The following is a 99905-nucleotide window of genomic DNA, read 5'->3' on the forward strand; positions in this document are numbered from 1 at the left end:
AATGACACCTTGCGGGGCGGCGTTTACGGCGACACCTACCGGTTCAACCTGGGCGATGGTCATGATGTGATCACTGATATCACCAACAGTAACAGCACCAGCTACCGGGACATTTTGCAGTTTGGCGGCACAGCGGATTTTGATGAAGAAGATCTTTGGTTTAGCCGTGAAGGGGATGATCTACAGATTACTATCGCTGGAACAAATGATCAGATTACGGTGAATGACTGGTATACAAGCTCAAATAATCAGATAGAAGAAATATCTATTGGTTCATCAGTACTGTTTAATACCAAAGTTGAGCAACTGGTATCAGCCATGGCTTCCTATGATGTACCTAATGGGGAAGGTAATGTGATCCCACAAGACGTAAAAGAGGAGTTACAACCTGTTATTGCAAATACCTGGCAGGCTGCCTGACAGGACTTACCTAAGTCGTTACCCCCTGTTTGAAGCACTCATACATGATTTTTCTGGTTATGGGTGCTTCAAGCTTCAGGGGAGCGGTACTGATACAAAACTGGACTCCCGATAACTGATGCATGGGGAATAACAAGCATTTCTTGACCATTTATAACTTTTAACTCAAATTCAGATTAGTTAAATCGCCCCGTTACTGTTCTCTATAGTAGTATCGTAGTTGAACAGTTGCTTACCAGCTAACGCTGGTTGAGGAGGGGGCTATGCCAGTTTTATCCAATCCTGTTGTTCGTATCCTGCTATTTATATTGCTGTGCCTGGGTTATGGTCTGGGTTCGACGCAGGCTACCGAGTCTTTCCAGCAACAGCGTCAGCAACTTATTGAACAAATCAGCAAAGATGTGCGGATGAGTCAGGAGATGCTGCCTACGTCAAAGCTGAATGAGCGGGTGTTGGAGGTCATAGCCAAGGTACCCCGGCATGAGTTCGTGCCTGCCAAACACCGGCATCAGGCTTATAAAAATCGACCATTGCCGATTGGTTACGGACAAACCATTTCCCAGCCTGCGATTGTGGCTATCATGACCGATCTGTTGCAGCTTGAGCCTGGTGACAAGGCGCTGGAAATCGGTACGGGGTCCGGTTATCAGGCGGCGGTGATGGCGGAACTGGTTGATGAGGTTTACACCATTGAAATCGTGCCGGAACTGGCTGCGCGGGCAGCTGCCGATTTACAGCGAACCGGTTATCAGAATGTTACAACCCGTGAAGGTGACGGATACTATGGCTGGCCGGAGCAGGCACCGTTTGATGCGATTATGGTGACGGCGGCAGCCGGTCATATCCCGTCACCATTGATCGAGCAATTGAAACCCGGCGGTCGTATGGTGATCCCGGTTGGCAGCCGTTTTATGGTACAGCATCTGGTGTTGGTCACTAAGGATGACAGAGGCGAGATCTTTACCGAGCAGTTGTTGCCGGTGCGATTTGTCCCGCTGACTGGGCAGCACTGAGATGGCACTGTTGATGTCCCGGAGTTATCTGCTGACACTGTCTGCGGTATCCGCATCGGCACTGGCCTACGAAGTTTTATTGATGCGGCTGTTTTCTGTTATTCAGTGGCATCATTTTGCCTTTATGGTCATTAGTTTGGCTTTGCTGGGTTACGCTGTCAGCGGTATTTTTCTGGCGCTTGGCCGTGAATTTTTCAGCCGTTGCTTCCCGCAGGTCATTATGAGCAACTTGCTGTTGTTTGCCATTGCGATGCCTGTTTGTTTCCTGCTGGCGCAGCAGTTGCCTTTTAATCCGGCGCAGCTGTTGTGGGATCCGATGCAACTGCTTTATCAACTTGGCCTTTATCTGCTGCTATCACTGCCATTTTTTTTTGCAGCCAATATTATCGGTTTGTCTTTTTATCGGTTCCGCAGCCTGGCGACACAGGTTTATGCTGCCGACTTGCTGGGTGCCGCCTGTGGCAGCGTAATGATCATTGTGCTGCTGTTTGTGATATTTCCGCAGCATATTCTGGTGGTGTTGCCACTTGTGGTACTGAGCGCTGCATTGATGTGTTTAATATTGTGTCTGAAGCAGTCACAGATTAATCACCGGCGCTGGTCAGCGAGCCTGCTAGTGGCTGTGGCCTTGACGGTAAGCCTGTTACCTTTGCAGCTGAACCTTAATATTTCTCCTTACAAGCCACAAAGCCAGCTGCTTAATGTTCCCGGCACGGCTATTATCGAGCAAAAATCCAGTCCGCTGGGTGTGCTCAGCGTGGTCGAGACGCAAACCGTGCCTTTACGGCATGCCCCCGGATTGAGCATTAACGCGGATAGCGTTCCGCCTGAGCAGTTAGCCCTATTCAGCGACGGCGACAGTATGTCAGCCATCACCCGTTTTGACGGGAATGTGGCACCGCTGCGTTACCTGGATCAAACCACTTCAGCTTTGCCGTATCAATTAAGGCCGTTGGCTGATGTTCTGATCTTGGGTGCCGGTGCCGGCAGTGATATTCTGCAGGCGCTTATTCACCCGGCTGGGCATATTGATGCGGTTGAGCAGAATCCGCAGCTGATTGAGCTGGTCAGGGACCAATATGCTGAATATGCCGGGGGGCTCTTCTCACTGCCACAAGTCAGTGTGCATCAGGCAGAAGCCCGTTCTTTTGTGACAGCAAGTGATAAACACTTTGATTTAATCACATTGTCGTTAATGGACGGTTCAGGCGCTGCCACCGGCGGCCTGTATTCGATGGCGGAAAATTATTTGTATACCAGGCAGGCGATGCTGCTTTATCTGCGTCATCTTGAACACAATGGTTATCTGAGTCTGACCCGCTGGACCAGACTGCCACCCCGGGATATGCCGAAACTGCTGGCCACCGTGATCGAAGCGCTCAATCAGCACGGCACTGCCGATCCTTCACAAAGCCTTGTCATGATCCGCAGCTGGCAAACCGCGACCTTGCTGGTAAAAAACGGTGTTTTCAGCGCAGATGAAATTAATCGCCTCAAGCGGTTCTGCCAGCAACACCGCTTTGATCTGGCTTATTATCCGGGCATTGCTGAAACAGAGGTCAACCAATTTCACCAACTCAGAGAACCTTATTTCTATCAGGCGGCGTTGGCTTTATTAGGTCAAAACGCAGCGGCATTTATCGACGCCTACAAGTTCAATATCGAAGCCGCGGAAGACGACAGGCCTTATTTTTCACAGTTTTTCAAATGGCGGACTTTGCCGGAAATTATTTCTCTGCTGGATCAGGGCGGGTTGTTTTTACTTGAAAGTGGTTATTTATTACTGATTATTGCGCTGATCCAGGCCTTGCTGGTCGGTATTGTGCTGCTGGTGCTGCCGTTATGGTGGGGAAGGCGGCGGCTGGGAATCGAACCCGGAGAGCGGCTGCATAAAAAGGTACTGGGTTATTTTTTCGCTCTGGGTTTGGCTTTTTTGTTTATGGAAATTGCGTTTATTCAGAAATTTATCCTGATTTTGCAGCACCCGGTCTATGCAATTACCGTGGTGCTGGCCACTTTTCTGGTGGCAGCGGGCCTTGGCAGTTATGTTTCCGGACGCCGGCTGCAATGGCCAGCTCGCAACAGGGTCATGCTGGCAGTGTCAGCCATCAGCGGCTTATCGCTGAGTTATATATTTGCCTTCGAATCCCTGTCAGCTTTCATGTTGCAGCAGCACGATCTGCTGCGTTATCTGCTGGCTTTTTTATTAATCGTGCCGCTGGGGTTTTTCATGGGCATGCCGTTTCCTGCCGCCATCAATGTACTGTCGCAAAGCCGGGCGGAGCTGATTCCGTGGGCGTGGGGCATTAATGGTCTGGCATCGGTGATCAGCCCGATTCTGGCAACGTTGATTGCGATGCAGTTCGGTTTCCGGGTACTGATTGCCGTTGCTGTTGTGCTGTACCTGTTGGCTGCCAGGCTGTTTCCGCAGTCAGCATAATCATTCCATTAGCGCGGGCAGCCACAGCGTCAGATCCGGAAATGTAATCAACACGGCTAATACGACGATTTGAATTAGAACAAATGGCACAATGCCGCGATAAATGGATTGCAGTTTAAGTGAAGCCGGAGCGCTGGCTTTCAGATAGAACAGCGAAAAACCAAACGGTGGCGTCAGGAAAGAAGTCTGCAGGTTCAACGCGATCAACAATGCAAACCATAACGGATCCAGCCCCATATAAATGGCCACCGGTGCAATGACCGGCACCACAATAAAGCAGATTTCGATAAAGTCGAGAAAAAAGCCCAGAACAAATATCAGCAACATGCTTAGTACCAGAAAGGTCCATTTACCGCCGGGCAGATTGCTGAAAATATCCAGAATCAGTTTATCGCCGCCCATGCCGACAAACACCAGGCCAAAGGCGGTGGCACCGATGAAGATCACAAACACCATGCTGGTCAGGCGTGTGGTTTTTTGCATGGCTTCACGGAGATTGCCGAGATTGAGACGGCTATGTAATGCCGCCAGAATCATGGCACCCAGCGCGCCGACGGCAGCAGATTCGGTCGGTGAGGCGACACCGAAAAAGATGGAACCTAACACGGCAACAATTAAAAACAATGGCGGCAGCAGACTTTTGATGACACTCAGCGCCAGATGCGTGTCATGTTTTTCATTAACAGGAATCGGGGGCGCCAATTCAGGTTTTCGCCAGGCAATCCAGGCAATATAAATAATGTAGCCGATGATCAGCATGGCACCGGGCACTGTTGCCGCAATAAACAGCTGACCCACTGGCACACCGATTACATCACCCAGCAAAATCAGGATGATGCTGGGCGGAATAATTTGTCCCAAAGTACCGGACGCCGCAATCGTACCGCTGGCCAGGGACGGTGCATAACCACGTTTGAGCATGCTGGGCAGCGCAATAACGGCCATGGTGACGACTGACGCCCCGACCACGCCCGTGGTGGCTGCCAGCAGAGCGCCCACTACCACCACCGAAATCGCCAGGCCACCGCGGAGCTGGCCGAACAATCTGCCCATGGTGTCCAGCAACTCTTCGGCTACGCCTGACTTTTCCAAAATCACGCCCATAAATACGAACAAAGGCACCGCCAGCAGCGTGAAGTTGGTCATAATGCCCCAGATCCGCAGCGGCAGCAGATTAAAAAAATCAAAACCGAGGAAAATACCGCCAAACAGCAAGGCAATAGCCCCGAGCGTGAAAGCTACCGGATAACCCACCAATAGCAGCAAAAACAAAACGGCGAACATCGCCAGAGCCCAATATTCCATTAACGGGCCTCTTGGTGACGTAAAATTTGAATATTTCTGAGAATCTCTGCCACGCCTTGTAATATGATCATGCCAAAGCTAATCAAAATGGCGCTTTTCAGAATAAAGCGATAAGGCAGTCCGCCCGGATCCGGCGAACCTTCATTGTAGAAGAAAGCGTTTTCGACAAAAGGCCAGCTGGTGACCATAATCAGCAGGGAGAAGGGCAGCAGGAATAACACGGTACCTATGATGGAGATCCAGGCTCGCATCGAGTCCGAGACAAAACGGCTCCGATAAACGATATCCACACGCACATGTTCATCGTGTTTGAGTGTGTAGGCGGCGCCAAACAGGAAAACAAGAGCAAATAAATGCCATTCCAGCTCTTGTAGTGCAACAGATCCTTGTTGGAACAGGTAACGCATCATCACGTCGTAACAAACCAGCAGCACCATGGCTAATACCAGCCACGCCGTGCAACGGCCGGTCCACTCGGTGAAGCAGTCTATCCACTTGACCAGGGTTTGAGCATTCAATTTCATTATAGGTTCATTTTTTTATGCTACAAGCGGTAGAGTTTCCCATAATCCGTGCTTAAGCTCTAGGGGCTGTTGCTGCTACGCATGACTGATGGGAAGTGGTAAAGTAATTTGCGAGTCTAATAAAACGGAGAACGGCCATGGAAAACGAAGCTGTAAAACAAAATATCTGTAACAAGGCGCAATGGTACCGGATTCTCTATATGGTGCTGTTTGCCGTTGTGTTGTATCTGGTACTGATACTGGTCGGGATCATTGTGATCGTGCAGCTGGTTTTTGCTCTGTTTAGCGGTAAGCCCAATGAAAACATTGCTGACTTTGCCAGTGATTTGTCGACCTATGTTTACCAGCTTGTGGCTTTTTTGACTTATACCGAAAACCGGCGTCCTTTTCCTTTTAACAGCTGGAACGAACAGGCCGAACCGGATTTCGACGATGATGACTATACGTCTTCAGTTGAAGAGATGGGGGATGCAGGCCAGCCCAGCGGTGACGACCGCAAAAAAACTGACCACTGATTATCTGAGAATTTTTAACTGCAGGATTGATGCATGCTGATTGTTATTTCGCCGGCAAAGACGCTGGATTTTGAAACCGCTCCCGTTACCCGACAGCACAGCCAACCCCGGTTTCTGGAATATTCCCGGCAATTGATTGACAACTTGCGTCAACTCAGTGCTGCGGATATCGCCAGTTTGATGAAACTTAGCGATAAGCTGGCCGGATTGAATGCGGCGCGTTTTGAATCCTGGCAGCCGCCATTTGATCTTGATAACGCCAAACAAGCAGTGCTGGCGTTTAAAGGTGATGTGTATACCGGGCTTGATGCTGACACCTTGGATGAACAGGGAATGGATTATGCGCAGGTACATCTGCGTATTCTGTCTGGTCTGTATGGTGTGTTGAAACCACTGGATCTGATTCAACCTTACCGGCTGGAAATGGGTACTAAACTTGCCAACAAACAGGGCAAGGATCTCTATCAGTTCTGGGGCAGCACGCTGAGAGCCTCGCTGGAGCAGGATGATGCTTTAAACGATGGTGTATTGATCAATCTGGCATCAAACGAGTATTTCAAAGCGATTGAAGCCAAAAAGCTCAAGGCACGTATTATTACGCCGATATTTAAGGACTGGAAGAACGGCCAATATAAGATGATCAGTTTTTATGCTAAAAAGGCGCGTGGCCTGATGAGTCGTTTTATTATCGACCACAAGCTGAAGGAACCGGAAGCTATCAAGCAATTCGACAGTGAAGGCTATTGTTTCAATCAAGAGTTGTCGAAAGGCGATGAATGGGTGTTTAGCCGTAACTAAATTAAGGATGTAAGCTTCAGTCACATGTTATCAAGGATGATAAACAAGCTTGTTCTTACCCTGGGTGTGTGGCTGTTGTTGAATTGTCCGCTGATTTCGGCGAGTCAACTTGATCTCAGCGAGCTGGAACGGCGCTACCTGGATAGTATTGAATTCATTACCTTGTGCACCGACCCTGACTGGATGCCATACGAGAGTATCAATAGTAACGGGCGCTTCACCGGCATTATGTCCGACTTCCATCAGCTCTGGTCAGACATGATCGGCAAACCGATTCAGTTATTGGCCACGGAAAGCTGGCAGCAGTCTTTGCAATATATGCAGCAAAAACGCTGCGACATCTTGTCCAGTGCGCAGGATATCCCTGCCAGGCGGCATTATTTATCGGTCACGGCCCCGTTTATTTTTTATCCTTTCGCGGTGGTCACGCAACCGGATAATCAGTTTATTATCAATCTGCGGCAGGTGCTGGCTCAGCATTTTGTGATGGTTAATGGCTATGCCGGTGTGGAAATGATCCGGCATCAATATCCCGGAATCAAGATCACCACCGTTGCTACGGCGGCGCAAGGCCTGAAAAAAGTTGAAAAAGGGCATGCTTTTGCCTTTATCGATACAGTGCCTAGCATCAATTACCAGACGCTGAAGCATGGTATTTCCCATATTAAGATTAATGGCGTGCTGGATGAGCAATATGCCATGTCTGTCGGCGTGAGACGGGATTTGCCGGAACTGTTGTCCATCTATAACAAAGCCATCAATATCACCACTGACAGCGACCGGCAGAGCATTCTCAATAACTGGCTGTCAATTAATTTCCAATACGAGTTTGATTACACCTTGCTGTGGCAGATCCTGGCGGGTATCAGCGTGATTCTGTTTTTGTTTGTTTATCGATACTGGGTTATCAATCGGCATAATCAACAACTGCAGCAGGTCAACAAAAAGCTGGAACTTCTGTCGCACAGTGATCAGCTAACCGGCATGCCCAACCGCTATTATCTGCATGCTGCTTTTCAAGCTGAACTCTCCCGCTTCAAACGTTATCAGCATCCATTTTCCATTATTATTCTCGATATTGATTTCTTTAAACGGGTTAATGACAGTTATGGTCATATAGTCGGCGACGAAGTGATCAAACGCATGTCGAGACTGTTGCTGCAAAATATCAGGGAAAATGACGAGGTGGGCCGCTGGGGCGGAGAAGAGTTTCTGATCCTCTGTCCGGAGACAAAACAGGAAGGCGCGCAGGCTTTGGCCGAGCATTTGCGACTATTGATACAGGCTTGTGACTTTGCCATTGATGACATTAACATTACTGCCAGCTTTGGTGTTGCAGGCTACCGCAGCAATGAAATGATAGAAGACTGTATCAAGCGTGCAGATGAGGCGCTTTATCAGGCCAAACATAGCGGCCGCAACAAAACCGTTTTTTTCTCAGAGCCTGAATTTGAAGCAGTTGATGTGGAGCAGCCATGAAACGTTTGTTTTTTGCCTTATGGCCGGATGATACGACACGACAAAAAATCGATTGTATCAACCGGAAAATCGATCAAAAAGGTCTTAAAAAGCTGCAACCGACAAATTTGCATGCCACATTGGTGTTTCTGGGAAATGTCGATGACAAAACGGCCGACGCGGTGCAAAAGGCGGCTGCTTTTATCAAAGCCGCGCCATTCACACTGAAATTTAACGAGTTAAATTTTTGGCCAAAGCCGAGAATTCTGTGTCTGACCTGCCGCAAACAACCTAAACCGATTTATGTCCTGGTCAATGCGCTCACGCGCATGGTGCTGGAACATTCGGTCAGGCTGGGTAATAAGCGTCCCTATCGCGCTCATATCACCTTGGCACGTAAAGCCACGGCTAATCCGCCGCTGGAATTTGGAGCAATAGAATGGTCGGCCGACTCTTTTGCGTTGGTGCAGTCGCGTTCAACAGATAAGGGTGTTTGTTATGAGGTGATAGACAGTTGGCCGCTGTCAAAAGTCTGATCAGGCACGATTTTTTATGATGGGGGGCTCAGCCTGCCAGGTTGGGGAAGTGCTGAACCAGAATTCTTGTTTAACGCCAAGCAAACGATACAAACCTTCAGGCAGGTCTTTTTTAATCGTGCTGACATCGGGATGCACATGGGCGTAGCTCATGACGCCGTGGATGAAGTGGTACATCAGTCTGGCTTGTTGTTCCATATCGGTAACCGGATACAGATAACCTTCCGCGTTCAGTGCCTTAACCAGCGCCAGATTGTATTTAATTGCAGTTTGAGACAGCGCTTGCAGTGCTTCGATGACTTTCTGATCATCAGTGCCAATCTGGGCGCCTACATTAAAAAACGGACAGCCACGAACACTGTTGTTATCTTCGCTGAGTTTGGAGGTAAACAGAAACTGGATCAGGTTTTCCAGTTGTTCTAACGGGGTATTGACGGCAGAAAAAATATTGTCGAGATCTTTCTTGATAACTTGCCAGTAATAGCTGGTGGCTTCACAGAACAGGCTCGATTTAGACTCGAAGTGATGATAGAAAGCACCTTTGGTGACGCCTGCCTGTTTGCATATTTCATTGACGCCGACACTGCTGTAGTTGCTTTGCCAGATCAGTTCCAGTGCTGTTTCCAGTAGTCGTTCGCGGGTTTCGATGACTGACATGACTCTTCAATATAAAAATGATAGTGGTACATTATAAATACCGTACGGTTTGTAAGGCAAGTTATAAGTCATTATTTCATCATTAAAAAATGACTTAATATCAAACTGTTAAATAACAAGATTCATCTTATATGCGCCTGTTAACTGTAATTTAATCAGTATATTAACTGATATAAAGCTTGCCGGATGAAATTGTTGTTTCAGTCTTGCTTGACTAGCATACCGACCGGTATGTATGCTTGCGATTCTATAATCCTTAACAAGGATGTTTTGCTCAAGGATACGTCCGTGCACATTGCCACGGTAGCAGTAGGAGATCGTCACATGTCCGATATTTCATTTAAATCCAAGCGCCGTAGCCGGCTGAAACTGTCATTGATTCTGGTGCTGCTCATTGCCGCGGGGGTGGTCTATGTCAGTAATGCCGACAGTGAATCATCCAGGCAATCACCGGCAGCCGCGCCGCCGCCTCCGGTCGCTGAAGTGATTACCATGCAGCTGCAGCCTGTACGTACGTGGACACGTTTTTCCGGCCGTCTCAGTGCCGTCGATACGGCTGATATCAAACCGCTGGTCGGTGGTGAGCTTCAGCAGGTCTTGTTTGAAGATGGTCAGTTGGTTGATAAAAACGCGCTGTTGTTTGTAATCGACCCCCGTCCTTACCAAGCCGCTGTTAAACGGAGTGAAGCACAACTGGCCTCTGCCAGGTCACGTGCCAAGCTGGCCGGGGACGAATTGGCGCGGGCCGAAAGACTGGTTAAAAACAAGCTGGTTTCAGAAAGCGTGTTTGATGCTGCCAGAAATGAATATCAAGTCGCTTCTGCCGCTATCAGTGAAGCAGAAAGTGCGCTGGAACAGGCAAAACTGAATCTGAATTACTGCTATATCCGTGCGCCTTTCGCCGGCAGAGTAAGCCGCGCTGAACTGACTGTGGGCAATATTATCGAAACCACACCGAGCGCGCCGGTTCTTACCACGATAGTGGCTAATAACAGGCTTTATGCCGAATTTGATGTTGACGAACAGACCTATATCAAAACAGTGCGTGGCAGCGCCGACGATGATGCCATGCCGGTGCAGATGACGCTGGCTGCGGATGAGAGCGTCGTATATCAAGGTCAGATCCATTCATTCGACAACCAGCTGAACGTATCCAGCGGTACCATCCGCGCCCGTGCGATTTTTGAAAACACCGATGGTGTATTGACACCGGGCATGTACGCCAATGTCAGACTGGGTGCGGCGGCAGAAGAACAAGCCTTACTGCTGCCGAATCGTGCGATTGGCACCAATCAGGACAAGAAGTTTGTCTATGTTATCAACGGCGATAACCAGGCCACTTACCGGGAAGTAACACTCGGTGAACATCACAACAAACAACGGCTGGTGCTGTCAGGTCTGACCGCCGGTGATCGTGTTGTGGTTAATGGCTTGTCTCATATCCGCCCGAACACAGTGGTCAGTCCTAAACCGGTGGATGATGCAGCACTGGCTCTTAATTGAATAAAAACTGAGTAGGTAGCCCATACCTGCTGATCTGAACGAAGGAACGCGATGAACATTTCCAAGTTTTTTGTGGACAGGCCGATCTTTGCCGGCGTGCTGTCTTTGCTGATTTTTATTGCCGGTTTATTGTCAATGTTCAAACTGCCGATTTCGGAATACCCCGAAGTCGCGCCGCCATCGGTAGTGGTGAATGCTTCATTTCCCGGTGCCAATCCGAAAGTTATTGCTGCCACCGTCGCCACACCGCTGGAAGAGCAGCTCAGTGGCGTGGAAAACATGCTTTATATGTTTTCACAGGCCACCTCAGATGGCCGGATGACGCTGACAGTCACGTTTAAAATCGGCACCGATCCCGATCTGGCACAGCAGATGGTGCAAAACCGTGTGTCCCAGGCTTTGCCGAGATTGCCCGAAGTCACGCGTCAACTGGGGGTGACAGTGGTCAAAAGCTCGCCTGATCTGACCATGGTGGTGCATCTGATTTCGCCGGATAAGAGTTACGACGAGTTGTATTTGCGTAACTATGCCTTGATGCATGTGAAGGATGAGCTTGCCAAAGTGGAAGGCGTGGGTACTGTACGTCTGTTTGGTTCCGGTGACTATGCGATGCGGATCTGGCTCAACCCGGAAAAGGTTGCCGAACGGGGGCTGACGGCCACGGATGTGGTGAATGCGGTGCGTGAGCAGAATGTGCAAGTGGCGGCAGGGGTGATTGGCGGTGCGCCAATGACCAGTCCGATCGATGTGCAACTGCCCATCAATGCCAAAGGCCGGCTGGAGTCGCCGGAAGAGTTTGAAGAGATCATTATCCGTGCCGGTGAGCAGGGACAGATCACGCGGCTGAAGGATGTGGCTCGTGTGGAGATGGCAGCGGCTGAGCACAGTCTGAATTCGATGCTGGATAACCAGCCTGCTGTGGCGATTCCTATCTTCCAGGCACCAGGCGCCAATGCGATTGCAATTTCGGATAATGTGCGAACCATTATGGCCGAGCTGAAGGGCCGTTTTCCTCAGGGCGTGGATTACCAAGTAGTTTATGACCCGACCGTCTTTGTTAGAGATTCAATCAAGGCTGTTATCAAAACTTTGCTGGAAGCCTTAGCCTTGGTGGTGCTGGTTGTTGTCGTGTTTCTGCAGACTTGGCGTGCCTCGTTAATTCCGCTGCTGGCGGTACCGGTCTCTATTATCGGTACGTTTGCCTTGATGTGGCTATTTGGCTTTTCCATCAACACCTTGTCTTTGTTTGGTTTGGTCTTAGCTATCGGTATCGTGGTGGATGATGCTATCGTCGTGGTCGAAAACGTGGAGCGTAATATCGAAACGGGCTTATCGCCACTGGAAGCCAGTTACCAGGCCATGCGTGAGGTCAGCGGGCCGATCATTGCGATTTCGCTGACGCTGGTAGCAGTGTTTGTGCCAATTGCTTTTGTCAGTGGTCTGACCGGCCAGTTCTATCAGCAGTTTGCATTAACGATTGCAATTTCCACTGTGATTTCTGCCATCAACTCTTTGACGTTGAGTCCTGCACTGGCGGCATTATTGCTGCGCAGTCATGATGCACCTAAAGATCGGTTAACGAGGGGAATTGATTTCCTGTTCGGTGGTTTTTTCCGGCTGTTTAACCGGACTTTCAAAAAAGGCTCACGCAACTATTCCAGTTCGGTTGCCGGTTTGCTCCGGCACAAAACGGTGTCGGTATTGATTTACGGTTTGCTGTTGGGTTTTACCGTTTATGGTTTGAACAGTCTGCCCAAGGGGTTTGTGCCGGCGCAGGATAAGCAGTACTTGATTGGTTTTGCGCAATTACCCGACGGTTCGTCGTTATCCCGGACTGAAAATGTAATCCGTGAAATGGGACGGATTGCGCTGGATGAGCCCGGTGTGCAGAGTGCGGTTCAGTTCCCCGGTTTATCGATCAACGGTTTCACCAATAGCCCCAGCGCCGGCATTGTGTTTGTACCTCTGAAGTCGTTTGATGAACGTAAAACGCCCGAGCTTTCAGCTAATGCGATTGCCGGCAGGTTGCAGGCCAAGTTTGCCCAGGTGGAAGAGGCGTTTATTGCCATTTTCCCACCACCTCCGGTCAGGGGACTCGGCACCACTGGCGGTTTCAAACTGCAGATTGAGGATCGCGCTGATTTGGGGTATGAAAAACTGGCAGAAGTGGTAGAGCAGGTGCAACAGCAAGCTTGGCAGAACCCGGCTTTGTCCAGTGTGTATTCGAACTACAAGATCAACGTACCGCAATTGTATGCCGATTTGGATCGCACCAAAGTTAAGCAACTGGGGCTCGATGTCAAAGAGGTTTTTGATACCATGCAGATCTATCTGGGCTCGCTTTATATCAACGACTTTAATCAGTTTGGCAGAACCTATCAGGTGATTGCACAGGCGGATTCGGAATATCGATCCAACCCGGATGATGCGCTTAACCTCAAGGTGCGTAATACCCAGGGTGAAATGGTACCTCTGGGCAGTGTGCTGGAAATGCAGGAAAGTTACGGGCCGGAAAGTGCTGCGCACTATAACGGTTATCTTGCAGCAGACTTGAACGGTAATGCGGCACCGGGGATTTCCAGTGGTCAGGCTCAGGATGCGATCAGTGAAATTCTGGAGAAAATCCTGCCGTCAGGAATGGCATTTGAATGGACGGATCTGACTTATCAGCAGGTATTGAGCGGTAATACAGCGATGTATATCTTCCCATTGTGTCTGCTGTTGGTATTTCTGGTGCTGGCCGCACAATATGAGAGTCTGATTCTGCCGCTGGTGGTGATTACCATTGTGCCGTTGTCGATTCTGGCTGCTGTGTTCGGTGTCTGGGTGACTGACGGCGACAGTAATATCTTCACGCAGATCAGTTTCTTTGTTTTGGCGGGGCTGGCCAGTAAGAATGCGATTCTGATCGTTGAATTTGCCCGCGAGCTGGAAATCAACGGCATGGATACAGTGAAAGCTGCCATCAAAGCCAGCCGCATGCGTTTGCGTCCGATCCTGATGACCTCGTTTGCGTTCATTATGGGCGTGGTGCCGATGGTATTGTCGACCGGTGCCGGTTCCGAGATGCGTAACGATATCGGTGTGACAGTATTCTCCGGGATGTTAGGCGTAACCTTTTTCGGTTTGTTCTTTACGCCGGTTTTCTATGTGCTGTTGCGTAAACTGGAAGGCAAGCGCCGCTATCATTCGCATGCCGCTTAAACAAAGGACTGGAGCAACTCGGGAAAGTGTGTAACCTTCCCTGACTCATCCGGTTCCCATGGGCTTCCGTGGGAACCTGGGATGAGAGTCTAACAGGCTCCCACGCGGACCGATAACTGCTCCTGCGTTATCGGCATATGATGGGCAGGATGCCCAAATGCCGCGATAGCAGGGATAGCGATAGCGGCCATCACCTCCATGTGAATAAGCCTGGGAGCCAGACTGATGGTTTACGGTCATAACCTGAGCTGCGCATAAGAAGCTTTGAAAGTTCAGCAATAAAGCACTCGCTCTGCGACGAGCTTGTATGGTTATCGGTGCTGATAGGGCTCCGTTCTGCTGAGATCCTATGGTTCGAGTCAAACATTTTGAACGCTTCAAGCCCTTCGGCAATAAAATCGTCTTTGCTGTCATTATCGGCCTTTAAATAAAACACACTGTCTGCAATGAAGCCGAACATCAGCCGTCCAGGAAAACACCGTCGCCGCCGAACATGCGTTGGCATAAACGGGCCCGAGTGGTTGCATCAACTCGATGACATAAGAGACAAATGCTTTTTCTTCGTTGGATAGTGACATTTTTAACGCGAATGTTTGATAATTTGCACCGATCTGGCTGGCCTCTTGTCTCTACAAGGAATATTTCCTCAGTTGGCCATTGGGTCAATCTTTCAGACTATATGGATTCCGGCATCCAGCATGGCGTGGCGGGCCTTTTCGCCGCCTTTTTGGCTGACCGGATGCGCAGCGTGTTCGATAAATACCACTTCAAAACCGGCCTTGCGGCCATCGAGTGCTGTTGCCAATACACAGACATCTTCGGCAAGGCCGCCGACCCACAGACGTTTGATATTATGGCGGCGTAACTCGTCCGCCAACCCGGTCTGATCGAAAGCCGAGTTTTGGTCCTGGTCGAAACGCACGCCTTTGGTGACAATAATCGCTGACTCGGGCAGGTGGAGATCAGGGTGAAAACGGGCACCACTGGTATCCTGGATACAGTGCGGTGGCCAAGGACCACCTCTGTCAGTAAAACTGATATGGCCGACAGGGTGCCAGTCACGTGAGGCATAGATCGGTATGTTTTTGGATACGGCATCATCAATCCAGTGGTTCAACACAGGGATAATCTCGTCACCGTGTTCTATCGGCAATGCACCGCCGGGACAGAAATCATTCTGTACATCAACCACAATCAGCGCATCATCTGTTTGAAATTGGATAGTCATAACAGCCTCCTGTTATCTTGGCCGGTCTCAGGATGAGACCTGCTGTGCCACTTTTTTCTGGAAGTTGGCTAATTCCTTACTGACTTCAACCGGATAAGGCGGATCGGCAACAGTTATTTGCCTGATCGATACAGGCAAGCGGCCAATTTGCGCCTGTGCATAATTCCGGATGGTGTCGAGATTGACTTTGCCAGCAGGCAGTCGTTTGCCATTGCGCATCACCGTCTCCAGCAGCGGTCGACCGGGCAAATCCTCGCTGGCTCGTGCAATCACATCGCGAACATCCTGATTATCTTGTTCGAGGCGAAAGATCTGTTTGCTGCCCGGCAATATCGGTTTGCCGCTCGATAATTTGAGCCTGCCTTTATCGGCATACTCACAGAGTTTGTAGGCGATATCCATAGCCGGTGCATCGCTGGACACACCCATATCGGTACCGACCCCGAAACCGTCTATGGGAGCATCTGCGGCCACTAGCTTGGCGATTTTGTCTTCATCCAGACCACCGCTGACAAATATCTCGACTTGGTTCAAACCGGCGGCATCCAGCACCTGGCGGGTTTCGCGAGAGAGCGTAAGCAGATCGCCGGAATCCAGCCGCACAGCCCTGGCCTGAAATTTATCACCCAGTGTTTTTGCCAGTTCGATAACTTTATAAACCGCGGCTATCGTATCGTAGGTGTCGACCAGGATAACCGTTTGAGGATAGATTTCTGCAAAGGCACTAAATGCGGCCGCTTCGTCCTCATGGGCCTGGATATAGCTGTGTGCCATGGTGCCGGTAATCGGTATGTCGTAGCGCTGGCCGGCCAGCACATTGGAAGTGGCGGCAATACCGCTGATATGGTAGCTGCGGGCTGCCTTCATGGCTGCATCGATTCCATGGATGCGCCGCGCACCAAAATCGACTACCGGACGACCCTTGGCCGCCGCTACCATCCGCAGCGCTTTCGAGGCCAGTACGGTTTGCAGATGGATTTGATTCATGACAAAGGTCTCGATCAGTTGCGCCTGCGGCAGGGGAGCGGTGACCTCCAGAATCGGTTCGTTGGCAAATATCGGCGTACCTTCCGCAACAGCCCTGACTTCGCCGGTAAAGCGGAAATCCAAAAGCCAGGACAGAAAGCGCTCGGAGAACTGTCCCAGCGAGCGCAAGTATGCAATATTCTCACTATTGAATTGCAGGTTTTCCAGATAGCTGAGGACAGTGTCGAGACCGCAGGTCAATAAAAAGTTACGCCGGGCAGGCAGATTGCGGACAGCGAGGCTGAAGACCGCATCCTCCATCATTTCTTCATCGAAATAAGCCTGGAGCATGGTCAGTTCGTAGAGATCGGTAAACAGCGCCAGTTCATCCTGTGCCGCGCCTTCGACAGGGGAGGCGACTTGCGGATATGGCTCATTGATATTCATCGCTTTGACCCTCCTGCATGCGTTTCAGTCGAAATCGCATGCCGCCCTCGAGATCCGGCTTACAAATACTATTCTACAAGTTCCTTAAGTATCTTTGTGTATAGATGCTGATCGGCGGTAGAGAACAGCACGAAACGAATAAATTTGAGCGACGACAGTCCCGGCGCGGCATCGAGGATCGTTTTCAAAGCAATCCGTGCAGCCGATTCCGCCGGATAGCCAAAGGTGCCTGTTGAGATAGCCGGAAAGGCGATGGAATGGAGATTGTTCTGCTCAGCCAGGTAGAGAGCATTCCGGTAGCATGAAGCCAGTAAATCATCGGAAGGTGTATCTAACCCGTAAACCGGACCGAGACAGTGAACCACCTTACGGTTAGGTAAATCGTGCGCACCGGTGATAACCGCCTCGCCCGGCCGGATAGGGGCGAGCGGCCGGCATTCAGCTTCCAGCCCAGGCCCTGCAGCGCGATGTATGGCCCCAGCCACACCGCCGCCGATACGCAACTCGGCATTAGCAGCATTAACAATCACATCCATGTCGGGCTGGTTAACAATATCATCTTGTACGCACTCGATCGTTACATCATGGATAACTTGTCTTACCGTCATGGTGTTTTACCTCCTGCAGCTTCACTGCATTGTCTGCAACATTTCTCCACAAGTACCAGCAAGAGAGATTTGTTTTCCTGAAATCTAACAGTCATGTTTTCTCGTCGCTACCGGAAAATTGACAAGTATTTTTTGCCATAACAGCAACACATGGAAATAATATTCGACCCTTCTGTTTTACTGCGAACCAGTATGTTAGTGAGATCTATGACTTTCATTATTCTTAGATAGCTTCTTCTGCGGCATAAGTTTTTTCATCTTTTGTCGATTGCTTAATTTTTATATAAATAATTTTGGATCCGCTTTAAATCAGCAGATTCTCTTAGTTGTTAAAATTTAAAGCAAAAAGAATGTGTTATGACAAAAAAACAAGGTGGGCAATGGGACTGAACAATTCTGGACTTCATCAAAAAGGGCGACTATATTTTTTCCTATATAGACACCGTACAGCGTGGAGGCCGACGGTTGCCATGAAAAGAGTCGTTCCCATCCCGGCACGGGCATAAACAAGACGAGGAGTTAGTGATGAAATACTATCCGGTAAAACTCTTGTTGATCACGCTCGGACTTACCCTATTGACGGCATGCTCGCCCGACGACAGCCCGGACGAGTTCGAAAAATCAGGCATCGCTAGCAAAGTTGTTGTGACCAAGAAAGTCGGCGGGCAAGTATCTGATGTTATTACAGTGCAAGCTAACACTAACCTCAACCACCTATTCGACCTTGGTACGCAACGCGGTGGCGTGCAGGTGGATATTTCCTGCCACCCGGCTGAACATGACTGGTGCACGAATGACTTCCAGACCACCTGTGATGCTCATGGCGGTGGCTTGAGCTCTCAGGAGGATGGCAGCGTCAATTGCAACATACCAGACGCTTGAGCATACATTTGATGGATGAAGCAAGCGATTCAACGCCGGACATAACACAACAAATTTATGTGACCATTCCGGCACGAGCATAACAAAATAAGGAGCAGTTTGTAGTGGTCAGCGTGGGAACCAGATAAATTTGTTATACGAGCTACTTAAGCTGGATATGCCTTGCGACCTTTGCCTCCAATAAACGAACAAGGATAGGATCCATGCGGGCATATATATCCGGGATATCCAGACAAATGAGTTTTTTGTCTTTTAGCAGTGCTTTAAATTGTGCTGATACCCTGCGCTGATGTGATTTTTCCATCACAAAAATAACATCAGCCCATTTAATCAAGTCACCACTTATGGGCCTTTCAGCACCAATGCTGGTGCCGCAGCCTAGAGCATTGATACCGTTGTATCTTGAGAAGACTGCTTCCCCGGTAGGGCTTCTCAGTCTGTTTTCACTACACACAAATAGCAGATTCACTATTTTTCTCGCTCACTGATAATGCCTGTTGTTTAGTGGCTACTCGCTGTTGCGGCGCAGCTTCCTTGCGATGAAAAGGAAGCGATAAATACCAACGATCATCGTTACAGCGCCTGCTGCAATAAGCACCCACGCAATAGCGAATAGAGACAGGTAGCCGGGAAAGAAATGGAGCAATATGGCACCTGCCGCCGCGAGTGCCAGGGCCGTACGCACATAAGCCAGCAACGTGCGTTCATTGGCCAGGCGAGTTCGTTCCAGCGCCAATTGATCTCGAAGCGCTGTTTCATTCATTGAATTTGCGGGTTCCATGGATATGTTTGTTATGTTCCAGCATTTTGTCGCTATTTTTCAGGCAGGCTAATCACAAAGTCCAGGCATTTGGAAACCCAGGCTTCTAACTCCGGCTCTTCTTGAATACCCTCTGCTTTGACATAAATCATGCCGTTCATTGGCTTGCCTGTAAAATCCATTTCCTTCACATATTCGTAGCCCAAACATTCAGCATAAGCGGCCGCCCCGACTCTTGCCATCAAGGTATCACCCAATATACCGCAACACATATGGCCACGTACCATAAAGCAAAGGCCGCCGAACATTTTCTTCTCTATGACGTCGGCTCTACCCGAAAATAGCTCACGTAACCTTTCCGCTAATCCTTCATCATAAGCCATCGGTATTTATGCCTTTGTTGGGGGAAGGGGGCCGTCATATTTCAGACACTGACTTCATCGTATAGTTAAAGCGTACAAACCTGTTCTGCGTTTTTGTCATGATTGCTTTGCAGCCGTGATGATCAGAGCGGGCATCACGAAAGCGATACTGCCATTGTTCATCAGGAACGGGTGCAGTGACTCCTCTGCCAGCTTGAGAAGACGATCAAACTGCGCATCGTCGAGTAGGCTGCCGAGGGTCCATGCACAGGCCCTCTCGGTGGAAACCATTGCATTGATTGATTTGAAACGTACCATCCCATCATGTCTTGTGACTTTTGCATTCGAGATACCTGTAGCTGCGCACTGAGAAAGCAGCTGTTCCGGGTCTCCACACACGAAGGGGGCGCGAAACGACTGTGCAACTTGCTCCCCGAAGAGCCTGTGCAGCAACTCGGTGAATACGGCATAGCCAGGGGAATGGTCGAGTGCATCACACACTGCTACTGCCAATCGCCCGCCCGGCTTCAGGACGCGTATCATCTCACGAAGCGCCGCGCACTGGTCCTCGAAGAACATAAACCCGAACTGGCTAACCACCGCATCGAAACTTTCGTCTGCAAACGGTAATGACTCGGCATGTCCCTTCCGCCACTCAATGCTTGAGTTCTTTTGTCGAGCCACAGCGAGCATGGTTTCATTGGGATCGAGACCCACAACTGCGCCACCATTCCCAACGCGTTCGGCCGCCGAGCAAGCCAGCACACCGGTACCACAGGCCACATCAATCACCCTCTGACCCAAGCTGATGTCCGCTGCATCCGCTACGATATTTCCCCATTGCCCGAATAATGCCGGGACGAAGAAGTCATCATAGACTTCAGCAGGGGAGCGCGATCCTCGTTCGTTCATTTGGCACCCCCATTTACTCTTTTAGCGCCTGACGACAGGCGTAAGCTGCACGCTCCAGTCAGGCCGATGACCGAATGTGACGTACTACTTCACTTGGCGCATCAAGAGGTAAAAAATGTCCGCCGTTCTCAACGGTAACGGACTGGACCCCGGAAATTAGCGACTCATCGTATTGCCTTTCTTCGGGCAACGCCCAATCCTCCGCTCCCCAGATCATAAAAGTCGGCACGTTGATATTTCCGTACTCAACGCGTGCTCGCTCCCAGCTTGACGAATTCCTTAAAAGGTTGATGAAACCGCGATAATGACCATGCCGGTTACCGACCCTGTACATCTCTTTCATTAAGGCGGGAGAGATAGACTTGGGATCACTGACGCCGCCAGTCAAAACGGCTTTCATAATGAAGTAATTCCGCAGCCGCATAACTGTATCACCCACAACGGGAATAGCGCTCAGCCATACCACAACGCGTCCCGGCAGCGAAGCCCGTGCCATTCCTTTTCCCTGGTAGTAATCATAGGGATTGATAGGAATAATGCGGACAACCCGCGGATTGCGGCGAGCAGCGATAATGAGTGAGATACTCGCACCTATGGATACGCCGCAAAGGGTTACACCGGTCAGGTCAAGTTCATCGAGAAATCCGTTGACGTATTTGACGAAAAAGTCAGCGTCATATGATCCCTCGGGGATATCGGAATAACCATGCCCGGGATAGTCGAATGCGTACACCGTAAAGTGCTTTGACAGTTCCGGGATCACCTTGTGAAACAGATCCATCTGGGTCCTTAGTGTATGGAGCAATACCAGTACCGGGCCTTGCCCGACTTTCAAATAGCGCAGCTTTACGTCATCAACCGTGACATACGCGGGTTTCAGTCCTGGATCCCATAGCATCGCTTCAGGTGCTTTAGGTGCCGGCCTGAGCGCTTCAACCAGAAACGATACGAGCCAGAGGACGGCAAACGACGCGAAAAAAATGATCAGGAAGGTGATAAATTTCATGTCGATCCCCTGCTCGTGTGCAGTCCACAACATTTACCTGTTAGGTTTTTTCTTTGGCAGAATGAGCCTGTAGATAATTCTGTGTAACCGCAGTTTTCAAACGAAGTCCGCCCTTGTTTATTATGCGACTGTTCAAGGGACAGCCAACATGATTTTTTAACTTATCATTAAAAAAGGTGACTGATTTATTTTCCTATTTTCTGTCTAAAAATAAATTTGTCCCCATTTTTCGAAAGAGCTACTTCAGCAGGATATGTCTGGCGACTTTTTCTTCCAATATGTGAACAAGGGTGGGGTCCATGCGAGGGTACATATCCGGGATATCGAGACAGATAAGCTTTTTGTCTTGTAGCAGCGCGTTAAACTTTTGGGATACCTCATGTTGATGTGATTTTTCCATAACAAAAATCACATCAGCCCACTCAATCAAATCACCGCTTATGGGTCTTTCAGCATCAAATCTGGTACCGCAGCCTATCGCCTTGATACCTTCATATTTTGAGAAGACTGTTTCTCCGGTAGGGCTTCTCGATATGTTCTGACTGCATACAAATAATAGATTCATGATTTCCCTTGCCGCTGGAATAAGGGATATACAAGTACGAGTAAGAATGGATTCTCTCAGTTCATAAACCTGACATTAAAGTATTTTTACCCTGGCTTCAAAAGCCCTAAAACACACTGAGTATGAACCCCACGGCAAGCAGGGCTGCAATAAAATAGAAAAGGTTCGCAAGGTTGGCATTACCGAGCCGCTCTTTTTGCCGCAGCTCTTTCAGGGCTATCACTTCTCGATCACTCAGATTAGCGCAATGAGTGCACTTCGCCTCGGATTTCGGAAAACGAAGCCCGCAACGGCTGCATTTCTGTGAACGCCGTATTTTTACCGGAAGAAATATAGGGCCTGTCATTGATTAGCTCCTTTCATTTCACCTCATTGGCCAGCCGAGCCCAGTAGGGGACAGAGTGGTTCTGGCTTTAATTCAGACAGCAGTGCATCAATCAAATCAGCGGTCGTCTGAAGCAGGGATATACTCAACTGAAAACCCTCGAAAAAGTGAGTATATTCGTAGACCCACATAGGTAAATATTGCCGAGAACAGTCCAAACAAGACGCCTACAATGGCACCGATGAAGGGCGAAACTATCAACCCCTTTATACCGGTGACGTATTGATCATTCCATTGCACCACCTCAACGCCAAACAGGGCCGCAATACCAAAGATAGAGGTCAACAGCGCCCACCCAATCGTCGAACCTAATAAAATGAGCTTTACAATTGATGCACCTCTTATTCTGGCTATGTGTAAAGTTTCCGTATTACGCATATCTTCTCCTGCTAACGCCTGCGTTGATGGGCCATTTTGGCACTGTGAAGCCGCTGGTTATTAAACCCATGTAACCAACTTAGTACAATCACGCGGGCAGTTCAATGAGGTAACTATCCCATAGCGGACCGCAATTCAGACAAACCGGTCTTCGCTTACAATAATACCCGGGCAACATCACACACCCGACCATCAACCGTCCGCTGCATCTTATTTTCTATATCAGTGCAAAGGGACGAGACCTTTTGTGGTGATGTCGAAGCCACAACGAAGGACCATTCGCTGGATTCGAGTCTGTCACGATCGGCACTTTCACAGACAGCGACTGCCGGATTGCGCCCAAAGCGTTCATGCATGCCGCGTATGCGCTGACGTTTTTCTTTCAGTGAGCTGCATCCGGGCAGGGAAATTTTCAGTGTCAGTACGCCGATGTACATGGGCAGCCTCCTTCTTCTCAGAATTTGTTCCGCTCCACAAGTATCTCCGTCAGCTGTGTATATATGAACAGGCTGAAGTTTGAATTCTTTACCTAGCCCCCGCTCAGGGCCTGGAAAATGTAAACAGTCCCATCAGCCGGAACAAAATCAGACAGCTTTTTTCTATCAATCACGATGCTGTCATTGATAGCAAGATGCACATGTCGACGCAGCGCACCATGTTCATCGAGCACGTAATCGGTGAAGCCCGGAGCAATGTCGTTGATCGCGTTCAAAACCTCGGCGACCGGGCCGGCCGGCACCGTAATCGTCCGGTTCTCTAACTGCGGGAAGAAGCGGTAAAGATGGTCTGTCATTTCAACGCTAGCCATGATAATCAGCCAAATCGCACCGAATAAATCGGCGGCAAATTGTTACCGAGACATTGCCAGCTTTCACCGCGGTCTTCTGACAGGTAAACATTACCGGTGGTACTGCCAAAACACAGACAGTCACCCGAGATATCCAGGCTATGCCTCAGCACAAGGTCGTAGGCGTTATCCTGCGGCAGGCCGTTACGGAAAGTTTGCCAGGACTGACCGCCGTCAGTTGTGCGGGCAATGCACAGGCCACCGTCAATCGCCATACGTTCTGCATCTGCTTTCGCCGGTATGACCCAGGCGGTAAGTCCGTCATTCGCATCCACCGCGACAGGAAATCCAAAATGCACGCCAGCATCCGGCATGCTGACTTTTTTCCAGTTTTGCGCAGCATCATCGCTGTAAAAGATACCGCAGTGATTTTGTTGCCAGAGATGATCCGGTTGCCCGGGGCAGTTGGTCACGAAATGCGGATCGTGCCCCCATTCCGCTGCAGGGTTCGGCATATAGTCCATCAGCATGCCGCGATTACGCCCCGCCCAAGTCTGGCCGCCATCGGTGGTTTCGAGCACACCGGCGGTCGATACCGCGACATACATATGATCCGCATTGCGCGGATCAACAATGATGGAATGGATGCCGGGTTCGAATACACCGTAATCAATACTCGCCGGCGTGCCGCTCCAACGGTTCTCACTGGTGGCATCGCCGGTAAACAAATCGCCACCGCGACTTTCATGGTTCCACAGCGGGCGGTTGAGTTCCCAGCTATCGCCGCCGTCATCGCTGACAAACAAACCGCCGGGGATCGTGCCGGTGTACAGCCTGCCGGGCTGATCAGCATGGCCAAACGTAATATTCCAGATCTTATAGACAATGGCGTCGCTGTACTCAGCTTGCGCGGACGGTGCTTCCGGATCGAAATCCGGGGTAGGCATGTAATTGACGATATGGCGTGCGCCCTCGGGGTACTTGACGGACATCAGATCCTCCCAGGTCGCCCCCTGGTCTCGCGAACGTGACAGCTTCGTTCCCCAGTGACCATGATCCAGGGAAGCCCATAAGGTGCCATCCCGCGGATCACGCGCCGCGTAACAGACAGGAATGCCCGCATGCGTGATGGGCCGAGGACGCCAGCCAGTATTTATACGATCAAAGATTACGGTGCCTTTGCGAGTACCCAGTAAAATAATATTAGACATAGTTTTGCCCTCATATATTTACGTTGATTCATGTACTAACTGCGATCTATAACCCCAATATTCAGTGGCGGCCTTTGCGAGACTCAAGGAGCAACCAACATGATTTTTCTAAATTACCACTCAACTCTAATTGTTCACAAATCATGGCTGACCACTTGAATACGGAGCGCAGCGGAGTTAGCTGTCCGGCAACCTGCACTTGTTATGCGCCCGTTTAACTAAGCCGAATCTCTATCCCACTCAATATTGCTCTTAGACCTGTCAAAATAAGGGGCAAACACGGAAAGAGCTGCAAAGCTTTGCCCTTCTTCGAGTATCGGGCCGTGGAGTGTATTTTGTGGAATGAATACCAGATCACCTTTACCCACTTTCTTTACTTCGTTACCAACTTGGAAGTCAACATTACCTTCAATGATAACGAGTATCTCGTCGTGGTATTTCTGAGTATGAAGTGCATTTCCACTGTCACGAACTATTCCGACATTCGCAGTCAAATGCTTTCCATCAAAAACGAAAGCTCTTTTGATCGGATCATTTTTTGTCGACTCATCTGTTTCAAGCGACTCAACTATCTGATTGAGGTTTCGAAAGTACATCACTTTAGTTTCCTCCTTTGCCGTTACTTGCAAAAAGGGACCCTAAAAAGGGCAAAAAGGGGACGATTGAACTGGAATAATTTGTCAGGCAATGACGAGTGATGCTCAGGTGATAAGGCGTTCCCTGTTTTTCATACATCATACCGGAAAGGATTATTGCTATGGTAAGCAGGGATCGCCAGCACTCCTTTTATCACATTCAGTGCATTATTTTATCGTGAAATCAATTTGTTATCGATAGGTCGTCAAGAGGCTTACTGGCTGACGAGGTATATTTGAATTAAAAGGGAAGTGTCCTTTTAATTCCTGAAGATGGCTGCCAAGCGAACTAGCGGGGCTTTCGCGAATGCCAAAAACGGGCTATAGCAGGCTTCACGCTTATGCCATGAACCAGGATCGACAGGGCAACGACCACCATGGTCAGATGTATCAACTCCAGTGCGATATCCTCTGGTAGCCCGTGCTGGATGGCGTACATCAGATAGTACAGCGAACCAATACCACGGACCCCGAACCAGCCCGCCATATTGCGCAGGCGGATGGATGCCCTGCTTCCCAGCAGGCCCAGGTGAACACTGATCGGGCGGGCTACCAGGAAAAGAAATGCCGCAAAACCGATGGCGCGCCAGCTCCAAGAGTCCCAGAACAGAGAACCGCCGATCAGCAGAACCAGCACGATCTCAGCCAGCCGTTCCAGGTGTTCGTTGAATACCAGGGAGCTTTGGTGGATGTGGGCTACAGCGGGTGGTGAGTCACTCAGCTGCGTCTGACCAGAGATTGCGCCTGGGTAACTTTGTTGGAGACCGACCAGCTTTAATTCGGTGTGACGCAACGCCACTGCTGCACTGAACACAGCCAGAAAACCCCAGGCATCCACCAACAAGCTCACCCCGTAGGCGACGGCAATCAGCCCGAGACCTAGAAAGCTCTCCAGAAACGCCGAGTCCTTTAAGGCAGTGCGTATTTTTCCGACCAGCCAACCAACGCCACAGCCCGCCAGAATACCAATGCCAATACCTGCACCGGTGGCCCAGACCACGTCCACGGCCAGCCAGCGCCAACCGGCGTCGCCCAGATCATGCAGACCCAGCAAACCCAGACCCAGCATCACGAACGGAAAGGCGCTGCCGTCGTTCATGCCCGCCTCACAGGTCAACGCAAACCGCAGTTGGTCAGGGTCATCGGCATGACGAACCTGGACCTCGGTGGCCAGTACGGGATCAGTAGGCGCCACCACGGCGCCGAGCAACACGGCAGCCCCCAAGGGCAGGGCGAGCCAATAATAGCCGAAGAGTGCCACCAGGCCGACTGTCAGTGCCATTGAAACAACCGCCAGTTGCAGAGGGTTGCGCCAGAGCTTGAATGTGACCGGCGCCGGCATTTTTACACCGGCACAGTAGAGCGAAATCAGCACCCCGACTTCAGTCAGCAACTCCAGCAACGCTGACTCTTCCAGCGGATTGAAATGAAACAGGCCAAAGCCCATGGGCCCGACCACAACGCCGAAAAGCAGGTACACCATAGCCGAGGTGACGGGCACCGCTTTGATTAAGGAGGCGGTAAAGCCCACCACCAGCAACAGCAAGCCAAACAAGATAAACCAAGTGGCAGCGGTCATAGTGACTCTGTAATGAGTATGGTTACGTCAGGATAATAAAAGCCGGGACACCTACAGCTCTTGTTTAGCCTGAAAGCTATTAAAGGTCCGGGTGTCCTGAATTTCATTCTAAACTACCTCGTGATCAGGAATGTCCGCCTTTTTTGTCGAGCGCCGCGAAATCGGTCAGTGGGCAGCCACCGGTATTTGGGGTCAGGGTAAAAACCCTCATTTGCACAAGCATTCATAGTTTTTACCCTGACCCCAAATACCCTGCCACCTGGATGGCAATCTGGCCAATCAGAAGCGGAACCAGGCTGCCGGCCAGCACCAGTAGCCAGTGCGAAGTGGATGTAAGTGGTACCAGCCCCAGCAGCCCGCTCAACGGAGGAAAGTAAAGTGCGGTCAATAGCAGAATGATGCAAATCACGATCGCTCCCCAGATGAGCCGGCTAGTGACCACATTGTTATGCAGCCAATGGCTTTCGGGTGAACGCATGTTGAACACATGCCAGAGCCTCGCCATACCGTACGTCAAAAAGGCCACGGTCACGGCACCCTCATAGTCCATGTCAAAAACCGACCGGGCGATAGCGAACGTTGCCAGAACGGACGCCCCCATGGTGGCGCCAAAGCCCAGGATCGCCAGCCAACCACTGCGGGTCAGGACTGGTTCTGATGGGGCGCGGGGTTGCCTCTGCATCACCACCGCCTCGTCATCGCTCACACCTAGCGCCAGCGCAGGAAACACGTCCAACAGCATGTTCAGGAACAGGATCTGCAACGGCAGCAGTGGCAGAGGCCATCCGGCCAGCACGGCACCGGAAACGAGCAGGATCTGGCCTAGATTCCCGGACAACAGAAAGATAATAAACTTGCGGATATTGTCGAAGATTGTCCGTCCCTGGCGGACGGCCATCACGATGGTCTCGAATGCATCGTCATGGAGGACTATGTCGCTTGCCTCGCGAGCAACCTCCGTGCCTCGTTTGCCCATGGCGATACCGATATCCGCCTTTTTCAGTGCAGGTGCGTCATTGACCCCGTCACCTGTCATGCCGACTATTTCCCCGGATTTCTGAAAAGCCTCTACCAAAGTCAGCTTTTGCTCCGGATTGACCCGGGCGAAGATCTCGGTTTCCCTGATTCGTTCAATATCTTCAGGATCAAGGTCCACACCTTCGAGAACGTCCTTTTCCTGGTCCACCATACCGACTTCGCGCGCTACGTTCAGTCCGGTGGCAGCATGGTCGCCAGTGGCCATCACGATGCGGATACCCGCTTCTCTGCATGCCCTGATGGCATCCGCCACGGCAACCCGGGGAGGGTCATATAGCCCTGCCAGCCCAAGCATTACCAACTCTTCGTATGCTTTGGAGTCAACGTCTGTCATGGATTTCTCAGCCAAAGCCAGCACCCGCAGACCGTCCGCGGCCAGTGCTTCATTCCGTTGCTGCCACTGGTCGCGCGCATCGTCATCAAGGCCCTCGTCCGAATCGCAGTTGCGATACCGGGTTGCCGATGCGAGAACAGCCTCCGGCGCACCTTTGACCGCTGCCAGATAATCGCTGCCGTCACGGTGAATAGTGGCCATCATCTTGGTATCAGGATCGAAGCTCACCTCGCGCTCCTCCGGCCAGGTCTCAAGAAGCTCCTTCCGATCCAGTCCTGCCAGCGCACCGGCATTCAGTAACGCAATTTCCATCGGATCACCCGAGCCTTCCTCTTCGTTCTCTCCACGCTCCGAGTTGTTGCACAGGACCATGGTGCGGAGGGCCGCCTTCAGATCAGGTCGCTCTTCCGGATCAACCGGGGAATCATCTGCAAGGAAAGAATCGTCCTGGTCCGAGACATGAATATCACCGCCAGCTAGTGCTATGCGGCTCAGCACCATGCGGTTTTCGGTGAGTGTGCCGGTCTTGTCGGTGATGATCACCGTTGTCGCGCCCAGGGTTTCCACGGCGGAGAGCCGCTTGACCAATGCGCCGCGTCTGGCCATACGCCACATGCCACGTCCCAGTGACAGCGTGGCGACGACTGGCAGACCCTCCGGTACGGCAGCGATCGCAAGGACGATGGCAGTTTCGATCATCAGACCGACCTCCTGGCCGGCAATAATTCCAGATGCGGCCACCACCAAGCCGACGATGATAACCAGGTAGATCAACCGCTTGCCAAGATTCTCGAGCCTGCGCTCGAGAGGGGCAGCATCTTTGTCCGCACCTTCAACCATGGCAGCGATCCGTCCGATCTCGGTGTCCTGCCCTGTGCAGACTACCACGCCTTCGGCCGTACCGCGGGTCACGGCGGTACCCTTGAAAGCCATATTCACGCGGTCAGAAAGAGGCGCGTCTCGATCTTCCAGGGCTTCAGTAGTTTTGGAGACCGGCTCGGATTCGCCAGTCAGGGCAGCTTCATTGCACTGCAGATTTTCGACCGATGCGAGGCGCAGGTCCGCTGGCACCACCATACCTTCGCCGAGAAGCACAACATCACCCGGCACCAACTGACCAGCAGGCAGCTCCTGTTCCTTGCCGTCCCGGCGAACCCTGGCGGTAGTCCGCCCCAGGCGCCGCAAGGCGTCCATCGACCGTGTCGCCGTGTACTCTGTTCCGAAACCGATGGCCCCATTGATCAGAAGGGCCACTGCAATGGCAATGGCTTCGATGAACTCCCCGAAAGCCGCTGCCATGGCCGAGGCCACCACCAGCAGGATGATGACCAGACTTCTGAACTGGTCAAGCAGAATGCGCCAGGCGGATTTGCGCCAGCTGGCTTCCAGGCGGTTGGGACCGAACTGTGCCCGTCTTTTATCCGATTCCTTTTGGCTCAGTCCCTGTTCCGGGTCTACCGCCCAGTGATCAAGCACCTCTTCGATGCCCTGGAGAAAAGACTGGTCGGTTGGCTCTTCCATGCATGCTCCCATCACGTAGTCCAGACCGGGCTCTTCAGTCGATCTGTGTCTTTGTAAACGACTATCTAAAATACCCTCATGAAGAATGACCGGGGAGACCTGTGTCAGGTCGTTTTTCCGCCTCTGCAATCTGCTGTTTCACCGCCAGGAAACTGTCGGGAGTCACCGAAATCGAGTTGATTCCGTGGCTCACCAGAAAACCGGCGAATGCCGGATGGTCGCTGGGGGCCTGACCACAGAATCCGACGGGCGTTCCTGACCGTTGCGCCTTTTCCAGAAGATCGGCGATTGCAATTTTCACCGCCTCGTCCTGTTCGTCGAACAGGGTCTTGAGCCGGTCGCTGTCGCGGTCAATGCCCAGTACCAGCTGGGTGAGGTCGTTGGAGCCGATGGAAAAACCATCGAAGCGCTCGGCAAACTCCCGGGCACGAAGCACATTTGCCGGAAGTTCAGCCATCACATATATGGCGAGGCCATACTGTCCCCTCACAAGGCCTTCCTCGGCCAAGACCGCGAGTACCTTGTCCGCTTCAGCGGGGGAACGACAAAACGGTAATATTTAGGGTCGGTAATATTTAGGGTCAGTGTAAAAATTATCCATTTTTTAACTCTGGACGCCTCTTCGGGGGGAGGCGGCCAAAAGGGGACACAAAAAGGGAACAGATTTATTATTCTATTTTCCGTTTAAAAACAAATCGGTCCATTTATTTCCATTGGATTCAATATTTCATACTGTTTTATGGAAAGCAATCCTGAAAATTCTGAGGCAAGAGACATAGAGCTGTTCGGATTCTTAACGAAGTTGAATCATTTTCTGTTTAGGCACTTGCCCGAGTTGCCAGTTCTGTATGGCCCAATGCCATATTTCACTGAGCGGACTAAATGCAAGGTCTGCGGGGGGCGTCATACCGAGAAACCGAAACACCTGGTTTAATGTTTCAGCGGCACGGTCGATTTGAACCGGCTTTGCCCGGGTTTGTTTGCTGAGTTTTTTGCCGTCGGCATGGGCGGCAATCGGCACATGGGCATAGCGGGGCGTTGATAAAGATAATTGCTGTTGCAGCAGAATCTGGCGGGTGGTGGAGTTGAGCAGATCGGCGCCGCGCACAATATGGGTGATGCCTTGTTCGGCATCGTCGACAACAACGGCAATCTGGTAGGCGAACAGGCCATCGGCGCGTCTTAAGACAAAGTCACCGATATCAAACCGCATTTGGTGCTGAATGTTGCCTTGAATGAGATCAGAAAAATGCACATGGCTGTTATCAACCTTGATGCGCCAGGCTTGCGCTGTTGTGTTATCAGGCAGGCCGTTGCGGCAGGTGCCGGGGTAAACCGGGCCTTCAATACCGGCATGTGCCAGTGCTGCGATCTCGCGGCGGCTACAGGCACAGGGATAAACGCGCTGTTGTTGTTTCAGATAATCCAGTGCGTTGTTATAGGCTTCAGCCCGCTGGCTTTGATAGATGATTTTGCCATCCCATTCGAAACCGTAGCCATGCAACGTTCTGAGAATGCCGTCAGCGGCACCGGGCATTTCTCTGGGTTGGTCCAGATCTTCCATCCGTACAAACCATGTACCCTGCTGGCTGCGAGCATCGAGGTAACTGGCAACGGCAGCGACTAATGAGCCGAAATGCAGTGGGCCGGTGGGTGAGGGCGCATAGCGCCCGATGTATAAAGTCGAGTTTGAAGCCATTTCCTGTGCTGTAAATCAGGGACTGCTGAATTCAGCATACCAGCCATGTTAATGAGTCTGGATGTCCAGTTTTACCATCTTATTTGCGATATCCGGGTGACCGCCCATCATCACCAGCATCAGAATATCAGTGAAAGTCAGACCCTCGGGTTTAAGCGCGGTGAGTGTCAGCGCCATGCCCGGGTTATCCGAGGCCAGAAACTCGCGGGCATGGGTCAACAATTCAAGTTCAAGCTGGTGGCTGCTGCCTTGTTTGCGAGAAATTTCCTTGTCCAGTTCTTGCAAGATTATGTTTCTGACTGTGTCGGCCGATGCTTCATCGCCTTGTTCGCGCAAGGTTTCCGAGACTTTGGGATCCTGAGCAATCGCCGTATAAATTTTGTGTGCGAGACCTTTGTCCTGCAGACTCAGTGTGAGTTGTTTCAGCGAGGTATCACTGAAAGCTGCAAACAGTTGCTGTTGTTGCAGTGCTTGCGCCGTGTCGCCGCTGCTGATGGCCGCGTTCATTATTTCTGCATCAAGCGTCGGCATGTTGGCAAACTGGATGCTGAAATCTGATGCGGCCATGCCTTCGGCATCGTAGTTGGAATAGATATCGAGCAAGGACAGGACCGGATTCAGTTCATAGCCGAGTTGGGCGTTGTAGTTGATAACGGCGGTGTTGTTTTCGACATTCAACACTTCTGCGGTAATGGCGCGTTGCAGGCTATCCATGTCGCCCAGCAGCGCGTCGACATTGTTCACGGTGATGACCGCATCAGTCATATCGATTTTCATTTTGGTCGGCAGCTGTTGACCTTCGGCCAGCACCATATCGCTGAATGTCAGTTTGGCAATCTGCATAACGGCTTCGGAAGGATCATTGGGTGTGAAGCGCGCATTACGAATCACAACATCTTCTGTCAAAAGGCTGACTTTGACGGCTTCATAGCTCAGGTCGCCCTGGCCGGATTTATTAATATCGGCGGCGACCTGATCCAGATCTTTTTTGACCTTGGCGGTGGCTTGGTAATCGGCATAGCCATATGACGCAAAGCCAAGTGCTGCCACGATGGCGGTAATACCGATTATTTTTTTAGCCATAGATGCTTCCTTGTTTTGAATTTGATAATAAAGACATGTGTGGAATGGAGTTTGTTCGGGTAATTTACTACATTTCAAAAGAGGCCATTAAGGGCGCATGATCGGAAAGGCTGTTCCACATCGAATGCGGCGGCCGTTCACAGATGACCGGTTCCATGCCGCGATAGTAAATGCGGTCCATTTTCAGTACCGGCAGCCACGATGGCCAGGTGCGGGCATAGCGGTTATGCAGCGTGCGATAGGCTTCTTTCAGCCCTAGGTGCTGCGACAGACGTTTTTCCGCCTGGCCGGCCCAGTCGTTGAAATCACCGGCTACGATCAAAGGCGCGTCATATGGCACATGTTCATCTATGCGCTGACACAGGGTGACGAATTGTCTGCGCCGCTCAATACCGATCAAACCCAGATGGATGCAGATGATATGCAAAGTATCATCAAACCAGGGCAGTTTGATTTCACCATGCAACAGGCTGCGGCTGGCCCAGCTAAAAGGCGAGACATTGATATTTTCCCAGTTCTGCAACGGGTATTTGCTGAGAATGGCATTACCGTGGTGGCCGACGCTGTAAACGGCGTTTTTGGCATACGCGTAATGAGGCCACACGTCCTGAGCCAGAAACTCGGAGTGCGTCACATCCGGCCACTGCTGGTGGCTCAAGCCATGCTCGCTGTGCGCACCCTGTATTTCCTGCAACAGCATGATATCGGCATTGGTTTCTACCAGAGCATCACGGATAGGATGCAGGGTGAATTGCCGGTTACTGGTACTGAATCCTTTATGCAGATTATAAGTAAGAATGCGGAGTTGATTTTTTTGCATTAAATCATGGTTTCCGGTGTTGGACGTTACAGAAATAATGTAACAGATATATTAAATATGCTTTGGCGATATGTCTGCTTGATGACATCAGAACGGATCATGTTGGGCCGTCAAAGTATGGATGAACAAGCCCGACTCTTGGCGGGCGAGAGTGTCATAGCTGCCACGAAAATTTCAGCGTAACTCTTGAACTCTGACAATATTGTCCCCATTTGCTGGGTATGTTCAAAAAACCAGCCATACGGAGGCATTATTTCAATGGGCGTTGATGCACACAAGGAAACATTGGGTTTCCAGACTGAGGTCAAACAATTATTGAATCTGATGATTCATTCACTGTACAGCAATAAGGAAATCTTTCTGCGTGAATTGGTTTCCAATGCGGCGGATGCAGCGGATAAATTACGTTTCGAAGCGTTATCAGATGATGCTTTATATGAAGATGACGGCGAACTGAAGATTCGTGTGGCGTTCGACAAGGATGCGCGCACCATCACTATCTCCGATAACGGTATCGGTATGAACCGTGAAGAAGTCATCGAAAACATCGGCACGATTGCCCGTAGCGGCACCCGCAAGTTTTTCGACAGCCTGACCGGTGATCAAACCAAAGATTCGCAATTGATCGGCCAGTTCGGTGTCGGTTTCTACTCCTCATTTATCGTCGCCGACAAAGTCACGTTGCGTACCCGCCGTGCCGGCTTGGGCGCTGAACATGGCGTGCAGTGGGAATCCGGTGGTGAAGGCGAGTTCACTATTGAAACTATCGAAAAGCCGGAGCGCGGTACCGAAGTCACCTTGCATTTGCGTGAAGATGAGGATGAATTCCTGAGCGGCTGGCGTCTGCGCAACATCATCAGCAAATATTCCGATCACATCAATCTGCCGATTGTGATGGCGAAAGAGCCGGTTCCGAATGAAAAAGGCGAAATCGACGAAGCCGATCAGGGCGAAGAAACTGTTAATAAGGCGACTGCCCTGTGGACGCTGTCGAAAAATGATATTTCCGATGACGAATACAAAGAGTTCTACAAGCAGATCGCACATGACTTCCAGGACCCACTGAGCTGGAGCCATAACAAGGTCGAAGGTAATATCGAATACACCTCGCTGTTGTATATCCCGTCGAAAGCGCCGTTCGACCTGTGGGATCGTGACCGCATGCACGGCATCAAGCTGTATGTGAAACGCGTATTCATTATGGAAGACAGTGAGCAGTTGATGCCGCGTTATCTGCGCTTTATCCGCGGTGTGGTCGATACCAATGATCTGCCGCTGAACGTATCACGCGAAATCCTGCAAGGCAGTAAAACCATCGACACCATCCGTGCCGCTTCAGTGAAAAAAGTACTGAGCGAACTGAGCAAGATGGCTAAAAACGAACCTGAACAATACGCCGAATTCTGGAAAGAGTTTGGTCAGGTCATTAAAGAAGGTCCGGGCGAAGATTTTGCCAACAAGGAAACTCTGGCCAAGCTGCTGCGTTTTGCTTCCACCGAATCCGGAACAACTGATCAGATCGTGTCGCTGGAAGACTATGTCAGCCGCATGAAAGACAAGCAGGACAAAATCTACTACATTACCGCCGAAAGCTATGCCGCTGCGAAAAACAGTCCGCATCTGGAAGTGTTCCGCAAGAAAGGCATCGAAGTGCTGCTGCTGACCGACCGGGTTGATGAATGGCTGGTCAACTCTTTGACCGACTTTGACGGTAAACACCTGCAATCGGTTGCCAAAGGCGACTTGGATCTGGGTGAGCTGGAAGATGAAGAAGAGAAAAAAGCCCACGAAGAAACCGATAAAAACTTTGAGGATCTGGTCGAGCGCGTTAAGAAAGAGTTGGAAGACAAAGTCAAAGACGTGCGTCTGACGCATCGCTTGACCGACTCGCCAGCCTGTCTGGTTGCCGATGTCTATGATATGAGCGCCAACCTGGAACGGATGCTGAAAGCAGCGGGGCAAGATGTGGCCGGCAGCAAACCGATTCTTGAGCTGAACCCGGAACATCCGATGGTTGCAAAACTGAAAGACGAAAAAAATGATGGTCGTTTTGTCGACTGGACATCTATTTTGTTTGACCAGGCGCTACTGGCGGAAGGCGGACAACTCGACGATCCGGCCAGCTATGTTAAACGTATTAACGAACTGCTGTTGAATATCAGTTGAGCAATAATAAATGGTGTCATGCTGGCCGGAGTGGAGGCATCTCAAAGATTCCTCGGCTTCGCTCGGAATGACATAGTCAGCTGATTGGCTATATGAGTTAAAATGCCGGACAGGGAACTGTCCGGCTTTTTTTTAATAAAATTATGAGTGGTGCGACCTTGCAGTCAGATTTATTACAACGATTTCTTTTTGATAATGCGCCGATTCGTGGTGAGTGGGTGAACCTGCAGGAATGCTGGCAAGAGGTGTTGTTACGCCATGACTATCCGCCTGCCATTCGCCGCGTATTGGGTGAAATGATGGCGGCGGCGGCTTTGTTAACAGAAACCGTGAAAATCAGCGGCAGGCTGGTGCTGCAAATTCGTTCCAAAGGGCCGGTGTCGTTGATGATGGTGGAATGTACCAGCGAACATACCCTGCGTGCTTTTGCACAATGGCAGGGCCATGTGACTGATGATGCCGGGTTAAAAGACGTGACCGGGGACGGTACTTTGGCGATAACCATTGAAATGGAAGACGCCAAGCAGCCTTATCAGGGCGTGGTCAGTCTGCAGGATGACTCTATCGCTAACACGCTGGAAACTTATTTCGAACAGTCGGAACAACTGGCGACCCGTATCTGGCTCAGTGCCAGTGATCATGCGGCTTCTGGACTGCTTTTGCAGCAACTGCCCAGCGAAGAAAAACAAAAACACGAAACCGAGGAACACTGGTCGCGGATCAGTCAGCTGGCAGCGACGGTGACTGATGATGAATTACTGAATCTTGATATTGAGACCTTGCTGCATCGCCTGTTTCATGAAGAGCAGGTCAGGTTGTTTGAACCGGCCAGTCTGGCTTTTGCCTGCACCTGTTCACGCTCACGGGTGGCGGAAACCATCAGCCTGCTGGGCAAACAGGAAGCGGAACAGATTCTTGATGAGCAGGGCGAGATTGAAGTGGCCTGCGAGTTTTGTAACGAGCATTATCATTTCGACAAAGTTGATGTGACGGAACTATTCATTGACACCGTATCGGCTGAGAGTGATCCGAATACTTTGCATTAGGGTTAACTGGCCCTGAGCTGCTATAAACAGTTGCTCCCACGCAGAAAAAGTAATAGCGTGGGTTTTCTTTTATTTTAAGGAATAAGTAGAAGCGGTCTCAAAAATAGGGATCGTGCGTTGAGACAAGGCATGAACCCTGCGAGGAGCGGAGTTTACAAATAGTAAATGAGCACCGGAGCAGGGTTGGTAACACCGTATCAGCGTGCGATAGCATTTTTGAGATCGCTTCTAGTCAGGCTCATAATCCATGAGCCTGAATACCAGGAACAGCATTTATGGCTCATGTGGTTATTGTAGGTGCCAGCACCGGTGGTTTGCCCGCTGCTTATGAATTAAAAGCGGCGCTTGGCGAGCAGCATCAAATCAGTGTCGTATCCAATACACCGATGTTTCATTTTGTGCCCAGTAACCCTTGGGTTGCGGTCGGCTGGCGTAACCGTCAGCAAATCAGTTTTGATTTGGAACCACCGCTCTCCGCTAAAGGCATCGCCTTTTATGACTGTGGCGTCAAAACGATTCAGGCCGAAACCAACACATTGATTCTGGGTGATGACAACACACTGGATTATGACTATCTGATTATTGCCACCGGGCCCAAACTCGCCTTTGACGAAATTCAAGGACTGGGGCCGGAAGGTTTTACCGAGTCTGTTTGCACCGTTGATCATGCCGAAAATGCCTATATCAGTTGGCAGGATTTTCTCAAAGCTCCGGGGCCGATTGTAGTCGGGGCGGTGCAGGGCGCATCTTGTTTCGGTCCGGCTTACGAGTTTGCCTTGATTATGAACCGCGCCTTGCGCAAGGCTAAAATCCGCGACCGGGTGCCGATGACCTTCGTCACCGCTGAACCCTATATCGGCCATATGGGCCTGGGCGGGGTGGGCGATTCCAAGGGCCTGTTCGAGTCCGAATTCCGTAAAAACGATATCAAATGGATCACCAATGCCCGGGTGAAATCAGTCGAGTCCGGCAAAATGCTGGTGGAGCAGGTCGATGACAAGGCCGAAACCGCCAAAACCCATCAACTGCCGTTTAAATACGCGATGATGATTCCGGCGTTCAAGGGGGTCGATTGTGTGGCCGCTTTGGGCGGTGATGCGGTAAATCCGCGTGGTTTTCTGAAAGTGGACGACTATCAGCGCAACCCGGTTTATCCCAATATCTTCGGAACCGGTGTCTGTATTGCGATAGCACCGGTAGAAGCCACCCCGTTGCCAGTCGGTGCGCCGAAAACCGGCTATATGATTGAAAGTATGACCAAAACAGCGGTGGAAAATATCAAGGCCGATATTGAAGGCCGTGAATTGCAGACCCGGGCGACCTGGAATGCTATTTGTCTGGCTGATCTAGGCCATACGGGGGCCGCTTTTGTTGCCGTCCCGCAAATTCCGCCGCGTAACATTGCCTGGATGAAAAAAGGCCGCTGGGTGCAGTGGACCAAAATTGCTTTTGAAAAGTATTTTTTGTACAAGATGAAAAAAGGCATGCCGGAACCGGCGTTGGAACGTTATTTTCTTAAATTGTTCGGTATCAGTAAGCTTAAATAAAATGAAGGTTTGGCCTGGCTCCCAGGCTCTGCGTGGGAACCACCCAGTCTGGATCTGGATTGCCACGGCCTGCGGCCTCGCAATGACGGACTGCTTTACTACCACGAACAGGATTTGCTTCGCCGCCGACATCCCGTAACATTAAGCCTTTGCTATTAGGGAATCGGGAATGCTGAAGATTGTTTACAGTAATAGCGCCAGGCAGTTGACTGACTGGCTTGCTGAACAGCATCAATCCGAGCCCTTGCCGCCGTTCGAGGCGGAAACGGTGATTGTCCAGAGTAACGAGCTGTCACGCTGGCTGTCGCTTTATCTCGCCAATCGGCAGGGTATTGCCGCCAATCTGGAGTTTCCGTTTCCCTCGGCTTATATCTGGAGTTTGTTTCGTCAGCTCTGGCCCGATATTCCGCTGCAGTCGCCCTATGCCAAATCGTCTTTGGCCTGGCGTATTCAAGCCTTGTTACCGGAATGTCAGAATGAAACCGGTTTTGAAGTCGTTTCGGCCTATCTGGCAGATGAAAAAGACGAGCTCAAGCGCTACCAGCTGGCCGAGCGTATCGCCGATACCTTTGATCAGTACCTGATGTATCGCCCGGACTGGATTGCCAAGTGGGAGCAGGGTGATAGTCCAATCTGGCAGGGCAAGCTCTGGTTTAAGCTGACTGCGGATGACGCAGAACCTATGCACCGTGCCCACCTGCTGCAGAAAATGCATCAACTGCTGCAAGAGACCGACACGCCGCCAGCGGGCCTGCCAACCCGGCTCAGTATCTTCGGTATTTCTGCGTTGCCACCGGTTTATTTGCAGACTTTTGAGCTGCTGGCGCGGTTTGTTGATATCACGTTGTTTTACCTGTCGCCAAGCGAACATTACTGGGGCGATCTGCGTGACCAGAAACAATTGCAGCGTGAGCAACTGCAATTGAATTTCGAGGAGCCGGACGCAGAACCGGAACCGGGGCATCCCTTACTGGCCAGTTTGGGCAAGCAGGGGCAGGAGTTTTTCCGCCAGTTGCAGGACACCCATCACGATGCCGATAGCTGTTTTGTCGAGCCTGAACCCAGCAGCATGCTTACTGAGCTCAAGCACGATATATTCACATTGGAAGAGCAGGGCAAAACAGCGATAGCTGATAACGATCAGTCGATAGCCATCCATGTCTGCCACAGTCCGATGCGTGAAATTGAAATCCTGCATGATCAATTGTTGGCAATGTTCGAGCGCGATAAAGATCTGACACCCACCGATATTGTGGTGATGACGCCGGATATCGATGTCTATGCCCCTTGGATTGAAGCCGTGTTCGGGACGGCCGACAAGTCGTCGAGTCAGATTCCTTTCAGCATCGCCGACAGCAGCGGCCAGCAGGAAAGCCTGCTGATCAATACTTTCTACAGCTTGTTGCAGCTGCCGCAGTCGCGGTTTGATGTGGAAACCATATTGGCCTTGCTGGAATGTCCGGCGGTGCAGGCACGTTTCGGCCTGGATGATGCGGCCTTGAGTTGGATCCGTGATTGGTGCCGGGACACCCGTACGCGCTGGGGATTGGACAACAGCGACAAAACGGCCTTGGATTTGCCTGCCAATGATGCCAATACCTGGCGCGCCGGTCTTGACCGGCTGTTGCTGGGATATGCGATGCCACTCAACGAACCGGGTCAGTCCTGGCGGTTATTTGATGGTCAGCTTGCCATGGATGGTATCAGCGGTGAACGCGCCCGTATCGTCGCGGCGTTGTGCGAGTTTATTGATGCGCTGGATCATTGGCGCCAGCGCCTGGCCAGACGGTTTTCAATTCATGAGTGGCATAAACAGCTTAATCTGTGTCTGGATGCTTTTTTCCGCACCGAGGGGCTGGAGGATAACCAGTTCGACTATGAATTGACCGGTATTCGCACCCAATTGGAAAGGTTGGTGGACAGTGCAGTGCATGCTACTTTCGAGCAGGAGATTGGGGGTGAGCTGATTTTAAGTTGGCTGCAATCCCACCTGGAGCCGGTCGATAATACCCATCGATTCCTGGGGCATGGCGTGACCTTTTGCGGCATGGTGCCGATGCGCAGTATTCCGTTCGGCATGGTTTGCCTGATTGGTATGAATGATGAAGTCTTCCCGCGCCGTCAGCCTGCACTCAGTTTTGATCTGCTCGCGCGTGATCACCGCGAAGGCGATCGCAGTCGGCGTGATGATGACCGCTACCTGTTCCTGGAAGCGCTATTGTCGGCGGATCATTACCTCTACATCAGTTACGTGGGTGCCAGCATTGTCGATAACAGTGAGATCCCGCCTTCGGTGCTGGTCAGTGATTTACAGGATTTATTAAGCGAGCGTTTTGAGACTGGGTCGGGCGGGGACATTCTGCAGCATATCGTTACTCATCACCCGCTACAGGCCTTCAGCCGCCGTTATTTTGATGGCAAAGATCCCAAGCTGTTCAGCTTTAATGCTTCGCAGTGTCCGATGCTGGAAGCTGCCGAACCACAAGACTGGTTTGATGCTCCGCTGCCGGAGGCGGATGACAGCTGGCGGGAACTGACGGCTTCACAACTGGCCCGCTTTTTTGTCCATCCGGCAAGGTTTCTATTACGTGAACGGCTGGGCGTCAGGTTGGAGCTGGAAGAAGATGAACTGGAAAGCCGTGAGCCGTTTGAACTCGATGGCCTGGAAAGCTGGCAACTGCGGCAGTGGCTACTGGATGCCAATCTGTCACAGCGCTGTGACGAGGGATTGAAACCGTTGATTCAGGCGACCGGTATGCTGCCGCAGGGGTATATCGGTGAAGCCTGGTTTGAGCAGGAGTCCCAAACCGTTGATGACTTTGTCGACAAGCTGATGCCCAGCTTGCCACAGGAAGCGGCTTTCAGCCTGCCGCTGGATCTTGAAATCGACGGTTTCATTATGGGCGGCCAACTGGAACAGGTCAGTCAGCAAGGCTTGCTCCGCTATCGGCTGGCGAAGAAGAAAGGCAAGGATTTGATTGCCGCCTGGATTGACCATTTGCTGCTGAATATTCTCAGGCCGGAAGGTGTTACTTTGGAAACCCGCCTGATTCTGCAGGATGATGATTTGCTGTTTACCCCGGTGACCGGGCCGAGCCAACTGCTGGCGGATTTGCTCAAGCTCTACTGGCAGGGCTGTCATCAGCCGCTCGCCTTTTTTGATAAAAGCAGCTATGAGTTTGCCCGTGTCAGTCTCAGTGACAAGCCGGAAAAAGCGTTTCCTACTGCTGGCCGTGCCTGGTCGCCTAGCAGCGACAACCAGCGGGGCGAACAGGATGATCCTTACTATCGCCAGCTTTATCGCGAGCCGCCGCTGGATGAACAGTTTGCCGACATCGCTATGCAAATTTACAGCCCGATTCAACAGCATCTGCAGGGAAGAAAGTTATGAGCTTGTTTGATGCGGCGACAGTTAATCTGCAGGGGCTGAACCTGATAGAAGCCAGTGCCGGCACCGGCAAGACTTTCACATTGGCCGAGCTTTATTGCCGTCTGATCACCGAAAAGCAGTTGGAGGTGAACCAGATCCTGGTCGTGACTTATACCCGCGCGGCAACCGAAGAACTGCGCAGCAGATTACGCAAACGGCTGGTGGATGAAAGGCAGAAACTGAGCAAGCAGGGCAGCAGTAATCTGACAGCCCTCAAGCGCTTGAAACTGGCGATACAGAGTTTTGATGAAGCGGCGATTTTTACCATCCACGGCTTTTGCCAACGGGCCTTGCAGGACTTTGCCTTTGAAAGCGGCCATTTCTTTGATATGGAAATGGTTACCGACGAGCAGGAAATCAAACAAGCCGTGGTGGATGATTTCTGGCGTCGCCATGTCAGTACGGCCGATGCCGATTTTGCCCGCTACCTGCTGAACCAGAAACAAACCCCGGATACGCTGCTCAAAGCCGTCGGCAACTTGCCCGGCAAGCCTTATCTGACTTATCTGCCGCTACCGGAAGTTGATCCGCAGAAAATGCAGCTTCAGGCCGAGACGGACTTTAATTCACTCAAGCAATGCTGGCGTGACTATAACGCGGAAGTTATTGATATCGTTACTGATAACGACTTGCTCAAGCCCCGCAACTACCGCTCTGATTGGGTCAAAAACTGGCTGATCATGCTGGAAGCGCTTATGCAGGAGCCCGACTTACCCGATCAGGTGTTTGAGCAAATCGATCGCTTTACCCGCGAGCGGCTGGAGCCTGCGCTGCAGAAAGGTAAAGCTTTGCCTGACCATCCATTCTGGGCACATGCCGAGCGTTTCATCAACTCGCATCAGCAGCTCAAAGCCGGCCGGGAAATTCAGCTGCAGCAACTGCGTATGCAACTGGCGGGTTACCTGCGTGAAGAACTGGCCAGACGCAAGCTGCAACTTAAATTACAAGCCTTTGATGATCTGCTGCTCAACCTGCAACAGGCGTTGCATAGCAAGCAGGGCGGCAAGCTGGCAGCGCAGATCAGGCAGCAATTCCAGGCGGCGCTGATCGACGAGTTTCAGGATACCGACCCGATTCAGTACGACTGCTTCAACACGATATTTGCCGGCAGCGGCCAGCCGGTATTTTTTGTCGGCGATCCCAAGCAGGCGATCTACAGCTTCCGTGGCGCCGATATCTTTACCTACCTGAATGCCAAGCAAGCTTCAGAGCGTGAATTCAACCTCGACACCAACTGGCGCTCGCATCCGCTGCTGGTTGATGCGGTCAACACGTTGTTTGAGCGGGTGGAAAAGCCGTTTATCTATGATGATATTCCATTTTACCCAGTCAAATCGGCACGTGATAACACGCCGGCTCTGACCGTTTCCGGCAAGGCCGGTGCACCACTGGAATTTATCTGGCTTGATGGCGAGCAAGACGTTATCAACAAAGGTGAGATGGAGGGCCTGTCAGCCAGCATGACTGCCGGACAGATCGCCGGGCTGATTCAGCAATCCAATCAGGGCGAGGTGTTGCTGACCGACAAGGAAGGCAATAGCCGGGCTTTGAATGGGGGTGATATTGCCGTGCTGGTTCGCAGTCATAGCCAGGCGGCGTCGATTCAACAGGCGCTGCGTCATCGCGGTATCAATAGCGTGCAGCAGTCGCGCGACAATGTGTTTCAGTCGGAACAGGCAGTGATGCTGGAGCGGGTGTTGATGGCAGTCGCCAATCCGGGCAATGACAGATTGATCGCCACCGCACTGGCAACGCCCATATTTGCCAAAACCGCACTGCAGATTTACGAATTGCAGCAGGATGACAACCTGTGGCTGGCGCAGTCCGACTTTTTCATGTCGCTGCATGAAAGCTGGCGCACCTCCGGTTTTATCGTGATGTTGCGATCTCTGCTGGTGAAACTGGATGTGCAACGCCGCCTGCTGCAACAGCCGGACGGCGAACGCCAACTGACCAATCTGATGCATCTGGCGGAGCTGGTTCAGGCTTATGCCAGCCGCCGCAACAGCACCATGGAAGCGGTGCTGACCTGGTTTGCGTCACAGCGCCAATCCAGTGCCGCGGCGCAAGATGCCGCGCAGATCCGGCTGGAAAGTGATGAACAACTGGTCAAAGTCATAACCATCCACACCAGCAAGGGGCTGGAATATCCGGTGGTGTTCTGTCCTTTCCTTTGGCATCAGGGCAAACCGAAACAAAAACCGGCGGTGATGGTTTTTCATCGCGGCGAGCACAATGAGGCCTGTGCCGCTTTTGGCGAACCCGGCTTTGCCGAGGCCGGGCCGATTGCCGCCGAGGAGGAAAAAGCCGAAGACCTGCGCCTGCTTTATGTTGCTTTAACCCGGGCTCGTGAGCGTTGCATCATCCTGTGGGGCGCAGCGAAAGAGTCGCAAAAAACAGCTATGTTCAATTTGCTGCATGGTGATCTGGATAAGCCGGATGTTGCCCGGATGCATGCTGATCTAGCGGCATTGGCAGCCGACTATCCCGCTAATATTGCCTTGCTGAAAGGTGAGAGTGACTTCGGTACGGTTGTTGATTCAGTCTCGACCGCAACGGCTTTGATGCCGCGCCAGTTTAAAGGGACGATTGCTTATCCCTGGCAAGTGGGCAGTTTCAGCAGCCTGACGCGCGGTCACACTATCGAACAACCTGACTATGATGCCGACACGGTCGTTGCTGACTGGCAGCCATCGGCCGAAACGCGGCAGGACCGGTTTGGTTTCCCGCGCGGCTCTAATGCCGGTACCTGTTTGCACAGCCTGTTCGAAAATTGGGATTTTCAAACCACCGGACATGAATGGCAGCAGCTTGTTACTAAAACCCTGAATCAATACGGCATTGACAGTAGCTGGTCGCCTGTTGTCAGCGATTGGCTGCAATCGGTAGTGAAAACACCGCTGGCTGAAGGTAGTACGCTTACCTTGGATGGCATTGCCCGTGAAAAACGTTTGGATGAAATGGCGTTTTATTTCCCGGTCAGCCAACTCACGGTGAAACGGTTGAAGCAAACATTACTGCCGTTTACCGAAACCTTGCCGATCCTCGATAAAGTCATGCAGCAGCTTAACTTCTCCGATATTACCGGCTTTATGAAAGGCTTCATCGATCTGGTGTTTGAGTTTGAGGGCCGTTTTTATATTGCCGACTACAAGTCCAACTGGCTGGGCGACAAAAAACAGGACTACGCCCAGCGTGCCCTGGATGAGGCGATGGTGATGCATGGCTACCCGCTGCAATACCTGATTTACAGCCTGGCCCTGCATCGTTATTTGAAAACCCGTTTGCCGGAATACGAGCCTGAGCTGCACTTTGGCGGCGTGTATTACCTGTTTATCCGCGGTATGCAGCCAGAGTGGGGACAGGCTGGTGTGTATTACGACCGGCCGTCAACCGAATTGCTGAATGCGCTGGATAACTGCATGCAGGAGGCTGATCATGACTGAAGCGCTTAATCTGCTGCGACAGCATGGTTTCAGTGAGCTGGCCTGCCAGTTCGCCGCTTATATTCACCGCAAGGAAGACGGTGAACATCCTGTTATCAGTCTGTCAGCAGGTTTGTTGACCGAAGCTATGGCGCAAGGCCATGTGTGTCTCAATCTCACCAACCTACCGGAGTCGATGCAGCATATGGCTGAACTTTTGCCTGACACCATCCAAGCCTGGCAAAACCAGTTACTGGCGGGTAAAAGCGTGGGCCGACCCGGAGACTACAAGCCACTGATTCTGACTGAGCAGGGTCTGCTTTATCTTTACCGCTTTTGGCTGGATGAACAGGATGTGGCCAAAGCTATCCAGCAACGCTTGCAGCCTGTCGAAGCATTAAATATCGAACAACTCAATCAAGATCTGGCCGACTGGAGCAATCCACTTGACGGTATTGACTGGCAGAAAATCGCCGTCGCGATGGCCTTAAGCCGCCATTTGGCCGTGATTTCCGGCGGGCCGGGCACCGGTAAAACCACCATCGTGCTGAAAATCCTGCAATGCCTGCAAAACCAGTCCATCCAAAAAACTCCCTCCCCCTCGACGGGGGAGGGTTGGGGTGGGGGGGATACGCCTATCCGAATCGGCCTTGCCGCCCCGACCGGCAAGGCTGCCGCCCGCCTGCAACAGTCCATCAGCAAACAACAAAACCTGGAAGTCAAAACCCTGCACCGCTTGCTGGGCATTACCGAGCACAATGAACAGGGCCGTTATAACGCCGAGCGCACGCTGCCGCTGGATGTATTGATTATCGATGAAGCCTCGATGATTGATATCAGCCTGATGGCGAAACTGATGCGGGCGATGCCGTCCAAAGCGAGGCTTATTCTGCTGGGCGACAGCCAGCAACTGGCCTCGGTTGAGTCCGGTGCGGTTTTGGCTAACCTGAGTGAGGGCCAACAGGGACAGTTTTCCAACGACTTTATTGCACAGTTTCCACAGCTCGGGCTCGCAAGACCTCTCGACTCCGCTCGAGGTGACAAAGAGATTGTCATGCCGACCCCTTCGACAATGCTCAGGACAGGCTTAGCGGAGGTATCTCTAAGCCGTTACTCTGAATCAGTATTAACAGACAGCTTTGTCCGGCTACAACATAGCTACCGCTTTGATAAAGACAGCCTGATTGGCCAGCTGGCCGGACTGGTCAATCTCGGTGAGGCAGACCAGGCGCTGGCCTTGCTCGGTGCACAACCCGAAGCAAGCTGGTTGCCGCCAGAGGAACGTAATCTGCTGAACAGTCTTGCACAAGGTTATCAACGTTATATCGATGCGGTGGAAAACGCGCTGCTGCCTCGGGAAGTGATTCAGGCTTTCGACAGCTTCCGAGTACTTGCGGCACTGAAACAGGGGCCGCAATCGGTCACGTCGGTTAACCGGATGATGACCCGGTTTCTTGCCCTGCGTGGCTGGAGAACGGCACAGACTTATTATCCCGGCAGGCCCATCATGATCACCCGGAACGATTACCGTCAGCATCTGTTCAACGGCGATACCGGCATGCTGCTCAGGGATGAAGACGGCAAACTCAAAGCCTGCTTCTGTTTTGATGACGAACTGCGTTGGGTGGGTTTGAATCGTTTGCCTGCCCATGAAACCGTGTTTGCGATGACAGTGCATAAAAGCCAAGGCTCGGAGTTTGATGCGGTGGGCATCCTACTGCCCGAAGAACACAGCCCGATTCTCAATCGTGAACTGCTTTATACGGCGATTACCCGCGCCAGAAAAACGCTGAATATTCTTGCCACGGAAATTGCATTAAGACACACCATCAACAGTCGTCATCAGCGGGAGAGTGGGTTGAAGTACCAGCTTGAACGGGATGTCGATTAGACGAGTCACTTCCGAGTTTTATTTGATTATGTAATAAGGCTCGTGGCCTATATAGTTATAAAACTATGGGGGAAGCTATTGGAATCAATTGCAACAATTGGACAAGCAATAGCAATCATTGCTGCTTGTTGGGCAATAGTTTCTGGTGTGGGAGCATGGAAACGCGAATTTATTGGAAAAAGGAGAATTGAGCTTGCGGAAGAAGTTTTGGCCACTTTTTTTGAAATCAAGGATGTAATTGCTGCGATAAGAAATCCTTTTTCATCGTCGGATGAAGGCTCATCGAGAAAAAAGGGGGAAAACGAGACAGAACAAGAGGCTGATTTACTTGATCGTGGTTATATTGTCTTCGAAAGGTTTGAGGGTAGAAAAGAAGCCTTCGTACGTTTTAACACCCTTAAATACAAATTCATGGCGGCTTTTGGTGCTGAAACAGAAGACATATTTATTGAAAGCAATCGAATTCTTAATAGTATCTTTTCTTCAGCGAGGCAGTTGGCAACATACTACTGGAAACGTCAAGGCCGTGTACCGATGGAAGGTGACGAGTTCCAGAGACACTTAAATGAAATGTTCAGGCATGAAGGTATATTTTGGGATCGTATGGATGAACAAGACGAGATTCGTCAAAAGTTGCAGGCTGTTCAAGATAGGCTGGATTTAGTGACTAAGCCATGTTTTGAAGAGCCGATGAAAACATACTCAATATTCACCAAACCATGGTTCAAAAAAAAGTAAAAAGGTGACAAATTTATTTTTTCCTAATAATGTCCTCATATAGAAGATGATGGACTTAAGCTAAAAACAAAAAAGCCAGCCTGATAGGCTGGCTTTTTTCATCTCGATAATCTTTGCGTTATCGATTTAATGCGTCTTCATCCTGACTTTTCGGATTCATAAAATCATGGGCTTTGGGCTGGGTGTCCGGGCCATCCAGCAAAGCCCCCGCGCGTTCTGGCAATACACGTCGATCGGAGAAGTTGCCGAGTTGTTCGTAACCGGTTGAAAGGTGGTCGAACAGTTCCTTGTATGAGCCGGCCATATCCTTGAATAGGGTGGCGGTTTTGTCGTAGTGCTCATGGACTTTTTCCTGGTAGGCTTCCAGTTCCATTTGTTTCTGCGCCAGTTGCTGCTCATGCTGTTCCTGCAAGTCCTTCAGTTGCTGCGTACCACCAGGGACTTTGCGGCGACCCAGCGCAAAACCAATCAGGGCAGCAAAAATTACGGCAATCACCAGGATGCTCCAAAACTCGGTTGATGACATATCGATCCTTTTTCTCGTGTGGTTGAGTCTTTACGTGTATTAAAACATAGCTTGCAGGCAAAATGATGTGCGACATGCCCATTTTCATGACATCAATCAATTGAGTCAGCCGCAAATTACCGTAGAATAATGAGTAAAGCCCTTCAATCAAAAGGAATACCTATGATCGACACGAAAAAAATTGAAGAAGTCGTGCAAAGCATCAGCAAAGCCTTGCCGCCCGGTCTGGTGCAGATGCAGGAAGATGCGGAGAAAAATATCCGTGCCGCATTGACCGCCACATTTAATAAACTGGATCTGGTGACGCGTGAAGAGTTTGATGTGCAAACTCAGGTGTTGCACCGTACCCGTGAAAAGCTGGAAGCGCTGGAAAAACGCGTTGCCGAGCTGGAACAAAAACAACAATAACCAAGAGAACTTATATGTCCGAATTTAATAATGTCGCGGTCACCCGTGAAGCTAATATCTACTTCGATGGCAAGGTGACCAGCCGTAAAGTGACATTCGCTGATGGCAGTTTTAAAACGCTCGGTATCATGATGCCGGGTGATTACACCTTTGGTACAGAAAAAGCCGAGCTGATGGAAATCCTGGCCGGTGATTTAAGTTATTGCCTGAAAGGTGAGAGCCAATGGCACAGCATTAAAAGCGGCGAGTCATTTCATGTGCCGGCCAATTCATCATTCGATATTAAAATCACCGAATTAGTGGATTATTGTTGTTCATATCTGAATTAAGGGAGATTTACATTCGTGGCTTTGGCCGCGAGTAATTACTAATTCAAACTATTGCCTTTTTGCGCAAATCGCCGGGTTTTTAGCTGTCTTTGCCATAACTGAGTTGTATTTCTAATCTGCCTGCCGCTGGTATCAGGGATGATACCAGGCTTGTTTTCGGGCGCAGTGACACACTGTCATTATTTTTAATTGTGATAGATTGGTATTAAGCTTTTGTTTTACATATAAAAATGTAGAGGAGGCATGATTATGGCCGAGTCAGCGAAAGAAAAATTTAATCCGGAAAAGGGCTATGTGGCATTCCTGGGCTGGAGTCTGAACGCTGTTGAAGCTGCTGAATCCTTTGACAGACGATATGTTGTTGTTGCGCCCGACTGGGCGGAAGAATACTGCACTGCTCACAACATCCCTTATATCAAATGGAATTTTGAGCGACTCAATGATCGTTCAATGGAAATCGCTCAAACATTAAAAGAGAAAGGCGTAGATGTGGCCATTCCCTTGTTTGAGGAAACCGTAGAGTGGGCCGGTGCAATTAATGCCGTATTGCTGGATAACCCACGTTTATTCGGTCAGGCTTTGCTCTTGCGCGATAAGGCACTGATGAAACGTCGTGCTCAACTAGGCGGTATCCGGGTCGGCATATTCGAAGAGGCTCATGACAAAGATGATGTGATCCGTTTTCTGCGGCGGGTCAATCAAACGCTGTTGAAACTCGATGGCGACCCTAATGACCCCATCCATCTTAAAGCTTTTGATAAAGCCGGCTGCCTGGGACACCGGGTGATTCGTACGCCTGATGAAGTGGATATGATTCCTGAGGAGGAATTCCCGGTTTTGATGGAATCACACCTTGATGGCTGGGAGTTTGCCGTAGAAGCCTGGATCCATAGCGGCAAAATCCGCTTTTTGAATATCTCTGAATATGTAACGCTGGGCTATTCGGTGTTTGTACCCGCAACACCGGCGTTGGAACAATACCGCCCGCAAATCACCGCGCAGATTGAAAAACTGATTAAAACCTTCGAGATCGAGTTCGGTTTCATACATCCCGAATATTTTGTGACCAGCGATGGTGAAATGTACTTTGGTGAAGTCGCTTACCGGCCACCCGGTTTCAAAGTGTTCGAGTTATTGCAACGTGCCTACGGTTTTAATGCCTACCAGGCCCTGATCTTGTCGTTTGACCCTAAAACGACCGAAGCAGAAATCAGTCAATTCTTTCCGAAAGAAGTTGTTGATGCCAAAGGTCATGCCGGTTGTTTCGGCGTTTATCCACGCCGTCGCGTCGTCAGTCATCTCGAGATTCCGCAGGAAACCGAAGATCATCCTTACTTCGATTTTCATGAACTGACAGCCCCGCTTGAAGAAACCGTGACCAAACGCACCGCCTTCGGCACCCACTGGGGTTTGGTATACTTCTTCGGTGATGATCCGCTGGTAATGCGTGATTTGCTTAAACATCAGGAATCTTTGGATTTCTATGTCTAAAGTCATCGCCAAACCGAAATAACTGCAGGACTTGAGTTTGAGTGAATCAACCGTCAATGAGTATCAGGACCCGAATCACCCCCTTCTGATCGAGCGGCTGGAAGAAGCGATAAAAATACTGGAGGAGGCGCCGGCATTTGCCAAGCCGGCCAAAGTAGGTCGCTTGTTTGACACGGTGAAAAGGATCCTGCACACGCAAGGTGGTTGTGCGCTGATGGAGAATTACGCACAGCGGCTGGAACAGGCCGGTGTGTTTGGGGATTCTGATTATGACCATCCGCAGATTCTGGTGCCGGCCCTCAGTGCACCGGCTCTGCGCAGTACGGATATCCACACTGTCATCATAGAAACGCTGAGCAATCTGCGTTTGCTGGCTATTGCCCGTGAGCGCTACATTCATCCCGATATTTCAGCTGAACAGGCACATCACTACCTGACGCGGGTGCTGGCGGTTAATCTCAAACGCCTGTTTTCAGTGGCTGATGAAGCTGAACGTGAACAACAGGGACGACTCGCAGAAGTCAGCCGGGCTTTATTGCAGCACCTCGCAGAAAGCATTGGCTATGAACATATTATCGATCAGTTAATTGACGAAATCTGGCGCATCCTGCAACAGCGGCCGATTCAGGTTGAGCATGTCAAACAAATGGTCACTCAGATCGCCATCTGCAGACAAAATCCGGCTATCGATATGGGGCACAGTGGTCAAGGCGCTGATCGTCTGATCAGCAGCTTGTATGGCCCGACACAGGCTTGTCGTGAAGATCCGGGCGTAGCAGTCTATCTACAGCGGCTGACCAGCATGGATGCTGCTGCGCTGCAATATGAAGCCAGTGGTTGTGCCCGGGCCATGCACGATACCGGTCTTGTTTCACCGTATCACGCTGTGTTACTGCGTTATCTGACGGAAGAAAGTGATTATCTGCTCAGTGAGGCACTGGGATTATCTTCCACCGGCCGCGACTGTCTGCTTAGCTACAGTGAATTGGTACGCGCCTTGATTGAAAAAGCGGTCCATCCCGAGACAGCCCAGGCCGTTTACGGACTGGCGATGATGCTGGAGCGCGGTATTTTATATCAATCGCCGGTTGCGCCGGCTTTATGGCGGCAATTATCACTGCCACTGTCGCCTGGCGCCGAACAACGCCTGACTGCCTTGTTTGGCGATACGCCCGATGCTTGCAGCCGGTTGCTTGAAGGTGTGCTCTGCATGCTGGGGCAGCCGCTTGGTGTGGGACAAGGCAATAATCCTACCTGCCAGTCTGCACGCGCGATGTCGATGTGGGCTTATAACGATCCTGATTATCTGCTGCAAATGCTGGTGTGGGCTGCACGTGATGATGAGATCATCATGCACTTTGAAGGCCTGGCCATTTCATCACAACAAAGCCTGACGGGTGTCGCCAAGCAATTACCCATGGATCTGGATCCCGTTTCATTGATCCTGGTGCCGCACCTGGATCGCATTTATGCAGAAATGGGGCGTTGCTGTGCCGATCGTGAAGGTGATCCTCACCGCTGGGTCAATCCCGAATTTCATGGCTGGTGGTGTGGGCGGGGCTTCAGTATCAATGTCGATGTCGGCAGCGGCAGACTGATACAAGTGGAAGATTTTCTGCGACATTTTTATGCCAGTTATCATCCCTATTACAACGGCAACCAACCCCTGATTCACCCGCAACCGGCAGGCATTGCCATCACCGACAGTGCCATGCGTTTTATCGGCTGGCATGCCATTACCATTTTGCGGGTGGCGCTGGATCCCGAACATGTTATGCGGGTGTATTTTTACAACCCGAATAACGACAGCGGTCAAAATTGGGGCGATGATATTCAGGTCAGTACCTCCGGGCATTCCGAACGCTTTGGTGAAGCCTCCCTGCCTTTTGAGCAATTTGCCTCACGACTTTATATCTTCCACTACGACCCGCTTGAACCGGGCCAGTTGGCACTGGTCGACTCAGAAGAATTGCAATGTGTTATCGATCGGATACACCGAAGCTGGGGCGCAAACCGGCTGCCGGAGATAACTGAGTAAACCGACAAAAGCAGTATAGCAACTGTGTCTGGCTCGGCCTGGTTGATACCGATATCGGGCCGATTTCACGTGACGATTTGCGGCAGAACCTGTATTGTCAGGTGGAAGACACGGTAGCCGCTTCTAAACCATTAATGCGAGTATAACCATGCTGATATTAGTTCTGGGTCTGATTGTTTTTCTGGGTGTGCATTCAGTACGCATTTATGCCGATAACTGGCGCACGACACGGATCACGCGCATTGGTATTTTGCCTTGGAAAGCAATATTTTCGCTGCTGTCACTGATTGGCTTGCTGCTGATCATTTGGGGTTATGGCGAGGCACGACAGAGTACAGCTGTGTTGTGGACACCGCCACTGTGGACCCGGCACTTAGCAGCCCTGCTGATGTTGCCAGCTTTTATTTTGCTGCTTGCTACCTATCTGCCGCCATCGCGCATCAAGGCAATGGCAGGTCATCCGATGCTGCTCAGTGTGAAACTCTGGGCATTGGCACATTTGCTTGCTAACGGCAGTTTCGCGGATCTATGGCTGTTTGGTGCGTTTCTGCTCTGGGCCGTGGTGGATTTTGCCGTCAGCCGCCGGCGCGATCGGCGACTGGGTATGCGCCGCCCGGCTGGTAATTTACAGGGCGATATACAGGTCATTATCGCGGGGACGTTAGCCTGGGCCTTGTTTGCATTTTACCTGCATGGCCCGCTGTTCGGCGTGAAACCGTTTATTTGAGGTGGCCTGAGCCCTGCTGTTTCCTCACAGTAAATAGTCATTTGTGATGGTATTCAGAATCAGACTTTGAAGCGTTGAACAATGCTTTCCATTTCTGATGCCAGTTTTGCCAATTCATTACTGGCGAGAGCGATTTGTTCCGTACCCATGAGATTTTCAGAAGATAAATCATACACATGCGTGACATTGCGGTTGATTTCTTCAGACACCAAGCCTTGTTCCTCTGCGGCACTGGCGACATGGGTACTCATATCAGAAATCTGGGTCATGGATTCAACGATATTGTGCATGGATTGGGTCGCTGATTCGGTGCCCTGAGAAACATTCTGTGCATTTTCTTTTTCAGCTAACATGACATCAGCTGCTTGTTTAGTGTGTTGCTGCAGGTTTTCTATCATGGCTTCAATTTGTATGGCAGAGTCCTGTGTTCGTGTGGCTAATACGCGTACTTCGTCAGCAACAACGGCAAAGCCACGGCCATGTTCACCCGCCCGCGCTGCTTCAATAGCAGCATTTAATGCCAACAGATTAGTCTGTTCAGCCACGCCTTTAATGACCGTTAGTACCGAACCGATTTCCTGACTGCTTTGTGTCAGTTCCTGCATCGCAATGACAGCATTACCGACGCCATCGGCAAGTTTATTAATCGAACGAATGGTGTCATCAATGACTGTCTGACTGGAGAGGCTGTCATTTGTAGCATTCTTGACCTCGGCAGCCAGCATTTCGGCATTTTTTGCGATCTCTTTGACTGTACTTGACATTTCGTTCATCGCCGTGGTGATTTGTTCTGATTGGTTTTGTTGTTCAAGTGAATTTGTTTTGGCTTGACTGGTGGTTGAAGATAACTCTTCAGAAGCAGTGGCTAATAATGACGCATTATCACGTAACTGATTGACCATGCCATTCAAGTGTTTGGTCATTTTGTTGAGGGCATCAACGATTTGGCTAGATTCATCCTGTGTGCTTGATTGGACCTCAATAGTCAGATCACCATTTGCAATCTGATCGGTAGCCTGAACCAAGTTTTGAATGACATCAATGGTTGAGCGATAAAAGCCGATAAACAGATAAATTGAAATGGATAACGCAGCGATAATGATAAGAATGAGCATGATGCGTTCTGATTTCAGACGATCGATACGCTCCTGTAAAAGTGTATCCAGAACAGGAACCAGAGCATCATATAACTTGTAATTGGCGGCGATGGCTTGCGTACCGGATTCGAAGACATCTTTGGAGTTGACAGAAATAAAGTCACTCATCAAAAATTGTTCATTGATTATATTAATAAACTTATTGAATGCCGCGATTCTATTTTCAAGAAAAGTATCTAAAACAGATTCAAGTTCTGGATTTTCATGTGATGCACGATTAAGAGCCTTATCAGCTGATTCAGAGTCACTTAGAATATTGCTGAAAAAGGTAATCAACTGTGTTTTTTCATCTTGGCTGATCTGTCGCTGAGATGCGAGACCAGAAGCTAAGCCACGCATCTGCCCCAGGTTCTCGGTTACTTTAGGAAGCCGGTAGACCAAGGCTTCGATAATAAAAGAAGTATCAAGTGCTGGATCAAGAATCAGTCCTGAACGATTACTGATAAGCTCGAATAGATTATATATTTTTGCAATGAGAATGGTGTGTTCTTGAAATACTTTCTCCGCTGGAGAACTAAAAGAGCTTGGTTCTATTTGTACCCAACTGTTTTTAATTCCATTCCAGAGTGCATCAATGTTCAATTCAGTGCCCATTTCAGCGTTAATTGTATCGATAGCACGTATTTGAGCTGATATTTCCTTTCGGGTATTGATGATGTCAGCTTGTAAACTGGTTTTACCACTATGATAGGTGTTTACAAGCCCGCGATGCTGGGCCAGTTTTTGGTATAAAGGACGAACAGTATCTATGTACTTTAATCCTTTTTGTTCCAGGATGCTTGCGTTAATTCCTGAGTTAAGATTGCTTGCCAAAATAACAAATGTAATGGTAAGCGGGAATAAAAAGATTGCTGCGATGACTGCCATCTTTTTTGGATAGGATAATTTACTCATAAGTGCAATGGAGAAACGCATAATAAAATCCTTTATTATTGAGTAAGTGTAATTATTTTGTCGTTTAATATATAACGGTCAGTGAATTCATTTGTTGGCATTGGTTTGGCATAATAATACCCTTGTGCATAGTCACAGCCGAGTTCATCAAGTATCTGCTTCTGATCTTCATTTTCTATCCCTTCAGCTAGCGTTTTCATGCCAAGATTATGAGCGAGTTCGATTGTGGCCATAACGATAGATTGGTCAGTTTTAGATGTGGTTATATGATCAATAAAACTTTTGTCAATTTTTAGCTTATCAGCGTTGAATCTTCTTAAGTAGGCAAGTGATGAATAGCCTGTGCCAAAATCATCTATTGATACTGAAATGCCAAAAGATTTTAATTTCAAAATGTTCTGCAATGCCTTGTCAGGATCATTCATAAGACCAGTTTCAGTTATTTCCAGCTCAATATATTTTGATTCGATATTATTGTTTTCAATGCTATCTTTCATCCAGATTGAAAATAAGGGGTTTTCCAGTGTTTGGGATGAAATATTGATAGCGATTCTGCCGCTGAATTTTGCAATAATGTTACATTCAAATAAATAATTAAGACTGTGCTCTATCACCCACTTGTCAAGTTTAAATATCAATCCTTTATTTTCAGCAAGTGTAATAAATTCAGCTGGAGAAACATTTCCCAATATATTGTCGTGCCATCTGAGTAATGCTTCAGCACCAATGAGTGTATTATCTTTAAGTGAAAACTGTGGCTGGAGGTGTATGTTGATGCCTTCAGAAGTTGATAGCGCCAGTTCAAGTCGTTGCAGTATCAATAGCTCTCTCTGAAGCTGTGATTCCATATCTTCATTATATATACAGTATGGGAGATTATTCATTTTAGCTTGATGCATTGCAATATCAGCCCTGCGCAGAATATCCTGACTGGTTTTTCCGTGTTCGGGGAAGTGTGATATGCCTATAGAAGCGCTCATTATAAATTGATATTCATCAATAAATACAGGTATGGATAATGTGTGATGTAAATCATTTACAAGCCTTGTTAGCTCAAGTCCCTCAATGAAAAGACTTATAATTACAAATTCATCACCACCGACACGCGCCACCAGAATCTGATCTTTACAGCATTCATTTAATCTATGGCTGACTGTTTTGAGTACGCTATCACCAATATTATGACCCTTGCTATCATTGATTCTTTTGAAGTTATTTAGGTCGACAAATAAAATACTAAAATTACGATTATTATTGTTTAGTAATGTTTTTAGCTGTTCGATAAATCTGTGTCGGTTAGGAAGTTCAGTCAGAGCGTCGCAATATGCCATTTTCTCTATACGTTGGTGAGCCTTTTTGAGCTCAGTGATATTATCTTTTACTGCCATGTAACCTTCAGTTTCTCCTGAGATATTTTTTATCGGAGATATCTTGACGGACTCAGTAATTAGAGTTCCATCTTTGCATCGGTTAACAAGCTCTCCTGTCCAGGTAATGCCTTGGCTCAGGTTTTTCCATAAATCTTTATACACATATTCAGGAGTTTTATTTGACTGTAGAATCTTGGGTGTCTTTCCAATAACTTCTTCCGGTATGTATCCTGTTGTCTGTGTGAATGCCTCATTAACATAAATAATTTTTGTATTCAGATCTGTAATCAAAACAGTGCTATTACTTTGATTAACAGCCAATAATAGCTTTTTGGCTTTATTTTCGACCTCCTTATTCTGTGTAAATAAGCTATGCAGGCTCTCTCGCATCTGCTCTAAATGTGTTAATAATATTCCTATTTCACCCGGTTCATTATTGTTGTTTATTGGGTTGCTCCAGTCGCCATTGCTCACTGTTTCAGCAAACCTGATAACTCTCTTGACAACTGTTCTTATATAGTTGATGGTGCTGACTGAAAATAAACTCGCTGCGATGATACATATCAATGTGGCAGTTAATAGAGTTACTAAAGTGTTTTTATAATTGTTATCAACTTGTGACAACAATTCCGCATCCTTATTGTCATTGAATTCGCGGATTCTATACAGTGATTCTACAGTTGCTGTTGCATTTTTTCTGATATCGCCCTGAATTATTTCAAACTCGCTACCTGTGATATATGCTTTATCTTGTCGCTGACTTGATATTAATGTTTTTAGCCATTCTTTTCGGCGTTTTTGAAATTCATTTATAAGGTTTATTTCAGCTTTAGTTTGGCTTGTTTTTATCAGGTCTTCGATAGTTTTAGTGATTTTGTTTATATTTCTGTTTATTTTGCTTATTATATTTTTATTGTTTAATAAGTCATGCGGGAGAATTCGCTGCTGACTAGGCTGGTTTAATGATATTGCCAGGCTATAGTTTTCATTTAGTAACTGGGATATTTTTGTGATTTTTATGGCTTTATTGTTTCGTATATTAGACTGCTCGTAAATGCTGTTATAGAGGTTGCTCAGTCCGCTCCATGAGGTAATTGAAATTGCAGCGATTAAAATAATTACGACACAACTGTATAGCCATAACCACCTGGCAAACCCCATTCGATACTGCAAAGCCTGGCGGAATATAGATAGTATCATCGAGTTATGCCTGTTCTTCCTATTCAACTCTCCACTCCGTTCTGTCCATAAACTATTCAGGCAGCACATTTTTTTGTTAATCTTTTAATTTTACTTTTAATTTACAAGTCTGAATATCCTCCAATTGAACTAAGGTTACCGTCCGGATGAACTAGTTCTTTTAGTGCTATGCAGCGGAAAGCATTGCTTTAATTGCTGTCCATTATTTCTCAAGCTATTTCCTTTTTCTGTCACACGTCATTCTGCTGGACAAACATCAGAACACAGCAAGGAATGGATATATCGGTTTTAATCCTAAATCGAATGTTCCATGCACGCTATCGCAATGCTCAATGTCATGCACTTTGTGCATTTCGAACTGTCCGTGTAGATGCTTTTCCGCAGCGGAATCAGTTACTATGGCTGCTGTTGCTTTCACCAGGGACGGATTATGAGTATCGCGACAGTTCACAGCCGGGCGATGACCGGCGTACAGGCGCAACCTGTAACGGTTGAAGTGCATTTGTCCAACGGGCTGCCCAGTTTATCGATTGTGGGTATGGCCGAGACGGCAGTGAAAGAGAGTAAAGACAGGGTGCGCAGTGCTTTACTCAATTCACAGTTCAATTTTCCGCAGCAGCGGATCACCATCAATCTGGCGCCGGCCGATCTGCCAAAAGAAGGCGGGCGGTTTGATTTACCGATAGCACTGGGTATTCTGGCCGCTTCGGGGCAGATCCCACTGGCTTCGTTGCAAGATAAAGAGTTTATCGGTGAGTTGGGATTAACCGGTGAATGCCGGCCGGTGCGAGGCGTATTGCCAACGGCTCTGGCGGCAGCCAAAGCGAAACGTGCTTTGGTGTTACCGGCAGCGAATGCCGAGGAAGCGGCATTAATTGAGCAGGCTGAGAATTATGGCGCTGTCAGCTTATTAGAAGTCTGTGCCCATTTGCATGGGCAGCAACCCTTATCCTTGTCGCAAGCAGAAGCGAAACCATTTTCAGCGAATTATCCGGATTTGATTGATGTGCGAGGTCAGGGTCATGCACGACGGGCGCTGGAAATTGCCGCAGCAGGATCGCATAGCCTGCTTTTGTCTGGGCCGCCCGGCACCGGCAAAACCATGTTGGCGAGTCGTTTGCCCGGCATTTTGACTGAAATGAATGAGCAGGAAGCGGTGGAAACCGCAACCATACATTCGATTGCATCAAAAGGCTTTGATGTCGAGCAGTGGCAGCAACGTCCGTTCAGAACGCCGCACCATACCGCTTCGGCCGTGGCGTTGGTGGGTGGCGGCAGTCAGCCGCGTCCCGGTGAAATCTCACTTGCGCATCATGGGGTGTTATTTCTGGATGAACTGCCCGAATTTGACCGGCGTGTGTTGGAAGTACTGCGGGAACCGATAGAATCTGGCAAGATCACCATCTCGCGCGCCGCCAATCAGGCCGAATTTCCGGCCCGGTTTCAGCTGGTGGCCGCGATGAACCCTTGTCCCTGTGGCTATCTGGGCGATGCCCGCTGCCGTTGTACCGAGGATCAGGTGCGCCGTTATCGCGGCAAAGTGTCAGGGCCGTTGATGGATCGTATTGATATGCTGGTGGAAGTGCCGGCAGTGGATAAAACACTGCTGCGTAGCCAGACGGTTGACAGCAGTGCCGAGAGTTCCGCCCAGGTTCGAAAAAGGGTGAGCAGAGCCCGGCAGCGGCAATTGGAGCGGCAGGGCAAGGCGAATAATGTGTTGGAACAAAAAGAAATAGAGGTTTATTGTCCCTTGAGTGACAGTGATTATCAGTTGGTAGAAAAGGCGATCAGCCGCCTGGGCCTGTCTGCACGGGCTTATCATCGTATCCTGAAAGTAGCGCGTACTATTGCCGATCTGGCCAGCAGTGAGCAGATTCAAACGGCTCATTTGTCGGAAGCAATCGGTTATAGAAGGCTGGATACGGTGAGAAGTAATTGAATGATCTGAATCCGCAACAGCGGGAAGCTGTGCGTCATATCGATGGACCTCTGTTAGTGCTGGCCGGTGCCGGTAGTGGTAAAACACGGGTAATCACCCGCAAGATTGCTTACCTTATCGAGCAGTGCGGGATTGCCGCTAAAAATATTGCTGCGGTGACCTTTACCAATAAAGCCGCCCGTGAGATGAAAACCCGGGTCGCCGAGTTGATGAGTAGCCGGCAAAAGGCGTCAGCACGCGGTTTGATGGTGTCGACTTTCCACACACTAGGCCTCAATATTCTGCGCCGTGAATATAAACATCTCGGCTATCGTAGCGGTTTTTCGATATTTGATCAGCATGACAGTTTGGCGGTATTGCGCGACTTGATGGGGCGTGATTTTGCCGCGGACAGTGAACATGCCGAGCAGGTGCAGTGGCAGATTTCGGAATGGAAAAACCAGATGATGCTGCCCGAACAAGCGCTGCAGATTGCAGAAGCAGGCACCCAGATGTCGGCGGCCAAAGTGTATCCACGTTATGTTGCGGCCTTGCAGGCGTACAACGCGGTCGATTTTGATGATCTGATTTTGAAGCCGGTATTGCTGTTTAGAAATCATAACGATGTGTTAAAGAAATGGCAGGCACGGATTCACTATCTGCTGGTGGATGAATATCAGGACACCAATGGCTGCCAGTACGAACTGGTCAAACAACTGGTCGGCATCCGCGAAGCTTTGACTGTAGTGGGGGATGATGATCAGTCGGTGTATTCATGGCGCGGTGCGCGGCCGGAGAATCTGGCACAACTGCAGCAGGATTACCCGCGGCTGAAACTGATCAAACTGGAGCAGAATTACCGCTCAATGGGACGTATTTTGCGGGTGGCCAATACGCTTATCAGCAACAATCCCCACGTATTCGAAAAACGTCTGTGGAGTGCGATGGGGGAAGGCGATCCCATCCGCGTTATTGGTTGTCGCGATGATGATCATGAGTCGGATAAAATCGTTTCCGAGCTGCTGTATCACAAGCTCAAACATCAGGCGAGTTTCAAGGATTATGCGATTTTATATCGCAGCAATCACCAGTCGCGACCGATTGAACGGGTCTTACGCGAACATAATGTGCCTTATTTTCTCACCGGCGGCACTTCGTTTTTCTCGCGGGTCGAGGTCAAAGACATCATGGCCTACCTGCGCCTGCTGGCCAATCAGGACGACGATAATGCCTTTCTGCGCGTGATTAACACGCCCAGACGCGGTATCGGCGCCAGTACGTTACAGACAGTGGGTAATTATGCGGCAGAGCGTAAAACCAGCATGTTCGGTGCCTGCTTTGAAATGGGCTTGGGCGAACAACTCTCAGCCAAAGCGATGGCGAAGCTGGAGCATTTTGCCAACTGGCTGGTGGATATTGCTGACCGCGCCAAACGCGGCAATTTGATGGATGCGATTCGCGATATGGTGGAAGAAATCGAATACCGCGGCTGGCTGGAAGAAGTCTGCGGTGATCCGAACCAGGCACAGCGGCGCATGGAAAATGTCGAAGAATTGTTGAGCTGGATCGACCGCATTATTGAGCAGGACACTGAAGAAAAAAGTATCGGTGATATTGCCGCCAGGCTGACTTTGATGGATATTCTGGATCGGCAGGAAGATGAGAACCAGGCCGATGCGGTGCATCTGATGACCTTACATGCGGCAAAAGGTCTCGAGTTTCCTCATGTGTTTATGATCGGCATGGAAGAGGAGATTCTGCCGCACCGCACCAGTATCGAGGAAGGCACGATTGAAGAAGAACGGCGCCTGACTTATGTAGGTATCACTCGTGCCCAGCGCAGCCTGGTGATGACCATGGCTAACAGTCGCAAGCGTTATGGTGAAAAAATGGAATGCGAGGAGAGCCGTTTTCTGCGTGAGTTGCCGCCAGAGGATTTAATCTGGATGTCTGAGAAAGCCCAGGCCGATCCGGAAGAAAGAAAAGAACGCGGCAAGGCGCATTTGTCCAATATTCGGGCCATGCTTAAGTAATGAACGCGGCATTTGCCTGTTCAGCCCGGCATTTCACACAACTCTCCATCTGTTCACTACAGTACAATCATCAATCATTGTGAATCGGGCTCTGCGAACGTAGAACCATTTGAACGAGGACAACTCATGAAAAAGCTTTTCTCTCTGCTTATGCTGGCTTTGCCGGCTGTGGCAAGTTCGCATGCCGTGTTTGAACAACCCCAGGTGACCAGTGGCAGTTATTACAAAGCGACGCTCGGTATTAGTCATGGCTGCGAGGGGGCGGCGACCACCAAAGTCTCTATTGAAATCCCGGAAGGTATTGAACACGCAAGACCGATGCCAAAAACAGGCTGGAAGATTGCTATCACCAGACAAGCGCTTAAAACACCTTATGAATCACACGGCCAAACAGTGACAGAAGACGTCAGCACTATCACTTGGTATGGCGGTGAGTTAGCCGACGATTATTTTGACGAGTTCGTGTTCAAGGCCAAGGTCAGCGCCGATCCACAAACATTATATTTGCCGGTCAGACAGACCTGTATTACCGGTGAAAACTATTGGCATGAGATCCCACAGGGCGACAAGAAATGGCACGAGTACGATGAGCCGGCACCGTTTCTGGAGGTGATTGCGCCGGAGACTTCACACCACCACTAATCGTCAATATTAGCCCATGCTTAAATGTGTTGGGTGATTTCACAAGGTTTGTGTGAAATCACCCATTTTTCTGTGATCATCCCGATATAAACTTTTGCCGTTTCCCTGTTTCATGCAGGATTTTGTCTTGTTAACGGAAGTTTAGATGTCATCTCATAATTCATTTCGCCGGCCGCTGAAAACACTGGTAGCAGCCTGTCTGACTGCCACGGCAGTCAATGTGTATGCCGAACACGGTGCTTTGGAACTCAATCAAATGCAGGTGGTGGGCGAACAAATCGCGCCCGGCAACCTGGGACTGGAAACGGATAAACAGGAAATGCGGCTGACGCCGGGTGGTGTCAGCGTGATTGAGATGGACAGTATTACTGAAGGTCAGGTATCCAGTCTGGAAGATGCTCTGCGTTATGTGCCGGGTGTCTGGGCGGCCAGCGATACCGGTAATGACAATATCTTTTTCTCCAGTCGCGGCTCCAACCTCGATGCCACCGACTATGACATGAACGGCATCAAGCTGTTGCAGGATGGTCTGCCGGTCACGGCGGCTGACGGTAATAACCATAACCGCATTATCGATCCGCTGAGTTCGCGGTATGCGGTGTTTGCCCGCGGCGCCAATGCGATGAAATACGGTGCCGGCACCTTGGGTGGGGCGATTAACTTCATCAGTCAGACCGCCTACGATGTCTCTCCGCTGAGCCTGTCGGTTTCAGGCGGCAGCCATGGTCAGCGTCAAACCCGGCTGACGGCCGGACAAGTGTTTAATGATCAACTGGACGGTCTGGTGACCATTGAAACCAAACAATGGGATGGCTACCGCGATCATAACAAGCAGGACAGAACCGGCGTTTATGCCAATGGCGGCATCCGGCTGACTGATAATATTTCCAGCCGTTTTTACCTGACTTACCTCAATGACGATCAGGAACTGGCCGGCTCCCTGACCCGGGCACAAGTGCGTGAAGATCGTGATCAGGCAAGGCCTAGTGCCGAGCGTGATGCAGGGCATTTACAGAAAGATGTCGATATCTGGCGTGTGGCCAATAAAACCAGCTGGGATATCGATGAAAACCGCCGGTTTGAGTTTGGCGTCTCGTTCGAAGAACAGAAACTGTTTCACCCGATTGTCTATTCGCCTTTCTTCAGCCTGCTGATAGATAACACCCAGCGTGATGTCGGCACCATGGCCCGCTATCAGCACAAGATGGGCGATCATGATTGGCTGGTGGGCTTCAACTATGGTGTGACCCGGATTGATGGTGGTAATTACACCCATGAAGCTGGTGACAAAACGGGGCGGAGCACCAAAAACGACAATGAAGGCGATACCCTGGAATTGTATTTGATGGATCGCTGGCAGTTTGTCGAAAACTGGACTTTGGTGGCGGGTGCTCAGGCCGTTTCTGCCGGGCGTGAGGTCAAGGTCACTACATTGTCAGATGGTTCGGTCAGAAACCCGGAGGATGACTACAACAGTATCAACCCGCGTATTGGACTGGTTTACCAGGTGAGTCCTGACACCAGCCTCTACACTAATCTGAGCCGTCTTTATGAAGCACCGACGACTTTTCAGCTGGAAGACGGTATTGCCGGCAACGATGAAGCGCTGGACGCGATGAAAGGGGAAGTTTTCGAATTCGGCAGCCGGGGGCATAAGCGTTTAAGCCGCGACAGTCAGTGGGGCTGGGATGTGTCGGCTTATTACGCTCAGTTACGTGATGAGATCCTGTCAATTGATGATCCCGCCGCGCCCGGTACCAGCCTGTCGACCAACGTGGATGACACCATCCATGCAGGTATCGAGGCTTTATTGAATGCCGAACTGGCGCTGGATGATACCGGCCGCCATCGTCTGGCTCCGCTGGCAAGTGTGAGTTGGAACCGGTTCCGGTTTGATAACGATGCCGTTTATGGGGATAACACCTTACCGGCCGCCCCCAACTTCGTCATGAAGAGCGAGCTGCTTTACCGCAACAACAACGGTTTCTATATCGGCCCGACCATGGATTATGTGTCTGATCGTTATGCTGATTTTGCAAACAGTTTCAAAGTGGGCTCATACACCTTGTTCGGCCTGAAAAGTGGCTGGTCAAACGAGCATTTCAAGGTGTTTGCCGAAGTGCGCAACCTGTTTGATCGCGACTATATTGCCAGCCACGGGGTAGAGGATATTTCCGATGCCGATTCACAAATCCTCAATCCGGGTGCGCCATTATCGGCTTATCTGGGTGTGGAATATCGCTTGTAACTCAACTAACCTGAGCCGCACATAAAAAGCTTTGAAAGTTCAGCAATAAAGGACTCGCTCTTCGACGAGCTCAGAGCGAACGGTACTGATAGGGCTCCGTTCGTGCTGAGCTCTGAGCTTGACGAAGAGTCGAAGCATGAACAACAACTCTGTGGGAATAAATGATTTCACCATGCGAGCGTGTTGCTTATCCAAACCTCAGGTTAACTACCCAGAACCGGATGATGGCTGCCTATGGGAGAGGGGATCTTTTGATCGTAGCGCCTGAAGCGGCCTTTGCCTTGTTGCTTGGCCAGATACATCGCCGAATCTGCACAGTGCATCAAAGTGATATCTGACATGGAATCATCCGGACAGATACTAATCCCCACACTGGCGCTCACCCGGATAGTCTGACCCCGTAATTCAATCGGTTCCTCAATCGCACGGATCAGCCGCATGGCCACCATATCGGCACGGCGGGCCGAGCTGACTGTTTCCAGAATCACTGTAAATTCATCCCCTCCCAATCTGGCGACGGTATCGGTTTTACGAATGGTTCCCTGCAATCGCCGGGCAATGACTTTTAACAGTTTGTCTCCGGCGTCGTGTCCCAGTGTGTCATTGATTTGTTTGAAACCGTCCAGATCCATGAACAGCAGGGCAGCAATGGTCTGGTTTCGCTCCACCCGCAGAATGGCTTGCCGTAACCTGTCATGAAACAGGCTGCGGTTAGGCAGGGCGGTGAGCATATCGTAATGCGCCATGTGCTGAATGCGTTTTTCGGCACGCAGGATACGCCGTAACAGATAAATCAGAACAGCGGCAGAAATCAACATGACCGGTAACAGCAGGTAGCTCCAGCTGACCAGTTGCTGCGTGTTATCAAAACGCTGATTGGTGATAGTCTGGTGGTGTTTGGCTCGGGTCAGGATGGTATCGGATAAGGTTTGAATTGCAGCCAGTGCCGGTGTGTCATCAACGCTGATGATGGCATTGAGCTGATCGGCAGTAATACTGGTTATTATCAACTCTCTTGCCTGAACATAGTTACTTTCATAATTGTTCAATACCGTACGCAACTGCGTCAGCGCGATATATTCACGTTCTGATATGGCATAAGCAGCGTATTTATCTATAGCAGAATGCAACCGGAACAGGCTTGCTTCTATACTTGGAATCAAGCTTGTATCTTGGTGCAATAGAAAGTTTTTGAACAGATGAATAAAACCACCGTATCCCAGATCCGCCTGGATCTGACTCAGCAACTGGACACGTTGTACAGAGTGGTGTTCAAAATTCTGCCAGTCGGTCTTGATGGTTTCCATCTGTTGGACCACTTTGTAACCAAAACCTGCCGTAGCAATGGTTAATGCCAGTGTCAGGCACAGCACGAAAAATACTTTCTCTTTGTATGATTTTGCATCCACAGTGCGAATGACCTTTGTGCATATCAGTCTGAATGTCGCTGTACAGGACTGAAATCATGGTTGGCAGTAGGCAATTTCAGGCAGAAATGAGTGGTTTATATTTGCTGAAATTCAGGAACTTAGACAGTACTCTTCTATGCGTGCAGGTTATATAGAATTGATCACACATTTCATAAAAAAGAAGGCAGTCACGAAGTAGCTGATTGCAGGAGTTTGTCCAGCTGATTGGCAAAATTGAGGCGATCTTTATGACTGAAACTTTTGTGGCCGCCGGTATCGACACCACTTGAGCGCAGCGTATCCATAAAATCCCGCATACTGAGGCGGGCGGCGATGTTGTTTTTATCAAACAATTCTCCTCTGGGACTCAGACACCATGCGCCTTTGGCGATAATATCAGCGGCCAGCGGAATATCGGCACTGATCACCAGATCACCGGCAGTGACTCTATCAACGATCTCGTTGTCAGCCACATCAAAACCGTGACTGACCTGCATGAATTGAATCAGCGGCGAAGGCGGTATTTTTAACGGGTGATTGGCAATTAAAGTCATCGACAAGCCCGTGCGCTGCGCGGCACGAAACAGTATCTCTCTGATGACTACCGGACAGGCATCTGCATCGACCCATATATGCATTTTATTGCCTCAACTCAGATGTGATCAGATTTATTCAGCGTCCGGACATCCTGTTTTATTTTGATATGTAAGGCTGCTTTGGCCATCAAATGGGCGCTGACAGGGGCTGTGATAAATAAAAATAAAGTGACCAGGATCTCGTGCAGGCTGACAGCATCTGTTTTCAGGCTGAAGTGAATCGCTGATGCAATCAGAATCGCTCCTACACCCAGCGTACTGGCTTTGGTCGGCCCGTGCAGCCGCATATAGAAATCACGCAATTTGAACAAACCAAGTGAACCGACCAGTGTGAAAAAGGCACCAATCAGAATCAATATTGCTACAACCCAGTCAAGCATGATCTGCTCCTATTCCATAATGTCGCCGCGTAACAGGTATTTACTGAGCGCCAGTGTGCCCATAAAACCCATCACCGCGATCAGTAACGCGGCTTCGTAATACAACGCGCTTTGTAAATGAATACCGAGCAAAATCAGCAAGGCGATCGAGTTGATATAAAGCGTGTCCAGTGCCAGGATCCGATCCGGCACATCAGGGCCTGCCAGCAGCCGGTAAAGACTGAGAATGAGGGCCAGACCCACCATGACAAAAGCAATAGCGATGACGGTATCCAACATCAGCTGAAGATCTCCTGCAACGGTTTTTCAAACATCTGTTTAATCTCTTGGACAGTCGCTTGCGGATCTTCCACATGCAAGGCATGAACCAAAAGGCTGCGGCGATCGTCAGATAAGTCACAAGTTACCGTACCGGGCGTCAAAGATATGGTGTTGGCCAGTATAGCGATGGCAATAGGTGACTCCAGTTCCAGCGGTATATGCAGAAACCCCGGTTGCAGTTTATCCTGCCGAGACAGGATTAATTTAGCTACTATTACATTAGCCACCAGAATCTCATACAGCACAATCACAATATATTTAACCAGCAACCACGGCCGGCGAATCCTGACCTTTTCGGGCCAGAAAGCGGAAGTAAACCAAGGAATAAAAATCGCCAGGACAGCCCCCAGAATCATATGGGCCGGATCAACGGTATTATTCAGCAATAACCAGATAAACCAGAGAATAAAGCTGAGCAGCGGATGAGGAAATATACGACGCAGCATCATCGTTTTCCTGAAGAAACCGGTTGGTTCAATACCGCCTGAATATAAGCATCCGTATTAAATAATTGATCGGCAACAGCAGCGGTGAAACTACTGACAGGGTGGGCAAATATCACCAGCAGCGGACTGGTGAAAAGTAACAGCAGCATGACAATGAAAGCTTTGTTGTTCAAGGCTCTACCATCTGTTTTTGTCGTTTGCTGTGTCTGATAAAACAACATTGATCCGCTTCTGGCCATGGCAATCACCATCAACAGGCTGCCCAGCAGAACGGCGGCAAAGATCCAGGCAAATCCGTTGTGGTTCAAAGCGGCTTCAAGCAGCAGTACCTTACCAAAAAAACCTGACAAAGGCGGCATGCCGACCATTGCCACCGCGGCGACCAGGTAAATACTACCCACTAGCACCGATGAGGACATCGCCGGTGCGCTACGAAATTTATCTGCAACACTGCCGCGGCTCTGGACAATGATATCAGCCAGCAGAAACAGCGCGCCGCCGATGAATGTGGAATGAATCAGATAATACAAGGTGGCGGCCAGCGCTTGCTGCTGGTTGATACCAATGCCGATCAGCAAGGTGGCGACTGAGGCGAGAATCAGGTAGGCCACCTGCTCTCGCAGCGCACGTGCGGCGATTACCCCCAGTGCAGCCATCAGTAATGTGATCATGCCCAGCACTAGCAGCACTTCGGCATGAATAGCCGTCAGGGAACCGGCCTGTTCGGCAAAAACAGTGCCGTGCACCCGGATAATGGCGTACAGGCCCACCTTGGTCATAATGGCAAACAGTGCGGCAACGGGAGCGGAGGTGTGCGCATAAGCACCCGGCAACCATAAATATAACGGGAATATAGCGGCTTTAATGCCGAAAACAACCAGCAACAGTAAAGCGGCCGCGCCGACAATACCCTGATCCATAACATCAACGGCAGCCATTTTGGCGGCCATATCCGCTATATTGAGCGTGCCGGTGACACCATAGAGCGTACCGACCGCAAACAGAAACAAGCTGGAACCAATCAGGTTGATAATGACATAGTGCAGCCCGCTTTTGGTACGCAAACGGCCTCCGCCGTGCAGCAGCAAACCGTATGATGCCAGCAGCAGTACTTCGAAAAATACAAACAGATTAAACAAGTCACCGGTTAGAAAGGCACCGTTCAGACCGAACAGCTGAATCTGAAACAGTGCATGGAAATGTTCACCCTGTTTGTCAGTATTTTCGCTGATGCCATAACATAGCGCGGCAAATGCCAGCAGGGCGGTCATCAGCAACATCAGTGCGGATAATTTATCCAGCACTAAAACGATACCAAACGGTGCCGGCCAGTTGCCCAGCAGATAAACCTGATGGACTCCTGAGGCTGCGGTATCCAACAGATTGACTGCGACCACAATCAATGTGGCAGTCAGCAGCAGGTTAAGCTTGCGTTGCAGCGCCAGTCCGCTGCTGCGGGCAAATAGGATCAACACACCACCAATCAGCGGCAGCAATATCGGCAAAGCGGTTAAATGTATGGACATCAGTCGGCTTCTCCACGCTCAGCTTGTTTGCTGCGATTGGAAATGGCCATATCTTCTGCCACATAAATCAGTCCGTCGACATGATCATTGCCGAGTTCACTGCGAGCCTTCAAAGCCAGCACGATCAGGAATGCCGTCATGCCAAAGGCAATCACGATGGCTGTCAGCACCAGCGCCTGGGGCAGCGGGTCGGTATAAGCTGTGGCCGTGGCACTAATGATGGCAGGATCGCCGATAGTGAGCCGGCCCATTGAAAACAGAAAAACGTTGACTGCGTAAGCAAGCAATGTCAGTCCCAGTACCACCGGAAAAGTACGCGCCCGCAAAGTCAGATAAACACCACAGGCAGTCATTACGCCAATCACAATGGCAACCAGCCACTCCATTTATTCATGCTCCTGTTGTTGTATGTGATGGGAAGCGTGGCTGAGCTTGCCCAGCTCAACCAGAATCAACACCGTAGCACCGACGACGACCAGGAAAACACCCAGATCAAAAGCAATGGCACTGGCAACTTCGAATTTACCGACAAGCGGCCAGTGCAGATAAGTGAATGCCGAAGTAAGGAACGGGTAGGCCAGTAGCATTGACACCACGCCGGTTATCACCGCAGCCATCAGGCCGAAGCCGATAATCCAGTGCATATCCACTTTGATCCGGGCGTTAGTCCAGGCGATACCATTGGCCAGATATTGTGAAATCAGGGCTACTGCCGCAATCAGACCGGCAATGAATCCACCGCCGGGCAGGTTATGGCCGCGCAGGAAGATAAACACCGCCACCAGCAACATCAGCGGGAACAGCAGCCGGGTCAGCGTCTGCATAATCGGCGGATGCGGATCATGGCTCCATTCTCGCCCCTCGATATCGCTCGGAGGTGCAAGCAACTGCAGATTTTGCAGCATGGCGAAGATCCCCAAGCCTGCCAGCGCCAGGACGACAATTTCACCCATAGTATCAAAGCCGCGGAAGTCGACCAGAATGACGTTGACCACATTGCTGCCGCCACCGCCGGGTTTGCTGTTATCGAGAAAAAAGCCGGATATCGGCATGTAATCACGAGACATCACAGCCATGGCCAGCAACATGACACCAATACCGGCCGCGGTGGATATAATCAGGTCGCGGCTGAGTCTTTTGCGGCTGCGTTCCTGCGAAGTATGTTGCGGCAGAAAGAATAAAGCCAGTAACAGCAACACGATGGTGACCACTTCAACAGAGAGCTGGGTCAGCGCCAGATCCGGTGCGGAAAATTTAACAAAACCCAGCGAGATAATAAGGCCGACAACACCTACGGTAATGAGTGCCACCAGCCGTTGATGATGCAGCAGTACGGTCAGCAAGCAGGCCAGCATCAGGGCCGCGGCCATTGATAAGGTGACACCGTCAATGTCCAGTAACGTTCGATTGCCCAGTAACGGACTGTCAAATTGACTGAACCCGTATAGGGCGGCAGCAACCGCTGTAAACAAAATCCAGCTTGCTGCATGTTGTAATGAGCCACGATCAAAAAATCGGGTTATACGCCCAGCGGAGACCAGCAAACCATGCAGTACCGCATTGAACATCACGCGGGCATCAACTCTGGGTAGATTGGTATCATGCCAGCGGAATAATTTTTCGCGGAAGCAATAGATGGTTATCCCCAGCGACATCGCAATAAAACTCATCAGCAGCGGCAGACTGAAACCATGCCAGATCGCCAAACTGAACTGTGGCGGTGTCACCTGCAGACTGCCGGCAACTGCGACAGATAAAATAGGGCCCACCAGCAGCATCGGTGCCATGCCGACGCCCAGACATAGTACAACCAGAATATCCACCGGGATTTTCATAAAACGGGGCGGTTCATGTGGTGTTTTTGGCAGGCCTCGGGGCTCGCCATTAAAGAACACATCATGGATAAAGCGCAGTGAGTAAGCTACTGAGAATACAGCGCCTAAGGTCACCACTACCGGAATTGCCCAGGCCAGTGAATTGGTACCGGAAGCATGTAATGCCTGATCAAAAAACATCTCTTTACTGAGAAAGCCGTTCAACAGCGGCACACCGGCCATGGCAGCGGCGGCAATCATGGCCAGCAAGGCTGTGTGCGGCATATATTTGAACAGACCATTAAGCTTGCGCATATCGCGGCTGCCCGATTCATGGTCGATAATGCCTGCGACCATAAACAGCGACGCCTTGAAGGTGGCGTGATTGATAATATGAAAAATCGCCGCAACAGCCGCCAGTTGCGTACCGAAACCGAACAGCAGTGTAATCAAGCCCAGATGACTGATGGTGGAATAAGCCAGCAGGCCTTTCAAATCATGTTTGAACAAGGCGGTATAGGCGCCGAGTACCATGGTGAACATACCTGCACCACCCACCAGCCAGCTCCAGGCTTCTGTGCCGGACAGCACCGGAAACAGACGTGCCAGCATGAATATGCCGGCCTTAACCATCGTGGCGGAATGCAGATAGGCGGATACCGGGGTGGGTGCAGCCATCGCATGCGGCAACCAGAAGTGGAATGGAAACTGCGCTGATTTGGTAAAAACGCCGAGCAGGATCAGCATGAGCATGGGCAGATACCATTCATGTTGACGGATCATATCGCCGGCAGTCAGAACCTGGCTGAGGTTGTAACTGCCTGCCATCTGACCCAGCATGATGACACCGGCCAGCATGGCTAAACCGCCGGCTCCGGTTACGGCTAGCGCCATTCGTGCGCCATCACGCGCATCCTGCTGGTGTTGCCAGTAGCTGATAAGCAGGAAAGAGGTCAAAGAGGTCAGTTCCCAGAAGATCACCAGCTGGATCAGGTTCTCAGACAGCACGATGCCCAGCATCGATCCCATAAACATCAGCAGATAGGAAAAGAATCGTCCCATGGAATCTGCGGGCGACAGATAATAGCGGGCATACAGAATGACAAGCAGCCCAATCAACAGGATAAGCAGCGTAAATAACAGGGCTAGGCCATCCAGCCGGAATGCAAAATCCAGCCCGATAGATGGCATCCATGACCATTGCTGAATCAATACCTGGTCGTTGAATGGGAGCTGTATGGCTGGCAACAGTAATAACAATGACAGCAGGGTAATCAAACTGGCAGCCCAGGCCGAGGCAAGACGGTTATATCGGGTTACCCATGCCGCCAGAGGTGCGCCGGCAAACGGTATCAGGACAATTAAGGGAAGATTAACAGCAAGCAGATTCATTACGATACATTATCTTTTCAGTGATACAGTTCAAAACGGATCTGGAGCAGCAAGCGTATTCCTTAATGCAAAAACAGCACCGTCATCCTGGATGAGCAAACAAGCCGAGGTATGACGGTGCCGTGCAGCAATTCTGTATGCAGAAAACGCCGATGTGATGTTATTGCGCTGTTTCAATCATATAATCGACAGCGGCTTTGACCTCGTCATCACTCAAATCAGCGCGTCCGCCTTTGGCCGGCATCATATTGAAGCCGTTAATGGCATTGTTGTATAAAGTTTCAATGCCTTTTTCGATACGGGGTGCCCAGTCACTTGCATTACCCAGTTTAGGTGACTGCATCAGGCCAGAGCCATGGCAGGTAGCACAAACCTGATTGACGATCTGTTCACCCCGGCCACCGCTGCTGGCGACTTCAGTTTCTTCAGCCGCAGGTGCTTCAACCACCGGGGGCTCACCAACATTGACTTCAGCAACCGGTTTAATACGTTCGGCGACAGCTTCAGCATCCATACTTTCAGGTTCAACCGCGTTTTTCCCCAAGGACTGCATATTATTAAGAATAATCAATACCAGACCGAATAACGCCACGATGGCGATGATACTACCTACAAAAAATTTACCTGATGTGTTTTTATTCATCGTTGAACCTCAGCTACATTAAAGAGTGGGGCTAATTATACGGTTATCGTCCTTTATGCGCTATGACAGAACTAAAACCTGTTTAAAGTCTTCCAGATCACCTCTGAAAATTCTAATTTTCAGAGGTGATCTTAAGTTTATGGGTGTTCAGTTCTTGATTGCGGTCAGTGCTATTTTACCTAGCGTAGTTCCACTGAGTAACTGTTGATGAGCCTGGTGAATAGTGTCGGCATTGATGGCGCCGAAAGTTTGTCGTAATGTGCAGCGGAGCAGTCCTTCATCCAGCATTTCTGCAATGCGGTTAAGCAGTTGGTGCTGCGCCGTGATATCAGCGGTTTTGAACATGGGGCGGGTAAACATGAATTCCCATACCAGACCGGCGCTCTTGGTTTTGAGAACATCAATATTGTGATTTTGTTGACTGGTGACGACAAAACAAATCATACCCTGGGGGGCGACCAGTTCAGCCAGCGTATCGAAATAAGAATCAGTGTCTCCGAGACACAGAATATAATCCGGCTTGGCGATACCTAACTGCTGATACTCTGCGGCCAGATTGTGATGATTAATAATATGATCGGCACCCAGTTCCAGGCACCAGTCGGCTGACTCGCTTCTGGAAGCTGTTGCCACCACATTCAGATCTACGACTTTTTTTGCCAGCTGAATAGCAATGGAACCCACGCCGCCAGCTGCGCCGACGATAAGCAGGGTTTTGTTTATATCCACATTGGGGTGAATTTTCATTCTGGAAAACAAAGCTTCCCAAGCCGTGATGCTGGTCAAGGGCATGGCGGCAGCTTCAGTTGCCGTCAGGGTATGGGGGGCGAAACCGACTATGCGTTCGTCTACCAGTTGATGACTGGCGTAACAGCCGGGACGGCTGATATCGCCGGCATAAAACACCTTGTCGCCAATTTTGAATAACTCGCAATCCCCGCCAGCCGCAATCACAGTACCGCAGGCATCCCAACCGATCACTTTGGGCGTATCCAGCCGTTTTTTGATACCGGCTTTGACTTTAGTGTCGACGGGATTGACGGCAATCGCCTCTATTTCGATCAACAGATCCCGGCCAGTTGGAACGGGGTTAGGCTGTTCAATCAGTTCAGGGGCTGCATCGGCGCTGGTATAACCGTAGGCTTTCATAGCGGTATCCTTTTCCCAATCAACGCCGGGCATCGGTCATCCGGAGAGATTATTGAATTGTTTTATGACAGTAAATGGTAGGTGTCGGTGCTTCATGATAAATAAAGGGATTGTGAATTGCCATGAAGCTTTCGTAAATATTTTTTGTAACGTTTTTTCATATTATCTGTCCACATTGAAGGGACTTTGTCCCTTCTCGCCGTTATCAATGCCTGTCGATTGTAGTTTGGGCGGGCGATATCGCCTAAAAACCAATAGAGAATGAGAGGATGAGATGAGTGTTTTAAAGACGACAACCGGTTTGGCTCTGGCTGTTGCAGCAGCAGGCATGATGGGATGTGCTGCACACTCTACCAGTCAGCAGGCCGGCGCAGAGGAAGTGGTGCACTGTTACGGTGTTAACAAGTGTGCCGGACACAACGACTGCAAGACCGCGGATAATGCCTGCAAGGGCCAGGGCTCATGTAAAGGCAAAGGCTTTGTATCAATGTCCGCCGAAGCTTGTGCTGATGTCGGCGGTAAAGTCGTTAGTGAAACGAGTGAAGATGAATACAATCCGTACAGAACAAGATACTAAGTAAAGGAGGTTTGTCATGAAACATGCAATTACTTCCACTGGGGTGGCTTTAGCATTTGCTGCCGCCAGTATGCTGGGTGCCGTTCCTGCTGTCAGCGCAGGAGAAGACAAGACTGCCAAGGTGCATTGTTATGGCGTCAATGTCTGTAAAGGCCACAATGACTGTAAGACCGCAGAAAATGCCTGTAAAGGCAAAGGCGCTTGTAAAGGCCAGGGCTTTGTTTCCATGTCGAAGGAAGCCTGTGAAAAAATCGGTGGTACAGTCGAAGAATAACTGGCTTTGTCAGCCTCGCGCTACTCCGACCGGGAGTGGCGCGAGGTTGTCACTATATACCCGTGATGTAAAGGCAAAATCATGACGCGTCCTTTTCTCGGCTTTGGTTTAGGTCTGCGCACCGACCATTATGCCCATATCATTGAACACAAACCGGCGCTTGACTGGTTTGAAATCCTTTCCGAGAATTATATGGTGCCCGGCGGCAAACCGCTGGCACATCTGTACAGAATCCGACAAGACTATCCGATGGTGATGCATGGGGTGTCGATGTCTATCGGCAGTACCGATCCGCTTAATTATGATTATCTGGGCCAGCTCAAATCCCTGGCCGAGCGCGTGCAGCCAAGCTGGATTTCGGATCATTTATGCTGGACTACGGTAGATCATCTTAACAGTCATGATTTGCTGCCTTTGCCTTATAACGAAGCCACGATCACACATATCGTCGAACGTATCGATGCCGTCCAGGAATATCTGGGACGGCAGATTCTGATTGAAAACCTGTCCAGCTATGTCACCTACCACAACTCGGATATGCCGGAGTGGACGTTTATTAACGAGATCGCTCGGCGTAGCGGTTGTCTGCTGCTGGTGGATATCAACAATATTTTTGTCAGCGCCAATAATCATCATTTTGACCCGCGGGACTACCTGAACGCGCTTGATGCTGACAGGGTCATGCAATTTCATCTGGCAGGGCACAGCTATCATGGCGAGATGATTATTGATACACATGATCATGCAGTGGCAGATCCGGTCTGGGACTTATATGAATACGCATTGGGCCGTTTCGGCGCCGTCAGTACCATGATAGAGCGTGATGATAATATTCCGCCTTTCGCTGAACTGCGTGAAGAACTGCGCATTGCTGAACAGATTGCACAAAAAGCCCTAACAGCCGAGCAACTCCGTATCAGTGACAGCCAAGTCCGGCGAGGAGTGGCCTGATGTCGGTTTTACGCGATATGCAGCAAAATTTCATGCAGTATCTACTGGGTCAGGATTCGGGCATCGATAGCCAGATCGAATCGACACCGATGATGTCCGCTGCTGAACGGCTGCATATCTATGCCAATGCCTATCGCCTGCGTTTGAAAGAAGCGCTTGAGACAGATTACGAGAAATTGCATGCCTACCTTGGCGATCAGCAATTTGATTTGCTGATGGACCGTTATATTGATGCTTATCCGTCCCAAACCACCAGCCTGCGTTTTTACGGTATGGACATGCCGACCATACTGACGGGGATAACGCCATATAATCAACATGCAGAATTATATGAACTGGCATTGATCGAACAGGCTTTTGCCAACAGCTTTGATGCCGCCGATGCGGCCGTTATTACCTTGGAAGATTTTGCCGGCATTGCACAACATGCCTGGCCGGAATTGAAACTGGGTTTCCAGCCATCCGCGCAACTGTTACAGCTTAAAACCAATGCATTTGCCATCTGGAAAGCATTGGCAAATGAAAAAACACCGCCTGCAGCCGTGCTTCATGACAACGAAGAATGCTGGCTTTTATGGCGCCGCTCCGATCTGATCAGCCATTACCGGCCTGTTGATCCGGCGGAACAAGCCGCATTGTCAGCCGCAGTGGCCGGGCACAGTTTTGCTGAAATATGTGAAGTATTGCTGAACTATTTCAGCGAAGAAGAAACACCGATGAAGGCGATCGGCTTTTTGCAGCGCTGGGTGGAAGACGAAACGCTCTGCGCGCTTTATTACGAAACTAACGCTTAACGGGATTGCAGCAACTTTTGGAGAGCTGCGAGATAAAACTCATCGGAGGGCGGCTGCTGATCGCGCTGCGCCTGCCACAGCGATTCGGCCAGGCATTCCATCATCAGATGTTCGCATTTATGGGCATCGCCGGTTTTTGCCACCAGTTGCTGATAGAGGGTGCGAATCCCGGCAGGGCGGTCGGTGATGATTTGCTCATGCAGCGAAATATGCAAGGCCATATGCAGATAGGGATTGGTTTCGCCGGCTTCGACAAAATAGTCCCGATCGACTTGCTCGGGTTTGTTGAAGATAGCATGGTATTCGGGGTGTTTTTTGATGACCTCGGCAACAACCATTTCCAACGGTGACAGCGTTTCACCGGTTTGCATTTTGGCCCAGACATTATGAAAGAACTGTCTTAGTTGTTGTCTGTCCTGGCCGAACATGGGATCAGCTTTTCTCCATTGTACGAGTGCGGCGGCTCTGATCGCGGAAATAATCACACAGATGCGACACCACGCATTGATCGCATTTGGGTTTGCGGGCCACACAAATATAGCGGCCATGCAGAATCAGCCAGTGATGGGCATCCAGTTTGAATTCATCCGGCACCACTTTCATCAGCTTGTCTTCGACAGCCCTGACCGTTTTGCCTTTGGCCAGACCGGTGCGGTTTGCTACCCGGAAGATATGAGTGTCGACCGCAATGACCGGCTGCCGGAACACGGTATTTAAAATCACATTGGCGGTTTTGCGGCCGACACCGGGCAGGGCTTCCAGCGCGGCGCGGTCTTGCGGCACTTCGCCACGGTGTTTTTCCAGCAGGATCCGGCAGGTTTTGATGATATTGTCGGCTTTGCCGTTAAACAGGCCGATGGTTTTAATGTATTGCCTGAGACCCTCGACCCCCAGATCCAATATTGCCTGCGGGGTGTTGGCAACCGGATACAGTTTATCAGTCGCCTTATTCACACCGACATCGGTGGCTTGTGCTGACAGAATAACGGCAATCAGCAGTTCGAAAGGGCTACGGTAGTTCAGCTCGGTTGTTGGTGCCGGATTATGTGCTTGCAGCGTGGCAAAAAATTCGCGCCGTTGAGCTTGGTTCATATGTTATCCGGTTACGGGTTCCGTTGTCGCTTCAACCGCTTTCGGCTGTCTGGTAGCCAGTTTTTCATCGATCAGGTTTTTCAACGCGACAATCAGACCCAGTCCGATAAATGCACCCGGTGGCAACAAAGCCATCAGAAAACCGCGATAGTCTTCCAGTACCACAATACTGAAGCCGCGTGCGGCTTCGCCGAACATCAGATAGGCTTGACTGAACAAAGTGCCCTGGCCAATCAGTTCACGCATCCCGCCCAGCAATACCAGGATTGCAGTGAAGCCGAGTCCCATCATCAGCCCATCCAGCAGCGCCGGGCCGACCGGATTTCTGGCGGCAAACGCTTCGGCACGGCCGATAATCGAGCAATTGGTCACGATCAAAGGAATAAAAATCCCCAGAATCAGGTACAACTCATGGAACCAGGCATTCATCGACAGTTCAATCACCGTCACGATGGAGGCAATAATCATTACAAACACCGGCAGACGGGCTTCATCGGGAATCTGATGGCGCAGCAGCGAAACCAGGCCGTTGGATGCCACCAGCGTCAGAATGGTCGCCAGCCCCAGGCCCAGACCGTTGATCACGGTGTTGGTGACGGCCAGCAGGGGACACAACCCCAACAACTGAACCAAAGCCGGGTTATTTTTCCATAAACCGTCTTTAATGATCTGGCTGTAAATATTCATTTGGTTTCCTCTGCGACAGCAAACAGTTCATCGCGATGTGTGTGGAAGTATTCCAGCGATTTTTTCACCGCACTGATCACCGCACGCGGGGTAATGGTCGCACCGGTAAATTGATCAAATGCGCCGCTGTCTTTTTTTACCTTCCATTTTGCCGAGACCGGCTTTTGCAATGACAAACCTTCAAAGCCTAAAATCCAGTCTGAACGTTTTTCATCAATTTTATCACCGAGACCGGGCGTTTCTTTGTGGTTAATGACTCGAACACCGGCCAGTGTGCCATTGTGATAAATCCCCACCAGCATTTTGATACGGCCGCTATAGCCATTAGGGGCGACGACGGTAAACACGGCCGCAACCGGCTCACCCTTTTTGCGGGCACGATAGACCTTTGTGACTTCTTCCGTGCCCAGCATTTCGGTGGCAGCCAATGCGGTGGTGTCGGTCAGAATCGCATTGTCATATTTTTCATGCGGGATCAAAGCATTGATCGCATTGAGCAAAGCCTGCCGTTCATTTTCCTTGATTTGCTCGCGGGTGTTACTTTCAGTAAGGGCTACTAAGGTGGTGGCAACAATGGCAAAAATGCCCAGCATTGCTCCCACACGCAGGATATGTTTATAGAAGGCGGCCATTATTTCACAGCCCCGTAAACTTTCGGTTGCGTGTAATAATCAATCAGCGGTACCAACATGTTCATCAATAACACAGCAAAAGCAACGCCATCCGGGTAGCCGCCCCAGACACGAATGATATAGGTCAGCAAACCGGCACCGGCACCGAATACCAGCCTGCCTTTCACTGTCGTTGAACCTGATACCGGATCGGTGGCGATAAAGAATGCGCCGATCATGGTGCCGCCGCTCAGCAGATGGAAAAGGGGCGGGGCCGTTATTTCCGGCGCAAAAAAATAGGTGATGCCACTTATGACAAACAGGGTGCCCAGCATCGCAACCGGCACATGCCAGCTGATAACGCGGCGATAAAGCAGATAGAGGCCACCCAAAGCGAACCAGATATTGATCCATTCCCAACCCAGGCCGCCAAACAGACCAAACAAGGGCTGGTTAACAATATATTCCGGTAACACCGACAGTCCTATCTGCGTTTTCATGGCATCCAGCGGCGTGGCGCCGGAGATGGCATCAGCGGCCAGTCCGTTTGCGGTATCACCATAAAAAATCAGCTGAAACGCACTGAAAAAGTCGACAGGATTTTCACTCAACGATGCTACGGGTAACCAGGTGGTCATTTCCAGTGGAAACGACAGCAGCAACAACACATAACCCACCATGGCTGGATTGAAAGGGTTATAACCCAGACCGCCGTATAAATGTTTGGCAAAAACAATAGCGAAAATAATACCTGTTACGGTCAGCCACCAGGGTGACAGCGGCGGGATGGCTAACGCCAGCAAAACAGCGGTGACTGCAGCACTGCCATCGGTCAGAAACGGTTTGAGCGGACGTTTGCGAATTTTAAGCATGACCGCTTCGCTGGCCAACGCTACCACCAAAGCCAAAGCGATATTAATCAATACGGCAGGACCGAAGAAATAGACCATGGCGATGATTGCCGGAATCAATGCCAGCAGCACCTGCAACATTTGCAGTGTGACGCGGTTGGTCCCCGCCAGGAAAGGCGGACTGGGCCGGAAAATAGGCATGAAATCAGGTCTCCTTGTCATCTGAGGCTGAGGTTTCAGCCTGGGCAGATGCTTCTTTTTCTTTTTTGGCTTTTGATGCGGCCAGAGCTGCTTTACGTTGTTTCTGACGTTCTTCTTTTTCGCGCTGTTCGCGCTCCAGTCTGGCCTGACGGGTTTCAAAACGTATACGGGCAAGATCGGATTTCTGCCGTTCACGTTCCTGGTTCATGATTTCTGTCTTGGCAAAACGGAAATATGAGACCAGGGGAATCTTGCTCGGGCATACATAATCGCAACAGCCACATTCGATACAGTCAAACAGGTTGTAGTCGCGTGTCTGGTCAAAGTCTTTTGCCCGTGCGTGCCAGTACAGCTGCTGCGGCAACAGACTGGCCGGGCAGACTGCGGCACATTCACCGCAGCGGATGCAGGGCAGAGGTTCACTGGCCGTTGCTGCACCTTCGACACCGACCAGAATGCAGTTGGCGGTTTTGGTGATCGGCAGATTATCGCCTGCCAGGTTAAACCCCATCATCGGTCCGCCGAGAATAAACGGTTCATCCGGTTGCCGCCGGGTTTCGGCAAACTGCAGCAATTCCGCAATCGGTGTACCGAACAAGGTTTCAAAGTTACCGGCATGTTTCACATCGGTCCCGGTCACCGTGACGATACGGGAGATCAGCGGTTCACCATGATTGATGGCGCGTCCCACGGCATTGGCGGTAGCCATATTGTGGCAGACAATACCGATATCAATGGGCAGGCCGTTACTGGGCACCTGTTTGCCGGTGACCACCTGGATGAGTTGTTTTTCACCTCCGGTGGGGTAGCGGGTCGGGACCACCACAACCCGGACGCTGGTCATATGCGGACGTGATGCCAAAGCCAGCTCCATTGAAGAAATGGCTTCCGGTTTGTTGTCCTCGATGGCCAGAATAACTTCACGGGCACGCAAGGCATGCTGCATGATTTCAATACCGTCGAGAATACCGTCAGCGCGTTCACGCATCAGCATGTCGTCACAGGCAATATAAGGCTCGCACTCAGCACCGTTCAGCAATAAAGTATCAACAGTATGGTGCACGCCGGGATTGAGCTTGATAAAGCTCGGAAAACCCGCGCCACCCAGTCCGACAATACCTGCGTCACGAATAAGCTGGCGAATTTCGTGGGCCGACATATCGCGGAAATTCTGCACCGGATGGCGATCTATCCAGCGATCTTCACCATCGGTCTCAATAGTGATGCAGGGTGCACTCAGACCGGAAGGATGGGGGATAGGCTGCTCATCAATTGCCACAATTGTTCCGGAGCTCGGGGCATGCATACACACAGACACATGGCCATCGGCGCTGGCGATACGTTGCCCTTTCAGTACTTTGTCACCGACTGCAACAATAGGCACGGCGGCCGAGCCGATATGCTGCTGCAATGGCAGGATCAACTGACGGGCCAGAGGTGTTTTGCGGATAGGCGTCTGTGTTGAGCGCTTTTTATGGCCGCGCAGTTTCAGACCGCCCGGAAATGAACTCAGCGGTTTTTTCATGGCTTCCCTCCACGCTCCAATTGCACATGGGAAGGGTCAGGCCAGCGCCAGGTATGAGGGTTCGGAACAGTTTCCACCATATCAATACAATCAACGGGACACGGTTCGACACATAGTTCACAACCGGTACATTCATCGGCGATTACCGTATGCATATGTTTGGCCGCACCTAAAATGGCATCCACAGGGCAGGCCTGGATACATAAAGTACAGCCTATGCAACGTTGCTCGTCGATCACCGCCAGGGTTTTCGGTTTTTCGATCCCGCATTCTTCATTCAACGGTTTGGCTTCGACATCAAGCAGGTCAGCCAATGCATGAATAGTGGCTTCTCCACCGGGCGGGCAGCGGTTGATGTCTGCTTCGCCGGCAGCGATGGCTTCGGCATAAGGGCGGCAGCCGGCAAAACTGCACTGGCCACATTGGGTCTGAGGCAGCAGTTTGTCGATTTGCTCAACAATAGGGTCACCTTCAACTTTGAACTTCATTGAAGCAAAGCCGAGTAACAACCCCAAGGTTAACGCCAGCAGCGTTATTGCTATGATTGCCGTTAACATGCGTTATACCTTGACGAGTCCGGCAAAGCCCATAAAGGCCATCGACATCAGTCCGGCAGTAATCAAGCCAATGGCGGCCCCCTGAAATGGAACCGGCACATCGGCGGCAGCAAGGCGTTCACGCATGCCGGCAAAGATCACCAGCACCATGGAAAAACCAATCGCGGCACCAAAACCATACAAAGCCGACTCTATAAAACCATGTTGTTCCTGCACGTTCAGCAGGGCGACACCCAATACCGCGCAGTTAGTGGTAATCAGTGGCAGGAAAATACCCAGCACCTGATACAACATTGGACTGGTTTTGTGTACCACCATTTCGGTAAATTGCACCACAACAGCAATGACGAAAATAAAACTGATAGTGCGCAGAAATTCGATATTGAGCGGCGCCAGCAGGTATTCGTTGATTAAATAACTGCTGATTGACGACAGGGTCAATACAAATGTGGTGGCCAGCGCCATACCCATCGCCGTTTCCAGCTTACGGGAAACGCCCATGAACGGACACAGTCCCAGGAATTTAACCAGGACAATGTTGTTCACCAGAATGGTGCTTAGCAATATCAGGGCATAGTCTGCCATTTAATAACCTACTGATTTAATCAGGAATTATTTGTCATTACAGCTCAAGCAGGGCCTGGCTGCAATTCGTTAACCGTCGATTATAGCTGAAAAACGCTGCTTTTCGAAGCTTTGGAACGGTTATTAACGCTTGGTGGTGGCGGACTTAGCCTGCTGATTAGGAACAGGCCGGCCGGGAAATTCTTTTTCCGGTTGAGAAGGTTCAATCAGCCCAAGTGTAGTGTTATACCCAAGTTACCTCAAAATGCAGGATTTCAGCGGGAGATAAAAGCGTGTCAGGTGGTGCTGAATATGAGCAGGTTGGGCCGCCCCCAATCGTTCATATGTATAAGGGTAAAGGGGCTATTCCTTACACTACACTGCGTCGCTGACGAACAGCTTCGGCCAGTTCCTGCAGCAGAACTTCAGTCTTGTCCCAGGCCATACAGGCGTCAGTAATACTTTGCCCATACACCAGCTCTTTACCGGCTTCAGCATTTTGACGACCACCTACCAGATTACTTTCCAGCATTATGCCGATAATGCGTTTATCGCCATGTGCTATCTGGGCAGCGACATCGCGGCAAACCGTTTCTTGCTGAAGATGGCTTTTACTGCTGTTGGCATGGCTGCAGTCAATCATCAACCTGACCGGTTGGCCTGAGCGACCAATGACTTCCGCTGCGGCATTAACACTGGCGGCATCATAATTAGGCTGCTGGCCACCACGCAGGATCACATGGCAATCCGGATTACCGGTTGTGGAAAAAATGGCGGAATGGCCGGCTTTGGTCAAAGACATAAAGTGATGTGGTTTGGAGGCTGACAAGCAGGCATCCACGGCAATTTGCAGGCCGCCATCAGTTGCGTTCTTGAAGCCGACCGGGCAGGACAGACCGGAAGCCAGTTCGCGGTGGGCCTGGCTTTCAGTTGTACGGGCACCGATGGCACCCCACGACACCAGATCGGCAATATACTGCGGACTGATTAAATCCAGGTATTCCGTGGCCGCGGGCACGCCCATTTCATCCAGATCGAGCAGCAATTTACGGGCGATATGCAGACCGTCATTGATTTTGAAACTGCCGTCAAGGTAGGGATCATTGATCAGACCTTTCCAGCCGACTACAGAACGGGGTTTCTCAAAATAGACGCGCATGATGATATGCAGATCGTCTTTCAGTTCTTCGATAAACGGTTTGAGACGGGTCGCATATTCACGCGCCGCAATCGGATCGTGAATCGAGCAAGGGCCGACAATAACAATCAGACGGTCATCACGTTTATGCAAAATATTCTGTGTTGCACTACGGGCATTAAACACCGTCTCCGACGCTTGATCAGTGATAGGCAGTTCTTCATGTAGTTGCGCCGGCGGAATCACTTCCTGTATGCCGGTGATACGCAAATCATCGGTGCTGTATAGCATGGTAGGGTTATGCTCAGAAAAAACTAAACCATAAATTGTACCTGTTGGCGCTGTTTTCCGCTATCCAGATATAGCATGCGACCAACATCCGGCTCATGTGTTTGATATTAAATCTTGTAATGCGGCATCTGGCATGTTAAATGCTGTAGTAAATACAAAGATTTAAGATAACGTCAAACAAACGTCATTTACTGGTGACAAGGAACTCAGAATGCGATTGGTCGATTCTTTAAAACAAGGTCAGGAAAAACTGGAGTCCATAAACCTCGAATTGAGAGGCAAAGTCGAGTCAACCCTTCGACACTGGCCTGAGACGTTTAATAAAACGGTAGCGGACATACGCAATATGTCTCTGCCATGGACACAATATCTGCAGTTGTTCAATGACAGTGCTGATGAACAGGCAACCCCTCTCTCTTTAAGCCCGAAGCTGGCGGCGCTGTATGCGCGTCTTGAACCTGAGTTAGGTGAAGAGACCTTCATCGGCGATTGGCTGGTTATCGACCAAAGCTTTATCGATCGGTTTGCTGAGGTCACCGGCGACCAGCAATGGATTCACACTGATCCGGGCCGTGCCTTGTTGGAATCACCTTTCAAAACAACCATTGCTCACGGTTTTTTGACGTTGTCACTGATTCCGCTGCTCACCAACAGTGTAGCGTCAGAAAAATCTGACTATCCGGAAGCCAGGCTGGTGGTGAATTATGGTATCAACCGGGTTGTATTTCCTTCTCCGGTGAAAGCCGGTAAGCGCATCAGGGCAAGAACGCGCGTTATCGCGTTGAATCCATTGAAACGGGGTTTAGAGCTGACCCGGGAAGTCAAAATTGAAATAGAGGACAGCCATCGACCTGCCTGTATTGCAGAGATGGTATTACGTTTGTACGACTGATATATACCCGTAATACCGTGCATTTTCAGTTGTCACGGGTATAAGAAAGCGTCCGCAACCCGCGCAGCTGCGGACGCTTTTGTTTCGGTAGAGACTATTTGCTTAACCAATATGGAACAATTCTGCATTTAGCCAGAGATGCACCCAGATACTGGCGGCGTAACCCAAAGCAATGGCCCAGATCCACTTCAGATGAGTAAAGAAAGTGTATATGCCGCGAGCTTGTCCCATCACGGCAACACCGGCTGCCGAGCCGATTGACAGCAGCGAACCGCCAACCCCCGCGGTCAACGTAACCAGCAACCACTGACCATGGCTCATATCAGGCATCATCGACAATACAGCGAACATAACCGGAATATTATCGACCACTGCTGAAATTACGCCTATCAGAATATTAGCCGTTGTTGGCCCCAGATCGCCGTACATCAGTTCCGAACCCAGCGTCAGATAACCAATGGTGCCGAGCCCCCCTACGCAGAGAATGATGCCGTAGAAGAACATCAATGTGTCCCATTCCGCCCGTTCCACTTGCCGGAAAATATTGAAAGGCTGTCTATCTTCACCAACTTCTTCCAGGTTCATCATCATGCGTGTTTCACGGAGTTTAAGCACATAACCGTAGACTTTGAGTATGCCAAGACCGGTCATCATGCCGACTACCGGAGGCAAGTGCAGGAAGTTGTGCGCGCAGACTGCCATGGTAATCGTCAATAAAAACAAGCCGATCACAACCAGGGCACCATCTTTCAATTCAGCATGATCCTCAGACGCCGGGGGTGTTTCATTTTTCAATGTCAGCGACATGATAAAGGCCGGAATAAACCAGTTAACAAGGGAAGGAACAAACAAAGCAAAAAACTCATGGAATGCCACCACACCTTTTTGCCATACCATCAACGTGGTGATATCACCAAACGGACTGAATGCGCCTCCGGCGTTGGCCGCTACCACAATATTGATGCAGGCAACAGACACAAACTTAATATTGGTGCCGCCTACAGCCATCACCACCGTAGCCATCAGCAGGGCGGTAGTCAGGTTATCGGCGACAGGGGAAATAAAGAAGGCCAGCAGACCTGTGAGCCAGAAAATGGTGCGTAATGAGAAGCCTTTGTTAATCAGCCATGCCCGCAGCGAATCAAACACGCCACGTTCACCCATGGTGCCGATATAAGTCATGGCTGCCAGCAGGAACAGGAACAGCTCCGCATACTCCAGCAAGTTATGACGGATCATCACTTCAGCAGTGTGGTGATATTCAGAATCCGGCTGCTGGGCATAAATCAGTGCGATCATAGCCCAGATCAAACCGGCGGCAATCATCACCGGTTTGGATTTGCGCATATGGATTTCTTCTTCTACCACTACCAGACCGTATGCCAGTACAAACAAGGCAATGGAAGCGTAACCCACCCAGTGGGAGGTCAAATCAAGTAGCTTTACATTCTCTGCAGCAACAGCCAGTTGAGGCATCACTGACAGAAGCAGGCCGAACAAGGCAGCCGATACCGCAAACCGGCTTTTGGATGGTACGTTCACGCTGAATATCCTCATTAACAGTTCAAATCAGCGGCTTATCATACGCCGCCTTGACAGCAGTGCAACCGCTAAGTTACTTGATAACGCTGTGATAAAAACCGCGAGAGGCGTCTTCAACCAGATCGAATACATGATCAAAGCCGTTCTGGCCGCCGTAATAAGGATCGGGTACATCGCGTTCTGTGCGCTGCGGTGCAAAGTCCAGAAACAGTTTGACTTTGTCTTTATGAGTAGAAGGACAGGCCGCAACCAGAATGTCATAGTTATCACTGTCCATCGCCAGGATGTGATCAAATTCTTCAAAGTCTGATATTGCAAACTTGCGTGCCCGGATAAATGACAGATCAATGCCGCGCTTGCGCGCGGTCTGCTGTGCCCTGGCATCGGGTTGCTCACCGACGTGATAAGCATGGGTGCTGGCAGAGTCCACATGGAACCGGTCACGGGTTCCCAGATCCGTAAGTAATTTGAGAAATACACCTTCAGCAGTGGGTGAACGACAAATATTACCCATGCATACAAACAATACTTTGATTTGGCTCATTTTTTCCTTCAGCTTTCTGCCAGTAAACGATCAATCATCGACTCGGCCTGACCCAGGTAGCCACCGCCGAAAAGATTGAGATGGTTAAGAATGTGGTACAGATTATAAAGGGTTTTACGTAGTTGATAACCACTGTCCAGCGGATATTCAGCCTGATAGGCAGCCAAAAAGTCGCTGCCAAAACCACCGAATAATTCGGTCATTGCCAGATCTGTTTCACGATCGCCGTAATAACAGGCCGGGTCGAAAATAACCGGGTTGCCCCGATCATCTGCCGCCGCATTACCGCCCCAGAGATCGCCATGGAGCAGGGAAGCTTGCGGCTCATAACCATCCAATAATACGGGCAGATCCGCAAGCAGTCTTTCTCCCCGTTGTTGCAGACGACCACCAAAGCCGTTGTCGGCGGCGAAAGACAGTTGCTGCCCCAGTCGCTGATGTTGCCAGAATTGCAGCCAGTCATGACTGCGCTCGTTAATCTGTGGTGTGCTGCCAATGGTATTGTCCATATGCCAGCCGAAATAGGGTTGTGTTTCGCGGTGCATTTTTGCCAGCTGCTGCCCGAGCAGCGCTGAGGCCTTACCCCGCAGACCGCCGAGCGCGATGTACTCAAGCACCAGATAACTATGGCCATCAGCCTGGCCGTAACAGATGACCTCCGGTACCCGCACAGCGTTGATAGCTGCCATTTCCCGCAGCCCCTGAGCTTCTGCTTCAAACATGGCAGATAGTGAAGGGCTGTTGAGTTTGATGAAAAAGGACTGTTGCGGTGTTTCCAGCCGATAGACGGTGTTAATGCAGCCGCCCCCCATACTGCTCAGGCGGTGCTGCCCGAGAGCACACTGGGTCGCTGTTTCGATGTGCTGGATGATGGTATCGAATTGGGCCATGATAATTTCCTGTATTCAATTACTCGACAACGTGGGTTCTGTTACGTGCATTTTCAGGTTGTTTCGGTATAAGCTGAGCCCATATTCTGCCAACAGGGGCAAGGAGGTTGTCAATGACAGCGCAAAACTTAATGAATCCTAAGCAACGTGTAGCCGTGCATGCCGCCAATCTGGTTGAGGCGGATATGATTGTCGGTCTGGGCACTGGCTCAACGGCCAATTTCTTTATAGAAGCCCTGGCCAAGCGTAATAAACTGGAACACTTAAATGTAACTACTGTCAGTAGTTCGGTTGTCAGTGCGAACAAGGCCAGAGAGGCCGGGTTACCCGTTGTTTCCATTGATTTACTGAACTACCTGGATATGTATGTTGATGGTGCCGATGAAGTCACATCTGAGCTGACTCTGCTCAAAGGCCGCGGCCAGGATCTGGTCAGAGAAAAACTGCTGGCCTCAGCGGCAGATCAGTTTTACGTGCTGGTTGATGAGAGCAAGCTGGTCGACCATATCGGTCAGAATTTCCCCATTCCTGTTGAAGTCATGCCGGATGCCTGGCAATTGGTGCTGGCGCAACTCAAACATCAGGGCGGATATGGTGAACTGCGCATGAATGCGGCCGGTGACAATGTGGCGTTCACTGCGCATGGCAGTATGGTGCTGGATATGAAGTTTGAGCATATCGACAGTCTGGAGCTGACCATGATTCTGGATACGATACCGGGGGTGGTAGAGCATGGTATTTTCAGCGAACTGGCCACAGCGGTATTTATCGGCGGCGAGAGCGAAGTGGAAGAGCACTGGCGCTAATCTGTTGGCTGGTCTGTATGTAGAGATAACCACAGAAACACAGAGTATTCATTTGGTTCCCACGGGTCTCCGTGGGAACCTCGGCATCAATATTATCCGCAGATTATTGCAAAAGGAAACGCGCTTAATCTGCGTCCATCTGCGTAATCTGCGGATTATTTATTTTTTGGTTATTTCTTCAATTCTTCCAGAATGGTTTCAGCCTTGGATTTGCCGAACTCGCCGGAACCTTCAACGCCGATGTATTCGACTACACCGTCATCCACGATCATGGCAAAACGGTAGCAGCGCACGCCCATACCGCCTGCGGTCAAATCACGATCCAGCCCCAGTGCTCTGGCGTATTCGGCACTGCCATCAGCCATCATGTGTACTTTACCGGTTGCAGCTTGTTCGCGCCCCCAGGAAGCCATGACAAACGCGTCATTGACAGCCATACACCAGATTTCATCAGCGCCGGCAGCTTTGATCTCGTCAGCATGTTCGACAAAACCGGGCAGATGCTGCGCCGAGCATAACGGGGTATAGGCACCGGGCACGCCGAATATCACGATTTTTTTGCCCTTGATCATCTCGCCGACATCGAGCGGTTGTGGGTTCATCGGGCAGCCAGTTTCAGGATCAAACTCATTGCATTCGGTCAGCTTGCCGGCAGGTAATGTTTGGCCAACTTCGATAGTCATGGCAACTCCTTAATTTTATGTTCTAAGACAAGATTGGATAGCCTAGCATAAGGCAATTGAAGGCAGATAAAAACACTGGTTATTACAGGGTTTTAGCAGTTTGGTTTTGCAGCCTTAAGCCGTTATGATGGCAGGCATTAGACAGTAAAAAGGAACAGGGATATGGCTGAGAAGCAACAACTGCGCTGGGGCATATTAGGTGCTGCGCGTGTTAATGAAAGACTGTTACCGGCAATCGTGGAGGCGCCGAATGCAAAACTGGTGGCGATTTTCAGCCGCCGTGCCGGTGCTGCCGCTGAAACCTTGAATAAACATGCGCCCGGTGAAACCGATGTAGAGACTTTGAATGATCCCGATGCTTTGTTGAACCATCCAGATATTGATGCTGTTTATCTGCCTATGGCCAATGAGGAGCATGCCGAATGGGCACTGAAAGCTATCAACCACGGCAAACATGTTTTGATAGAAAAACCCATGGCGCTGACGGTGGCTGATATTGAAGCGATTGAAGCAGCCGCCAAGGCTAAGCAGGTGACGGTAATGGAAGGGTTTATGTATTGCTTCCATCCGCAGCATGATTATGTGCGCAAGTTGATTCAATCAGGGGTTATCGGTGACGTACGTACGGTCAAAACGGCGTTTGCCTTTCCGATAAAACCGGCGCGCATGTATCGGATCAATCGTGCTATTAACCACGGTGGTGGTGCTATGTGGGATATCGGCCCCTACGCAGTGCATACTGCCCGTTTATGGTTTGACGAGGAACCTGTAGCCGTAACGGCCATGGCCAAACTGAATGAGCATGGTGCAGATGTCAGCCTGAGCGGGATTTTTGATTTTGACGACGGCCGCTATGCCCATTTTGAAATGAGTTTTGAACATGCCCGCCGCAGCGAATATGAAATTATTGGCACACTGGGTGGCATTAAATGTCGTACCGTCTGGCAGCATCCAACGGATAAACCGGTTATTTCCTGGTGGACGGATGCCGGTGATCAACAGGATGTGACTTTGCCGGCAGCCAATCATTTCAATCTGGAAATTGAGCATTTTTCCGATTGTGTGTTGAATAATAAAACGCCGGCTTTGTCATTGGCGGATGCCAGAGGCAACTGCAAGGCGATTAATGCTGCGTTGCAGTCGGTGAGAGAACAGAAACTGATAAAAATTGACTGATAAAACTCAATCGACCGGGGCGAATTCTCAAAGGGTGTCTGAGCACATTGATTCCTGCTTCGAGTAAGTTTCTAGTGATCTGGTCCTTTGAACCCGAACGCAGAGCTAAGCCGATCGCTGGAGCGCCTCGTTAGGTTTTAGAAGGCAATTTCTGCCTCCATGAACGTTACGGCACTTCCGGACAGTACCACTCTGTCGGTTTTTACCTCGCATGCAAGGTTGCCGCCACGCTTAGAAACCTGTCTGGCGGACAGAGTGTTTTTGCCAAGTTTTCCGGCCCAGTACGGCGCAAGTTTGCAATGGGCGGCACCGGTGACGGGATCTTCGGGAATGCCGATCTTGGGGGCAAAGAAACGACTGACAAAATCCACATCAGTGCCTGGCGCAGTAACGATAACGCCGCGCAAATCGAGCAGGCCGAGCAAGGCGTGGTTTGGGGTGATAGCTCGAACGGTTGCTTCGCTATCGAACACGGCCAAGTAGTCGTCGCCAGCCCATACCTCGATAGGGCGCACGCCAAGGCCTTGAACCAAGGTTTCGGAAATCTCGCAGGCGGTTAACTTGTACGCCGGGAAATCCATTTGCAAGAGATTTCCCTGCTTTTTCACGAATAGCTCACCGCTACGCGTTTCAAAGGTAATGACTGATTCTGTGAAGCCAAGAGAGTCAAAGATTATGTGAGCTGTTGCCAATGTGGCATGGCCACATAGATCAACCTCCTTGACTGGGGTAAACCATCTCAGACTAAATCCCTTTGCGCTGGGTACAAAGAATGCAGTCTCTGACAAGTTGTTTTCTTCTGCGATGGCTTGAAGTAAATCATCGTCCAGCCAGTTTTCCAAGGGGCACACTGCCGCCGGGTTTCCCTCGAATGCTCGGGTTGCAAAGGCATCTACTTGGTATTGTTTGATTTTCATGTCCGTTAGCGTGTGATGAGAAATTTGGAGTGTTGAGTGTTTGGGGGCAGTGTAAAAACTCACGGTGGGCTAGAGTCCAGAGTATTGTGTGGGATTTTACCCTGACCCCAAATGTACGTCTTGAGATGCCCAACTATTCCACAAATGATGGCTGCTGGCAATGTGTTATGGCTAACGCTTGAAGATGTTGATCAGGATGGATATGACGATGCTGATAACGGCCATGGAGGTGATAGGGATAAAAATCCGTGAGTTTTCTTTTTCAATACTGATATCGCCGGGTAGTTTGCCGAACCAGCTCAGTAGCCAGGGGGCATACAGCCAGATTAAACCGATGGCGATTAGTATCAGCCCCAGAAGAATCAATACTTTTGCCATTTGTTTTACCTCTGAGTTGTAACAACCCTACCATAGCAAATAATGTTCGAGACCTCTCGGTTACGCTCGAGGTGACAGGGCGGTTATGCCGCACGGAGAATAGGCATTCCTCAGAATAAATCTATTTGCTGCGGGTGCGGCCGGAACAGATCCCGGTTTAACGGGGTGGATCGGTGATTCAGCCCGTATTTACGCAGTGCGATATCAAAACGTTGTTGAACCATATCGGCATAAAATCCATGTCCACGCAGACGATGCCCAAAGCGGGCATCATTGGTTTTACCGTCACGGGAATCGCGAATCCGGTTCATGATGTGTTCTGCCTGATCAGGCACATGAGTTTGCAGCCATTCCTCAAACAGGCCGGTGACTTCCAGCGGTAATCTGACCAGAATAAAGTCGGCTGCGCTGGCTCCGGCTACGGCCGAGGCTTTTAATATGGATTCCAATTCGGTATCGGTCAGAACCGGAATTATGGGGGCGATCAAAACCGTGACGGGGATTCCGGCTTCGGTGAGTTTTTGAACGGCATCAAGTCTTCTTTTCGGGCTGCTGGCACGAGGTTCGAGTTGTCTGGCTAAATCAGGCTTCAAGGTGGTGATAGAAAGGTTCACCCGCACCAGATTCTTCGCGGCCATCTCGATCAGAATATCGATATCCCGCTCCACCATGGCCGACTTGGTAACAATGGTGACGGGGTGGTTGAACTCCGCCAGTATCTCCAGAATCTGCCGGGTGATTTGATACTGGCGTTCAATCGGTTGGTACGGATCGGTATTAGCCCCCAGCGATATCGGCGAACACTGATACGATTTTGCCTGTAACTCTTTGCGCAGCAGTCTGGCGGCATCCGGTTTAGCGGTCAGTCGTGTTTCAAAGTCCAGCCCCGGCGACAGGCCCAGATAAGCATGCGAAGGGCGGGCATAGCAGTAAATACAGCCATGTTCGCAGCCCCGGTAAGCATTGATTGACTGGCTAAACGGCAGGTCCGGTGATTGATTGCGGCTGATGATGGTTTTGGGCTGTTCGAGTTCGACCGAGGTGCAAGGAGGATGATCTTCGCCTTGAAACCAACCGTCATCAACTGTTTCACGCTGCAGTTGTGAAAAACGGCTATCAAGGTTGTTGGCTGTGCCCCGGCCTTTAACTGTTTTGCCGATCTCAGCCATCAGTCAGACAGGTAATATTCTATGGTCGATACCACCCGGACTTTTTTGATATGCGGGTTGTTATTGTCGCGCGGGCTGATACTGAACTGGCCTTGGGAAGCGCGTCTGATCTTGCCCAGGCTGCTTTGCGAATCGGCAGCGAATTTTTCCGCCACTTCACGGGCCTTGCGGGTGGCTTCTTCGATCATTTCCGGTTTTATCTCATTGAGACGGGTGAACAGATATTCGGTTTGTGATTGGTAATTGTTACCGCTCAGCACGATGCCCTGTTTGCCCAGTTCGGCTAATTGTCCCATCACGGTTCTGACGGTTTCAATATCATCCGAGTAAACGGTGACGGTTTGCATGCCGGTGTAGCGGAATTCCGCCCGTTCACTGCCACCATATTGCTGAGCGGATTTATCGGTAATAGCCGGGGCGTTCAGCGTGATGTCTGCTGCTTTTATCCCGTGGCTGGTCAGAAAGCGGATGATTGTCTGCGTGTTGGTTTCAATATCTGCATACAGATCCTGCACTTTATTGCTGGCCAGCGTGAACTCAATCGGCCAGATTGCCACATCGGCTGTGTACTCATGTTCTGACAGGCCTTTAACGGTGACGGTGCGTTCGTATTCTTTAAAGGTGATGGCCGCTTGCGCCAACAAATAACCCAGGCTGCTCAGACCCAGGAAGATGGAAACTCCCAGAATGAGGGCGTTAAATTTTCCTGTTTCCTGCATAGGCCTGCTCCTTGTGTTGATTCTTACAGGTAAAAAAGCTCTCAGTCCAGACTGGAAAAATGTTCCCTGGCATAAGCCACACGCTGTTCGACATTCATTTTATGTTTTTTACCCAAAGCTTCAACCTGCAGCAGCCGCGGCAACAAACCCCGACCGTTTGCGACCTGGATAGTCAGACCGGGGCGGGCGTTTAATTCCAACAGCATCGGTCCTTTGTGACGGTCCAGCACGATATCGGTTCCGAGATAACCAAGGCCGGACATTTCGTAGCAGGACACGGCAAGCTTTAGTAATTGTTCCCAGTGCGGGATTTGCAGACTGAGCAGATTGGTGCCGGTATCGGGATGCAGCAGCACCGGTCGATTAAATTGAACCGCTCTTAACGCACTACCGTCACGGATATCCAGTCCCACGCCTACGGCGCCCTGATGCAGATTGGCTTTACCATTGGAATCAGACGTCGAAAGACGCATCATCGCCATGACCGGAAAGCCTTTGAATACGATAACGCGGGTATCCGGCACGCCTTCATAGCTGAAACCGGTAAAACGGTCATCAAATTCAATCAATGCTTCGATGATGGCGACATCAGTCCGGCCACCCAGCGAAAACAGGCCGGCCAGAACATTAGAAACATGCCGTTCCAGCGCACCAAGATTGAGCACTTGCCCATTGGCTTTGTGATAACCCTCTTCATCATTGCGGGTGATAACCAAGATCCCTTTACCGCCGGAACCATGCGCCGGTTTGATACAAAAGCCCGGCCAGTCGGCAATCATATCGAGCAGCTCATTGACTTCATGCTGTTCCCGAATCACGCCAATCAGATCGGGTACGGTCACACCCGCCTCCAGGGCAAGTTCCTTGGTTTGCAGCTTGTCATCAACCAGTGGATACAGATGACGCGGGTTATAGCGGCTGATATAGGAAATATTACGTCGGTTCATACCCAGCACACCTATTTTCGCCAGCTTGCTGGGGTGAACATAACGTTGTCTGGCTTCTTTTAACCAATCCAACAACGGCCCACTCATTGATTATCCTCGGTCATCGGTTTGAAGCGTTTCAACTCCAGTAAGCGATAGCCGGTGTAATTACCTGCCATCAATACCAAAGCCATCAGTACCAGCTGGATACCGAGGAAGTTAAAGGTCAGATGGCGGATCAGATCATTATTCATTGCCAGATAAGCCAGTACTGCCACCAGCAGTGAACCACCGCCCTGTATCAATACTTCATGCGGGCCTTCTTCTTCCCACAAAATAGACATACGTTCAATTGTCCATGCCAGAATGATCATCGGGAAGAAGGTGACTTTCATGCCTTCGGTCAAACCCACTTTGTAGGCGACAATAGAGAACAGCGCAATAATGCCGATCACCATGATGATGACCGCTGATATTCGCGCTACCAGCAGTAGATTGAGGTAGGACAAATAAGAGCGGATCATCAATCCGGTACCGACTATCAGCAGGAAGCCGACCAGACCGGTAATCAGACTGGTCTGAATAAAGGCCATTGCAATCAATACCGGCATAAAGGTGCCTGAGGTTTTAATGCCAATCAGAATGCGCATCAAGACCACCATTAATACACCGACCGGGATCAATAAGATGCCCTTGAACAAGGCCTGTTCTTCCAAAGGCAGGGTATAGATAGAGAAGTTGAGTAATTCGTTATCAGCGAACTTCTGATTTAAAGCCACGCTGAACGGCTGCTCCTGCTCAATCATGGAGAAGGTGACACTGGAATTAGTGCCGCCAACCACCTCCAGTACCGGGCCTGAATGATATTCCCACAACAATAAATTGTCAGGCCTGCCCCGTTTTCCGGTTTCAAGGTTGAACAGCTCATAGTCTTCGCCGTTGAATACCTGCAGATAATCAACCAGTTCCTGCTGACGGCGACCATCTTCCAGAAACAGAGCATGGACATGCCGTGCCGGCACACCGGCTTGGTGCAACAGCTGTACGATCCAGCTGGCCCGGCTTTTCAGTTGTGCCAGTAATTCGGCATTTTGGGTCTGGTTTTTAAATTCCAGAATCAGTTCACGTGCCAGCGTATAAGGATTGGCAGAGCGTTCGCGTGCCCGCTCCAGTAGTTGGCTGGCCGCTGTGGCATAAGGCTCTTTTTCAACTTTGACTTTCAGTGGCGGTGGTTGACTGGGATGAGGCGGAATGGCATAAGGATCCAGCAGCATATCGACTTTATAATACAAAGTCTGCGCACCTTTGGCTTTACGGATAGACCATTCCGCATGTTGTCCGCCGTCCTCGCTTTCGACAAACGATAAACCGAAGCCGGGACTGGCTGTTTGCTGATTGAGTCGGGTAAATCCGGGCTGAGTGTCCGGAATGGCCAGGGAAGCAAGAATTTCTTTACCGTTGGCCTCAAATTCAACCTTGGCTTCAATAGACCAGGTCTGGCGATTTTCCCCGGGCAACCAGGGAATATCGAAGGTGTAATGGCGATGCAGCGTCAGTGTAATACCGGCGATAAACAGCAGGCCCACCAACAGGTAAAAAGGTTTACGTGATGCCATGCTTATCCGTCCTTATTTTTTTTCTTCTTTAGTGTCTTTGGAATCTTTTTCCGGTTTAGCCTGGGGCAGGTCCTTTATAATCGGAGGTTCAGGCTGGATAAATTTCTTTGCCACATCCACCACGGCAATATCTTTAAGAAATTCTCTGCCCAGTAATATCGGATAGAGCATGTGACTGCGATCAGTCAGGGTAAATTCCGTGTCCTCAATTAAATTGCCGACTTTGACTTTTAAGGAAACCACCGGGCGGCGGTCAAGTTTGTCACCATCACCTGATGATTGACGAATCCGCACATGGCGCACCAGTGGGGCTTCCACTTCATAACGATCATCTGTTTCGTCCGGTGCCAGTCTGAAACGTACCCAGCGTTTACCGTCACGTTCAAACACAACAACATCCTGAGCACTGATAGAAGAGGTTGTCGCACCGGTATCGATGCGTGCCTTGAACACACGGTTAACGGCTTCTATCCATAACCATTCAACCCGCCCCAACACCAACTTATTGCCGACTGTATTTGTAACGCTTGGCGGCGGGCATTGTGCCGGTTTGGCTGCGGCTACTACCACAGGCTGAGCTTGTTTTTGACTGAGCTTTTGATCCAGTTCATCGATTTTTCTATCGATCTGAAGCTGACTTTCTTGCAGTTCTTTAAACTGGTCGAATTGTGTTTGCTGCTGTTGAATCCAACCCTGGCATTGTTGTTTCATTTGCTCAGATAAACGCATCTCGGTTTCAGAAAGCGTATTGTTCAACTGAGCTTGAGTTAAAGGCGGGGTGGGAGGCGTTCTGTTCACACAACCTGAGAAAAACAGGGTTGAAAGAATCAGAAGCGGGAAAATATGTTTAACCATGTGGTTCCTGTGGATAAATGATTAGAATTGCGGTCCGAATCAACTATTAATTGTAGCAGAATCATTGTCTGTAAAGATGCGGCTTGGTTGGAATTTTCAACAGGCCTTAACGTAGTGTCCTGGACTCAAGTGGCCATGCAGAAGTTCCCGATTCGTTTCCGGCAAGGTGCTGTTCGCTGGATGACTATTTTTATTCAGGACTCTTACACAAGGGCCTGTTTATCTTTCATATCAGCCTCTGTTGTGAGCTGAAAAAGCGTCAATCAAGGCGCGAGGAGAGCAGTTTGCGAGATACATCCATGTATCTCGCCCCGTTGGGGCTTGCGCTCAAAAATGTTCCAGACGTTTTTGTAGTCATTCTAAACAAACGACGAGTAACGCAGAGTGGCGCTTTTTCAGCCACAACCCGGAGGGCTGGGGCTATTTTTGCGCCCGGCGGCGTTGTCAATCGTTTATGTAGGTCAGCTACACGGCACTCTTTCCACCTTGCCGGACACAAAAATAGCCTCCAGCAGTGGTGGATATGAAAAATAAACCATCACTGGATGGGACTAAACACCTAGTACTCTTTCAGAGTGGTATCGCCGGGCTTGGCGGTCTCCTCGCGCTGGAATAGAACATGCACGTAGCGTCCCATATCGCGGTACGTCGGCATCCGGCAATAACGCTTTTCCAAAGCAAATAACTCCTGCTCATCACTGTTCTGTTTTGCCTCAGTGCTCAGGTAATCGTTGAACACCCGCACGCCGGTGTGCGTTTTTACGCTGAAATGCCTTGCTGTCATCGCCGCTATCACTTCATGCGGGAATTGCGGATTAGGCGGAGTCAGTTTATTACCCTGACCGATATAGCTGTCATCCAGTATCGGCTTCAGACGCCAGCCACCTTTTAACACATTACTGTATACCATTGCATTACGGTTATAAAACAACAAAGAAAGGTAGCCGCCAGGCCGGACTTTGTCAGCAATAGTAAACAGTGACGGCAGCGGCTGTGCCAGCCATTCCAGCACGGCGTGGCAAAGCACCAGATCAAACTCAGGTAACTCACTGGCCAGCGACTGGGCTGACTGATGGTAGAAGCGGGCGGATAAGCCGGCGGCGGCAAAATTATTCTGTGCGCGCTGCAACATTTTTCCTGACAGATCGCATAAAGTCAGAGCATGCCCTTGTTCGGCAAACCATTGGCTGATTTGAGCTTGGCCACAACCGGCATCCCAGATGTTGAGTAATGATTGCTGATGCAAAAATGCCAGATCTTGCTGTAACAAGGTCAGGCGCCAATCGCCTTTGACGGTGTTATAGATTTTCTGTTCAAAACGATCAGCGAGATCGTCGAAATTACGATCTTGTTTAGAGCCCGTTACCATTTGTTGAATCCCTAGAGGCCGTTAATGTTTAGGTAACCTGATCTGCGTATAAGAAATAATGCTTCAAAAGTTCGGACTGAGACCCTTCGGCTCACGCTCAGGGTGACTCCTTTTATGCTCCAAGGGACTTGCCGTAAATCAGAAACGGTGTCATGCCGACCGCAGCGGAGGCATCTCTTGTTGTACTATAGAGGAAAAGATGGGGGGCGTTTCCCTTCTTTTCCTTATACGCAGCTCAGGTTAGGTAGTAATGTATCCAGCAATTTATCCAGTACTACTATCCGATCTTCGGCTTCCGGCATAGTGTCGACAAAACGTAATTTATCCTGGCCATCCAGTTTAAATTTGCCGGGCTGTTTCTGAATCAGCTCAATGATGGTCATCGGATCAATATTAGGCTCCTGTTCGAATATCAGACGCCCGCCCTGATCATAAACATCGATTTTACGTATGCCGACGGTTTTGGCTTTAAAGCGCAGTTCATGGATGGCAAACAGGGTCTTGACCTGTTCCGGCAATAAGCCGAAACGATCAATCATTTCCACCTGCAACTCATGCAAAGCCTCGTTATTTTCGGCGGCTGCGATACGTTTATACAATACCAGTCTGGTATGCACATCCGGCAGATAATCGGAAGGTATCAGTGCCGGGACATGCAAATCAATTTCAACGAAATGCCGTTCCTGATTATTGAGGCTGGGTTCTTTGCCTGATTTCAATGCTTTGACGGCACGTTCCAGCAGTTCGTTATAAAGCCCAAAGCCGATTTCCTGCATCTGGCCGCTTTGTTCATCACCCAGCAGTTCACCGGCGCCGCGAATTTCCATATCG

General features: G+C 50.2%; 91 protein-coding genes. 33 read left to right on the forward strand and 58 right to left on the reverse strand.

The window, feature by feature from the left end:
- From OMP95_RS02060 to OMP95_RS02070, 3 genes are all read left to right on the forward strand, one after another.
- A partial coding sequence (locus OMP95_RS02060; RefSeq protein WP_266325410.1) for a calcium-binding protein occupies positions 1-420 on the forward strand: 420 nt, incomplete at its 5' end.
- 263 nt (positions 421-683) lie between these two features.
- Positions 684-1433 carry a protein-L-isoaspartate(D-aspartate) O-methyltransferase gene (locus tag OMP95_RS02065; RefSeq protein ID WP_266325412.1) on the forward strand — a complete coding sequence of 250 codons (750 nt, stop codon included), beginning with the start codon at positions 684-686 and terminating at the stop codon, positions 1431-1433.
- Between the two features lies 1 nt (position 1434).
- Complete coding sequence (locus tag OMP95_RS02070) at positions 1435-3873, forward strand: SAM-dependent methyltransferase (protein ID WP_266325414.1); 2439 nt, start codon at positions 1435-1437, stop codon at positions 3871-3873.
- Here OMP95_RS02070 and OMP95_RS02075 read toward each other — a convergent pair whose 3' ends face one another.
- Together OMP95_RS02075 and OMP95_RS02080 are read right to left on the reverse strand one after the other, a co-directional pair.
- On the reverse strand, positions 3874-5178 hold the full coding sequence (locus OMP95_RS02075; protein WP_266325416.1) for a TRAP transporter large permease: 1305 nt from the start codon (positions 5176-5178) through the stop codon (positions 3874-3876). It abuts the gene before it with no gap.
- Positions 5178-5702 (reverse strand): TRAP transporter small permease subunit, encoded by a 525-nt coding sequence (locus OMP95_RS02080; protein WP_266325418.1) that lies wholly within the window; start codon positions 5700-5702, stop codon positions 5178-5180. Before OMP95_RS02080 ends, OMP95_RS02075 begins: the two co-directional genes overlap by 1 nt.
- A gap of 137 nt (positions 5703-5839) precedes the next feature.
- Between OMP95_RS02080 and OMP95_RS02085 the strand changes: the two genes are divergently transcribed.
- From OMP95_RS02085 to thpR, 4 genes are read left to right on the forward strand one after another with little or no spacing between them, the layout of a single operon-like run.
- Complete coding sequence (locus OMP95_RS02085; RefSeq protein ID WP_266325420.1) at positions 5840-6217, forward strand: DUF4389 domain-containing protein; 378 nt, start codon at positions 5840-5842, stop codon at positions 6215-6217.
- A 33-nt stretch (positions 6218-6250) separates the two neighbouring features.
- A complete protein-coding gene (yaaA, locus tag OMP95_RS02090; RefSeq protein ID WP_266325422.1) occupies positions 6251-7015 on the forward strand; it encodes a peroxide stress protein YaaA in 765 nt (254 codons plus the stop codon).
- Positions 7016-7051: 36 nt separating this feature from the next.
- Complete coding sequence (locus OMP95_RS02095; RefSeq protein ID WP_266325424.1) at positions 7052-8494, forward strand: diguanylate cyclase; 1443 nt, start codon at positions 7052-7054, stop codon at positions 8492-8494.
- Positions 8491-9009, forward strand: coding sequence for an RNA 2',3'-cyclic phosphodiesterase (gene thpR / locus OMP95_RS02100; RefSeq protein ID WP_266325426.1), 519 nt, complete (start codon positions 8491-8493; stop codon positions 9007-9009). Before OMP95_RS02095 ends, thpR begins: the two co-directional genes overlap by 4 nt.
- Here thpR and OMP95_RS02105 read toward each other — a convergent pair whose 3' ends face one another.
- Positions 9010-9666 carry a TetR/AcrR family transcriptional regulator gene (locus OMP95_RS02105; protein WP_266325428.1) on the reverse strand — a complete coding sequence of 219 codons (657 nt, stop codon included), beginning with the start codon at positions 9664-9666 and terminating at the stop codon, positions 9010-9012.
- Between the two features lie 324 nt (positions 9667-9990).
- Here OMP95_RS02105 and OMP95_RS02110 point away from each other — a divergent pair, with 324 nt between their 5' ends.
- Entirely contained in the window at positions 9991-11169 is a 1179-nt protein-coding gene (locus OMP95_RS02110; protein WP_266325430.1) for an efflux RND transporter periplasmic adaptor subunit, read from the forward strand.
- Between the two features lie 51 nt (positions 11170-11220).
- A complete protein-coding gene (locus OMP95_RS02115) occupies positions 11221-14373 on the forward strand; it encodes an efflux RND transporter permease subunit (protein ID WP_266325432.1) in 3153 nt (1050 codons plus the stop codon).
- A gap of 670 nt (positions 14374-15043) precedes the next feature.
- Here OMP95_RS02115 and OMP95_RS02120 read toward each other — a convergent pair.
- The 3 genes from OMP95_RS02120 to OMP95_RS02130 all read right to left on the reverse strand — a co-directional run bounded on the left by OMP95_RS02120 (position 15044) and on the right by OMP95_RS02130 (position 17622).
- Positions 15044-15601, reverse strand: coding sequence for an isochorismatase family protein (locus OMP95_RS02120; protein WP_266325434.1), 558 nt, complete (start codon positions 15599-15601; stop codon positions 15044-15046).
- Between the two features lie 27 nt (positions 15602-15628).
- Complete coding sequence (locus tag OMP95_RS02125) at positions 15629-17014, reverse strand: nicotinate phosphoribosyltransferase (RefSeq protein ID WP_266325436.1); 1386 nt, start codon at positions 17012-17014, stop codon at positions 15629-15631.
- Positions 17015-17082: 68 nt separating this feature from the next.
- Positions 17083-17622, reverse strand: coding sequence for a macro domain-containing protein (locus tag OMP95_RS02130; protein ID WP_266325438.1), 540 nt, complete (start codon positions 17620-17622; stop codon positions 17083-17085).
- Positions 17623-18147: 525 nt separating this feature from the next.
- Here OMP95_RS02130 and OMP95_RS02135 point away from each other — a divergent pair.
- Positions 18148-18504: a hypothetical protein gene (locus OMP95_RS02135; RefSeq protein WP_266325440.1), complete on the forward strand. Its 357-nt coding sequence runs from the start codon at positions 18148-18150 to the stop codon at positions 18502-18504.
- A gap of 142 nt (positions 18505-18646) precedes the next feature.
- Here the strand turns inward: OMP95_RS02135 and OMP95_RS02140 are convergent, their stop codons facing one another.
- From OMP95_RS02140 to OMP95_RS02220, 17 genes are all read right to left on the reverse strand, one after another.
- Complete coding sequence (locus tag OMP95_RS02140) at positions 18647-18973, reverse strand: low molecular weight protein tyrosine phosphatase family protein (RefSeq protein ID WP_266325442.1); 327 nt, start codon at positions 18971-18973, stop codon at positions 18647-18649.
- A gap of 39 nt (positions 18974-19012) precedes the next feature.
- Positions 19013-19267, reverse strand: a complete 255-nt coding sequence (locus tag OMP95_RS02145) for a DUF202 domain-containing protein (protein ID WP_266325444.1) — start codon at positions 19265-19267, stop codon at positions 19013-19015.
- A 50-nt stretch (positions 19268-19317) separates the two neighbouring features.
- Entirely contained in the window at positions 19318-19647 is a 330-nt protein-coding gene (locus tag OMP95_RS02150) for a TfoX/Sxy family protein (protein WP_266325446.1), read from the reverse strand.
- Between the two features lie 96 nt (positions 19648-19743).
- Positions 19744-20538: a methyltransferase domain-containing protein gene (locus OMP95_RS02155; protein WP_266325448.1), complete on the reverse strand. Its 795-nt coding sequence runs from the start codon at positions 20536-20538 to the stop codon at positions 19744-19746.
- Positions 20539-20596: 58 nt separating this feature from the next.
- Positions 20597-21544 (reverse strand): alpha/beta fold hydrolase, encoded by a 948-nt coding sequence (locus OMP95_RS02160; RefSeq protein WP_266325450.1) that lies wholly within the window; start codon positions 21542-21544, stop codon positions 20597-20599.
- 238 nt (positions 21545-21782) lie between these two features.
- Positions 21783-22109, reverse strand: a complete 327-nt coding sequence (locus OMP95_RS02165; protein ID WP_266325452.1) for a low molecular weight protein tyrosine phosphatase family protein — start codon at positions 22107-22109, stop codon at positions 21783-21785.
- Positions 22110-22551: 442 nt separating this feature from the next.
- A complete protein-coding gene (locus OMP95_RS02170; RefSeq protein ID WP_266325454.1) occupies positions 22552-22872 on the reverse strand; it encodes a hypothetical protein in 321 nt (106 codons plus the stop codon).
- Between the two features lie 155 nt (positions 22873-23027).
- Positions 23028-23309 (reverse strand): DUF503 domain-containing protein, encoded by a 282-nt coding sequence (locus OMP95_RS02175; RefSeq protein WP_266325456.1) that lies wholly within the window; start codon positions 23307-23309, stop codon positions 23028-23030.
- Between the two features lie 92 nt (positions 23310-23401).
- Complete coding sequence (locus OMP95_RS02180) at positions 23402-23680, reverse strand: MoaD/ThiS family protein (protein ID WP_266325458.1); 279 nt, start codon at positions 23678-23680, stop codon at positions 23402-23404.
- 5 nt (positions 23681-23685) lie between these two features.
- Entirely contained in the window at positions 23686-24870 is a 1185-nt protein-coding gene (locus OMP95_RS02185; RefSeq protein ID WP_266325460.1) for a sialidase family protein, read from the reverse strand.
- Between the two features lie 218 nt (positions 24871-25088).
- Positions 25089-25499, reverse strand: a complete 411-nt coding sequence (locus tag OMP95_RS02190; RefSeq protein WP_266325462.1) for a cupin domain-containing protein — start codon at positions 25497-25499, stop codon at positions 25089-25091.
- 295 nt (positions 25500-25794) lie between these two features.
- Entirely contained in the window at positions 25795-27084 is a 1290-nt protein-coding gene (locus OMP95_RS02195; RefSeq protein ID WP_266325464.1) for a cation:proton antiporter, read from the reverse strand.
- A 232-nt stretch (positions 27085-27316) separates the two neighbouring features.
- Positions 27317-29977, reverse strand: a complete 2661-nt coding sequence (locus OMP95_RS02200) for a cation-translocating P-type ATPase (protein WP_266325466.1) — start codon at positions 29975-29977, stop codon at positions 27317-27319.
- A gap of 76 nt (positions 29978-30053) precedes the next feature.
- Complete coding sequence (locus tag OMP95_RS02205) at positions 30054-30536, reverse strand: putative PEP-binding protein (RefSeq protein WP_266325583.1); 483 nt, start codon at positions 30534-30536, stop codon at positions 30054-30056.
- 234 nt (positions 30537-30770) lie between these two features.
- A complete protein-coding gene (gene gluQRS / locus OMP95_RS02210; protein WP_266325468.1) occupies positions 30771-31676 on the reverse strand; it encodes a tRNA glutamyl-Q(34) synthetase GluQRS in 906 nt (301 codons plus the stop codon).
- Between the two features lie 48 nt (positions 31677-31724).
- Complete coding sequence (locus OMP95_RS02215; protein WP_266325470.1) at positions 31725-32759, reverse strand: hypothetical protein; 1035 nt, start codon at positions 32757-32759, stop codon at positions 31725-31727.
- Between the two features lie 67 nt (positions 32760-32826).
- Complete coding sequence (locus OMP95_RS02220; protein WP_266325472.1) at positions 32827-33579, reverse strand: endonuclease/exonuclease/phosphatase family protein; 753 nt, start codon at positions 33577-33579, stop codon at positions 32827-32829.
- Between the two features lie 258 nt (positions 33580-33837).
- Between OMP95_RS02220 and htpG the strand changes: the two genes are divergently transcribed.
- The 7 genes from htpG (at position 33838) to OMP95_RS02255 (ending at position 47822) form a co-directional block, all read left to right on the forward strand.
- Positions 33838-35745, forward strand: coding sequence for a molecular chaperone HtpG (gene htpG, locus OMP95_RS02225; protein ID WP_266325474.1), 1908 nt, complete (start codon positions 33838-33840; stop codon positions 35743-35745).
- Between the two features lie 143 nt (positions 35746-35888).
- Positions 35889-36791, forward strand: coding sequence for an Hsp33 family molecular chaperone HslO (gene hslO, locus OMP95_RS02230; RefSeq protein ID WP_266325476.1), 903 nt, complete (start codon positions 35889-35891; stop codon positions 36789-36791).
- Positions 36792-37066: 275 nt separating this feature from the next.
- Positions 37067-38338: an NAD(P)/FAD-dependent oxidoreductase gene (locus OMP95_RS02235; RefSeq protein WP_266325478.1), complete on the forward strand. Its 1272-nt coding sequence runs from the start codon at positions 37067-37069 to the stop codon at positions 38336-38338.
- 169 nt (positions 38339-38507) lie between these two features.
- A complete protein-coding gene (recC, locus tag OMP95_RS02240) occupies positions 38508-41729 on the forward strand; it encodes an exodeoxyribonuclease V subunit gamma (protein ID WP_266325480.1) in 3222 nt (1073 codons plus the stop codon).
- A complete protein-coding gene (recB, locus tag OMP95_RS02245) occupies positions 41726-45214 on the forward strand; it encodes an exodeoxyribonuclease V subunit beta (RefSeq protein WP_266325482.1) in 3489 nt (1162 codons plus the stop codon). Before recC ends, recB begins: the two co-directional genes overlap by 4 nt.
- On the forward strand, positions 45207-47084 hold the full coding sequence (gene recD, locus OMP95_RS02250) for an exodeoxyribonuclease V subunit alpha (RefSeq protein WP_266325484.1): 1878 nt from the start codon (positions 45207-45209) through the stop codon (positions 47082-47084). Before recB ends, recD begins: the two co-directional genes overlap by 8 nt.
- 78 nt (positions 47085-47162) lie before the next feature.
- Complete coding sequence (locus OMP95_RS02255) at positions 47163-47822, forward strand: hypothetical protein (protein ID WP_266325486.1); 660 nt, start codon at positions 47163-47165, stop codon at positions 47820-47822.
- Between the two features lie 118 nt (positions 47823-47940).
- Here OMP95_RS02255 and OMP95_RS02260 read toward each other — a convergent pair whose 3' ends face one another.
- On the reverse strand, positions 47941-48348 hold the full coding sequence (locus OMP95_RS02260; protein ID WP_266325488.1) for a YhcB family protein: 408 nt from the start codon (positions 48346-48348) through the stop codon (positions 47941-47943).
- A gap of 162 nt (positions 48349-48510) precedes the next feature.
- Here OMP95_RS02260 and ubiK point away from each other — a divergent pair, with 162 nt between their 5' ends.
- The 5 genes from ubiK to OMP95_RS02285 all read left to right on the forward strand — a co-directional run bounded on the left by ubiK (position 48511) and on the right by OMP95_RS02285 (position 53341).
- The gene (ubiK, locus tag OMP95_RS02265) at positions 48511-48756 is read left to right on the forward strand and encodes a ubiquinone biosynthesis accessory factor UbiK (protein WP_266325490.1); all 246 of its coding nucleotides are present in this window, start codon (positions 48511-48513) and stop codon (positions 48754-48756) included.
- A gap of 14 nt (positions 48757-48770) precedes the next feature.
- Positions 48771-49085 carry a pyrimidine/purine nucleoside phosphorylase gene (locus tag OMP95_RS02270; RefSeq protein ID WP_266325492.1) on the forward strand — a complete coding sequence of 105 codons (315 nt, stop codon included), beginning with the start codon at positions 48771-48773 and terminating at the stop codon, positions 49083-49085.
- A 249-nt stretch (positions 49086-49334) separates the two neighbouring features.
- Entirely contained in the window at positions 49335-50576 is a 1242-nt protein-coding gene (locus OMP95_RS02275) for an ATP-grasp domain-containing protein (RefSeq protein WP_266325494.1), read from the forward strand.
- Between the two features lie 37 nt (positions 50577-50613).
- Positions 50614-52614 carry a hypothetical protein gene (locus OMP95_RS02280; protein ID WP_266325496.1) on the forward strand — a complete coding sequence of 667 codons (2001 nt, stop codon included), beginning with the start codon at positions 50614-50616 and terminating at the stop codon, positions 52612-52614.
- A gap of 148 nt (positions 52615-52762) precedes the next feature.
- The gene (locus OMP95_RS02285; protein WP_266325498.1) at positions 52763-53341 is read left to right on the forward strand and encodes an NnrU family protein; all 579 of its coding nucleotides are present in this window, start codon (positions 52763-52765) and stop codon (positions 53339-53341) included.
- A gap of 59 nt (positions 53342-53400) precedes the next feature.
- Here the strand turns inward: OMP95_RS02285 and OMP95_RS02290 are convergent, their stop codons facing one another.
- On the reverse strand, positions 53401-55413 hold the full coding sequence (locus OMP95_RS02290; protein WP_266325499.1) for a methyl-accepting chemotaxis protein: 2013 nt from the start codon (positions 55411-55413) through the stop codon (positions 53401-53403).
- Between the two features lie 14 nt (positions 55414-55427).
- Positions 55428-57962, reverse strand: a complete 2535-nt coding sequence (locus OMP95_RS02295) for an EAL domain-containing protein (RefSeq protein WP_266325501.1) — start codon at positions 57960-57962, stop codon at positions 55428-55430.
- Between the two features lie 430 nt (positions 57963-58392).
- Here OMP95_RS02295 and OMP95_RS02300 point away from each other — a divergent pair, with 430 nt between their 5' ends.
- The 4 genes from OMP95_RS02300 (at position 58393) to OMP95_RS02315 (ending at position 64803) form a co-directional block, all read left to right on the forward strand.
- Positions 58393-59901: a YifB family Mg chelatase-like AAA ATPase gene (locus OMP95_RS02300; protein WP_266325503.1), complete on the forward strand. Its 1509-nt coding sequence runs from the start codon at positions 58393-58395 to the stop codon at positions 59899-59901.
- On the forward strand, positions 59898-61913 hold the full coding sequence (gene rep, locus OMP95_RS02305; RefSeq protein WP_266325505.1) for a DNA helicase Rep: 2016 nt from the start codon (positions 59898-59900) through the stop codon (positions 61911-61913). The genes OMP95_RS02300 and rep overlap by 4 nt, the downstream gene beginning before the upstream one ends.
- A gap of 126 nt (positions 61914-62039) precedes the next feature.
- Entirely contained in the window at positions 62040-62555 is a 516-nt protein-coding gene (locus tag OMP95_RS02310) for a YcnI family protein (protein WP_266325507.1), read from the forward strand.
- 145 nt (positions 62556-62700) lie between these two features.
- Positions 62701-64803, forward strand: a complete 2103-nt coding sequence (locus tag OMP95_RS02315) for a TonB-dependent receptor family protein (protein WP_266325509.1) — start codon at positions 62701-62703, stop codon at positions 64801-64803.
- 203 nt (positions 64804-65006) lie between these two features.
- On the opposite strand, the gene OMP95_RS02320 is transcribed toward OMP95_RS02315, so the two are convergent.
- From OMP95_RS02320 to OMP95_RS02365, 10 genes are all read right to left on the reverse strand, one after another.
- Positions 65007-66212, reverse strand: coding sequence for a GGDEF domain-containing protein (locus OMP95_RS02320; RefSeq protein WP_266325511.1), 1206 nt, complete (start codon positions 66210-66212; stop codon positions 65007-65009).
- A 188-nt stretch (positions 66213-66400) separates the two neighbouring features.
- Positions 66401-66850 (reverse strand): YaiI/YqxD family protein, encoded by a 450-nt coding sequence (locus tag OMP95_RS02325; protein ID WP_266325513.1) that lies wholly within the window; start codon positions 66848-66850, stop codon positions 66401-66403.
- Between the two features lie 14 nt (positions 66851-66864).
- Positions 66865-67188: a Na+/H+ antiporter subunit G gene (locus tag OMP95_RS02330; RefSeq protein WP_266325515.1), complete on the reverse strand. Its 324-nt coding sequence runs from the start codon at positions 67186-67188 to the stop codon at positions 66865-66867.
- Between the two features lie 9 nt (positions 67189-67197).
- Positions 67198-67467: a K+/H+ antiporter subunit F gene (locus OMP95_RS02335; protein WP_266325517.1), complete on the reverse strand. Its 270-nt coding sequence runs from the start codon at positions 67465-67467 to the stop codon at positions 67198-67200.
- Positions 67467-67955: a Na+/H+ antiporter subunit E gene (locus OMP95_RS02340; protein ID WP_266325585.1), complete on the reverse strand. Its 489-nt coding sequence runs from the start codon at positions 67953-67955 to the stop codon at positions 67467-67469. The genes OMP95_RS02335 and OMP95_RS02340 overlap by 1 nt, the downstream gene beginning before the upstream one ends.
- The gene (locus tag OMP95_RS02345) at positions 67955-69481 is read right to left on the reverse strand and encodes a monovalent cation/H+ antiporter subunit D (protein WP_266325519.1); all 1527 of its coding nucleotides are present in this window, start codon (positions 69479-69481) and stop codon (positions 67955-67957) included. Before OMP95_RS02345 ends, OMP95_RS02340 begins: the two co-directional genes overlap by 1 nt.
- Positions 69481-69867 (reverse strand): Na+/H+ antiporter subunit C, encoded by a 387-nt coding sequence (locus OMP95_RS02350; protein WP_266325521.1) that lies wholly within the window; start codon positions 69865-69867, stop codon positions 69481-69483. The genes OMP95_RS02345 and OMP95_RS02350 overlap by 1 nt, the downstream gene beginning before the upstream one ends.
- Complete coding sequence (locus OMP95_RS02355; protein ID WP_266325523.1) at positions 69868-72687, reverse strand: monovalent cation/H+ antiporter subunit A; 2820 nt, start codon at positions 72685-72687, stop codon at positions 69868-69870.
- Positions 72688-72847: 160 nt separating this feature from the next.
- The gene (locus OMP95_RS02360; protein WP_266325525.1) at positions 72848-73330 is read right to left on the reverse strand and encodes a c-type cytochrome; all 483 of its coding nucleotides are present in this window, start codon (positions 73328-73330) and stop codon (positions 72848-72850) included.
- A gap of 147 nt (positions 73331-73477) precedes the next feature.
- Positions 73478-74479, reverse strand: coding sequence for a zinc-binding alcohol dehydrogenase family protein (locus OMP95_RS02365; protein ID WP_266325527.1), 1002 nt, complete (start codon positions 74477-74479; stop codon positions 73478-73480).
- Positions 74480-74753: 274 nt separating this feature from the next.
- Between OMP95_RS02365 and OMP95_RS02370 the strand changes: the two genes are divergently transcribed.
- The 4 genes from OMP95_RS02370 to OMP95_RS02385 all read left to right on the forward strand — a co-directional run bounded on the left by OMP95_RS02370 (position 74754) and on the right by OMP95_RS02385 (position 77075).
- A complete protein-coding gene (locus OMP95_RS02370) occupies positions 74754-75056 on the forward strand; it encodes a hypothetical protein (RefSeq protein WP_266325529.1) in 303 nt (100 codons plus the stop codon).
- 16 nt (positions 75057-75072) lie between these two features.
- A complete protein-coding gene (locus OMP95_RS02375) occupies positions 75073-75330 on the forward strand; it encodes a hypothetical protein (RefSeq protein ID WP_266325531.1) in 258 nt (85 codons plus the stop codon).
- An 81-nt stretch (positions 75331-75411) separates the two neighbouring features.
- Entirely contained in the window at positions 75412-76281 is an 870-nt protein-coding gene (locus tag OMP95_RS02380) for a DUF692 domain-containing protein (RefSeq protein WP_266325533.1), read from the forward strand.
- Positions 76281-77075 carry a DNA-binding domain-containing protein gene (locus tag OMP95_RS02385; protein ID WP_266325535.1) on the forward strand — a complete coding sequence of 265 codons (795 nt, stop codon included), beginning with the start codon at positions 76281-76283 and terminating at the stop codon, positions 77073-77075. Before OMP95_RS02380 ends, OMP95_RS02385 begins: the two co-directional genes overlap by 1 nt.
- Here OMP95_RS02385 and OMP95_RS02390 read toward each other — a convergent pair.
- The 9 genes from OMP95_RS02390 to OMP95_RS02430 all read right to left on the reverse strand — a co-directional run bounded on the left by OMP95_RS02390 (position 77072) and on the right by OMP95_RS02430 (position 84592).
- On the reverse strand, positions 77072-77503 hold the full coding sequence (locus OMP95_RS02390) for a DUF1841 family protein (protein ID WP_266325537.1): 432 nt from the start codon (positions 77501-77503) through the stop codon (positions 77072-77074). The genes OMP95_RS02385 and OMP95_RS02390 overlap by 4 nt on opposite strands.
- 4 nt (positions 77504-77507) lie before the next feature.
- Entirely contained in the window at positions 77508-78167 is a 660-nt protein-coding gene (nth, locus tag OMP95_RS02395; protein ID WP_266325539.1) for an endonuclease III, read from the reverse strand.
- Positions 78168-78170: 3 nt separating this feature from the next.
- Positions 78171-78854, reverse strand: coding sequence for an electron transport complex subunit E (locus OMP95_RS02400; RefSeq protein ID WP_266325541.1), 684 nt, complete (start codon positions 78852-78854; stop codon positions 78171-78173).
- Positions 78851-79486, reverse strand: coding sequence for an electron transport complex subunit RsxG (gene rsxG, locus OMP95_RS02405; protein ID WP_266325543.1), 636 nt, complete (start codon positions 79484-79486; stop codon positions 78851-78853). Before rsxG ends, OMP95_RS02400 begins: the two co-directional genes overlap by 4 nt.
- On the reverse strand, positions 79486-80517 hold the full coding sequence (gene rsxD / locus OMP95_RS02410) for an electron transport complex subunit RsxD (RefSeq protein ID WP_266325545.1): 1032 nt from the start codon (positions 80515-80517) through the stop codon (positions 79486-79488). The genes rsxG and rsxD overlap by 1 nt, the downstream gene beginning before the upstream one ends.
- Before the next feature lie 4 nt (positions 80518-80521).
- Positions 80522-82042, reverse strand: coding sequence for an electron transport complex subunit RsxC (gene rsxC, locus OMP95_RS02415; RefSeq protein ID WP_266325547.1), 1521 nt, complete (start codon positions 82040-82042; stop codon positions 80522-80524).
- Positions 82039-82599 (reverse strand): electron transport complex subunit RsxB, encoded by a 561-nt coding sequence (gene rsxB, locus OMP95_RS02420; RefSeq protein ID WP_266325549.1) that lies wholly within the window; start codon positions 82597-82599, stop codon positions 82039-82041. Before rsxB ends, rsxC begins: the two co-directional genes overlap by 4 nt.
- A gap of 3 nt (positions 82600-82602) precedes the next feature.
- Positions 82603-83184: an electron transport complex subunit RsxA gene (gene rsxA, locus OMP95_RS02425; protein WP_266325551.1), complete on the reverse strand. Its 582-nt coding sequence runs from the start codon at positions 83182-83184 to the stop codon at positions 82603-82605.
- Between the two features lie 349 nt (positions 83185-83533).
- Positions 83534-84592 carry a 3-deoxy-7-phosphoheptulonate synthase gene (locus OMP95_RS02430; RefSeq protein WP_266325553.1) on the reverse strand — a complete coding sequence of 353 codons (1059 nt, stop codon included), beginning with the start codon at positions 84590-84592 and terminating at the stop codon, positions 83534-83536.
- A 211-nt stretch (positions 84593-84803) separates the two neighbouring features.
- On the opposite strand from OMP95_RS02430, the gene OMP95_RS02435 reads away from it, so the two are divergent.
- Positions 84804-85484 carry a MaoC family dehydratase gene (locus tag OMP95_RS02435; RefSeq protein WP_266325555.1) on the forward strand — a complete coding sequence of 227 codons (681 nt, stop codon included), beginning with the start codon at positions 84804-84806 and terminating at the stop codon, positions 85482-85484.
- A 102-nt stretch (positions 85485-85586) separates the two neighbouring features.
- Here OMP95_RS02435 and nhaD read toward each other — a convergent pair whose 3' ends face one another.
- The 3 genes from nhaD to OMP95_RS02450 form a co-directional block, all read right to left on the reverse strand.
- Positions 85587-86960: a sodium:proton antiporter NhaD gene (gene nhaD / locus OMP95_RS02440; protein WP_266325587.1), complete on the reverse strand. Its 1374-nt coding sequence runs from the start codon at positions 86958-86960 to the stop codon at positions 85587-85589.
- 139 nt (positions 86961-87099) lie between these two features.
- The gene (locus OMP95_RS02445) at positions 87100-87570 is read right to left on the reverse strand and encodes a low molecular weight protein-tyrosine-phosphatase (RefSeq protein WP_266325557.1); all 471 of its coding nucleotides are present in this window, start codon (positions 87568-87570) and stop codon (positions 87100-87102) included.
- Positions 87571-87578: 8 nt separating this feature from the next.
- Positions 87579-88460 (reverse strand): fructosamine kinase family protein, encoded by an 882-nt coding sequence (locus OMP95_RS02450; protein WP_266325559.1) that lies wholly within the window; start codon positions 88458-88460, stop codon positions 87579-87581.
- A 113-nt stretch (positions 88461-88573) separates the two neighbouring features.
- On the opposite strand from OMP95_RS02450, the gene rpiA reads away from it, so the two are divergent.
- Positions 88574-89266 (forward strand): ribose-5-phosphate isomerase RpiA, encoded by a 693-nt coding sequence (gene rpiA / locus OMP95_RS02455; protein ID WP_266325561.1) that lies wholly within the window; start codon positions 88574-88576, stop codon positions 89264-89266.
- A gap of 170 nt (positions 89267-89436) precedes the next feature.
- Here the strand turns inward: rpiA and OMP95_RS02460 are convergent, their stop codons facing one another.
- Positions 89437-89949, reverse strand: coding sequence for a peroxiredoxin (locus OMP95_RS02460; protein WP_266325563.1), 513 nt, complete (start codon positions 89947-89949; stop codon positions 89437-89439).
- A gap of 162 nt (positions 89950-90111) precedes the next feature.
- Here OMP95_RS02460 and OMP95_RS02465 point away from each other — a divergent pair, with 162 nt between their 5' ends.
- A complete protein-coding gene (locus OMP95_RS02465) occupies positions 90112-91125 on the forward strand; it encodes a Gfo/Idh/MocA family protein (RefSeq protein WP_266325565.1) in 1014 nt (337 codons plus the stop codon).
- Positions 91126-91262: 137 nt separating this feature from the next.
- Here the strand turns inward: OMP95_RS02465 and OMP95_RS02470 are convergent, their stop codons facing one another.
- The 9 genes from OMP95_RS02470 to OMP95_RS02510 form a co-directional block, all read right to left on the reverse strand.
- On the reverse strand, positions 91263-92042 hold the full coding sequence (locus tag OMP95_RS02470) for a PhzF family phenazine biosynthesis protein (RefSeq protein ID WP_266325567.1): 780 nt from the start codon (positions 92040-92042) through the stop codon (positions 91263-91265).
- Positions 92043-92213: 171 nt separating this feature from the next.
- On the reverse strand, positions 92214-92420 hold the full coding sequence (locus OMP95_RS02475; RefSeq protein WP_266325569.1) for a DUF2905 domain-containing protein: 207 nt from the start codon (positions 92418-92420) through the stop codon (positions 92214-92216).
- 110 nt (positions 92421-92530) lie between these two features.
- Positions 92531-93589 (reverse strand): PA0069 family radical SAM protein, encoded by a 1059-nt coding sequence (locus OMP95_RS02480; protein ID WP_266325571.1) that lies wholly within the window; start codon positions 93587-93589, stop codon positions 92531-92533.
- The gene (locus tag OMP95_RS02485) at positions 93589-94308 is read right to left on the reverse strand and encodes an SIMPL domain-containing protein (protein WP_266325573.1); all 720 of its coding nucleotides are present in this window, start codon (positions 94306-94308) and stop codon (positions 93589-93591) included. Before OMP95_RS02485 ends, OMP95_RS02480 begins: the two co-directional genes overlap by 1 nt.
- 41 nt (positions 94309-94349) lie before the next feature.
- Positions 94350-95342 (reverse strand): alpha-L-glutamate ligase-like protein, encoded by a 993-nt coding sequence (locus OMP95_RS02490; protein WP_266325575.1) that lies wholly within the window; start codon positions 95340-95342, stop codon positions 94350-94352.
- Complete coding sequence (locus tag OMP95_RS02495; protein ID WP_266325577.1) at positions 95339-96850, reverse strand: inactive transglutaminase family protein; 1512 nt, start codon at positions 96848-96850, stop codon at positions 95339-95341. The genes OMP95_RS02490 and OMP95_RS02495 overlap by 4 nt, the downstream gene beginning before the upstream one ends.
- A 12-nt stretch (positions 96851-96862) precedes the next feature.
- Positions 96863-97705, reverse strand: a complete 843-nt coding sequence (locus OMP95_RS02500) for an ATP-dependent zinc protease (protein WP_266325579.1) — start codon at positions 97703-97705, stop codon at positions 96863-96865.
- A 559-nt stretch (positions 97706-98264) separates the two neighbouring features.
- Complete coding sequence (locus tag OMP95_RS02505) at positions 98265-99074, reverse strand: methyltransferase domain-containing protein (protein ID WP_266325581.1); 810 nt, start codon at positions 99072-99074, stop codon at positions 98265-98267.
- A 224-nt stretch (positions 99075-99298) separates the two neighbouring features.
- On the reverse strand, positions 99299-99905 hold a 607-nt coding region (locus tag OMP95_RS02510), incomplete at its 5' end, for a TRCF domain-containing protein (protein ID WP_323135102.1).

The organism is Methylophaga sp. OBS4 (assembly GCF_026319305.1).
Lineage (GTDB): Bacteria > Pseudomonadota > Gammaproteobacteria > Nitrosococcales > Methylophagaceae > Methylophaga.

What these genes read in the sequence shown, in the direction of transcription:
- OMP95_RS02380 (WP_266325533.1), top strand. Translation starts at nt 75,412, where the DNA reads ATGACGCGTCCTTTTCTCGGCTTTGGTTTAGGTCTGCGCACCGACCAT.
- rsxD (WP_266325545.1), bottom strand. Translation starts at nt 80,517, where the DNA reads ATGCCTATTTTCCGGCCCAGTCCGCCTTTCCTGGCGGGGACCAACCGC.
- OMP95_RS02195 (WP_266325464.1), bottom strand. Translation starts at nt 27,084, where the DNA reads ATGACCGCTGCCACTTGGTTTATCTTGTTTGGCTTGCTGTTGCTGGTG.
- OMP95_RS02470 (WP_266325567.1), bottom strand. Translation starts at nt 92,042, where the DNA reads ATGAAAATCAAACAATACCAAGTAGATGCCTTTGCAACCCGAGCATTC.
- OMP95_RS02375 (WP_266325531.1), top strand. Translation starts at nt 75,073, where the DNA reads ATGAAACATGCAATTACTTCCACTGGGGTGGCTTTAGCATTTGCTGCC.
- OMP95_RS02445 (WP_266325557.1), bottom strand. Translation starts at nt 87,570, where the DNA reads ATGAGCCAAATCAAAGTATTGTTTGTATGCATGGGTAATATTTGTCGT.
- rsxC (WP_266325547.1), bottom strand. Translation starts at nt 82,042, where the DNA reads ATGAAAAAACCGCTGAGTTCATTTCCGGGCGGTCTGAAACTGCGCGGC.
- OMP95_RS02480 (WP_266325571.1), bottom strand. Translation starts at nt 93,589, where the DNA reads ATGGCTGAGATCGGCAAAACAGTTAAAGGCCGGGGCACAGCCAACAAC.
- OMP95_RS02340 (WP_266325585.1), bottom strand. Translation starts at nt 67,955, where the DNA reads ATGCTGCGTCGTATATTTCCTCATCCGCTGCTCAGCTTTATTCTCTGG.
- OMP95_RS02235 (WP_266325478.1), top strand. Translation starts at nt 37,067, where the DNA reads ATGGCTCATGTGGTTATTGTAGGTGCCAGCACCGGTGGTTTGCCCGCT.
- OMP95_RS02185 (WP_266325460.1), bottom strand. Translation starts at nt 24,870, where the DNA reads ATGTCTAATATTATTTTACTGGGTACTCGCAAAGGCACCGTAATCTTT.
- OMP95_RS02215 (WP_266325470.1), bottom strand. Translation starts at nt 32,759, where the DNA reads ATGGCTAAAAAAATAATCGGTATTACCGCCATCGTGGCAGCACTTGGC.
- OMP95_RS02150 (WP_266325446.1), bottom strand. Translation starts at nt 19,647, where the DNA reads ATGGCTTATGATGAAGGATTAGCGGAAAGGTTACGTGAGCTATTTTCG.
- OMP95_RS02355 (WP_266325523.1), bottom strand. Translation starts at nt 72,687, where the DNA reads ATGAATCTGCTTGCTGTTAATCTTCCCTTAATTGTCCTGATACCGTTT.
- OMP95_RS02110 (WP_266325430.1), top strand. Translation starts at nt 9,991, where the DNA reads ATGTCCGATATTTCATTTAAATCCAAGCGCCGTAGCCGGCTGAAACTG.
- thpR (WP_266325426.1), top strand. Translation starts at nt 8,491, where the DNA reads ATGAAACGTTTGTTTTTTGCCTTATGGCCGGATGATACGACACGACAA.
- nhaD (WP_266325587.1), bottom strand. Translation starts at nt 86,960, where the DNA reads ATGCCTCAACTGGCTGTTGCTGCAGAGAATGTAAAGCTACTTGATTTG.
- OMP95_RS02065 (WP_266325412.1), top strand. Translation starts at nt 684, where the DNA reads ATGCCAGTTTTATCCAATCCTGTTGTTCGTATCCTGCTATTTATATTG.
- OMP95_RS02220 (WP_266325472.1), bottom strand. Translation starts at nt 33,579, where the DNA reads ATGCAAAAAAATCAACTCCGCATTCTTACTTATAATCTGCATAAAGGA.
- OMP95_RS02345 (WP_266325519.1), bottom strand. Translation starts at nt 69,481, where the DNA reads ATGTCCATACATTTAACCGCTTTGCCGATATTGCTGCCGCTGATTGGT.
- OMP95_RS02120 (WP_266325434.1), bottom strand. Translation starts at nt 15,601, where the DNA reads ATGACTATCCAATTTCAAACAGATGATGCGCTGATTGTGGTTGATGTA.
- OMP95_RS02315 (WP_266325509.1), top strand. Translation starts at nt 62,701, where the DNA reads ATGTCATCTCATAATTCATTTCGCCGGCCGCTGAAAACACTGGTAGCA.
- OMP95_RS02335 (WP_266325517.1), bottom strand. Translation starts at nt 67,467, where the DNA reads ATGTTGGATACCGTCATCGCTATTGCTTTTGTCATGGTGGGTCTGGCC.
- OMP95_RS02505 (WP_266325581.1), bottom strand. Translation starts at nt 99,074, where the DNA reads ATGGTAACGGGCTCTAAACAAGATCGTAATTTCGACGATCTCGCTGAT.
- rsxB (WP_266325549.1), bottom strand. Translation starts at nt 82,599, where the DNA reads ATGTTAACGGCAATCATAGCAATAACGCTGCTGGCGTTAACCTTGGGG.
- OMP95_RS02450 (WP_266325559.1), bottom strand. Translation starts at nt 88,460, where the DNA reads ATGGCCCAATTCGATACCATCATCCAGCACATCGAAACAGCGACCCAG.
- OMP95_RS02270 (WP_266325492.1), top strand. Translation starts at nt 48,771, where the DNA reads ATGTCCGAATTTAATAATGTCGCGGTCACCCGTGAAGCTAATATCTAC.
- OMP95_RS02115 (WP_266325432.1), top strand. Translation starts at nt 11,221, where the DNA reads ATGAACATTTCCAAGTTTTTTGTGGACAGGCCGATCTTTGCCGGCGTG.
- OMP95_RS02290 (WP_266325499.1), bottom strand. Translation starts at nt 55,413, where the DNA reads ATGCGTTTCTCCATTGCACTTATGAGTAAATTATCCTATCCAAAAAAG.
- OMP95_RS02180 (WP_266325458.1), bottom strand. Translation starts at nt 23,680, where the DNA reads ATGGCTAGCGTTGAAATGACAGACCATCTTTACCGCTTCTTCCCGCAG.
- OMP95_RS02435 (WP_266325555.1), top strand. Translation starts at nt 84,804, where the DNA reads ATGCGATTGGTCGATTCTTTAAAACAAGGTCAGGAAAAACTGGAGTCC.
- OMP95_RS02295 (WP_266325501.1), bottom strand. Translation starts at nt 57,962, where the DNA reads ATGATACTATCTATATTCCGCCAGGCTTTGCAGTATCGAATGGGGTTT.
- hslO (WP_266325476.1), top strand. Translation starts at nt 35,889, where the DNA reads ATGAGTGGTGCGACCTTGCAGTCAGATTTATTACAACGATTTCTTTTT.
- OMP95_RS02430 (WP_266325553.1), bottom strand. Translation starts at nt 84,592, where the DNA reads ATGCTATACAGCACCGATGATTTGCGTATCACCGGCATACAGGAAGTG.
- OMP95_RS02500 (WP_266325579.1), bottom strand. Translation starts at nt 97,705, where the DNA reads ATGGTTAAACATATTTTCCCGCTTCTGATTCTTTCAACCCTGTTTTTC.
- OMP95_RS02125 (WP_266325436.1), bottom strand. Translation starts at nt 17,014, where the DNA reads ATGAATATCAATGAGCCATATCCGCAAGTCGCCTCCCCTGTCGAAGGC.
- OMP95_RS02200 (WP_266325466.1), bottom strand. Translation starts at nt 29,977, where the DNA reads ATGGAAGAGCCAACCGACCAGTCTTTTCTCCAGGGCATCGAAGAGGTG.
- OMP95_RS02485 (WP_266325573.1), bottom strand. Translation starts at nt 94,308, where the DNA reads ATGCAGGAAACAGGAAAATTTAACGCCCTCATTCTGGGAGTTTCCATC.
- OMP95_RS02160 (WP_266325450.1), bottom strand. Translation starts at nt 21,544, where the DNA reads ATGAAATTTATCACCTTCCTGATCATTTTTTTCGCGTCGTTTGCCGTC.
- OMP95_RS02365 (WP_266325527.1), bottom strand. Translation starts at nt 74,479, where the DNA reads ATGAAAGCCTACGGTTATACCAGCGCCGATGCAGCCCCTGAACTGATT.
- OMP95_RS02475 (WP_266325569.1), bottom strand. Translation starts at nt 92,420, where the DNA reads ATGGCAAAAGTATTGATTCTTCTGGGGCTGATACTAATCGCCATCGGT.
- OMP95_RS02330 (WP_266325515.1), bottom strand. Translation starts at nt 67,188, where the DNA reads ATGCTTGACTGGGTTGTAGCAATATTGATTCTGATTGGTGCCTTTTTC.
- OMP95_RS02075 (WP_266325416.1), bottom strand. Translation starts at nt 5,178, where the DNA reads ATGGAATATTGGGCTCTGGCGATGTTCGCCGTTTTGTTTTTGCTGCTA.
- yaaA (WP_266325422.1), top strand. Translation starts at nt 6,251, where the DNA reads ATGCTGATTGTTATTTCGCCGGCAAAGACGCTGGATTTTGAAACCGCT.
- htpG (WP_266325474.1), top strand. Translation starts at nt 33,838, where the DNA reads ATGGGCGTTGATGCACACAAGGAAACATTGGGTTTCCAGACTGAGGTC.
- OMP95_RS02130 (WP_266325438.1), bottom strand. Translation starts at nt 17,622, where the DNA reads ATGACGGTAAGACAAGTTATCCATGATGTAACGATCGAGTGCGTACAA.
- OMP95_RS02310 (WP_266325507.1), top strand. Translation starts at nt 62,040, where the DNA reads ATGAAAAAGCTTTTCTCTCTGCTTATGCTGGCTTTGCCGGCTGTGGCA.
- OMP95_RS02325 (WP_266325513.1), bottom strand. Translation starts at nt 66,850, where the DNA reads ATGCATATATGGGTCGATGCAGATGCCTGTCCGGTAGTCATCAGAGAG.
- OMP95_RS02495 (WP_266325577.1), bottom strand. Translation starts at nt 96,850, where the DNA reads ATGGCATCACGTAAACCTTTTTACCTGTTGGTGGGCCTGCTGTTTATC.
- rsxG (WP_266325543.1), bottom strand. Translation starts at nt 79,486, where the DNA reads ATGGCCGCCTTCTATAAACATATCCTGCGTGTGGGAGCAATGCTGGGC.
- OMP95_RS02170 (WP_266325454.1), bottom strand. Translation starts at nt 22,872, where the DNA reads ATGCGTAATACGGAAACTTTACACATAGCCAGAATAAGAGGTGCATCA.
- recD (WP_266325484.1), top strand. Translation starts at nt 45,207, where the DNA reads ATGACTGAAGCGCTTAATCTGCTGCGACAGCATGGTTTCAGTGAGCTG.
- OMP95_RS02145 (WP_266325444.1), bottom strand. Translation starts at nt 19,267, where the DNA reads ATGAATGAAACAGCGCTTCGAGATCAATTGGCGCTGGAACGAACTCGC.
- OMP95_RS02135 (WP_266325440.1), top strand. Translation starts at nt 18,148, where the DNA reads ATGAAATACTATCCGGTAAAACTCTTGTTGATCACGCTCGGACTTACC.
- OMP95_RS02085 (WP_266325420.1), top strand. Translation starts at nt 5,840, where the DNA reads ATGGAAAACGAAGCTGTAAAACAAAATATCTGTAACAAGGCGCAATGG.
- OMP95_RS02465 (WP_266325565.1), top strand. Translation starts at nt 90,112, where the DNA reads ATGGCTGAGAAGCAACAACTGCGCTGGGGCATATTAGGTGCTGCGCGT.
- OMP95_RS02400 (WP_266325541.1), bottom strand. Translation starts at nt 78,854, where the DNA reads ATGAATATTTACAGCCAGATCATTAAAGACGGTTTATGGAAAAATAAC.
- OMP95_RS02300 (WP_266325503.1), top strand. Translation starts at nt 58,393, where the DNA reads ATGAGTATCGCGACAGTTCACAGCCGGGCGATGACCGGCGTACAGGCG.
- recC (WP_266325480.1), top strand. Translation starts at nt 38,508, where the DNA reads ATGCTGAAGATTGTTTACAGTAATAGCGCCAGGCAGTTGACTGACTGG.
- OMP95_RS02165 (WP_266325452.1), bottom strand. Translation starts at nt 22,109, where the DNA reads ATGAATCTATTATTTGTATGCAGTCAGAACATATCGAGAAGCCCTACC.
- OMP95_RS02285 (WP_266325498.1), top strand. Translation starts at nt 52,763, where the DNA reads ATGCTGATATTAGTTCTGGGTCTGATTGTTTTTCTGGGTGTGCATTCA.
- OMP95_RS02105 (WP_266325428.1), bottom strand. Translation starts at nt 9,666, where the DNA reads ATGTCAGTCATCGAAACCCGCGAACGACTACTGGAAACAGCACTGGAA.
- OMP95_RS02490 (WP_266325575.1), bottom strand. Translation starts at nt 95,342, where the DNA reads ATGAGTGGGCCGTTGTTGGATTGGTTAAAAGAAGCCAGACAACGTTAT.
- OMP95_RS02095 (WP_266325424.1), top strand. Translation starts at nt 7,052, where the DNA reads ATGATAAACAAGCTTGTTCTTACCCTGGGTGTGTGGCTGTTGTTGAAT.
- OMP95_RS02175 (WP_266325456.1), bottom strand. Translation starts at nt 23,309, where the DNA reads ATGTACATCGGCGTACTGACACTGAAAATTTCCCTGCCCGGATGCAGC.
- OMP95_RS02155 (WP_266325448.1), bottom strand. Translation starts at nt 20,538, where the DNA reads ATGAACGAACGAGGATCGCGCTCCCCTGCTGAAGTCTATGATGACTTC.
- OMP95_RS02360 (WP_266325525.1), bottom strand. Translation starts at nt 73,330, where the DNA reads ATGAATAAAAACACATCAGGTAAATTTTTTGTAGGTAGTATCATCGCC.
- ubiK (WP_266325490.1), top strand. Translation starts at nt 48,511, where the DNA reads ATGATCGACACGAAAAAAATTGAAGAAGTCGTGCAAAGCATCAGCAAA.
- OMP95_RS02350 (WP_266325521.1), bottom strand. Translation starts at nt 69,867, where the DNA reads ATGGAGTGGCTGGTTGCCATTGTGATTGGCGTAATGACTGCCTGTGGT.
- recB (WP_266325482.1), top strand. Translation starts at nt 41,726, where the DNA reads ATGAGCTTGTTTGATGCGGCGACAGTTAATCTGCAGGGGCTGAACCTG.
- gluQRS (WP_266325468.1), bottom strand. Translation starts at nt 31,676, where the DNA reads ATGGCTTCAAACTCGACTTTATACATCGGGCGCTATGCGCCCTCACCC.
- OMP95_RS02080 (WP_266325418.1), bottom strand. Translation starts at nt 5,702, where the DNA reads ATGAAATTGAATGCTCAAACCCTGGTCAAGTGGATAGACTGCTTCACC.
- OMP95_RS02070 (WP_266325414.1), top strand. Translation starts at nt 1,435, where the DNA reads ATGGCACTGTTGATGTCCCGGAGTTATCTGCTGACACTGTCTGCGGTA.
- rpiA (WP_266325561.1), top strand. Translation starts at nt 88,574, where the DNA reads ATGACAGCGCAAAACTTAATGAATCCTAAGCAACGTGTAGCCGTGCAT.
- OMP95_RS02275 (WP_266325494.1), top strand. Translation starts at nt 49,335, where the DNA reads ATGGCCGAGTCAGCGAAAGAAAAATTTAATCCGGAAAAGGGCTATGTG.
- rsxA (WP_266325551.1), bottom strand. Translation starts at nt 83,184, where the DNA reads ATGGCAGACTATGCCCTGATATTGCTAAGCACCATTCTGGTGAACAAC.
- OMP95_RS02370 (WP_266325529.1), top strand. Translation starts at nt 74,754, where the DNA reads ATGAGTGTTTTAAAGACGACAACCGGTTTGGCTCTGGCTGTTGCAGCA.
- OMP95_RS02460 (WP_266325563.1), bottom strand. Translation starts at nt 89,949, where the DNA reads ATGACTATCGAAGTTGGCCAAACATTACCTGCCGGCAAGCTGACCGAA.
- OMP95_RS02385 (WP_266325535.1), top strand. Translation starts at nt 76,281, where the DNA reads ATGTCGGTTTTACGCGATATGCAGCAAAATTTCATGCAGTATCTACTG.
- nth (WP_266325539.1), bottom strand. Translation starts at nt 78,167, where the DNA reads ATGAACCAAGCTCAACGGCGCGAATTTTTTGCCACGCTGCAAGCACAT.
- OMP95_RS02390 (WP_266325537.1), bottom strand. Translation starts at nt 77,503, where the DNA reads ATGTTCGGCCAGGACAGACAACAACTAAGACAGTTCTTTCATAATGTC.
- OMP95_RS02260 (WP_266325488.1), bottom strand. Translation starts at nt 48,348, where the DNA reads ATGTCATCAACCGAGTTTTGGAGCATCCTGGTGATTGCCGTAATTTTT.